The sequence below is a fragment of the Bifidobacterium rousetti genome (assembly GCF_008698235.1).
GTDB classification, from domain to species: Bacteria; Actinomycetota; Actinomycetes; order Actinomycetales; family Bifidobacteriaceae; genus Bifidobacterium; species Bifidobacterium rousetti.
The window spans coordinates 115,343-196,674 of the sequence record NZ_PEBH01000007.1; the positions used below are offsets into that span (position 1 = coordinate 115,343).

At 63.5% G+C, this 81,332-nt stretch carries 74 protein-coding genes and 1 tRNA gene (1 of these 75 cut by a window edge); 25 read left to right on the forward strand and 50 right to left on the reverse strand.

Annotated features, from left to right (window positions below; all coding sequences use genetic code 11):
• Both CSQ85_RS13100 and CSQ85_RS13105 read right to left on the reverse strand, forming a co-directional pair.
• Positions 1 to 68 carry the start of a GNAT family N-acetyltransferase gene (locus tag CSQ85_RS13100; RefSeq protein ID WP_081892078.1) on the reverse strand. It extends 457 nt beyond the left edge of the window, so only the first 68 of its 525 coding nucleotides appear in the window; the start codon lies at positions 66 to 68; the stop codon falls past the left edge of the window.
• A 20-nt stretch (positions 69 to 88) separates the two neighbouring features.
• Positions 89 to 256: a hypothetical protein gene (locus CSQ85_RS13105; RefSeq protein WP_156103674.1), complete on the reverse strand. Its 168-nt coding sequence runs from the start codon at positions 254 to 256 to the stop codon at positions 89 to 91.
• Positions 257 to 621: 365 nt separating this feature from the next.
• On the opposite strand from CSQ85_RS13105, the gene CSQ85_RS08445 reads away from it, so the two are divergent.
• The 10 genes from CSQ85_RS08445 to CSQ85_RS08485 all read left to right on the forward strand — a co-directional run bounded on the left by CSQ85_RS08445 (position 622) and on the right by CSQ85_RS08485 (position 13,587).
• Positions 622 to 2,334: a SpaH/EbpB family LPXTG-anchored major pilin gene (locus CSQ85_RS08445; RefSeq protein WP_033494381.1), complete on the forward strand. Its 1,713-nt coding sequence runs from the start codon at positions 622 to 624 to the stop codon at positions 2,332 to 2,334.
• A 285-nt stretch (positions 2,335 to 2,619) separates the two neighbouring features.
• Positions 2,620 to 5,532 carry an LPXTG cell wall anchor domain-containing protein gene (locus CSQ85_RS08450; protein WP_081892080.1) on the forward strand — a complete coding sequence of 971 codons (2,913 nt, stop codon included), beginning with the start codon at positions 2,620 to 2,622 and terminating at the stop codon, positions 5,530 to 5,532.
• 169 nt (positions 5,533 to 5,701) lie between these two features.
• Positions 5,702 to 5,905, forward strand: coding sequence for a hypothetical protein (locus CSQ85_RS08455; protein ID WP_033494380.1), 204 nt, complete (start codon positions 5,702 to 5,704; stop codon positions 5,903 to 5,905).
• Between the two features lie 64 nt (positions 5,906 to 5,969).
• A complete protein-coding gene (locus CSQ85_RS13110; protein ID WP_160268251.1) occupies positions 5,970 to 6,821 on the forward strand; it encodes a VirB6/TrbL-like conjugal transfer protein, CD1112 family in 852 nt (283 codons plus the stop codon).
• Between the two features lie 26 nt (positions 6,822 to 6,847).
• A complete protein-coding gene (locus CSQ85_RS13115) occupies positions 6,848 to 7,213 on the forward strand; it encodes a PrgI family protein (protein ID WP_033494379.1) in 366 nt (121 codons plus the stop codon).
• A 2-nt stretch (positions 7,214 to 7,215) separates the two neighbouring features.
• A complete protein-coding gene (locus tag CSQ85_RS08465; RefSeq protein WP_033494423.1) occupies positions 7,216 to 9,576 on the forward strand; it encodes a VirB4-like conjugal transfer ATPase, CD1110 family in 2,361 nt (786 codons plus the stop codon).
• Entirely contained in the window at positions 9,576 to 10,895 is a 1,320-nt protein-coding gene (locus tag CSQ85_RS08470; RefSeq protein WP_051923826.1) for a CHAP domain-containing protein, read from the forward strand. Before CSQ85_RS08465 ends, CSQ85_RS08470 begins: the two co-directional genes overlap by 1 nt.
• A 28-nt stretch (positions 10,896 to 10,923) precedes the next feature.
• Positions 10,924 to 11,469, forward strand: coding sequence for a hypothetical protein (locus CSQ85_RS08475; RefSeq protein WP_033494378.1), 546 nt, complete (start codon positions 10,924 to 10,926; stop codon positions 11,467 to 11,469).
• Positions 11,470 to 11,500: 31 nt separating this feature from the next.
• A complete protein-coding gene (locus tag CSQ85_RS08480; RefSeq protein ID WP_033494377.1) occupies positions 11,501 to 12,508 on the forward strand; it encodes a hypothetical protein in 1,008 nt (335 codons plus the stop codon).
• Positions 12,509 to 12,771: 263 nt separating this feature from the next.
• The gene (locus tag CSQ85_RS08485) at positions 12,772 to 13,587 is read left to right on the forward strand and encodes a hypothetical protein (RefSeq protein WP_100496521.1); all 816 of its coding nucleotides are present in this window, start codon (positions 12,772 to 12,774) and stop codon (positions 13,585 to 13,587) included.
• Positions 13,588 to 13,770: 183 nt separating this feature from the next.
• Here CSQ85_RS08485 and CSQ85_RS08490 read toward each other — a convergent pair.
• The 7 genes from CSQ85_RS08490 to mobC all read right to left on the reverse strand — a co-directional run bounded on the left by CSQ85_RS08490 (position 13,771) and on the right by mobC (position 19,182).
• A tRNA-Lys gene (locus tag CSQ85_RS08490) sits at positions 13,771 to 13,843 on the reverse strand.
• A gap of 162 nt (positions 13,844 to 14,005) precedes the next feature.
• Positions 14,006 to 15,688, reverse strand: a complete 1,683-nt coding sequence (locus CSQ85_RS08495; RefSeq protein WP_150383689.1) for a VirD4-like conjugal transfer protein, CD1115 family — start codon at positions 15,686 to 15,688, stop codon at positions 14,006 to 14,008.
• A complete protein-coding gene (locus tag CSQ85_RS08500; RefSeq protein ID WP_150383690.1) occupies positions 15,685 to 16,083 on the reverse strand; it encodes a hypothetical protein in 399 nt (132 codons plus the stop codon). Before CSQ85_RS08500 ends, CSQ85_RS08495 begins: the two co-directional genes overlap by 4 nt.
• Positions 16,080 to 16,403: a hypothetical protein gene (locus tag CSQ85_RS08505; protein ID WP_150383691.1), complete on the reverse strand. Its 324-nt coding sequence runs from the start codon at positions 16,401 to 16,403 to the stop codon at positions 16,080 to 16,082. The genes CSQ85_RS08500 and CSQ85_RS08505 overlap by 4 nt, the downstream gene beginning before the upstream one ends.
• Before the next feature lie 11 nt (positions 16,404 to 16,414).
• Entirely contained in the window at positions 16,415 to 17,332 is a 918-nt protein-coding gene (locus CSQ85_RS08510) for a DUF3801 domain-containing protein (protein ID WP_150383692.1), read from the reverse strand.
• Between the two features lie 30 nt (positions 17,333 to 17,362).
• Positions 17,363 to 18,805, reverse strand: coding sequence for a relaxase/mobilization nuclease domain-containing protein (locus tag CSQ85_RS08515; protein WP_150383693.1), 1,443 nt, complete (start codon positions 18,803 to 18,805; stop codon positions 17,363 to 17,365).
• The gene (gene mobC / locus CSQ85_RS08520) at positions 18,787 to 19,182 is read right to left on the reverse strand and encodes a plasmid mobilization relaxosome protein MobC (RefSeq protein ID WP_190972964.1); all 396 of its coding nucleotides are present in this window, start codon (positions 19,180 to 19,182) and stop codon (positions 18,787 to 18,789) included. The genes CSQ85_RS08515 and mobC overlap by 19 nt, the downstream gene beginning before the upstream one ends.
• A 255-nt stretch (positions 19,183 to 19,437) precedes the next feature.
• Between mobC and CSQ85_RS08525 the strand changes: the two genes are divergently transcribed.
• Positions 19,438 to 19,869, forward strand: a complete 432-nt coding sequence (locus tag CSQ85_RS08525) for a hypothetical protein (RefSeq protein ID WP_150383695.1) — start codon at positions 19,438 to 19,440, stop codon at positions 19,867 to 19,869.
• Between the two features lie 160 nt (positions 19,870 to 20,029).
• Here CSQ85_RS08525 and CSQ85_RS08530 read toward each other — a convergent pair whose 3' ends face one another.
• The 6 genes from CSQ85_RS08530 to CSQ85_RS08555 all read right to left on the reverse strand — a co-directional run bounded on the left by CSQ85_RS08530 (position 20,030) and on the right by CSQ85_RS08555 (position 26,348).
• Positions 20,030 to 21,694, reverse strand: a complete 1,665-nt coding sequence (locus tag CSQ85_RS08530; protein ID WP_190972965.1) for a glycosyltransferase family 39 protein — start codon at positions 21,692 to 21,694, stop codon at positions 20,030 to 20,032.
• Entirely contained in the window at positions 21,691 to 22,839 is a 1,149-nt protein-coding gene (locus tag CSQ85_RS08535) for a glycosyltransferase family 2 protein (protein ID WP_150335982.1), read from the reverse strand. The genes CSQ85_RS08530 and CSQ85_RS08535 overlap by 4 nt, the downstream gene beginning before the upstream one ends.
• A 255-nt stretch (positions 22,840 to 23,094) precedes the next feature.
• Positions 23,095 to 23,469: a hypothetical protein gene (locus tag CSQ85_RS08540; RefSeq protein WP_150383697.1), complete on the reverse strand. Its 375-nt coding sequence runs from the start codon at positions 23,467 to 23,469 to the stop codon at positions 23,095 to 23,097.
• 103 nt (positions 23,470 to 23,572) lie between these two features.
• Positions 23,573 to 24,247 carry an ABC transporter ATP-binding protein gene (locus CSQ85_RS08545; protein ID WP_150383698.1) on the reverse strand — a complete coding sequence of 225 codons (675 nt, stop codon included), beginning with the start codon at positions 24,245 to 24,247 and terminating at the stop codon, positions 23,573 to 23,575.
• A gap of 14 nt (positions 24,248 to 24,261) precedes the next feature.
• Positions 24,262 to 25,332, reverse strand: coding sequence for a hypothetical protein (locus CSQ85_RS08550; protein WP_150383699.1), 1,071 nt, complete (start codon positions 25,330 to 25,332; stop codon positions 24,262 to 24,264).
• The gene (locus CSQ85_RS08555) at positions 25,329 to 26,348 is read right to left on the reverse strand and encodes a hypothetical protein (RefSeq protein ID WP_150335978.1); all 1,020 of its coding nucleotides are present in this window, start codon (positions 26,346 to 26,348) and stop codon (positions 25,329 to 25,331) included. The genes CSQ85_RS08550 and CSQ85_RS08555 overlap by 4 nt, the downstream gene beginning before the upstream one ends.
• A gap of 192 nt (positions 26,349 to 26,540) precedes the next feature.
• On the opposite strand from CSQ85_RS08555, the gene CSQ85_RS08560 reads away from it, so the two are divergent.
• The 3 genes from CSQ85_RS08560 to CSQ85_RS08570 all read left to right on the forward strand — a co-directional run bounded on the left by CSQ85_RS08560 (position 26,541) and on the right by CSQ85_RS08570 (position 27,872).
• Complete coding sequence (locus CSQ85_RS08560) at positions 26,541 to 26,753, forward strand: LuxR C-terminal-related transcriptional regulator (RefSeq protein ID WP_223846914.1); 213 nt, start codon at positions 26,541 to 26,543, stop codon at positions 26,751 to 26,753.
• A gap of 130 nt (positions 26,754 to 26,883) precedes the next feature.
• Positions 26,884 to 27,285 (forward strand): helix-turn-helix domain-containing protein, encoded by a 402-nt coding sequence (locus CSQ85_RS08565; protein WP_150335976.1) that lies wholly within the window; start codon positions 26,884 to 26,886, stop codon positions 27,283 to 27,285.
• A gap of 17 nt (positions 27,286 to 27,302) precedes the next feature.
• Positions 27,303 to 27,872 (forward strand): PIN domain-containing protein, encoded by a 570-nt coding sequence (locus tag CSQ85_RS08570; RefSeq protein ID WP_190972966.1) that lies wholly within the window; start codon positions 27,303 to 27,305, stop codon positions 27,870 to 27,872.
• Here the strand turns inward: CSQ85_RS08570 and CSQ85_RS08575 are convergent.
• The 3 genes from CSQ85_RS08575 to CSQ85_RS08585 are packed head-to-tail and all read right to left on the reverse strand — an operon-like array spanning position 27,869 to position 30,155.
• A complete protein-coding gene (locus CSQ85_RS08575; RefSeq protein WP_150335974.1) occupies positions 27,869 to 28,558 on the reverse strand; it encodes a hypothetical protein in 690 nt (229 codons plus the stop codon). The two genes, CSQ85_RS08570 and CSQ85_RS08575, sit on opposite strands and share 4 nt — an antisense overlap.
• Before the next feature lie 14 nt (positions 28,559 to 28,572).
• On the reverse strand, positions 28,573 to 29,385 hold the full coding sequence (locus tag CSQ85_RS08580; protein ID WP_150335973.1) for a hypothetical protein: 813 nt from the start codon (positions 29,383 to 29,385) through the stop codon (positions 28,573 to 28,575).
• 5 nt (positions 29,386 to 29,390) lie between these two features.
• Positions 29,391 to 30,155 carry an ABC transporter ATP-binding protein gene (locus tag CSQ85_RS08585; protein ID WP_223846915.1) on the reverse strand — a complete coding sequence of 255 codons (765 nt, stop codon included), beginning with the start codon at positions 30,153 to 30,155 and terminating at the stop codon, positions 29,391 to 29,393.
• An 87-nt stretch (positions 30,156 to 30,242) separates the two neighbouring features.
• Here CSQ85_RS08585 and CSQ85_RS08590 point away from each other — a divergent pair, with 87 nt between their 5' ends.
• On the forward strand, positions 30,243 to 30,941 hold the full coding sequence (locus CSQ85_RS08590; RefSeq protein ID WP_150335541.1) for a response regulator: 699 nt from the start codon (positions 30,243 to 30,245) through the stop codon (positions 30,939 to 30,941).
• Entirely contained in the window at positions 30,917 to 32,125 is a 1,209-nt protein-coding gene (locus CSQ85_RS08595; protein ID WP_223846916.1) for a histidine kinase, read from the forward strand. The genes CSQ85_RS08590 and CSQ85_RS08595 overlap by 25 nt, the downstream gene beginning before the upstream one ends.
• 27 nt (positions 32,126 to 32,152) lie before the next feature.
• Here CSQ85_RS08595 and CSQ85_RS08600 read toward each other — a convergent pair whose 3' ends face one another.
• From CSQ85_RS08600 to CSQ85_RS08655, 14 genes are all read right to left on the reverse strand, one after another.
• Complete coding sequence (locus tag CSQ85_RS08600) at positions 32,153 to 32,377, reverse strand: DUF4160 domain-containing protein (protein ID WP_150335542.1); 225 nt, start codon at positions 32,375 to 32,377, stop codon at positions 32,153 to 32,155.
• A 36-nt stretch (positions 32,378 to 32,413) separates the two neighbouring features.
• On the reverse strand, positions 32,414 to 32,635 hold the full coding sequence (locus CSQ85_RS08605) for a hypothetical protein (protein WP_150335543.1): 222 nt from the start codon (positions 32,633 to 32,635) through the stop codon (positions 32,414 to 32,416).
• Between the two features lie 263 nt (positions 32,636 to 32,898).
• Positions 32,899 to 33,069 (reverse strand): hypothetical protein, encoded by a 171-nt coding sequence (locus CSQ85_RS13120; protein ID WP_190972967.1) that lies wholly within the window; start codon positions 33,067 to 33,069, stop codon positions 32,899 to 32,901.
• A 145-nt stretch (positions 33,070 to 33,214) separates the two neighbouring features.
• Entirely contained in the window at positions 33,215 to 33,490 is a 276-nt protein-coding gene (locus CSQ85_RS08610) for a hypothetical protein (protein WP_150335544.1), read from the reverse strand.
• A gap of 205 nt (positions 33,491 to 33,695) precedes the next feature.
• The gene (locus CSQ85_RS08615; RefSeq protein ID WP_150383700.1) at positions 33,696 to 34,877 is read right to left on the reverse strand and encodes a hypothetical protein; all 1,182 of its coding nucleotides are present in this window, start codon (positions 34,875 to 34,877) and stop codon (positions 33,696 to 33,698) included.
• A gap of 116 nt (positions 34,878 to 34,993) precedes the next feature.
• On the reverse strand, positions 34,994 to 35,242 hold the full coding sequence (locus CSQ85_RS08620) for a hypothetical protein (RefSeq protein WP_150383701.1): 249 nt from the start codon (positions 35,240 to 35,242) through the stop codon (positions 34,994 to 34,996).
• A 139-nt stretch (positions 35,243 to 35,381) separates the two neighbouring features.
• The gene (locus CSQ85_RS08625) at positions 35,382 to 36,167 is read right to left on the reverse strand and encodes a hypothetical protein (protein ID WP_150383702.1); all 786 of its coding nucleotides are present in this window, start codon (positions 36,165 to 36,167) and stop codon (positions 35,382 to 35,384) included.
• Positions 36,164 to 37,105: an ABC transporter ATP-binding protein gene (locus CSQ85_RS08630; RefSeq protein ID WP_150383703.1), complete on the reverse strand. Its 942-nt coding sequence runs from the start codon at positions 37,103 to 37,105 to the stop codon at positions 36,164 to 36,166. Before CSQ85_RS08630 ends, CSQ85_RS08625 begins: the two co-directional genes overlap by 4 nt.
• Complete coding sequence (locus tag CSQ85_RS08635; RefSeq protein WP_223846917.1) at positions 37,102 to 37,626, reverse strand: hypothetical protein; 525 nt, start codon at positions 37,624 to 37,626, stop codon at positions 37,102 to 37,104. Before CSQ85_RS08635 ends, CSQ85_RS08630 begins: the two co-directional genes overlap by 4 nt.
• 138 nt (positions 37,627 to 37,764) lie before the next feature.
• The gene (locus CSQ85_RS08640; protein ID WP_150383704.1) at positions 37,765 to 38,427 is read right to left on the reverse strand and encodes an ATP-binding cassette domain-containing protein; all 663 of its coding nucleotides are present in this window, start codon (positions 38,425 to 38,427) and stop codon (positions 37,765 to 37,767) included.
• A 3-nt stretch (positions 38,428 to 38,430) separates the two neighbouring features.
• Positions 38,431 to 40,494 carry a hypothetical protein gene (locus CSQ85_RS08645; protein ID WP_150383705.1) on the reverse strand — a complete coding sequence of 688 codons (2,064 nt, stop codon included), beginning with the start codon at positions 40,492 to 40,494 and terminating at the stop codon, positions 38,431 to 38,433.
• 198 nt (positions 40,495 to 40,692) lie between these two features.
• Positions 40,693 to 41,145 carry a tyrosine-type recombinase/integrase gene (locus CSQ85_RS13125; protein WP_190972968.1) on the reverse strand — a complete coding sequence of 151 codons (453 nt, stop codon included), beginning with the start codon at positions 41,143 to 41,145 and terminating at the stop codon, positions 40,693 to 40,695.
• Between the two features lie 5 nt (positions 41,146 to 41,150).
• Complete coding sequence (locus CSQ85_RS13130) at positions 41,151 to 41,669, reverse strand: hypothetical protein (RefSeq protein ID WP_190972969.1); 519 nt, start codon at positions 41,667 to 41,669, stop codon at positions 41,151 to 41,153.
• Positions 41,670 to 41,883: 214 nt separating this feature from the next.
• The gene (locus CSQ85_RS08655; RefSeq protein WP_051923834.1) at positions 41,884 to 42,777 is read right to left on the reverse strand and encodes a tyrosine-type recombinase/integrase; all 894 of its coding nucleotides are present in this window, start codon (positions 42,775 to 42,777) and stop codon (positions 41,884 to 41,886) included.
• A gap of 527 nt (positions 42,778 to 43,304) precedes the next feature.
• Between CSQ85_RS08655 and zwf the strand changes: the two genes are divergently transcribed.
• From zwf to CSQ85_RS08670, 3 genes are all read left to right on the forward strand, one after another.
• Positions 43,305 to 44,843, forward strand: a complete 1,539-nt coding sequence (gene zwf, locus CSQ85_RS08660; RefSeq protein ID WP_107041593.1) for a glucose-6-phosphate dehydrogenase — start codon at positions 43,305 to 43,307, stop codon at positions 44,841 to 44,843.
• Entirely contained in the window at positions 44,840 to 45,871 is a 1,032-nt protein-coding gene (locus tag CSQ85_RS08665; protein ID WP_150383707.1) for a glucose-6-phosphate dehydrogenase assembly protein OpcA, read from the forward strand. Before zwf ends, CSQ85_RS08665 begins: the two co-directional genes overlap by 4 nt.
• A 69-nt stretch (positions 45,872 to 45,940) precedes the next feature.
• Entirely contained in the window at positions 45,941 to 46,801 is an 861-nt protein-coding gene (locus CSQ85_RS08670) for a 6-phosphogluconolactonase (RefSeq protein WP_150383708.1), read from the forward strand.
• A 171-nt stretch (positions 46,802 to 46,972) separates the two neighbouring features.
• Here the strand turns inward: CSQ85_RS08670 and CSQ85_RS08675 are convergent, their stop codons facing one another.
• A complete protein-coding gene (locus CSQ85_RS08675) occupies positions 46,973 to 47,263 on the reverse strand; it encodes a hypothetical protein (RefSeq protein ID WP_150383709.1) in 291 nt (96 codons plus the stop codon).
• Positions 47,264 to 47,552: 289 nt separating this feature from the next.
• Positions 47,553 to 49,007, reverse strand: coding sequence for an NADP-dependent phosphogluconate dehydrogenase (gndA, locus tag CSQ85_RS08680; RefSeq protein ID WP_150383710.1), 1,455 nt, complete (start codon positions 49,005 to 49,007; stop codon positions 47,553 to 47,555).
• A gap of 300 nt (positions 49,008 to 49,307) precedes the next feature.
• Here gndA and CSQ85_RS08685 point away from each other — a divergent pair, with 300 nt between their 5' ends.
• Positions 49,308 to 50,498: a pyridoxal phosphate-dependent aminotransferase gene (locus CSQ85_RS08685; RefSeq protein ID WP_150383711.1), complete on the forward strand. Its 1,191-nt coding sequence runs from the start codon at positions 49,308 to 49,310 to the stop codon at positions 50,496 to 50,498.
• A 126-nt stretch (positions 50,499 to 50,624) separates the two neighbouring features.
• On the opposite strand, the gene CSQ85_RS08690 is transcribed toward CSQ85_RS08685, so the two are convergent.
• On the reverse strand, positions 50,625 to 51,932 hold the full coding sequence (locus CSQ85_RS08690; protein WP_150383712.1) for a putative ABC transporter permease: 1,308 nt from the start codon (positions 51,930 to 51,932) through the stop codon (positions 50,625 to 50,627).
• 262 nt (positions 51,933 to 52,194) lie between these two features.
• On the opposite strand from CSQ85_RS08690, the gene CSQ85_RS08695 reads away from it, so the two are divergent.
• The gene (locus tag CSQ85_RS08695; RefSeq protein WP_150383713.1) at positions 52,195 to 53,136 is read left to right on the forward strand and encodes a hypothetical protein; all 942 of its coding nucleotides are present in this window, start codon (positions 52,195 to 52,197) and stop codon (positions 53,134 to 53,136) included.
• A gap of 411 nt (positions 53,137 to 53,547) precedes the next feature.
• On the opposite strand, the gene CSQ85_RS08700 is transcribed toward CSQ85_RS08695, so the two are convergent.
• Positions 53,548 to 53,973 carry a hypothetical protein gene (locus CSQ85_RS08700; protein ID WP_150383714.1) on the reverse strand — a complete coding sequence of 142 codons (426 nt, stop codon included), beginning with the start codon at positions 53,971 to 53,973 and terminating at the stop codon, positions 53,548 to 53,550.
• A gap of 294 nt (positions 53,974 to 54,267) precedes the next feature.
• Here CSQ85_RS08700 and CSQ85_RS08705 point away from each other — a divergent pair, with 294 nt between their 5' ends.
• Together CSQ85_RS08705 and CSQ85_RS08710 are read left to right on the forward strand one after the other, a co-directional pair.
• Positions 54,268 to 56,982, forward strand: coding sequence for a YhgE/Pip domain-containing protein (locus CSQ85_RS08705; protein WP_150383715.1), 2,715 nt, complete (start codon positions 54,268 to 54,270; stop codon positions 56,980 to 56,982).
• Complete coding sequence (locus tag CSQ85_RS08710) at positions 56,979 to 59,183, forward strand: YhgE/Pip domain-containing protein (RefSeq protein ID WP_150383716.1); 2,205 nt, start codon at positions 56,979 to 56,981, stop codon at positions 59,181 to 59,183. The genes CSQ85_RS08705 and CSQ85_RS08710 overlap by 4 nt, the downstream gene beginning before the upstream one ends.
• A gap of 201 nt (positions 59,184 to 59,384) precedes the next feature.
• On the opposite strand, the gene CSQ85_RS08715 is transcribed toward CSQ85_RS08710, so the two are convergent.
• From CSQ85_RS08715 to CSQ85_RS08755, 9 genes are all read right to left on the reverse strand, one after another.
• Positions 59,385 to 59,945 (reverse strand): FMN-binding protein, encoded by a 561-nt coding sequence (locus tag CSQ85_RS08715; RefSeq protein ID WP_150383717.1) that lies wholly within the window; start codon positions 59,943 to 59,945, stop codon positions 59,385 to 59,387.
• 294 nt (positions 59,946 to 60,239) lie between these two features.
• Positions 60,240 to 61,040: an ABC transporter ATP-binding protein gene (locus CSQ85_RS08720; protein ID WP_107041580.1), complete on the reverse strand. Its 801-nt coding sequence runs from the start codon at positions 61,038 to 61,040 to the stop codon at positions 60,240 to 60,242.
• A 39-nt stretch (positions 61,041 to 61,079) separates the two neighbouring features.
• Positions 61,080 to 62,429, reverse strand: a complete 1,350-nt coding sequence (locus CSQ85_RS08725; RefSeq protein ID WP_150383718.1) for an ABC transporter permease — start codon at positions 62,427 to 62,429, stop codon at positions 61,080 to 61,082.
• 81 nt (positions 62,430 to 62,510) lie between these two features.
• Entirely contained in the window at positions 62,511 to 63,818 is a 1,308-nt protein-coding gene (locus tag CSQ85_RS08730) for an ABC transporter permease (RefSeq protein ID WP_150383719.1), read from the reverse strand.
• A 36-nt stretch (positions 63,819 to 63,854) separates the two neighbouring features.
• A complete protein-coding gene (locus tag CSQ85_RS08735) occupies positions 63,855 to 65,132 on the reverse strand; it encodes a DUF2318 domain-containing protein (protein WP_150383720.1) in 1,278 nt (425 codons plus the stop codon).
• A 242-nt stretch (positions 65,133 to 65,374) separates the two neighbouring features.
• Positions 65,375 to 66,082 carry an iron transporter gene (locus CSQ85_RS08740; protein WP_150383721.1) on the reverse strand — a complete coding sequence of 236 codons (708 nt, stop codon included), beginning with the start codon at positions 66,080 to 66,082 and terminating at the stop codon, positions 65,375 to 65,377.
• 109 nt (positions 66,083 to 66,191) lie between these two features.
• Positions 66,192 to 67,976, reverse strand: coding sequence for an FTR1 family iron permease (locus CSQ85_RS08745; protein WP_150383722.1), 1,785 nt, complete (start codon positions 67,974 to 67,976; stop codon positions 66,192 to 66,194).
• Positions 67,977 to 68,242: 266 nt separating this feature from the next.
• Positions 68,243 to 69,253 carry a glycoside hydrolase family 43 protein gene (locus CSQ85_RS08750; RefSeq protein WP_150383723.1) on the reverse strand — a complete coding sequence of 337 codons (1,011 nt, stop codon included), beginning with the start codon at positions 69,251 to 69,253 and terminating at the stop codon, positions 68,243 to 68,245.
• Positions 69,254 to 69,391: 138 nt separating this feature from the next.
• Positions 69,392 to 70,717: an ABC transporter substrate-binding protein gene (locus tag CSQ85_RS08755; RefSeq protein ID WP_150383724.1), complete on the reverse strand. Its 1,326-nt coding sequence runs from the start codon at positions 70,715 to 70,717 to the stop codon at positions 69,392 to 69,394.
• Positions 70,718 to 70,922: 205 nt separating this feature from the next.
• On the opposite strand from CSQ85_RS08755, the gene CSQ85_RS08760 reads away from it, so the two are divergent.
• On the forward strand, positions 70,923 to 72,095 hold the full coding sequence (locus CSQ85_RS08760) for a LacI family DNA-binding transcriptional regulator (protein WP_190972971.1): 1,173 nt from the start codon (positions 70,923 to 70,925) through the stop codon (positions 72,093 to 72,095).
• A gap of 14 nt (positions 72,096 to 72,109) precedes the next feature.
• Here the strand turns inward: CSQ85_RS08760 and CSQ85_RS08765 are convergent, their stop codons facing one another.
• Entirely contained in the window at positions 72,110 to 73,483 is a 1,374-nt protein-coding gene (locus tag CSQ85_RS08765) for an MFS transporter (protein WP_150383738.1), read from the reverse strand.
• 502 nt (positions 73,484 to 73,985) lie between these two features.
• Here CSQ85_RS08765 and CSQ85_RS08770 point away from each other — a divergent pair.
• The gene (locus CSQ85_RS08770) at positions 73,986 to 75,179 is read left to right on the forward strand and encodes an FAD:protein FMN transferase (protein WP_150383726.1); all 1,194 of its coding nucleotides are present in this window, start codon (positions 73,986 to 73,988) and stop codon (positions 75,177 to 75,179) included.
• Here the strand turns inward: CSQ85_RS08770 and CSQ85_RS08775 are convergent.
• The 4 genes from CSQ85_RS08775 to CSQ85_RS08790 form a co-directional block, all read right to left on the reverse strand.
• Positions 75,160 to 76,146 carry a hypothetical protein gene (locus CSQ85_RS08775; RefSeq protein ID WP_150383727.1) on the reverse strand — a complete coding sequence of 329 codons (987 nt, stop codon included), beginning with the start codon at positions 76,144 to 76,146 and terminating at the stop codon, positions 75,160 to 75,162. The two genes, CSQ85_RS08770 and CSQ85_RS08775, sit on opposite strands and share 20 nt — an antisense overlap.
• A 183-nt stretch (positions 76,147 to 76,329) precedes the next feature.
• Entirely contained in the window at positions 76,330 to 78,177 is a 1,848-nt protein-coding gene (locus tag CSQ85_RS08780; protein WP_150383728.1) for an ABC transporter ATP-binding protein, read from the reverse strand.
• A 55-nt stretch (positions 78,178 to 78,232) separates the two neighbouring features.
• On the reverse strand, positions 78,233 to 80,059 hold the full coding sequence (locus tag CSQ85_RS08785; protein ID WP_150383729.1) for an ABC transporter ATP-binding protein: 1,827 nt from the start codon (positions 80,057 to 80,059) through the stop codon (positions 78,233 to 78,235).
• A gap of 525 nt (positions 80,060 to 80,584) precedes the next feature.
• A complete protein-coding gene (locus CSQ85_RS08790) occupies positions 80,585 to 81,058 on the reverse strand; it encodes a MarR family winged helix-turn-helix transcriptional regulator (RefSeq protein ID WP_150383730.1) in 474 nt (157 codons plus the stop codon).
• Positions 81,059 to 81,332: the final 274 nt, after the last annotated feature.

Below are 81,332 nucleotides of genomic sequence, written 5' to 3' on the forward strand. Positions count from 1 at the left end.
TCAGTGCAAGAGAAACTAGTGAACCGCGACTGATCGGACTTGTCGGCGAAACGAAAACGAACCGGCACTCTGCTGCTCCGTCAACGGCTCAAGCGTAAACCTGTTCACGAGGAGACGGGACAGCGCCCGGCTCCGCTTCAGAGGATTTGCCGAGAAATTCCAACACATCCTGCGGCAGGGGCGCATCGCACAAACGCAGATAGTCGCATTCGGCACTGTCCTTATCCACCGTGTACAAATCAACGAGTTTTACCATGACACGCCTCCTTTCGTAAAGATATGCTACCGCACGTCATGGTCCGGCATCAAGGGATTTTTCCTGAAAGGAAGTCATGCCAGATCCACATAAACAAAGAAATACGAACATAAAGAAATGCTACGAAACTACCGGCTGATGGGTGGTATCGGGGACGGTGACGATTATCGTGGTGGGACCACGAAGCCGTGGCGGGCGGCGACAGGATGAGGGGTGTGCGGTCGGGCCAAGGGTGGTTCGGGTAAACGTTCCGCACCTTCCCTCTCATGACATGGCCGCGCCGTCGGGTTCTCTTCCTTTCTCTTCCCCGTCGGCGCGGTTCGTGCCTTGGTCTCGGGGGATGCGGATAGTGAAGGATTCCGATCATGTTCTCTTCCCGCAGGTTCGGCCGGCTGCTGCGCGTGACGATGGCGGCCGCGCTGCTGCTGGCCACAGTGTCGGCCGGAGGCATCGCCCATGCCGATGAAACCGGCGAGACGACGCCCGTATTGGGTGATTCGATCACGCTGAACGCCGGTCCGGGCTCGTCGCTGAATGGCGCGAACTTCAAAGTGGTCAAACTCGCCGGGTTCGCGATCCAGGGGTCCGCTGTGACGGTGCGCACCGAGGATACAGTGCGCGGCGATGTGATCGCCTCGCTGCCGAAAGTCGGCGACAGCGAGTACCCGGCCGGCGCAGGCGATGCCGACGGCGAAACGGCCAGCGGGACGACACGGGGCAACGGTGGCGCGGCGGACACGGGTTCCGGCGGCGAGGATCCGATCGTGTGGCTGGCACGGCAGGGCGATGCGAAGGATTCCCCGGTTTGGCGGCTGTTCGCCGATCGCATGGCGGCCACCGTTTCCGTCACGGATGCGCCGGTCATGTCCGGCACGACGACGCCCGCCGACGACGGCACGATTTCCTCGGTCATATTCGCCGGATTGCAGCCCGGCCTGTACCTGCTGGAGGATGCGAACACCGCGTTGACCGGTACCACGCGTTCGGCGCCGATACTGGTCGGCACGGCGATCACCGCCGCGAAACCACCGATCGGCAACGCCGACGGCACAGCCGAGATCAAGAACCAGCGCGTCACGATCGGCAAGAACATCATCAACGGCGATGATGCGACGCTGACGGACGACCGCAATGTGGGCGATATCGTGGACTATCGTATTGAAACCCTCATCCCCGATACCACGAAATACACGAATGATGCGGCCAACCCGTACGTGTTCCGCCTGGCGGACACCCTGTCGAAAGGCCAGCGGTTCAACGATGACCTGTCCGTCACGGCCAGCAAGGACGGACAGGCATGGCGTCCACTCGACGGTGACGATTACACGTTGCAGGCAAGCGAGTCCGATGGCGGCACGGCAACCACGATCGATCTCGATCTGAGCGCATGGGTTTACACGAATGGCCGTGACGGCATGGCGGGCGGTTTGCTGCGCGTCGACTATTCGGCCACGCTCACCGAGCATGCGACGATCGACGGCGACGGCAACACAAACACGGTCATGCTCACGTACTCGAACGATCCGAAAACCAACCAGACCGGAGAGCTCACGCCTCCGGACACCACCGTGTACACGCACGGCTTCCAATTCGACAAGATCGGCGAAGACGGCAAGACGCCGCTTGCCGGCGCGACGTTCACGCTCTACACGGCGGACACGTTCGCGGACGACGCCAAGTACCGTCGCGCCGACCGTCCCGACGAGGACGTGACCGCCACGTCCGACCGCAACGGCCTCGTGAGGTTCGACGGTCTGGCCGCCGGCACGTACTGGGTGCGCGAAACCGGAGTGCCGGACGGCTACCGTGACCTCGACGTGCGGTTCAAGGTCACGATCACCGCAGATCCCGGTAAAGCGGCGCTGGTCGTGTTCGAGCGCGTGCCCTCACTGGCTGATTCGCTCGTGCAGATCGAGAAGAACGGCCTGCTGTTCGTGCTCAACGTCACCACGATCACGAATCTGCCCTTGACCGGCAGCGGCGGCATTGTCCTGTTTCTCGTCATCGGCGGCCTGCTCGCCGCCGGCGGCGCGGCCATCGCCGTCATGACCCATCGCAAGGGACGTCTGCTCAAATAAACGCTCCACGACCGCCCCCGTTGCGCAACCCTACGGAATCGCGCGACGGGGGCTTTCGTGTTTTCTCAAGGCATACGGCACTCCAATATCCGCTCGGGACCACGGGCGACGGATGCGGGGCCGGATACTGGCTGGCGTGCGGTGGGGCGCCAATGGTGGGCTCCGGTCAAATGATCCGCACGGGCTTTCCGGTTCGTCGTTCGCCGTCGCGGGTTTCTCTCTCCCTTTTTCTCGCGGCGGCGGCCTTCGGCCGGGGCTGGCTCCTCGTGAAAGGGAGTGTTCCATATGGGCGTGTTGGGAAGGAAATGCTGTGTCTCGGCGGCCATCGCCGCGGCGGTATGCCTGCTGGTGTCGCCGATGCTGGCGTTGGGGTCGCCGGACGGCACAGCCGGCGCCGGAAGCGGCGGCGTGGTCGGCGGTACGGCCGGCGGGCGTGGCAATACGGCGGATACGGCGTCGCTGGGCTGGTATCTGCCGAACAAGGCATGGGTGCGCATGGACGACGACGGCGTCTGGCAGATGGTTTCCGATCCCGAGCGGGATAATCACGTCGGCGCGGACGGCATGTCGTTCCTTGACGGCGACGTGGTCGCGGCGGCGGTGAATTTCACGGTGCCGTGGTGGGATGAGCCCACCCGGTTGGAGCTGGTGGACGATTGGACGCTGGTGGACCGGTATCTCGATGTGCGGGACGTGTCCGAGGTACGCGTGTACGTGGCCGAAATGGACGAATACGATGCTCCCTCGCTGGATGGCATCAACGTGACCGGCGAGGATGTGACCGACCGTTTCGACATCGTCTCGGAGGGCATGACGGTCACGGCGAAGGCGACGGCCGAGTATCTGGCGTCGCTGGACCTGAGGGAACGTCGCAAGTCGTTGCAGTTCTCGATGCTGGTGCCGTTCGACGTGAGGTTCGACGTGCGCGAGGATCTGCAGCGGGACATCGACGCGATGCGCACGCGCAGCGGGTCGATCGACAATACGTGCAGCGATGGCAAACACGAGCTGGTCAACCGCGGCGGCGTGTTCTGGGCCGATCACGAGTATTGGGAAACGAACGAGCCTCGCCTGTGCATCGTGCGCCCGGAGTTCGACAAGGATGTGACCGCGAGCGAAACGGAGGGCGGCGACGGGTCGAGCATTGACGGACGCAGCGTGCTGCCCGGCCAGACGGTCACCTATGAGCTGGAATTGCAGGTGGGGGCCGCATCCGACTACACGCTGCGCACGCTGGAGTTCGTGGACGAGTACGACGTGCGCACGACGCCGGTCAAGGAGAGCCTGACGGTCATCGATGCGCGTGATGGTGTGACGGTGCCGGCCGAAGCGTACGACGTGGAGTGGGACGACGCCGGGCACAAACTGTCGGTCTCGTTCCGGCGCGACTGGCTGGACGAGCATTGGGATCCGTACACGGGTCATCGGTATCGGTTGGAGTTCGACGCGACAGTGTCCGAGGATGCGGCCACGGACACGGTGATCTCGAACCGCGGCTGGGTGACGTTGAACAATTCCGGATTGGAGTCGAACGAGGTGACGAACCGGCCGGTCGACCCGCAGCCGGTCAAGCAGGACACGCAGGCGGACGCGTCGGTGGACATCGACGGCAGGACCGTACTGGTCGGCGACCGCCTGTACTACCGGATCACAATCGACGCGGCAGGTTTGGCCGACCCGGCGTATCCGGTGCGCCGGCTGGGCGTGATCGACGACTACGACGAAACCGTGCTGGACGTGGACGAGGCCGGCATCCAGATGCTTGGCGAGCAGGGCGCGGACGTGACCGACCTGGTGAACGTGCAGGTCGCCGATGGCGTCGTCTACGCGTTCTTCAAGACCGTGGACACCACGCTTGCCGACGGAACGGTGCTGCCGGGCGATCCGCAGCCCGCCGATCTGGCCGAATACGCGCGGCGTGAACTGTCCGCGGAACGTGACGCGGGCATCGACCAGTCGCTGCTCGGCAAGACGTACCAGCTGGTACTGCCGATGACGGCCATCGCGGCGGCGGACGGCGGCTCGGTCGAGAACACGGCCGTGCAGGTCACGAACAAGCGCCGCGCGGTGTCGAACACGGTCACGAACGTGCTCGCACAACTCGACCCGTTCAAGGACGTGACGGTCGACGTCGGCGCGGACAGCGCGGACGGCATGAGCATCTACAAGGATCAGCTGTTCCTCTACCGGCTGGACTCCTCCCTGCTGCCCGCGAACCGCGCCTACCCGCAGGTGACGCAGTGGCGCATCGACGACGATTACGACGAGTCGGGCGATGAATACGCCGGCCAGTGGGCCGTGTACGCGGCCGAGGACCTGCACGACGCGGCCGGCAGTGTGATCGCGGCGAAGGGCTCGCGCATCGCGGGCAGCGGCTTCGATTCCGCAAGGTTCGGCGGCGACCTGTTCTCTCTGGACATGCGCGACGGCTCGTTCACGGTCGCAGCCACGCAGCGCTATCTCGACCTGGTGTCGGCCGACGGCGCGCATGCGCAGGCATGGCGCGCGTACGTGCAGTTCCGACGGGTGAAGGCCGGCGAGTTCTCCAATACGTTCACGGAGACGCTGAACGGCGTGGAACGCCCGTCGAACACGGTGACCACGCGCACGTCCGAACGCTCCCCGTCCGTGGGCGTGGAGAAGTTCGACGAAGCGTCCGGCCTAGAGGCGGGCGACCGCGACGACACGAAGGACGCGTTGGAGATCACGGGCGACGGCACGGTGATCGTGTTCCGCATCACGAACACCGGCGACGTGCCCCTGACCGGTCTCGAACTGTCCGACGAGACGATCGCCGGCGACGGCACGGTCACCGACCTGAAATACCCGGACGGTTGGGCGACGCTCGTATTGCAGCCGGGCGAATCCGTGGACGTGACCGGCATATTGACCGGCGTCACCGACCTGCACACCGATCGCGCGACCGTGCAGGCCGCGCCGGTCATCGAATGCGTGCCGAAGGACGACGACCCGTTCGACGACCAGCCCGCGCAGCCGGTCGAACCCGGCACGGTGTGCACGGACACGCCGATCACGAGCGAACCGGACGACTGGAGCGCCTACATGAAACGCATGCTGCCGCACACCGGCGTCGATCTGACCGGCATCATGGCGGCCAGCATGCTCGTCCTGCTGATCGGGTTCGCCATGCTGCGCATCGCCCACGCGCATCGCCGGAACCCGGTTTCCGACAGCTGACTTCCGCTGCGGCCACGGCATCATCCGCATGACCGCAACGGTTCCTACGGGGATGCCGTCGACCGTCAGACAGGGTCGGCGGCATCCCGTCGCCAAGGCCGTCCGGCTTTCGACAACACCGAACGGCCGTCCACTCACCGTTGAGTCCCATCACCGCAAAGGAGCCGTCATGGACACGATCACCACGATTCTCGAACTGCTGCAGAAGGCCGCGCTGCTGGGCGGCGGCATCTGGAGCGTATGGGGTGCGATCACCCTGGCCGGAGGTTTGAAGGACCATTCCGGCCCGCAAACCCAGTCCGGCATATGGCAGCTGGTCGGCGGCGCGGTCATCATCGCCGCGGCCGCCCTGTTCGCCAACCTCAGCTTCTGAACCTTCATTGTTCATCGAACACCCAATCGGCAGCGGATGACCGTATGGAACGGGAGGTTTGATCATGGCGGACTTGGTGGAACCGTGCGTGAACATGCTCAACGCGATCGGCGGCGGCATTGACGGCAGCATACTCGACCGGCTCGCATTGGGGCCGGCCGAGTTCAACGCGAGTCTGTACGGCATGGCGGGATCGGTGCATACGAGCGCGGTCAAACCGGTGTCCGCCACCATCGCCAGCATCGTGTTCACGCTGGAACTGGCCCGCGCGGCGACCCGCGCGGACGGCGACCGCGAACTGGGCGTGAAGATCATCGGCGGCGTGCTGCTCAAATGCGCGCTCGTGCTCCTGTTCGCGTCCAATGCGGCGCTGATCCTGCAGGGCATCGACGCGGTCGTCTCGCAGATCGTGTCCGCCGCGTCGGGCGTGCTCGCTGCCGCGCCCGGCAGCGAGACGCAACTGCTGGGCGATCAGATGCGCTCCGCGATCGAGGATGCCGGCCTCATCGGCCAGAGCGGGCTCATGGTGCTGGTATTGATCCCGTTCATCGCCTCGCAGATCGCCGGCGTGGTGCTGCTGGCGGTCGTGTACATGCGGTTCATGCAGATCTACATGCTGACCTGTTTCGCGTCGCTGCCGATCGTGTTCATGGCCTCGGAGCATACGCGCATGATGGGCGTCGGCTATCTGAAACGCTACGGGCAGGTCTCGTTCCAGGCGATCACCCTGACGGTCGGCGTGATCCTGTACCGCACGTTCGTCGGCGAGGCGCTGCGGCTCGACGGCTATGTGGACGGCGGCGACCTGTGGCAGTACATCATCGCGAACTTCGGCACGCTGCTGTTGGGGGCGATCATGCTCGGCTGTCTGGTCATAGTGTCCTCGGCCACCGCCAAGGCCGTGTTCGGCGAATAGACGCGAGATCAGGGAAGGCGGCGGCGATGGCGTTGGAGATCAGGATCTACAAGGAGATCACGGCCACCGAGGCGCGGGTCATGTGGGGCATGAGCTGGCGGCAGCTCGCCGCGGCCGCGATGATGGGCTGCCTGTCGACGGGCGTGTGGCTCGTGTTCTGGCGCCTGCTCGGGCTCCCCGACATAGGCCAGTACGTGGTGTTCCTCGTGAACCTGCCGTTGGCCGCATGGGGTTGGCTGCGCCCGAAGGGGCTGAAACCGGAGGTCTGGTTCGGATACGTGATCGCATGCCGGTTCGGACAGCAACGGTATTTCATCGACGGGCCCGCACGGCCTCGCCGACGGGAGCGAAAACGAGGCAGGAAGGCCATACGCGAACGAAAGGACGGATGATCATGGCACGACGCAAACCGGCAGACAGGCAGGGGCGCAGGATTCGCCGGCGGCGGGAGCGAGGGTATCGCACGGCGAAGGAGCTGATCGGCTACGAGGCGATGCTCTCCAACGGGATCGCGTATCTGGGCGACGACCGGTGGAGCGTGACCGTGCGCATGTCCGACATCAACTATGAGACGGCCACGCGCGAACGGCAGGCGCAGCTCATCAACGCGTGGGCGGAGTTCCTGAACACGTTCGACGGCTCCACCCGGCTGCAGGTCACCTGCGTGACGCGCACGCTCGACGCCCATGACGTGATGTCGATGGTCGGTATGCGATTGGACGGCGGCCCGTTCGACGCGCTGCGCGCGGAATCGAACCGGATCATGCTCGCCAAGCTCGGAGAACGCTCCCGCAACGCGGTCACCGACAAATACCTGACGATCACGATCACGGAAGAGGACCCGGAACGCGCGCAGGCCACGCTGAACCGACTTGTCAAAACGTCCGAAAGCCAGCTTTCCACGTTGGACGGATGCAAGATCACGCCGCTCGGCCGAGGCGAACGACTGCGCCTGCTGGCCCTGCTGCTGCGTCCGGGCGAACCGTTCCGCTACGACGACAAGCTGGTCGAATCCGGCCGCGCCACGTCGAAGGACTTCGTCACGCCGTGGTGCGTGGACGCGACGGACGCGCGCGTATTGCGACTGTCGAACGCCGCGGGCGACACGCTGCGCTCGACGTTGTGGATACGCGACTTCCCGCCGATCATGTCCGACCGGCTGATCGCCGAACTGACCGGTTTGAAGACCGAAGGCACGGTGTCGATTCATCTCGCGCCGTACGATCGCAGCGTCGGCGCGGAACTGGTGGACCGCAAGATCGCCGAAATGGACATGCAACGCCTGGAGGAGCGCCGCAGGAACATGCGCCGGCACATTCCCGCCGACGAACTGCCCGCCGACCTGCGCGACTCGTTGGAGGAGGCGCATAATCTTCGCGACGAGATGCGCCGGTCGAACGAACGGCTCGTGGAGGCGCTGGCGGCGGTCACGGTCTCGGCCCCCACACGCCCGCTGCTTGACCAGCGGGTCAAGGACGTGCTCGCCGCCTGCCGCAAGCTCTCCTGCACGGCCGAAACCCTCGCCTGCATGCAGCTCGACGGGTTGAACGCAAGCCTGCCGTTGGGCGTGAACCCGCTGCCGATGCGACGCACGCTGACCACGAGCAGCGCAGCGATCATGATGCCTTTCACGAATCAGGAGATCATGGACGAGCAAGGCGTGTTCTATGGGGTCAACGCGCGCAGCGGCAACGCGCTCATGGTCGACCGCACCCGCACCACGATCAACGCGAACGGGTTCGTGCTCGGCACCACCGGAAGCGGCAAATCGCAGGCCGCGAAGGCCGAAATGACCGCCTTGTTCCTGTCACGGCCCGACGACGATCTGATCATCGTCGACCCCGAACATGAGTACGCGCCCCTGTGCGAGGCGCTGCACGGCGCGAGGGTGATCGTCAGCGCCGGTTCCGCCGACCGCATCAACCCGATGGACATCACGCTCGACGCCACACTGGACGGCGACCCGATCCGCACGAAGGCGAACGCGGTCATCTCCATGATCGGCGCGCTCATCGGCGGCTCCGACGGGCTGAACGCCGCGGAACGCTCCATCGTGGACCGGTGCACACTGGGGCTGTACCGCGAATACCGCAACAATCCCTCCCTGCCGCAACCCACCTTGGCCGACCTGCATCGCAGGCTCGTGGCCAGCAGCGAGCCGGAGGCGCGGGGGCTGGCGCTGAGCCTCGAATCGTATACGCTCGGCAGCCTGTCGGGCTTCGCCGGCCAGACCACCGTGGACACGTCCAACCGGTTCACCGTGTTCGACGTGGCCGCGTTGGAAGGCGAATTGAAGACGTTCGGGATGATGGTCGTTCTCGACCATCTGTGGAACCAGGTCGCCCGCAACCGGAAAGCGGACCGGCGCACCTGGATCTATGTGGACGAGTTCCACCGCATGTTCTCCAACAGGTACGCGTCCGAACAGTTCCTCGACATGTTCAAACGCGCCCGCAAATGGGGTCTCGGCATGACCGGCGTCACCCAGAACATCGAGGAACTGCTCGCCAGCAAGGAGGCGCGGTTCATGCTCGCCAACTCCGCGTTCCTGCTGCTCATGAACCAGACGCCCACCGACGCGGCGAAACTGGCCGACATGTGGCATCTGTCGCCCGAACTGAAGGAACGGTTGGGCGGCGCACGCCCCGGCGAGGGCCTGCTCAAGGCCGGTGAGGCGTTCATCCCGTTCGACGGGCGCATCCCGACCGATTCCACGCTCTACCGGCTGTTCACCACGAAATTCGGGGAGACCTGATGGTCGAACTCATGGACCCTCGGACCGGCACCGCCGGCAAGCTCACCTCATACACCGGCCGCATCCGCGAAGGCGAAGGACTGACGGGCCGACTGCGCTCGACCACGGTCAGGCTCGCCGGCGACGCCGCCGCGCTCGGCCGCAACACCATGCAAACCGCGACAGAGACAACGGACGAGCATGAGGAAAACGGTATCGACCCGGCTGACGCGATCCTTGATGTCGGGCAAGGGCTGCGTTCCGCCGGCCGACTTGTACCAAACACCGGCAGACGCGGCGGGCAACATGTTCGGCGACCGACGACCACGACGGAGCCATTGAACGATATCGCCGATGCCGAACCGACCTTGGATGTCTTCGCGGAACCGGCAGACGGCGGGCCGATCATGAACGGTCCGGCTCGTCATACGCCTGTCACGTCGTCATCCGGCACGGCTCCGAGCCCCACTGCCACGCTGAGCACGCCGCCCGGCAGCACCCGCGGCGTCGCACGCCGGCTCGCGCAATCCGGAACAACAGGCGGGATGCGCCGTGCGGGGAACACGGCGCACGGAACGGCCGGAGGCATACGTTTCGCGTCGCCATTGTCCAGATTCACGCCCGGCTCCACGGGTTCCGCGACGCGTGGCACCAGAAATACCGCCAAGGGAGTGGCGAAGGCGGCGGACGGCTTGTCCAATCTCATGCGGGCGGCCGTCGACGGCGCGCGCAGGATCATGGCATCCGTCGTTTCGGCCGTGACGGGCGCGGTCGGCATGCCGGTGTTCCTATTGGCGACGGCCGCGATCATGGTGCTCGCGACGCTCATGGCGCTCCTGTCATGGCTGCCCGGCTTCAACGCCACGCAGCAGGGCTGCGCCGGCGGCGACTGTTCCGTCACCGGCAGCGTGATCGGCTCGCTGGAACCGCCATTGGTCATGAACGGCGACGATTCGGCCGTGAACGTGGACGCGATGAACCTGCCCGAAATCGTCTCGTACGAGCGCTGGCAGTGCACATGGTGGGGCGCGTCCCGACGCGAGCAGATCGGCAAGCCCGTCGACCCGTGGATGGGCGACGGGCACATGTGGCGTGCCAGCGCCGAACGGTTCGGTTATCCGATCGACAAGGCTCCCCGCCCCGGAGACGTCATGGTCTTCCAAGCGGGCACGCTCGGCGCCGACGACTACTACGGGCACGTCGCCATCGTCGAGGAAGTCAACGAAGACGGCGACATCATCATCTCCGAAAGCGGCGCCGCAGCAGCCCGCGTCACCCTGCGCACGCTCACCGCGCAGCAGCTCGCGGACAACCGGGCGAACATCGACTTCATCCACTGACCGAACCACATCATGCAAAGGAGCATCCATGAACAATCGAGACCCCAAACGCAATCTGATCATCATTGTCACGGTCGCGCTCATTCCAGTCATCCTGCTCGGAGCGGCATGTCTGCGCACGCTCATGCCCGCACGGCATACGGTCGCCCCGATCGTCGTGCGCAACGATCAAAACCGGACGGTCGAACCGAAATCGGATACGACGGTCAACGGGCAGAGGATCGACGTCTACCGCACGGACGAAGCGTGCGTGCTGATGGCGCCGCTCGCCGTGCAGGCGTACGTTTCCGACCGGGACGACCGCGACCGGAACCTGAGCGACCTGTTCACCGAGGACGCGGAAGGCCTGCAGATACCGGTCGAACGCATACGCCACGACGACGCCGGTTCGCTTGGCAACGGCTACGTGAAGGTCGCCATCAACGACGACGCGGCCGCATGCGTGGTCGAGACCGAGTCCGGCGTGATCTGGGAGGTCTACTACGCGGACTTCGACCGTGACGGCTACAAGGCCAGCAAGATCATCAGCCACGACAGGGAACGCGCCTACGTTCCCGACACCGACGCCCTGTAACCGGCCACGCGTCACGGAAAGGAACAAGATCATGACCGACGTACCGTTTAATCTCGGCCCGTCCAGCTTCCCCGCCATCGATGACGAAGATCCGGGCGCGACCCAAGTCCTCGGTATGGATGCTCCGCCGCGACGATGCGAAGGCTCCACGGCCAACATCGCTCATAATGCCGCCGATGCCATGCCTCTGAACCTCGGACCGGACGGATGCCATGACCGCAACGATGACGAGAACGATGACGGGTATCCCGGTGCCGACAGCGGTCGGTTCGCGCCACGATTGCCGGAAAACGCCGTCAAACCGGCGGTGGTCGGATTGGCCGCGCTGCTGCTGGTCGGCGGCATGATCGCGGGCGTTCGCGTCATCACCGCGACGAATCATGTCGCACCGACTATCCAACAACCGACGCAGGCGGACAACGAACGTAGGCAAGCAGAACGTCTGCATGATGCAATGACGGTCGCAAAGGCGCTGCTCGAACGCATCAGGCGCAGTCCCATCGCCGATCGAATCGACCCCAGCCAGCTTGAACAGGCTATGGACGATCAGGACATCGAACACATGGAAGCGCTCACCAAACAGCTGGAAGCCTCATACGCTACGGCGCTAGACGACACGACCAGTCAGACGTCCGAGACCCTCGGCGAGGCGATCGGCCGAGCCGACAAGCTGCGCGAAGCGCCGGAATCCGACGAACATGCACGGCTCAATCAGCTTGCCGACACATGGCGCGACAAAACCGTCACCGAGGAGAACCTGGCCGATGCCATCGCAGCCGTACGCCAAATCGCCGACCTTGCCGCGACGGTCGAATCGCAGCAGGCAAAAGCTGAGGAAGCGGAACGGCAGCGGGAACAACGCGAGCAAGAGGAACGCGAACGACAGTCCGCACAGCAACAGTCCACGCAGCAACAGGCGACGGCACCGACGCAGCCACAGCAGCCGCAGTACCAGCCGTCCACGCCGCAGCCAGCACCCTCGTGGAACGTTCCCGGCCAGCAAACAGATCGCCTACCCAACCGGGATGGCAGCCTCTGACAGCAGGCACGGGATCACATGCAAACGCGAACGCAACCCCGCGTCCCGACCCGGCACCAACCGTCACGTTTCATGCAAACGCAAGCGGCCATTCCCGACCCCACGCCAACGCAAGTTAATCCATCCAGACCGTCGGCATATCCCCGATATGCCGACGGTTTACCTTTGCCCAGCGGATCGTCACAATATCTGGACATGGCAGGAGGCGCCGAAGGTGACGCTATCCTTGATATTTATCATCACATCGAATCTGGAGGTCAGATATGGTCAGGTCCGACGCAATAGATAATGCGCAAAGTAGTGATGGCTCCAGCCATACCTCTTCAGGAACGGATCTGGAGCGCCGCAATCGGGCTGATGAGGGAGCGGCACTGCTTGGTCAGGCTCGTTTTGGACGTTATCTTGATGATGCCGCCGGCGATGTTGATCTTGCCATAGCCTTATGCCAGTGGAACCAACGATTCGCCGGCATACTCCATTCGCAGCTTGGCTATGTGGAGCTTGCTGTGCGCAACACACTGGATCGCCAACTACGCGAACTGTCCTTCCGGGAAAAAGGATCACAGGACTGGTGTCTTCCGGGCAACGCCCCGGATCTGGTCAACAGACTCATCCGAGGAACACTTCATGATGCCAATGATCGTGCACGAGCCGATGCTCGTCAGCGAGTACGCCGTGGTAGTCACCGTGCTAATGCGGAAGTCATCCATGACGACGTGCTCTCCCAGTTGATGTGGGGCACTTGGGTTAAGCTGATAGGCAACCCGGAAACCAGCGAAAAGACTTTGGACCAGCAAGAGCTGTGGATGACAGCCACTCGGAATGCTTTTCCTTATGCGTCTGATGGGGAAACTGGACGCATCAAAACCTCTCTTGGGCTGCAGTACATCCGTAGGGTACGAAACAACGAAGCGCATTACGACAACCTGTACAAGGAAGCGCGCAATGTCAACAAAATCATCGGTACGTCCATGTCCCTGTTGAACTCAATCAACCCCGCGTTCACACAAAACTGGATAGATACGGCGGCGCTACGTCGCGCTGCCAGAGAATTGAACACGATCCTTTCTGCCAAGTGACAAAGCCACCCGCTCAGAGGTTTCTTCAAGACAGTTTTTCTGGTACGATTAAATATGCCTGGACGGGGTGAGTCCCGTCTGTGACTTCGGAATGCCGGCTCCTTGAGCCGGCATTCTTGCTTTCAATGAGTCGTGCAGAAACAGAAAAACCCTTGGAAACATTGGCTTCCAAGGGTTGAACTGTGCCCCCTGTGGGATTCGAACCCACAACCCACAACTTAAAAGGATGCTGCTCTAACCGTTGAGCTAAAGGGGCAACAGCACTAAGATACACACCTCCGCCAGACAATCCAAAAATCGGCGTGGCGGATAACCTCCGTGCCGGCCAGTAGTTTTTCTGTATTTATGTATGTAAAGAAACAAAGAATCAAAGAAACACTGCTGACGTGGCCGCTTGCCATGCTGCGACGAGGGCGCATTACATCGGTATCTTGTGGCTGCGGAACGGGCGGACGCCGCGCAGGATGTAGATGCACTCGTCGGTGGGCAGCAGGCCGAGTTCGTCGGGTTGCATGAGCTCGCGTTTGGTGCGCCGCCAGCTCGTTGTGTATGAGCCGTTGATGCCCTTGCTTTCGCTGTCGTCCATGACGTCGATGGTCTGGGAGCCCAATCGTTTGGACACCCATTCGAGCGTGCTGGTTTCGGTGCCGCCGAGGAAGAGCATGCTGTCGCAGTTGCCGACGATGGTCTCCCAATCGTCGCGGTACATGGCCTTGCCTTGAGCGTAGTTTTGGATGATGACCGAGCAGGAGATATTGCGGCTGCGGATGGTGGCGATGAGCCGCTGGAAGTTCGGGATACGACCGACGTTCGCAAACTCGTCAAGGAAGCAGTGCACCGGCAATCGCCGCGCCGAACAGTCGGAGGCGTTCGCATGGTCGGCCTGATAGACGTTGGACTCGAACAGGCATTGGTAGAGGATCGCCGCGAGGAACGAGAACGTGTTCTCCGTGTCCGGCAGGGCGAGGAACACGGCGGTCGGCCGCAAGGCGATCTCATCCAGCCGCATGTCGTCGCCGGACAGGATGCGTCGCACGCTACCGACTTGCAATGGGGCGAGCCTGACGCCCAGCGAGATGATGATCGACTTTTTCGTCTCGCCGGCTCCCTGCTGGAATTTGCGGTACTGGCGTGCGGCGAAGTCCAGGCCTTCCAGCGTCTGCCGTGATTCTGCGTCATGCCGGCCGGGGTTTGCACGGTATTCGGCGACGAGTTCGCGCGCCGCGTCGAACATGAGGTCCACGTCGGATTGCATGGCTTCGTCCGCTTCGCTGGCTTCCATCCGATCGAGCATGTCCGTGACCCGGTTCAGATCCGGCTCGTCCTCGGCGAACCGCACCCATGCGATGAGCGCGTTCAACAGGTTGCGTTCGGCGCGTTCCCAGAACCCGTCGCCGTTGTCGGGCTGCCTGTTGTCGCCGGCCGTGTTCGTGATGATGTTTTCCGTCAGACGCAGGATGCCGGCTTCTGGGTCGGCCGGGTTGAGGTAGCGCATCGGATTGAACCGGTCGGAACGTTCAAGATCGATGAGATTCAGACAATGGATCGCATAGCCTTTGCCGCGCAGCAGCTCACCGACCTCATCCTGTATCTCGCCTTTGGGATCGGTGATCGCATACGACATGTTCGCCTGCCGCAGGTTCGGCAGCACATACCGTCGGGTCTTGCCGGAACCGGACGAGCCGATCGCCAGCACGTTCAGGTTGCGTTTCGTCACCCGTCCATCAATGCCCAGTGATTCCGTTGCGGTCATCAGCAGGTCTCGCCGGCCGCTTTGCCGGAACGGTTTGATGTCGGCCGGCGTGCCCCACTTGGCCGAACCGTGTTCCTCGCCCTCTCGCAGGTCGCGGCGCATCGACCATCGGTATAGCCAGATCAGGCCTATCGCAATCACCGTGCCCAGTCCGGCAATAAGATCGGCTCGGTGCAGGGACAGAAACAGCGGGCGCTCCGCTATCCCGACGAATATCCGGTCGATGATCTCGCTGGCGGACAGGCCGGCCGTCATGTCGCCGCGCACTTGCAGGCACACGCGATTGCCGAGATAGAACAGCAGACAGGAGGACAATATCGCCAGACAGATTACGGGGAAACGCTTCATCGCACCGTACCTTCCGTTATTCGCGCACGCTGCTCCGACTGTTTGCGCTGTAGTCGCTCATTGGTGCGCCGCCTTAGTGATTCCAGCACCATCTCACGGGTAAGCGGTACAACATCCCGATTCGGTTGGGATGCGGCCTGAGACTCCGCCGCATTCGGCAGCGGTTCGGCGGTTTCGAGTGGTGTGACTGAGATCCGACGGCCACCGTTCGATGAACCGGCGCCCGTATTCGCTGTCATTGTTTCGCCTGATGCAGACGACATCTCGCAAAAGTTATCCACACAATCGATGACGAGCATGTTCGTTCCGTGCCATTCAATGCTGGATGCCTCACGCTCCCCGCACAACAGTCGGTCAAGCCGTGTGAGCGTCATCGGCATGTTCCACTCGATCATGCCGGCTCCTTCCAGTTCATTGACGTGGAAGCAGCGATCATGTCCGCGTTCACCCGAACTTCGGCGTTGGCGATGTCATGGGAGGTGTTGCCGGCATCGGCCCAACCACTTGCCACGATCAGGTCGCCTTGTTCCAACCGCTGCTCCCGACAGTACGCAGGCATCACGGAGCCGCCCTGCACGATCACCGGCTCGGCCAAACCGTTCGGCATGCGCACGCCGATCCTCAGCCGCACCAGTTCGCCGCCCGTGGCGGAGATCGTGAACACCGGGTCGGCGAGGAGTTCGCCGCGTACGATCATGTATCGTTTCGTCCCCATCCTGAAAACTCCTATCTGGTCCGAGAGCGGTCGGGTTTCCGCGTTGCAACCGGCCGCACTGGCTTGCCGGCGAGCTTGCGTTCGATCCGCTTGCGAAGTTCCGCGAGTGTGTCGCGCCGGCTGATTTTCCGTTCTCCACATCTCACAGCAGGTTTCGGCGAAACCGGAGCACGCGGCTCTGACGGAGCAGGTTCTGGCACGGCCCGGCGATTGGTCTCATCGGCAACGGTCTCAGTCGCACCATGTGCGGTCAGCGGTGATACGGCCGGGGATTGCTGCAGTTGACCATCGTCCGGTATCGGCTGTGTGGATTGTTCCGCCGCGACTGCCGGGGATGCCCCATCACGCTGCTCGGCCGTTGCGGTCGGGACACGCGATTCCGACTGAGCGGCATCGCGATGCATTGGTGATGATCGCTCGGGTTCCGCCGACGCAGGCTCCTGCGGTTCGTCCCGGTCCGGTTCCGTTGCCTGCTGCGGCTGAGTGTTCTCGCTTCCGCGTCGTCCGTCCGGCTGCCGGCCGTCGATCCGCAGCTCGTAACCGACATCCTGCAATGCGCGCCGTACCGCGTGCGTCACATGATCGAGATCACGTCCCTCGAAATGAATCCACGTTGACTGGCCGTCACGCTCCACCGAATACCGCACGCCCGCACGGCGCAGGCTGCGCACCACCGCACGTACCTGATGCCGCTCCAACTCGACCGCGTGAACGTCACCGCCGGCCAGGCGCTGCAACCGTTTCTCGCTCATCCGCCCGGTATCGCGGCCTCTCCGTATCACGCCGCGCATCGCCGACAAGCCGCGCCCGCCCAGTCGCAGAAACCAGCCGGCGGTCTTCTCTCCGACCCGCAGCGCGAGACCGCCACCGGCACGGCTGACTCCCATAGCGATCTGCCGACCGGTGTCTTCCAATCGTTCCTCGATCATCGTTGATCCTTTCCATGTATGAACCGTCGTCTATTCGGGTTGGCGGATGTGCCGCCGTTGCTTGACGTGTTGAGCCTGAGCGCGTACGCGACGCAACGTGTCCAGTTCGCGGGCCAACTCGTCGAGTCTGCGTTCACGCTCCCGCAGTTCGGCTGCCACATCGTCAGGCACCGGTCCGCCGCCACCCGTTTCGTCCGTGTCGCAGGCCGCGACCAACGCCGCCTGAAACGCTTCCCGCTCCTCCTCGATGCGCCGCGTCGTTTCGGCGATCGCATCATCCACCGTGGCACCACTGGCGGCAAGACGGCCGGCCGCATTCAACTCGTCCGCCAGCCGGTTCAGCTCATCGAGTCGTCGCGCCTGCATCGCATACCAGCGGCGCTGCGCATCCGATTTGCCGATCGCGACCGTCATCCGCTCATGCACAGCGGGCTCCAGCCGTGTGGGCGGGCGGGAGAAGTACCTGTACAGGTCCTCCGCACGCACCTGCTTGGCGTAACGCCCTCGCCGTCCCGTGACGACCTGCTGCGATGCCGTCGGCAGGTACGCGCGATACGTGTCCCCGTCGCGCACGATCCGCGTCAGCGGAACCGTAATCAGCAGTCGCCGTCTCGTACCGGGCAGCCACACTCGCATCGCATTGCCAGTTCGTTCGGCGATCATCCGCCGATTGAAACTGATCGGCATGACCGTATGCCGGCCGATGCGGGCCATGATGTTCAACTCGTCGTAGGCGCGTCCCAATTTCACGTCGCGCACCCGCAGTCCGCTCGCCATGTCCGTAAACGTCAAGTGCCGGCCGCGCACGACGACCGTCACGCCGGCGCTGTTCAACTCGTGTACAAACGAATCGAAATCGGTGGAGGCTCCTGCGGCCGTGTCGATCGCAGCGCGAATCCGATCTTTGATCGCGTCACCCTTCGCCGACGCATACAGTTCCGCGAAGCTCACGCCATGACGGCGCCGATCTCGCGCAGGTTTCAGCTCGGGCAGCACGTCCAGTCCGGCTTCCTGGCACAGACGGTCGCTGATCTCACGCAATCTGCTTATCGTGACCCCCGGTTTGGTTCGCATCTTACGGAACGTCACGTCACTGGTCGCGCAAATGATGATGTGGTTATGCGTGTGCCCGCGATCGACGTGCGTGGCGATCACGTACCGGTATTCGCCGCCGGTGAACTCGTCGGCGAACCGCACGCCCAACTCATGCAATTCCCGCGCGGTCACGCGTCGGCTGTCCTCCGGGCTGAACGATTGAATCACATGATGCGCAAGCACGCCGTTGGCGCGATTCCCGCCGGTCGACTGTTCGACCGTGTCCATCATGCGCCGCGCCAATTCCGCAGGGTTCGTCGCATCGTCGCTGAAGTTCGCTGAGACCAGAGTGCCCTGCTCGGTCTTATCGGGATTGGTGATGTAGGCGATCGCCTTGTGCAGGGTGACGGTGATTTGACTCATGTTGACGACCGCCATCGCACCGCCTCCACCGCTTCGTCACGCTCCCGGCACATGCGCAGCAGCAACGCCGTCAGCTCGCGCTGGCTGTCCAGCACGCGCGCCACATCGCCGCTCGTGATCAGCCCGGTCGCGTTCGCCACGCGGGCGATCTGGTTGATGTTGCTGCCTATACGCGCCATGTCCGCACGAACCATGCCGGGATCCAATGCGACCGTGACCATGACCGTATGCGCGTCGATCAGCAGCGCGCGGGCATGGGCCGAGAACGACAGGACTCCGCCGCGCGACCGTTTCACCCGCTGGTAGAAACGATTCGCCTCAGCCCACTCGTCGGGAGTGAACGTGACCGTCTTGCGACAGCAGCGATTGGGGTGCGAGTCCTGCCAACTCATGGCCATCGCCTATCGGGTCGCGGGTGTCCCGCAGCGGATGACCGGCAGGGATTCCGCGCAACCGTACGTACGGTTGCAATGCTTGCTATTCCCTGACCTGACTCAAAAATCAATCCGGGACCACCACCTGAACATGCCATGACTAACCTCGATTCCTAACGCCGATACCGGCGATTGAACCGCATCATCACAGCGCTGATGGTCACGCAAGGATAATCACGTTGCGGCACGAGCGCGCAGCCAAAGGAGGCGAGGATGGCCGTCGGAAACCGTCGTAAGGAACGCGCCGACTGGGTACGCAAATCACTTGAAGAGTACAGGGCACAGCTCAAGGAACGGGAGAATCGTACCGCAGCGCTGTACGATGCACTCACCGATTTCACCAGAGCGTTGGACGCCGCGCGACCGCTCGTACAGGACTACACCCGCGACTACGGGGTATCGCGCCGTGAGATCGGCAAACAGTTCGGACTCACGCAGCGGCAACTCAGCGCATTGTTTGAACCGTTGACCGATGTCGATATGACAGCAGATGACGTGGAACCACGGGCGCTCGTAGCAAATGCGACCTCGATTGGCTCAGCATCGCAACTGGATTCCATGTCCGTTACCTCCGTTGGACCAGTGCCTACGCAGATAGACTATTTGTCGGATCGACCACAGCATGTCTACTTATCGCATTGCTAACGGCGATGACAATTAGATGGATCAACTACTGGCGACAACTGTTATGCCATTCGTTCAGCATGGACTTATCGTGTGCATCAACGTCATACTGTTCCGTGATCGCCGGCCATGATGTCAATCAAATCGGCAGATGTTGCGAATCGTTGATTTGCTGTTGGGATCATCGATGGTAGGTAACGGCCGCGTTCGCATCGCGCTTAATGATGCTGTTTTGCGTCCATTGGTCTGCCGCGTCGCCGAGGAGCCTGTCGTAGTGGCGGGTCGTCGACCATGACAACAAGGTGAATTGATCCGCATCGAGATCGTTGATGGTTCTCAACTGTGCTGCGGAGCCGTGCAGCGGCGCGTATCCGCCTCGCGTGGGGACGTCGTCGGTGTCGAGGAAGTAGTAGTGCGGGCAGTCGCGATAGTACCAGTACGCGTCGATGTACGTGTACTCGTCCTGTGCGACGATCGGCTGCGCGGCAGAACAGACAACCTGCTGGCTGAGCGTGGCCGATCCGGGCGTATCGTTGCGGTCGAAACTATGGTTGCCGCGTACGCCGTACACGATTGTTCCAGCTGCCAGCATCGCGATCATCGCAACATAGAAGATCATTGCGGCGCGACCACGTAGCAGATAGGCGATCACGCACGCCAGCGCGAGCGCGGCATAAAAGAACGGCGCGACCACGCTCAGATAGCGTACGGAGAACATGCCGTATCCGTCGTTCGACAGTTCCTTGACGGCGGACCAGATCATCAATGACGCCGTCGGCACGGCGAACAGCATGACGATTAGTTGTGCGGCCTCAGCGGACCGTTGTGATGATACCGAGGATGGGCTGACGAGCCGCGCGTGAAGCAGTCGTTCCGCAATGAGTATGCCGACGATCGATGTCATTATGGCGGCGACCAGCAGCGAGACGATTGATGGCAGTTCCGTTTCCGTCATGCCGAGCAGCATGATGTCGACCGCGTTGGCTACGCCGGACATGTTCGCACGTCGGCGAACCGGAGGTAGCACGGAGCTTGCGCTGAGCTGACCCAGCAGCGCCGGCATCCACGGCAAGAACAGCACAACCGATGCGGCATAGGCGAACAGCCAACACCATGCGGACAGTCGTCGCATGCACCACGAGCGCGCAGTAAGCCAGATCGCATGCGTCAGCCATACGAATGCGGTCAGATACAACGTCAGCATGCCGAGCGTGACGGTCATAGCGTACGCACACCACCATGCGATGCGGCGACGGCGGTCGTGCGACTGACAACGGTCACCTTGTCGATCATGTCTGTCGATCTCACCCGCATCCGCAACGCGATGCCGGCGGTCGCGCGGCTCGATCAACCCGACTGCGCGAATCAGCATCGCCGTACCGGCCACGGCCAGCAGCATCGCCGGCGAGTACATGCGCAGTTCATAGCCGTAGCGCAGCATGAATCCGCCGCACACCAGCATCGGCATGCACGCCGCAGCGGCACGGTCGCCGAACAAATCGCGCATCAGCATAATCAGCACGAACACGGCAAGACCAAGACATACGCAGTTCGGCAGTCGCAGCAATGCGACATTGTCGCCGACAACGAGCATCCATGCCTTGAGCAGCAGATAGTACAGCGGCGGATGCGCGTCGACGGCGGTGAGCGTGATCAATTCCGGCACCGGCCGGCTTGCCAGGATCAGCGAATACTGCTCGTCGAACCACAATGATTGGTTGCGGCCCATCAGCCAGCTCAACACGATCGTCGCCAGCGCGCAGCAGACAGCCAGTGTGGGAAAAAGATGACGTATTGCAATAGCGTAAACGCCGTCGGTACTGCCGGCGTTTTTAATGGTCATCATCGTGCCCGTACCTCCGCGTTGTATGCCGGATGCTCGGAGCGGCATACGTGGTCGGTATCGCAAATGTCGGCGTTATTGATGTTGCCGTCGCGCACGATGTAGTTCGGTCGGCGTTTGGATTCCAGATACGTGTTCGCCAGATATCGGCCGATGATGCCCAGGCACATCAGCTGCAGTCCGCCGATGAACGTGATGATGCATGCGAGTGACGGCCAGCCGGCCACCGGGTCGCCGAACATGGCCGCGCGCACTGCGATGAAACAGGTCGCTCCGAACGCGACGGCGCACAGCAGCAACCCGATGTACGAGGCCACAGCCAACGGTACGGTGGAGCATGAAATAAGACCTTCAATCGCGTAGCGGACCAACGCGAAGAAGTTCCAGCTGGACTTGCCCGCGGCCCGGCGCGTGTTCGGATAGTCTATCCACGCCGTGTGGAATCCCACCCACGCGTACAGTCCCTTGGAAAACCGGTTGCGTTCGGTCAGCGACGTCAGCGCATCGACGACCCTGCGGCGCATCATGCGGTAGTCGCGCGCCCCATCGGGCACTGCGACCGGCGACATGGTGTTCATCAGTCGATAAAACGCATGCGCGCATATGGACCGAATCGGTGGCTCTCCCGCTCGCGTGGTGCGTCGCGTAGCCACGCAGTCGAGCGTCGGGTCGTCGGCCAGCATCGCGAACATGCGCGGCAGCAGCGATGGCGGGTCCTGCAGATCGGCGTCCATCACCGCCACGACAGCGCCGCGCGCCGCATCCAATCCTGCGAGTAATGCGCCTTCCTTACCGAAATTGCGCGACAATGACAACCAACGAATCGCAAACGGAAAGGCGGCGCGCCCGTCGTCGCCTGCCGCCGCACGCTGCAGCAGCGCCGCGGTGCCGTCCGTGGAACCGTCGTCGACCAGCACCAGTTCGACCGTCGTGCCGGGATATGCCGTCATGATCTCACGGACGGCCTGCGCGGCGGACGACAGGAATAATGGCAGGCATTCCTCCTCGTTGTAGCAAGGCACGACGATAGATAGCGTGACCTGCCGTCCGGGACATGCGCCGCCCGCGGAATCCGCCGCAGTACAAGATTCGCGTGTCTCAGAGGCGTACGCGGCACGACATTGCTGCGAATGCTGTTGATTGACCATGATCATGCCTTCTTCCCATCGGCGAGGCGTCGCCTTGCGCCCGCCATATACCCACGTCTAATACGATTCCAGTGTGCGTTCACCGAATCACTGAACATGCCTGTACCGCCCCTGATTCAGCCCCTAATCACCGTTTCAGGGTATGGGGGGACGACGCAGGGATATTCCGAACGTTCCGAACGTTGGCTCTTACGCTTTTTTGTAAGCCATCGTGGTTCGACCACAACGATGTGAATCGTCATGCCGGCAAGATAATCAGCAATGATGGGCATGATCGGATCCTTTTCCGGCATTATGCCGGTTAAGGGGCGCTTGCACGGCGGCGACGCCGAACACGGACTGCACGCAGAACAGTCCCGTGAGGAACACCAACACGGCGGGACGGTATGCGCGGTAGAAATCAACCATGTCCGGTTGTGCGTATGGCATCGCGATGGTGTACGCACAACCAGCAAGCAGGGCAACGAGCAACGAACCGATCAGCAGTGTGATGACGGCGAAACGCAGTCTTCGCCGGTCTTCGCACGCATGCGCAAGCCAGCGAAACGCCAGCGTGATGCAAACGCTGACCAGCAGGTAGCACAGTAGCCCGTAGGTGGGCAGCATATCGATGATAAGCAGATACTTCATGGGAGATCCTTTCAGATCAGGCATTCGTTGAATTCATTGAATCCATGCACGCTCCGCAATCGCAACGTTATGTCAAGCGATTGCAGACAGCGTTGCCGTTTCTTCAGAGGAACGCGCCGTCTCGCATGGTGAGGGTGGTGTCGCATTGGGCTGCGACTCGTGGGTCGTGGGTGGCGAGGACGAGTGTGGCGCCTTGTTTGCATTGCGCGAGGAGCATGGTCATGATGGTGTCGGCGGTGTGCGTGTCGAGTGCCGCGGTGGGTTCGTCGGCGATGATGATGGCGGGGTGCATCACGGTCGCCCTGGCGATGGCGATGCGTTGCCTTTCGCCGCCGGACAGTTGCCCGGGCATGCGTCGCGCCTTGCTGGCGAGGCCGACCTGTTCCAGTGCGGCCGTGGCGCGTTGCCGGCGTTCGGCGCGTCCGATCCTGGGTTTCGCGTATTCCATGGGGATGGCGACGTTGGCCCATGCCGGTTCGTCTTCGAGGATCGCGTAGTCCTGCGGGATGAAGCCGAACATGCGGTTGCGCCATGCGGACCGGTCCTTGTCGTTTTCCGGCGCCGGGCGTCCTTGCAGGAGCAGGGAGCCGGAGGTGGGTTTCATGGACAGTCCGATCATGCGCAGCAGGGTGGATTTGCCGCATCCGGACGGTCCCATGATGGCGATCGACTCCCCGGCCGAGGCGTGCAGGGATATGTCGTGCACGGCGAGGAGCTGCGCCTGCCCGTCCGTGTATCGTTTGGTCAGGTTTCTGGCGTCTATGGTCGTCTGTGGCATGGTCGGTGCTTCTTTCATTGGATGTGTGTGGTTGCGCGTCGTGCGGCGATCGTCCAGACCAGGGCCGCCATGGCGAGGATGACGGCGATCATCGTCCGGGATGCGGTGGCCACCGGTTCGCCTATCAGCTGGAAGCATGCCAGTACCACTGTGGCGGGCAGCAGCATGCTGAGGATGAGTCCGGCGACGCGGACCGCCTCGTCCGCGGTGGTGGCGCCGTAGAGCCGGCGGACGAGCATCGACGGCCGTTCCCGCGCGAGGGTCACGGACAATGATTGGATTATCACGATGACGGTGAGCGCGAGGAAGGCGGACAGTCCGAGCAGGTACATCAGCGCGCGCACGATGAGGTCCTTGTCCCGTTGGGGCTGTTCCGTGTTCAGCCGGTGCGGCACGAGGATCAGGCCGGCGTCGCGGCTTCCCGTGATGAATTCGTCGAGCTGGGTTCGGGATGGGTTGAACATGACCGTTTTGGTCACCGCCTCTTCGAGTTCGATGTTGTTGAGCCGGTTCAGCGAATCGGGGTCGAGGCGGATGACGATGGTCCGGTCCAGGTTGATGCCGGCGGTGTTCGGGTCGAATATGGCCGCCGAGGCCGGCAGCGTGCCGGTTACCTTGACGTCGGTGCCGGCGATATGCACGCTGTCGGGCGCCTGCGCCCGGTCCACCCGGTAGCCGATGGACGCGCAGGGCGCGTGGGAGCACAGGCCCAGCCGGGGGAACACATCGTCGACGTTGCCCATCAGGACGATGGCCGGTATGCCGTTGGCGAACCCGGGATCATCGATCTCGATGTTGTTGACGATCGCGGCGTACCCCCTGCCCTGCTCCAGCATGTCCCGCAAACTATCCGTCACCTTGGGGTCCGTCTTGCTCGGGGACTGCAGGAGGTATTGCGGGGAGAACGTGACCGCGTCGGCGGCCCGCAGACGAGCCTCGTCGCTGATCACGCTGGACTCGGTCAGCACGTCGCTGAGCGTCATCGTGAACACGCTGCCCGCGAAGACGACGAGCAGCGTGATGCCGAGGATCGATCCCCATCGCCTCAATCCCATGCGGATGCCGGTCATCAGTTCATGGATCATCGTTCCACCTCGTCATTCGATCGTATGCCGAGCCATTCAGCCAACGCCGTCACAAGCGCCGTCAGGACCGTGCCGCTGATAAAAGCTGCGGCGAACGCGGCCGCCGGGCCGATGCCGGTCCTGCCCGACACCACGGTGATGAGCACGGCGCTCAACACGGTTCCCGCCAGCACGCCGGCCGCGATCGGGACGATGGCCGCGCGCACCCGGCCCGCCCACACCTGCCTGCCAGTGGCGCCGAACAGCCGCCTGACATGCAGGTCGGCCTTCCTCGCCGTCTCCATCGTCATGACGCACACGCAGGCGCAGACCAACGCCAGTACCAGAAACAGCAAGGTGATGCCCACGAAGGAGTCACCGGCGAGGGACGACCACAACGATTGCGTTTGCGGCTGTGTCATGTCCATGCCGCAGCGCACGAGCAGGTCCGAGATCTCCCGGAGCCGCTGCGGGTCGCTCGTGTTCACATACACGCTGCCGGGAAACAAGGGAACCGCCCCCAACGGGAGCACGTACTGCAGGTTGCCGCCGACGTTCACCCCCGGAACCCTGACGACACCGCCGACGGAAAACCCGGCGGGCAATAGCGGTGCATCCCCATGCTCACGCCATTGCCCGGCCGAGAACGACGACTCGATCACACACGCCATGCGACTGTCCACGTCCCGGCATTCGCGAGGAAGCGCATCGGCCCATCCGATCGAGGACCCCGACGACTGGAACACGATCGCCGGCCAACCGTCCCCCACGGAACCCTCCAACAGGGAAATACCGTGACCGGAAAGATACCTGGCCAGATCACGCGTCGCCTCAAGATTCTTCCCGTCGTCGTGCCCGGCATCCGCCGAGGCGGTCAGCACCAGCTGCGTCCGCGCATCGGACATGCCCCATTGCGAGCCACGCCAATCAAGAACGCTCCAGTACACAGCCCAGGCAAGAAACGAAGACAACACACCCAACAGCAACGACACCACGGCAACGGAGACGCGGAACCCATTCGGAGATGACCTATCCATGCGACGCCCTCCAACCTTTGCCGGGAACATGACAGCCGTCCTGCCGATCGATATCGAAGCAGCCGATCCGGCCAACTCAATGCATTACATACCCCTGCACATCGCAATCGCAACGTCGTGTCAAGCGATCGCATGACAGCGGTGCCGTTTCATGCCGGGGAGCCGATGGCCGCCGGCGGTACAGTAGGTGTCATGGGACTTGGGAACGAGCTGGCGACGGCGAACGTGATTCGCATTGGTGTGTTGGATAATGATCCGTTCGCGTTGGATGCGATTGACCAGATCGCTGCGAGTCTGGGTCTCAGCGTATCCACCGTCAAAACCCACATCGGCAACATCCTCAGGGAAACCGGCCAAACCAACCGCGTTCGCCTCATTGTCTGGTCGGTGCGGCATTCAATGTAGGTTTAGTCTGTATGACATACGCAACATAGCCCATTCCTCTATCAATCGATAGATTGTCCGATATGTCCGATATTGTCGAAATGTCTGGTTTGAGGTAGGCTGGGTTCAAGACTTCAGGAAAGGACTCGCCATGACCACATTCGAAGCAATCCCCATTTCCCAGATCGGCAAAGGCTCCGCATACATCACCACGGGCGACGGCAGAGCATACCCGCTGGATGCGGAGGAACTTCGCCGCGCGTTCGCGGCCATCGTGCACGACGATTCAACCGAAATGATCACCACCGGCGAAGCCGCCCGGATTCTCGGCGTATCGGCGAAGACCGTCGCCCGCATGCTTGACGCCGGAGAGATTCCGTTCGTGCGCTACGGCGCGAAGGGCAACCGCATGGTTTCCCGAGCACAGGTCGTCGCCTACCGCGACAAGTCGGAATCCCACGGCCATGAGGCGTTGGAGACCATGCGCGAGGCCGCCAGCCAGGGTGGATTGGACGACGTCGACTACTCGGCCTATCTGGCTCAGTACAGCTGAAACGGGAGGAATTTGAGTTGGTAGTCGCTTTTCTCGACGCGAACATCTTCCCGCACACTTGGCTGACGGATGTGCTGCTCACGTTTGCCGACCATCACCTGTTCGACCCCGAATACTCCGACGACGTGCTTGAGGAAGCCCGCCGGGCATTCGTCGATGACCTTGGCAAGGATCCTGCTTGGGTCGACCGCTATCTGTCCGCTATCCGCAACATCAAGCCGTATTATCTTGTCTCTTCCATTCCGGAACTGACCGGTGAGGTCATGTTGCCGGACGCCGGCGATCGGCATGTGGCGGCCGCTGCTTATAACGGCGATGCGGACGTGATCGTCACCTTCAATCTGAAGGACTTCCCCGCGAACCAACTTGCCAAGATCGGATTATCCGCCTGCCACCCCGACGCGTTTCTGACCGGTGTCGCCGAGGCGTATCCCGAACGCGCGGTCAAGGCCATGACCGAACTGGTCGCATCAAAGAAGCATCCACCACGCACCATGAGGGAGGAACTGGAGCGGCTCGAACATTCCGGCATGTCGGGATTCGCCCATATGATGCGCAGACTGATGAATGGGCAGTCTCAAATCTAACCTATGTCGATGGCCCTATGCAGTCGCAGCCCCATCGCGGCATAACCTGCGATTATGAAGACAAGCAGCCACATGATTGACATCAATGTCCCGACAAGTGAACAATCTGCAGTCGCCTCGCGTATCGCCTCCGGATAGAACAGTTCATTCGTGGCAGGTATCAGATAGATGATGAACGGTTTGAGCAGCATGGGCACGAACACGTAGATGGACAGGCCGAGCAGCACGCTCCTTGCAAACAAGGACAGCGACAGCACTGCGATGCCGTTCATCACCGCCAACAACAGGTATTGGAACGCAAAGCGACCGGTATCGCCAATCCCATAGATGATGCCATTGCCGACGGTATTCAACACGGTCAGGAACAGTCCGGCGATGACAATGATCGCGGCTTTCCCCACCATCAGGTCATAGGCCATGCGGCAACGAGAACCTGTGATGAGTGCCGCCATCATCGTTTCGCCCGACCTAATCTCGATGTTCGCCAGACCGATGGCGATAATCACCGTCGCCTGCGACGCAAGCGTCATGCTGCTTGCATTATTCAACGGATTATTCCCAGACTCATCCATGCTGATCGGCATCAACGCGACCGCATATACGACAATCACCCAGCACACGGCCGCCAAGCAGACGACCTGCAAGGGGCGCGCTGTTGCATCCTTGTAGAACAGAGTCTTAATCATATGCAGACCGCTTCCTATGCTTTCGGCGTCAGAAAAGACCGTCCGCGTACGATCACAGCCGCACAGAGAGCTATGGTTAGCCAGCAGACCATGACGATCACGGAAGCGCCCATCGGAAGATCGCCCGTCTCATCGACTCGTCCGAACGCGAAGCTTTTGCCGCCGATCATCGGCAGCAGCACATCCGCATGGATCACCTTCAGTACGCCGGACAGCGAGACGACGAGCAGCAGGAAGATCACGGCCAAGGCCGGCACGTCGCGTTTCGTGGCCACGGCCGCGATGTAGCCGACCAATCCCATGACCACGGCGAACACCATGACACGCAACGGCGTCGTGACGACGGTCATGGTGAGACACATGGGCCGCAAGGCAGGATTCAATGTCGCGACGAGTATCGCCGCGTTCAGCAGTGATGACAGCAGCGAGACGCCGGCACAGTAGATCACGGTCGCGAGCACGTCCCCGATCGCGAACGGCCAAGGCCGGTTGACCAGCAGCCGCAGTTGGCGTTCGTCACCCGAGCGGAAACCGGTTGCGACGTTCAACGCCACGATGATCGGAATGAGGATGATCGAGGTCTGGTAGGGCGAGGCAAGTACGGCGTCGGATACGATATGCGCCGGATCCGGGTCCAGGGAGTCGGTCGATCGTATGGCGCCATCCGCGGCGATGGACACCGTCGAGGAGATCGTCTGCACGTCCAGCACCGCGAACAACGCGGTGAGCGCCAGTACAGCGAACACCGACCAATAGAACTGCCGGTTCGCGCAGTAGCGCACCAGCGAGCAGGACACATACCGGGATGATGAAATCTTCGCTCTCATGACGCTCACTCCTTCACCACGGTGAAGTACGCCTGTTCCAGACTGCCGTAACTATTGAGGAGCGTGTCGATGTCGTCATCAAGCACTTTCCGCCCGTTCGACAGGCCCACGACGTGGTCGGCCGCCAGTTCCAGTTCGGCCATGTAGTGGCTGGAGACCAGGACGGTTCTGTGATCCGAAGCATAGTCCTTGATGAAGTCGCGCACCCATTTGATGCCTTCCGGGTCGAGACCGTTCAACGGCTCGTCCAGAATGAGATACGGGGCGTCGGTCAGTATCGCGGTCGCGATGCCCAGCCGTTGCTTCATGCCGAGTGAATAGGTCTTATACATGCGGTTGCGTGCCTCGTACAGGCACACGAGCCGCAGGCATTCGTCGCAGCGGGAGAACGGGATGTCGGCAGCCAGCGCGATCCAATGAAGATGATTGAGACCCGTCCGCGACGGATAGGGCGCCAACCCGTCGATGAACGAACCGACGACAGTGAGTGGGTTGGGGCCAAGTTCGTTGTACCGTTTGCCGTCGAACGTGGCCGTTCCGCCATTGGCTGGCTCCAATCCGAGCAGGATGTGCAATAAGGTCGATTTGCCGGCGCCGTTCGGCCCGATCAATGCCGTGACCTTGCCCGATTCGGCATGGAACGAAACATTATCCAATGCACGTTTATCCCCATAGATCTTCGACAAACCAGAAATCTCAATCATTGCGGCCATCTCTCTTTTTGAAGTATGCAGAACCAGCATTGGCCATTGAAGGCTGCCTGTGAGCATCAAGGCAACGTCATGTCAAGCAAACGCATGACAGCGGTTCCGTTTCATGCCGGGGAGCCGATGGCCGCCGGCGGTACAGTGGGTGTCATGGGACTTGGGAACGAACCGGAGACGGCGGGCGTGATCCGTATTGGTGTGTTGGATAATGATCCGTTCGCGTTGGATGCGATGTGCGCGATGATCGCGGCCATGTCCCGGGATTTCCACGTCGTGTGGAGCACGGGGTCGCCGGCGGTGGCGATCGAGCACTGCCACAACGCGCATACACGGCCGGACGTGCTCGTGTTGGACATGGCGTTGGGCGGCATCACGGGCGCGGACGTATGCCGGCGCATCCGGCGCAGGACGGGCGAGGTGGGCGTCATCTGCGTCACCTCGTATTCGACGGACGGCTACCGGGCGGAGGCGATCAAAGCGGGCGCGCAGGGACTGCTCGCCAAGGAACGACTCAAGACCGACATCGCCGACGCCGTGCGTCGGGCGGCACATGGCCTGCCAACCGCCGCTCAGGCCGAGGCGGGTTTCCATGACGCGGCATCGGCGTATGCGTCGCTATCCGGCGCGGTGCCGGCGAAGATGTCCGAGGACATGAAGGACTCGTTGTCCGCGCGCGAGAAGGACATCCTGCGCCTGTACGCACAGCGCCTCACCACCGACGAGATCGCGGCCCGTCTGGGTATTGCCAAGGGCAGTGTGTTCACGTACGTGCATCGCGCGGCCGACAAGCTCGGCGTGACCAGCCGCAGGGAGGTGCTGGAGGCATGCGCCAGATACGATCTGCTGTAAGTCGATTTATTGGACGGCTGGGCTCGGATAACAGCCATCCGGTCATCGCAGCGGCATGCGTGCTGCTGGCCGCCGCCCTCATCGCGGAATACATGGCCCGGGCCACGACGGATGCCTCCTCAACGGTGAGCGTACAGCATCTCGCCTTAGTTCTGGTGACGCTCGTCGGTCTGATCGGCGGCATGTTCCGCCCGCAATGGTTCCTCTGGGCGGCGCTCGTGGCCGGGGAGATGCTCATGCTGGCGATGCCGATGATCACGCCGCTCGCCGTCATCATCACCTGCACGGGATTCCTCGCCTATCTGGATACATGGTCGGGTGCGATCGCCACTGGCATGCTGCTCATCTCCACCACATTCGGCGTCGAGCCAAGCAGCGGCCGTCTGCTGGTGGCGACCTTGCAGAACCTCGCGCTCTATTGCTTCCCGCTAGTGACCGGTCTGCTGCTGCACATGATGAGGCAGCGCGATCATGACTCGTATCTGCTGCGCCGCCAGCAGGAACGCGAGGACACGGCTCGCAATTTGCATGACACCATCAGCAACGATCTTGCCTATCTCATCCTGCGCATCGACCATGCCGAGGCCAGCAGCATGCCCGCCGGCGAGCATGAATACCGGCGGCAACTCCTGGAACTGCGCGACGCGGCCGATCGCGCCATGACCCACACGCACGCAGTCATCGACTCGCTGGAAGAGCATCCGACTCAGCAGCCAGAATCGACGGTAGTACGAGACGAAGCATCAACGCCGATTCCGAACAACAACCCCGTTACCGTGCAACAGGGAGAGCTGCAGTCTCTGATTGATGACGAGGAAACGAAACTCGAATCGCTCGGCTTCACCGGCGATAATCTGCTCGGCGAGTTCCATCATCCGCTCTCCCTCGGCATGATGCGACTGCTCACAGGATTGCTGACGGAACTGTACGCGAACATCGCCAAGCACGCTGACCCGTCCGAATGGTACGCCGTCTCCATCGGCTTCGACGCTGAAGAGCTCCACATCTCCGTCAGCGACACCATCGCCGAACATGACGGAAAGCTTGGATTGGGCAGTGGCCTCGACCGTTACCGCGCTATCGTCGAAACAGCCGGCGGCAGCTTCACCATCCACACGGAACAGCGACACTGGCAACTGGATGCCACCATCCCAAGCAGGTCGGACAGCGAACTGCACCAGTAGAACGCCGAATGCTTCCTGCCGAACCTGTCACTTGTCGAAATGGCAGTTACCGAAGAAACTGCGCCATGCCTGCACGAAACCGTTCCAATTGCGGCGCATGTACAACTGAATCTTCCGCGTCGTCTTGGCATCCAACGTGGTCGAGTCCACGACCACATCCCCGTCAGCGGTCAATACGAACTTGGCAAGCCGATACGAGTTGTTGCGTTTGATATGAAAATGCACGCCGTGACCGCCGTCATTGCTGGTCACATAAAACTCGTATCCGGCGACGTCTTCAAACCATACTCAGACATATTCGCGATCCACTTCACGCGCATCCTCCACAAACGGATAGGAACGCTTGAAATAACCCTCCACCAGGGGAAGCGATTCGGAAGGGAACGTGTTGCTGCGCACCGTGCCATCGTTGTTGAACACAATCTTGAACCCGGTCGCCGGTTCGGTGACCGTAACCGTTCTCGCTGTATACCCCAATCGAAGACCATTAGCCTCCAGCAGGTTGCTCATGCCGATCCTCGCCATGACAGCCTCCAACCCATATTCCCCTATGAAGTATTACGCATCCCATTGTATGCGGTTTCCCTCACGAAGCACGATCCGAACCCGTTGCTCGTATCTATCTATCAGGCTCGAAGACCGCCGCCAGCTGTGCACTCTCTAATTGCGTGCAACTCAAAGCAACATCCAGCTTCCTTGAAACGTTTGTCTGAGTGAAGACGAACATGGCACGGTTACGGCTTTGCTCCTCATAGGAGATCAACCGATGGCATTCAGCTAATCCAGTGTTGAATATACGCGACAATACCCAGGAATGCGCCCACACCCGCTCCGAGGAAGACCGGTCCCCATCCCTTCAGCCAGTTCACAAAACAGTTGGCTGAAGACTTTACACAATTATTCGCTGCAGGATTTGTTTCGGTTGAGTCCTTCTGCTGGTTCATGGTTTCTCCCCTGTCTTCCGCAACAGATTTTGATGATGACCGAAATCACCACATACAGCACGCATACCAGCGCTAGCACGACACTGGCAATCGATGTTCTTTCGCTCATTCCGACTCCGATCGGCGCCAGTCTTACCAGTCCGGGTTACAGGAGCGCAATCACCAGAGCGACAGCAGCCAAACCTGCCGCTACGCCAAACCCTATGGCAAGGAAGGAGTTCGATTTCGCGCCGCCTTTCAGAGCTGTGAGTAGAGCCATGACCAGCAGTAGCACTCCGACGGCTCGACAGAGCAGACCCAAGACGTCTCCCGGAATCGCAAACGCGAGAGCCTGCAATGCTATGGATGCGCACACCAGGATCACGACCAGTCGTCTGACGCCGCCGTTTTGTACCGACGTGTTATGAGTAGATTTTTCCATTGCGATCACTTCCTTTCTTCGGGACTCGTTTTCATCGCTATATCTATTCAATCCGGGAACGGCTGACGGTGCAACATCATGTCAAGCAATCGCATGACAGGAGTCGTCAGCCAAGGCCTGCATCCGCCAAGCCCACCGGCAGTCGACCGCGTATTGCGCTCAATATCGGGCTCAACGCAAGTCGGACATACGTTTTCGTTCGCGGTTATGGCGCCACCGGCGCGCCGAGAATGACGTCGCTGCTGCGGTTGGTCGGAATAAGCGCGGGTGTGGTCGACACCTTGCCGGTGGTCGTGTCGGCGTCCGCGATGATGCCGACTTGCTTCACTCCACGTGCCGTGACCTTCACGGCCGGGCTCAAGGACTCTCGAACCAGCATGACGATCCGCGTGTCCACGACGATGGCCTGCGAAACATACGGCGATGACCCCGTGGGCATGGAAATGCACTGATTACCGATAGCGAACGGCTGCTCGATGACGGGGCAGATTTGCCGTGTTCCTACGGCCCATGGCTTTCCTGCAACGATCACAAGCGTCTGGAAGTCCGAGGAGACCGTGGTGCTGTCCGCCCGTTCCAAGGTGTTCGCATCGAACATGTCGATTTGCCGGGGAGTCCCGTTCATGTCCGTGCCGGCTACCAGCACGTGATTGTTCCATACGACCGGCCGCAAGTACAGCAGAGCGTCGTCGGTCACCTGTTCCTTGACCGAACGGTCGGATAACCCGTAGCGGATGATCTTGCCTTGGTATCGGTTGGAACTTAACGTGAGCTCATGACCGGTGATGAACAGGTGCTGCCCGTCGGAGGCCTGGCCTTCGGTGTAGATCTTCAGTATTTTCCGCTCAGTGACTTTGCCTGCACCGTCCTGGACGACCAGCAGGTTGAGGTACGAGTCGTCTTCCGGAGAATCGTTGCCGTTCATCACCGCCACGACCCCGTCACCATACGGTCCGATGGACATGACGCCGGAATAGTTCGGATTATCCAATAGATGGAACGATCGCATCGCGCCATCCTTGTCGATGATGAGATGCATGTTCGAGCGTTGGCCGCCGGCGATGAACTTGCCGTTCTCATACGAGTATACGGACGCGTCCTGCAATTCGGGGACCCGTTCGTCCGCAATAATGCCGCCCTTGCGGTCAATGGTCAGCACGCCACCCTTGTTCGATTCCAGCATGGCCGAATAGATGATCCGATAGGCTGCCGGCTCGTTCGAGCGCTCATAATGCGGAACAAGATACCAGACGATGAGCGAGGCGGCCACTATGATCGCGGCCGATACCGCGGCGACCACCGCCTTGCGATAGTGGTGCATCTTCATTGTTGTGCCTTTCTCATGTTTCTCGAATCGATCATCGATCCGAACCGATACCGTCAGCATACGAACGATTCCACATCCGCCTGCCACGCTGTCATCACTCACAGGACAGGCACGCAAACCGGCTATGCAGGATAAGGGAAACGCTCTCGGTTTACGGAACCTGACTATATGTAATGTCACTGCTCACAGGCTTTATCCACCCGATCCCTCTTTCTTTTTGCAAGAAGTATTCGAACAGCCCGAACCAATAGGATCGCCAGAACGAGTGGAACGACCACCCATTTAGGGAATTGCATCGAGTTGAAAGCCAATGCCAGCACAAAAATCAACACGTACGACAAAAGTTCCCACCATTTTAGAGGCAAACGATACGATACGTTCCCCTCACGTTCTTGCGCCGATGTTTCATTAACGGACTTTCCCATTGCGATCGATTCCCTTCCGTGAGATTCGTTTTCGTTACCATATCTATTCAATTCGAAAACCGTCGACGGCACAACATCATGTCAAGCGATCGCATGACAGGAATCTTCGTAGATATAGGCAGATTCCTTCTGCATGGTTTTAGACGTCCCTTTGTGTCTGGGCCACGCAAGCGGCAGTGATTGCGATGATGACGTATGCCAATGCGATCAGCCCGCTCAGCGTCGGATTCATGTTGGGAGACTGGTCCAGTATGGCGGTGCCGGCGATGGAAGGCAGCCACTCGTGCAATGTCTGAGGGTTCGGCAGGTTCGCTGCGATGATGGGCAGCAGATAGTACAAGGCGATGTAGGCGATCGTGCCCTTGCCGGTCGAATTGAAGGCCACGCACAGTGAGGCGGCGACAAGCATGCGCCCTGTAAGTATCAGCGCCATGGGGAGGCAGAGGAGCAACGATGCGGACAGCGGCGCGGGCCATGCCCGCGCCGGTACGACGGAGCCGAGGATGAGACGGGAAGCGCCGGTCGCGGCAAGCCCTCCGACTATAGATGCGAGGAAACCGGCGGCGACGATGTCGGCACACAGGGTCAGGAACAGTCGCATCCGTTTCGGTTCGATCAGGAACAATGGCATGGCCGTGGCCGTGTCGGTCAGGACGCGGACGGATAGCAGCGCCGCGATGATCGCCACGGGTTCGCTCATGGGCATGACCGCCCCGGCGATGCTTGGCCCCAATCCCGTGAGCGTGGCAAGGCCATCGAGTCTGGAATCGGAGGAGAACATGAGCCGGACGGAGACGCTGGTCAATGCGGCGAACGCGGTGAACGCTACCGGCAGTCCGGCCCATGCCATGAGCGGCGCGGGACGGCATACCACGTAACGCATGAGCAGCATCAAGCGTCGCAAACACTGTCCGTACCCGTTCATGATGTGCCTTCCTTTTCCGAAGACCGGCGAATCATGCCAATCATCACATCGCGCAGCGTCGGCTCGACATGGTCGAGTCGAACCAGTGGAACGTCGTGTCTGGCCGAGACGGAGAACACGTCGGCCGTATCCATCCGTCGGGCCAAATACAGGCCGTTCTCCAAGGAGCGAACGTCGGCTCTCATCGCGGTCAGATCATCCAGCACCAGGGCTTTGCCGGTTTCGTTCACATCGGGAGCGAACCGGAATACGGTTCCCGACTCGCCACCACCATTGGCAATGACCTGTTCGAGCGGACCGTAGGCCATCTGCCTGCCGTGCATGATGATCAGCACGTGAGTGGCTATGCGTTGCAGTTCGTCGATCTCATGGGCGGCCAGAATAACAGTCCTGCCGGCAGAGGCCCATCGTTGCAGCAAATCGTGCAGCCAGAGCCTGCCGGCGATGTCCAGTCCGTTGAATGGCTCGTCCAACACGATGATCGGCGCGTCGGCGAGCATCGCCCCAGCCACGCCCAACCGTTGGCGCATCCCCGTGGAATACCCCTTGATCCGGGCCTTCGGCCAACGGTCCAATCCACAATCGTGCATCACGCGGCGCACACGACGACGCACGTCGGGCAATCCCATCATGCCGGCCATGAACGTCAGATACTCGCCGCACGTCATTGACTCGTCACCCAGACGTCCACCCAGAAACACGCCCACATGCAATCCGGGCTGTTCCAGCAGCCGGTACGGGCGTCCCATAATCAACGCTCGGCCCTGACTGGGAGCGGACAGGCCGAGCACCATGCGCAGCGTGGTGGACTTGCCCGCACCATTCGACCCGGCCACCGCCAGCACCTGACCCGGCCAAGCCTCAAAATCGATCGGGCCTACCGTCGGACCGGACGCATACCGCTTGACCAAACCACGGGCCTCGACCGCGGCGTTCATGAGAAAACCTCGTCGTGACGAACCGTCGGCTCCGAATCTTGCACATCCGCCTCGTCGTCGATCGTCCCATCGTCGTCAACGGTATCCGGTTCCGCCGGCTTCTCCTCCAAACGGACGACTCCCTTACGCTGGTCCATCACCTCATGCACCAGATAAACCACGAACGGCACATACAACAGACTGCACACCATCGTCACGATCATCCACGCGAACTGGCGACGAGCCCACTGCCGATACGCCGACACCAGCCAAGCCGCCGAACACGACCACTGGAACACCGTCACCTGCACGGCGGCGGGCGGCGCGGACGGCACTCCGGCCAACAGGTTCGAGAACACCTCCCGCGCATACCCGCCATACGAAGGCAACGCCACGACCTCCGCGACTCCCAGCCATGCGATCAGCACGCCGGCCAACACCAGATACCACCAATGCAACGTCGCCCGCCGACCACTGGCGATACGCCACTTGACGCCCTCGAACCAGACCGAAAGCCTGACCGATATCGTGCGACCATCCATGACGAATCCCCTTCGACAATCACTGTGATACATCGATATATAACGTCGTCATGCAGGATGGGACAACATGCTGTCAAGCAATCGCATGACAGTGGCCCCGAACGTTACTGTTCCATCATCAAGACCGCCGACGGCGCATCACAGTTGGATGGTCCAGTCGCATGACTCGGCCACGTGGTCGGAATGGGTGGCGATGATGACGACGCCGCCGTGCTCGGCCATGTCGCGCAGGGTGCGGATGACCATGTCGGCGTTGTCGTGGTCGAGGGCACCGGTGGGTTCGTCGGCGAGTATTATCGCTGGGGTTTTCACGATAAGACGTGCCAGCGCCACTCTTTGCTGTTCGCCTCCGGAAAGCTGGTAGACCGGCTCCTTTTCACGGTCGGCCAGGCCGACTTGCTGCAGGGCTTGGGATATGGCGGTTCTCCTTGCTTGTGCCGAACGGTGAAGCAGGGCGACGTTCAGGTTCTCCTCGATGGTGGCGTTGTCGATGAGCGCGTAATCCTGGAACAGATAGCCGAGCGTCTTTTCCCGGAACAGGCGCGTGGCGCGGGAACGGTATCGGGTGATATCTCGCCCGTTGACCTCGATAACGCCGCTGTCCGGTTTCTCCAGTAGTCCAATGCAGTTCAGCAGGGTGCTTTTCCCTGATCCCGATGGTCCGGTAAGGGCAATCATCTGCCTCGGACGGACCGAGAACGTGAGATCCTTCCACAGCAGGTGGCTGCCGAAGGATTTGGAGAGATCCCTGATGTCGAGCCGCGTTGTGGACGGCGTGTGATCAGATGGTGCGGTAGTCATCGGTTACTCCTCCCGGGTGTGGGCCTGGACGTTTCTGCGCACGTATATGGCGGTGGACAGCATGCAGACCGCGAAACTCGTCACGGCGATGAGCATGGCAATGAGCGGCTGGTATCCGTCGAACAGCGACGAATCGTTCTGGGCGTATGAGACTACGGTTCGACCGGCGGCCCGAACGGCCTGCGCCGCGAACCATATGCACGGGGCGGCCATCAGCGCCGATTCGACCATGACCAGACTCAGATGGGTTCTCGTGAAGGACCATCCGTGAATGTAGCGGGCGAAGATGGTCTGGGCGCGTTCACGGACCCTGATTTGGGCGATGGCCACGGCCGAGGCGATAAGGACGATGACGGACATCGCGACGTTGTATACGTGGACGATCAGGTCCGACCTGAGCTGCGCGTAATGCGCTGCGGCGCTTTGCCCGGCATCGTTCACGGCGAAGATGAAGTCCTTCAAGCCGGCCTGTCGCGAGGAGACAAGCGCGTATCGTGTGCTTTCCAGCAGCGCATCGCCCTGGCTGGCATACGCGGCGTAATCGTCAGTGGAGAACAGTCCGCTATCATTGTCGGCCACGACGAGCAGCGCGTCGTCGAACAGGGCCGGGGTGTCGGGCAGGGCGGACCCGTAGCCGAACAGCTGCTGGCCCCTGTCGCCGCGCACGTAATCGATCTCGGGGACGGCGATGCCGCGGGCGGATGTCCGGGATTGCACCCAGCTGCCGATCGCATTCTCGTATGTTTTCGTGGTCGCCGCATCCGCGGCATACGGTATCACCACCGTGACACCGTCACCACCGGCCGTCAGGCGATGCCCGTCATCGTCTTTGACCGTCTGGTGCCGCAAATAGTTGCCATTGACCAGCAGCACCGTGCCTGATACCGTTTGCCCGTCGTCCGCCGGGGACGACATGAACCGAAGGTCGTCTTCATGGGCCAGGACCATCCGTCCTTCGTCCTCGGCCCGTTCCAGCCATTCACCGGTTTTGCGGCTGTATTCGTCCTGTTCCTCCGGCGACAGGTTCGGATTGAGATGCACCTGTGCCACCCCGCCAGCGTCCCGCCATGCCTCCTGGGCCTGCTGCTGGTTGTGCAGGTCGCCCAGGGCCGTGAAGAGAAGGGTCACCGCCCATATGGTGATGAACACGGCCGGCACGCGGACGCAATACACCATGATGGAAGACAGCCTGCGGGGTAGCCGCCCCTTGACTGCGGACAGCAAAGGCTCCGCGGATGCGATCGCGAAGCCCACGCCATAGGCGACCGCCATGACCACACATACGGCCAGGAAGATCACGGCCGACAGCATACCAAACAGTACCCACTGAGCCCCGTGGTTGTACGCCATCACCGGCCCGCATACGACGGTGGCCACGACGCACATTCCCAGCAGGCAGGCGGCCGCATTGGCCTTGACATCCCGCCCCATCAACACCAGCGGGCCCGCCCCGTGGAGCCTCTGTACGGCGTATCCCTTCGCGTTCATCAAGGAGAAACCGCCCGCGAGCGTCGCGCACAGCAGCAGCGCGACGACCAAACTCACCCCGACTGGCCTGCCGATGACCCATTGCGCATACGAGCCAAGGAAGCTCGTCTTGACCAGGACGCTGTACCCCTGATCTCGCAGTTCACGCTGCATGTCTACCGCCGACGTGGCCGACCCGTCGAACACGTAGTACGTGCCACGGGGATCGGAGCCGGCCAAGTCGCCCATCCGGCCAACCGTGGTCCGCATCGAGGTGTTGAACGACGGATAACCATGATTGATCCACGACGCGGCCCCGCCGGCAGGATTGCCCACGGCGACATATACATGCCTGACCCCGCCGGGGTCCTGCACATCGGCGACATTCTTGACGATATTGACCCTGTTCGCCTGCGCCACCTCGGATATCACGTCGATCGTCTCCTCGCTCCTGACCCGAGGGGACGAACCAGACACCTGCACGGTGGCCCGCACCGCAAGAGGCGCCGACAAATCCAACGCATTCAGGATCAGAAACGATCCCAGAACCGCGACGAAAGCCGCAATCCACAACGCAAGACGAATGGAACCACTCCGCATAATCCCTCCCTCTTTCTAGAAACGTTTGGATAAGACGAATCCCCTTCGACGATCATGTGCTAAGTCGATATATAGCGCCGTCACGTAAGCCGGACAACATGCTGTCATGCAATCGCATGACAGCCGTATAGTCTCATCGTCCGTCAGTCTGCGTTTCTACGCTTGTGATATTGCGGCATAACTGCCGGCGAAGGTTCTTTATCCGTCGCCAGTCCCGCGCGCCTCGTATCCGCGGGCCTGCTCGATGACGGTGCGCAGCATGCGGCCGCTGACGGTGATGTAGCCCTGTGTGGTGGCGAGGCTTTCATGGCCGAGCAGTTCCTTGATGGCCATGACGTTGCCGTTGGAGGTGATGTACGCGGCCGTGGCGAACCTGCGGCGCAGGGAGTGGGGCGGATACCCGGTGGCGTCCTTGACGAGACGGTATACTGTGTCGCCGCAGATGTGGTCACAGCCCTTCTCGCCGGGGAACAGCCAGCCCGGTCCGTGGCGGCGGATCTCCCGGGCGAGTTCGTCGCTTAGCGGCACGATGCGGTCCTTGGCTCCTTTGCCGTGGACGATCAGGCTCCAGCCGAGTTCGTCATCGATCAGGTCGTCTCCACGCACTTGGGCGATTTCGGCGCGGCGCAGGCCGGCGTCGGCGGCGAGCATGATGATCAGCCGGGTGCGCGGTCGCTGCTGTCGCGGCCGATGAGGACTGCCTGTTCTGGTGCTGCTCGCTTCTTGCGTTGTTCGCGTTTGATGGTCGGCATGCCTTCCACGGGGTTGTCGAGGCGCTTCCCGTTGCGCTGCGCCCAGCCGTAGAACATGGAGAACATGCATCGGTCGCCGCGTTTGGCCGCATTGCCCAGTCCCTTGCGGCCGAGCCATTTTCGGATGTCGCTGGCCGTGACTTCGCCGGGATGCTTGCCGGTGTGCCGGGCGAACGCGCCGATCTGGTAGCGGCGCAGGTTGATGGTGTTCTCGCTCAGGCTGCGCAGCCGCATGTCGGCGGACCATTCGTCGACCCAGTCGTTCCACGGTTCGGGCATCATGTTCTTCTTGCTCATGTTCTCTCGTCTTGCTTTCCGATACGCCGGCACGGCCAGGGAGAGACGTGCGGGTATCTGGTCGTCGCCGACGCTGCGGCGCGTGTGGTGGTTCGTCCTTGAAGCGGGCCGGCCATTGCTGACCATACTCGTCCCTTTCCGTCAAGCCCGAAGCACAAGACGGTAGCGTAGAACCGTATTTATGACAACGTTAACAGCCATTCAATCTGCACACCTGCACGGGAAGTTTAGACTGCGTTTACCGTTCATTTACAATATCTGTAAATCTAATCGTTTAACGAAACGTTGGTCTCTCCAAGTCTCTTTCGATAACTTGGAGAGACCGTTTGTGCTTACGTTGTCATTCCGTCGCCGGCATCATTCCGCCACTGGCGGACACGGCCTGCCCGACGTTCATGCCCTCGCCGTACTTCTTGACGGAGTTGACTACGGAACGCAGGTTGAGCGGGGTGACGGTCACGTACGCCTGCGTGGTGGCAAGACTTTCGTGGCCGAGCAGTTCCTGCACGGCACGGATGTCGCCGCCGGAGCTGATGTATGCGGCGGTCGCGAATCGGTGGCGCAGCGTGTGCGGAGAGCAGCCGGTCGCGTGCTGTATCCTGCGGTACACGGTGTCGCCGCACACCGGCCCCTTGCCGCTGACGTGCGGGAACAGCCAGCCCTTGGGCGAGGCGAGAATCGCGTCGGCCAGCTCGTCGGTCAGCGGCACGATCCTGTCCTTCGCGCCCTTGCCGTGCACGATCAGGCTGCGCCCGGACAGGTCCTCGGTCACGTCCTCGCGGCGCACGATCGCGATCTCCGCGCGGCGCAGACCGGCCTCGGCGGCGAGCATGACCATGAGCCGGGTCTGCCGGTCGGCGTCATGCAGCCCCTGGCCGACGGCGGTCTCCGGGGCCGGCACCTTGTGACGGGTCTCGCGCTTGATGGGCGGCAGGTCTTCGGCGGGATTGTCGGTGCGCAGGCCGGCCTTCTTGGCCCAGCCGAAGAAGTTGCGCACCGCGTTCATCGTCGAGCGGCGGGCCGCGTTCGATGGCGGGCGCACGATGTACGACTTGAGATCCGCCTGGACGATCTGCCACGGCGGCTTGTTCGTCAGCCTGGCAAGATCGGTGATCTTGTACCAGTAGTATCCGATGCTCCGCTCGCTCAGATTGCGGAAGCGCATGTCCGCGACCCACTGGTCGAGCCACGGTATCCAGCTGTCCGGCGGCTGCCGGCGATCCTTGAACTCCATGATCGCGTTCTCCCTTTTGCGACCCCGGCAAACCGCGCCGGACGCGGGGAACGGCACCATGCCAGACCGCCCGGAGAAGGCGCCGCGGCGGCCCCTCGTCCAATCCGCTTAAATAAAAGCTTAAAAGGACGGGCGTGTCGCCTACGGCCGTATGGGCTTTCGCGGGGCCGGTCAGTCCCGCTGAAACCCCAACGGTTCCAAGTGCTGTACACTGGTCTCACAACATAAGAAAGCCCCTATCGAATGACCGGAATCCGATTCGTTTAATTCGTGGGTTGTGGGTTCGAATCCCACGGGGGGCACCACGAAACCCTTGGAATCATTACGGTTCCAAGGGTTTTTCACTACCTGCTACCTGCCGTCCGAGACAACATGAGACAACATGACCAAAAGTTGTCCGTAAAGACCTGAATTCGCTCTCAACACACGCGCCATAGATACAACTTATATCGGCGTGCGCGAAATCACGCGTCGTGGGCCGGTACGCCCTTGACGAAAGCCGTGCGCCGACGGCTACGATAAGAGGCATGAGTGAAGAACCCACATGGATCAATCCGTTGCGCGATCCGCGCGACCTGCGATTGCCCCGCATCGCCGGACCGTGCAGTCTGGTCATCTTCGGAGTCACGGGCGATCTGGCTCAGAAGAAGCTGCTGCCGGCCGTGTACGATCTCGCGAACCGCGGCCTGCTGCCGCCGAGCTTCGGTCTGACCGGCTTCGCGCGACGCGACTGGACGCAGGAGCATTTCATCGAATTCGTCAAGACCGCGGTCAAGGCCCGCTGCCGCACCCCGTTCAAAGAGTCGACATGGAAGAACCTCGCAGCCGGCATCCGCTTCGTGCAGGGCACGTTCGACGACCCGGAGGCGTTCGAACGCCTGAGCGCCACCGTGCAGGAGCTCGACCGCGACCGCGGCACGCGCGGCAACCACGCCTTCTACATGTCGGTGCCGCCGCGCGCGTTCCCGATCGTCGCCAAGCAGCTGGCCGCCTCCGGCCTGTCCCGCTCAAGCGAGGGCGCGTGGCGTCGCGTCATCATCGAGAAGCCGTTCGGCCATGACCTCGCCAGCGCCAAGGAGCTCGATCGCGTCGTCTCCGAGGTGTTCGAACCGAGCTCGGTGTTCCGCATCGACCACTACCTCGGCAAGGAGACCGTGCAGAACCTGCTCGCGCTGCGATTCGCCAACTCGATGTACGAGCCGATCTGGAACGCGAACTACGTCGATCACGTCCAGATCACGATGGCCGAGGACATCGGCATCGGCGGCCGCGCCGGCTATTACGACGGCATCGGCGCCGCGCGCGACGTCATCCAGAACCACCTGCTGCAGCTCATGGCCCTGACCGCGATGGAGGAGCCGGTGAGCTTCACCGCCAAGGACCTCACGGCCGAGAAGACCAAGGTGCTCTCCGCCGTGCGCCTGCCGCACGACCTCGCCGCCAATACGGCGCGCGGCCAGTACGCGAAGGGCTGGCAGGGCTCGCACGAAGTCGTCGGCTACCTCGAGGAGAAGGGCATCGATCCGAAGTCGACCACCGAGACGTACGCCGCGATCCGGCTCGACATCGACACGCGTCGCTGGGCCGGCGTGCCGTTCTATCTGCGCTGCGGCAAGCGCCTCGGCAAGCGCGTCACCGAGATCGCCGTCGTGTTCAAGCGCGCGCCGCACCTGCCGTTCGAACAGACCGCCGTGCGCGAGCTCGGCAAGAACGCGATCGTCATCCGCGTCCAGCCGGACGAAGGTGTGACGATGCGATTCGGCGCGAAGGTCCCCGGCGGCACCACGATGGAGGTCCGCGACGTCAACATGGACTTCAGCTACGGCCGTTCCTTCACCGAGAACTCCCCCGAAGCCTACGAACGACTGATCCTCGACGTGCTGCTCGGCGATCCGCCGCTGTTCCCGACCACCGAAGAGGTGAACCTCAGCTGGGAGATCCTCGATCCGATTGAAGACTTCTGGTCCACGCTCGGCCAGCCGCAGCCCTACCGTGCGGGCACGTGGGGCCCGGCCGAGGCCGACGAGATGCTGGCGCGCGAAGGCCGCCACTGGAGGATGCCATGATCATCGATATGCCGAACACGCGTACGCGCGAAATCGCCCACAAGATCGAACAGCTGCACGAGGAGCGCGGCGAGTCGGCGACGGGCCGCGTGCTGACACTGCTCATCGCCACCGACGACGCCGATCTGGAGCACGCGCTGGCCATCGCGAACGCGGCCAGCCGCGAGCACCCGTGCCGTGTGATCGCGATCGTGCCGGATACGTCGCGCCGCGATCAGGAAGGCGTCGCCTCTGCTGGCGACGGCGCTGGGGACGGCGGCGACGGCGAAGTCAAGGCGATGGAGAAGACCGACAACCCGGCGGTCGACCTGACCGACGGCCCCGCGGGATCGAACCTCGACGCGCAGGTGCGCTTCGGCGCGGACGCCGGCGCGGGCGAGATCATCATCCTGCGTCCCCGCAACGGACTCATCAACCATCCGGACACGCTCGTCATCCCGCTGCTCGTGCCGGACGTGCCGGTCGTCGCGTGGTGGCCGACCACTCCCCCGTCGAACCCGTCGAAGGACCTCATGGGCGCGATGGCCCGCAGCCGTCTCACCGACGCGATGCACTCAAGCAACCCGGAAGCGACGATCGAACGCCTGCGCCGCAACTGGACGCCGGAGGACGTGGACCTGTCGTGGACGCGTCTGACCGTCTGGCGCGCGATGCTCGCCTCGATGCTCGACCAGCCGCCGCACCTGCCGATCACCGCCGTGAAGGTGAGCGGTCCGAAGGAGTTCCTCCCGATGGACCTGCTGTGCGCGTGGTTGCGTCTCAAGCTCGGCGTGCCGGTCGATGTGGAATACGTCGACGACGCCGAAGCGGTGACCGGCGTGTACCTGACGCGCGCCGACGGCGTGGTCTCGCTCGAACGCCCGTATGAGGATCAGGCGCTGATCTCGATGCCCGGCCAGACGCCGCAGCCGATCTCGGTGCCGGTGCGCACGATCGAGGACTGCCTGACCGAGGAGCTGCGTCGCATCGACCCGGACGAGATCTACGCCGAGGTCATCAACGAGGGCTGGGACCTGATCCGGCACTGAGCCGGCATTGGCCCAGAATCAAGCGGAACCAAGCGAAACCACAGAAGCGGAACCACAAAGGAGTTGAACATGGCACACCGCACACTCATCGTCTACCCGAACAAGGATCTCATGATCCAGGCCGGCGCGCAGCGTTTCACGCTCGCGCTGCTGGAGCTGCTCGCCGAGCGGCTGCCCGACGGCAGCCACCGCGAGCACGTCGACGTCGCGTTGTCCGGTGGTTCCGCCGCCCAGCCGCTCGGACTGGTCCTCGACGATCCGCTGGCGGCGTCCATCGACTTGTCGCGCGTCCACTTCTGGTGGAGCGACGAGCGGTTCGTGCCGGCCGATTCCGCCGATCGCAACGCGCTCGAGGCCCGTCGACTGCTGCTCGACCGACTGGTCGCCGACGGCAGGCTGCCGGAATCGAACATCCACGAGATGGCCCCGGACGTGCGTCCGGCGGACGAAATCGCGAAGGTCACGGCCGACGCGGCGTCCGCCGACGAGTTCGTGCGTTCGGCCGCGGACGCCGAGAACGACGCGCTGCTCGATGCCGCCGCGCGCGCATACGAGGACGAGCTGACGCACGAACTGGGTCCCGAGCCGGTCATCGACCTGATGATCCTCGGCATGGGGCCGGACGGGCACTACGCCTCGCTGTTCCCGAAGTCGTCCGGACATTCTGAGGTGCTGGTCGGCGACCGCCTCGCCGTGGGCGTGAGCCACTCGCCGAAGATGCCGCCGCTGCGCGTCTCGCTGTCGGCGCCGCTGATCGCGCGTTCCCGTCGCACTTGGTTCTTCGCGGCCGGCGCCGGCAAGGCCGAATCGCTCGCGCATGTGTTCGCGGGCGCCGAAGCCGGCGGTGACCCGGAGTACCCGTCGTCGTTCGCCGGCGGCACGGACGAGTTCGTCTGGTTCTCCACCGAGGAGACCGTCGTCAAGCTGTGACGACTTGGCATCACGGGGCTACGGAGTGCAACCGCTCCGCAGCCCCGTGTTTTGGCGTTTCCCAATATCCGGCGTCTTCGAACGGGGTGAAACGGAACCTTATCCGTTGCCTGATTGCCGTTCAGAGAAGAAATCGCGAGATTCGCGTTGAGCGGCAGAGGATGGTGCCGTTCAGCGCGATTTTCCTGGATTATTGCGTTGAACGGCACTTGCGTCAGCGATGTTGAGTACACGCCAAAATTGGCAGATTGTCAAAATGGCTGTTTTCCAAGGATGTTGGGCATAGAGAATCCCGACCGAATACAGCCATTGGGGATTTGACTGCCGCTCAGCGGAGAAATCATTGAAAATCGCGTTGAGCGGCAAAGAATGGTGCCGTTCAACGCGATTATTGATGATTCTTGCGTTGAGCGGCAGGGTTTCCTGAATGTGTTGCGCTGACCACGACTCAGCGCAACACATTCAGGAGCTTCTTTGGGGCACATTTCATGTCAGAGATTCATCGTCACATTGACTACCCCTCAGGCCGCTTCGCGGCCAGCTCCCCTGGCAAGGGGAGCCGAGAACGCTGGTGACGAAGCCCTGATCAGGGAGGCTACTCCTCGATTTCGGGCTTGCCGGTTCGCCTTCGGCCCCAGCAATTACGAACTCGCCTTACGGCGAGACTCAGCGCTGGCTCGACGGTAAACCGCCTCGCTCCGAAGAAGGCCGGGGAGCCCACCGGGCTCCCCTAAGCCTGAGATCGAAGAGCTCACTCCTCGATCTCAGGCTTGCCTTCTTCGGCCCAGAGCGTGTGGAAGACGCCGGGCTTGTCGACGCGGCCGTAGGTGTGGGCGCCGAAGAGGTCGCGCTGGGACTGGGTCAGGGCGGTGGGCAGGCGCTTGGAGCGCAGGCCGTCGTAGTAGGCCAGGGAGCTCGAGAACACCGGGGTCGGGATGCCGGCCTCGATCGCCTTGACGATCACGCGGCGCCACGCATCCTGCGATTCGCCGATGATCTTCTCGAAGTACGGGTCGAACAGCAGCGAGGCCGGCGGGTTGTCGCCCTTGAACGCCTCGGTGATGCGGTCGAGCAGGAACTGCGCGCGGATGATGCAGCCGCCACGCCAAATGCGCGCCACCTCGGACAGGTTGATGTCCCAGCCGTAGGTCTTCGCGCCGTCCTGAATCTCGTTAAGGCCCTGGGCATAGGCGACGACCTTGGACGCGAACAGCGCACGGCGCACATCCTCGATGAACGCGGCCTTATCCTCGCCGTCCAGATCGATCGTCTTGTTCGGACCGGCCAGACCCTCCTGCTGGGCGGCCTCGCGCAGCTCGCCGTGGCTCGACAGGGCGCGGGCGAACACGGCCTCGCCGATCGAGGCGACCGGGGAGCCGAACTCAAGACCGGTCTGCACGGTCCACGTACCGGTGCCCTTCATGCCGGCGTGGTCGACGACCACGTCCACGAACGGCTTGCCGGTGGCGGCGTCCTTGTGATGCAGCACCTCGGCGGTGATCTCGATCAGGTAGGAGTCGAGATCGCCCTTGTTCCACTCGTCGAACACGTCGGCGATCTCCTCGGCGTCCATGCCGAGGCCGCGACGCAGGATGTCATACGCCTCACCGATGACCTGCATGTCCGCGTACTCGATGCCGTTGTGCACCATCTTGACGAAGTGGCCAGCGCCGTCGGTACCGATGTGCGTCACGCACGGCTCGCCGTTGACCTTCGCCGCGATCGACTCGAGGATCGGCCCCAGGGTCTTCCACGATTCCGCGGTGCCGCCGGGCATCAGGGACGGGCCGTTGAGCGCGCCCTCCTCACCGCCGGACACGCCGCAGCCCACGAAGTGGAAGCCCTTCGCGCGCACAGCCTTCTCACGCTTGATCGTGTCCTTGAAGAACGAGTTGCCGCCGTCGACGATGATGTCGCCCGGCTCGAAGACCTCCTCGAGCTGCTCGATCACCGCGTCGGTCGGCGCGCCGGCCTTGACCATGATGATCGCGGTGCGCGGGCGCTTCAGGGACGCCGCGAACTCCTCGAGCGTCTTCGCCGGCACGAACGCGCCCTCGGAGCCGTGCTCCTCCATCAGCTTCTCGGTACGCGAGTAGTGGCGGTTGAACAGGGCCACCGTGTTGCCGTGGTGCGCCAGGTTGCGCGCCAGGTTGGAGCCCATCGCGGCCAGTCCGATCACACCGATATTCGCCGTAGCTTCGGCCATTGCCTTGCCTTTCAGTCGAATGAACAGAAATTCCTTACAGGCCCGAGTCTATCGCCGCGTGCGGCCCGAAGCGAGACCGGTCTCGCGCATGGCTGATTACAGGCTGACTACGGGCGGGCGATCCGCGCCGATCCGACGATCCGGGCCACGGAACGTCACGGTGAGTGGTTGAATGGTGATTCAATGGTGCGTATGCGACGGCGCGGACCGCGGGCCTGCGTCGGACCGCGTCGGATCTCATCGGCCGGCCCCACGGAACCGATCACGCCGACAACGCGAAAGCCAAGCAAAGGAGTATCGATGATCAACGAACAGTACAAGGCGATGCTGGGCGGCAAATCCGTCATCCGCACCCTCAGCGAGTACGCGACGGCGCGCGGCAAGGAAATCGGCTACGAGAACGTGTTCGACTACTCCCTCGGCAATCCGAGCGTGCCGGCGCCGGCCGACTTCGCGCGCACGATGGTCGACCTGTACGAGCACGGCGATCCGGTCGCGATCCACGGCTACTCGCCGTCGCTGGGCATCCCGAGCGTGAAGGACGCGATCGCCGAATCGCTCAATCGCCGATTCGACATGGACTACACCGGCAACCACATCTTCCCGACCACGGGCGCGGCGGGCGCCCTCGCGCACGCGATGCGCGCCGTCACCAAGCCGGGCGACGAGATCATCACGTTCGCGCCGTACTTCCCCGAATACCAGCCGTACGTGGAGGGCACGGGCGCGCACCTGACCGTGATCCCGGCCGACACCGAGAACTTCCAGATCAACTTCGAGGCGTTCGAGGCGGCGCTCAACCCGAACGTGCAGGCGATCCTCATCAACACGCCGAACAACCCGTCGGGCGCCGTGTACTCGGCGGCGACGCTCGAGAAGCTCGCGGGGCTGCTGCGCGCGAAGCAGGAGGAGTACGGCCACGACATCTTCCTGATCAGCGACGAACCGTACCGCGAGATCGTGTTCGACGGCGCCACGCAACCGTACCCGGCGAAGTACTACGACAATACGCTCACCTGCTACTCGTGGTCGAAGTCGCTGTCCCTGCCGGGCGAGCGCATCGGCTACGTGGCGGTCAACCCGCGTGCCACGGACGCGGAGCTGCTCGTGCCGATGATGGGCCAGATCTCGCGCGGCACCGGCCACAACTGCCCGCCGAGCTCGATCCAGCTAGGCGTCGCGAAGGTGCTCGACGAGACCTCGGATCTCGGCGTGTACGAGACGAACATGAACCTGCTGTACGATGCGCTGACCTCGATCGGCTTCGACGTGGTGCGCCCCGGCGGCACGTTCTACATCTTCCCGAAGGCGCTCGAGGAGGACGCGACGGCGTTCTGCATGAAGGCCAAGGAGTACGATCTGATCCTCGTGCCGTCGGAGAGCTTCGGCGTGCCGGGCTACTTCCGCATGGCGTACTGCATCGACACGGAGAAGGTCAAGCGGTCGATCCCGGCGCTCGAGCGGTTCGCCAAGGAACAGTACGGACTCTGATCGCTCTTTGTTTTCAGGCAGACCGTGGGGGACGGATTTTGCTGTACGCGACCGTAGGCTTGGCCGAACGGCCTTGAGTGTGTCGCGTACAGCAAAATCCGTCCCCCGCCCCGTTACAAATCACAGCTACATACGCCCGGCTTTGGAGGGGTCGAGGGTCATGGTCTGGAATCGCGCGGACATGAAATCGTTGTCGAAGTTGCGCGCGAACCAAGCCGTGACCGGGGAGTCCTGCGGCAGACCGGCCATGCGACCGTACCAGCAGTCGAGCGCCATCAGGGTGAAGACGATGTCGACGACCATGAGCAGGGCACACACGAGGGTCAGCGAATAGCGGACCTTCCAAGGGATGCGGTTGATCAGGCGCAGCAGGCGCGGCAGGATCCAGCGCACCCAGGCCACGCCGATCAGTCCCCAGAAGAACATGTACTTGCCGGACGTGCGACCGTCGATCGACAGCCACTGGCCGGTGTAATCCCACGCGGTGATGCCGAACGCGACCTCCATGAACCAGCTGGTCGCGTACTCGAACGCGCCGCCGATCACCGCGGACGCGCAGAAGATGAGGAACGGGTTCGCCTTCCACAGGCGGTTGAGCGCGACGGTGACGAGCACGGCGCCGCAGCCGTAGATCGGCGAGAACGGGCCCCACAGCAGTCCCGCGCGATCCTGCAGTTCGCCGTGGTACATCGCCATGTGGTAGACGGTCTCGATGGCGAGGCCGAACACGCAGGCGACGATAAACAGCCAGAAGATGTTGAAGAAATCGAGGGAGATGTAGCCCTTGCCGGACGGGTCGCGGCCGAGTGTGCCGGCCTTGACGGCCCGCTCGTAGGCGTCGCGGTCCTCCATGCGCTTCAGGGCGCGCTGCAGGCGTCGCTCCTCGATCAGGGCGGGATCGGCCGCGATCGAGACGGCGACGAGGATGGCCATCTGGACGGCGGACGGCAACAGGTTGGGGCCGAGTCCCTCGAGCGCGAGGGAGAGCATGCCCTCGGCCAGGGTGATCGGCATGAGCACGTACGCCCAGCGCGCGGCGTAACGGCGGCGGTTCATCAGGAGCAGGACGCCGAAGACGATCATCGCGGCGGCCGCGACGATGAGGACGACGGCGTCGAGCGCGATCAGATCGGCGGTCAGGCTCATCGCGTTGAACGCAAGTTCGCCGCGCATGATCGCCTTGACCGCGTCGATCGAGGAGAATACGACGATCGGCAACGTGGCGAGGCCGTCGAGCAGCACGAGCGCGCCGTAGATGCGGATGATGAGCGGCAGGCGTTTCGCGTCGAGGTCGGTGGCCTCGTCGACCTCGGCCGCGGCCAGATCGGCGATCGCGGCCGACGGCAGGGCGGCAGCGGCAGCGGCATCGGTATCGGCAGACCGAGGCGGCTGACTGGGTTGAGGCGTTCCCCCGGATCGGTGTTCGTCGGCCATCGGTTCTCCTTCCGCATGGATCTCGTTGCGTCCAACTCTACCCATCGGGGGTTCCGCCTTGTCGGGATTCCGCCCCCATCAGACGTTGTGACGTTCAGGAAACGTTCAAGGAACGTTCGGAAAGGTCGTCGGAAGGTTTCAGAGCCCGTGCACGATCGCCCAAGCCCCCATCCGGGAACGGGCGGTGTACTGATACCAGCAGCAAACAAGCCCCAGCCACTCCCCCGGAACGACAACGGGCACTTTTAGAAAGGCAACAATCATGAGCAACAACAGCAACGGAACCAGCAACGACCCGAGCAAGCAGGATCAGCAGACCACGATCATCCAGAGGACGCCGAACGGCGGAGCCGGAAACGGAACCGCAACAGGCAAGGCAGCCGGAGCGGATGCGACCGTGCCGCTTTCGCCGGTGCAGAGCGGCGATAACGGTAAATCCGCGAGCGCCCAAGGAGAATCGTCCACGGACCAGCAGCAAACAGCCGCAACTCCGAACGCATTCCCGTCGCGATTCGACGCCGGTACGACGAACGGCAACACCCAAGGCGCCGGGAATCGCTCAGGTGCCTCGCAGCCGAACAATCCGTTTGTCGGTGCAGGTGTCAGCGGAGGAACCGGCGCCAATGACGGAACCGGCGCGGCAACTGGGGCCTTCGGACCGGGAACAACAGGGTTCGGCCCGGCGGGCGCGAACGGGGATCGGCCGGGAGCCGCCAAGTTCGGCGCCGGCGCGACAGGCGCTGGGACCGGAGCCGCCGGCGTCGGCACCAACCCCTCCGGATTCCCGCAGGGCGCACAGACGCCGGCCGCATTCCGCCCCGCCGGCGGCCCCGGCTACGGCACGTCCGGCACGACCGTTGCGAAGCTCGGCGGAAAGACGATCGCCATCGCGGCCGTCGCCGCGCTGGTGTGCAGTTTGATCGGCGGCCTCGCCGGAGGGTTCACGGTCAACGCGCTGGCCGGCGGCGACAGGTCATCGTCGGTTGAATACAGCCAGATGGGCCACATGGGCGGCGGGTTCTCGGGCAACGGCCAGATGGGCCAGATGCCGGGCAACGGGTCCGGCTCCAATGGACAGTCCGACGGCAACAGCGGCAACGGGTCCGGCTCCGATGATTCCTCCGATTCCGATGGCTCCTCCAGCTCCAACTCTTCGGACACTGGCCTGACCGGGAGTTCCTCCGGCGACGGCATCACCGCCTGACGAGTCCTCCGCGAATTCCCAACGAGTCCCCGGTCGATGGCGTATCAGACATACCCGTCTGATACGCCCTCGACCGGGGACTTATCATGCGCGCGGAGCCCCAACGGTCCCTATCTGCGTTAGGAGGGGTACTTTTCCTTCTTCCCCGACACCTATCTCGCCTACGAGGGGTACATACGTCGGGTATCAGGGGCCGGAAACGGCTTGAGCGCAACGGGGCAAAGCCGTTTTGAGCGGTGGATACTGCGGGTAGGTACCCCTCGTAAGCGAGATGGACGTCCGCAAGCCGGCAAAAGTACCCCTGATAACGCAGATAGTCTGTTCTCCGGCAGAACAAGCGTCCGTCCGCCTCTCACCCACCTATTTATCGGCGCCGCATCGGCACTGCCGGCGATGCCTATGCTGCCAGCGTTACCGGCGCACGCGGTCCTTGACGAGGTAGAAGCCGAGGGCGAGGCCGAAGACGAGCAGGGCCACCGAGTCGAAGGTGATCACGGTGAAGGCGACGACGCCGATCAGGGACCACATGACCTTCCGCTCGGGATGGCCCGGTTTGATCCAGCGGAACGCCACGAACGATGCGAACGCGGCGACCGCGATCGACACGATCGAATACAGCACGACATAGGCGACCTTGCCGCCGCCGATCTCCTCGCCGTTCGCGGTGGGGATGACGCCGAGCGCGCCAAGCATGAGGAACCCCGCCATCACGATCATGTACACCGAACCGGCCCACACGAGCCCGCGCTCGGGCGTGCGGCTCTGGAACCGCGGCCCCTTCTTCGAGGCCCTCGACTGGCCGGCCTTCAGCGAACGCAGGTAGTTGTTGTCCTTCATCGCACATGCTCCTTCCGCTGCCACCGGGCTCCCGGCGGCCGACGCCAACGATATTCTGATTCTAGCGCCCACAAATTAGACACTTTGACCAGCGACACGGCAATTCAGGCTCGTCGATCAATCACATGGACTACCGTTACTGGATTGGGGCGGTCAGTTGGAGCGGCCAGGCACACTCAAAATTGACAGATCGTCAACTTTAGACGAAGAAGCGGCAGGACGGCACGAGCCGCGCCGCTACAGAACAACGCAGGAACAACCACGAAAAACCGATATAAGGGCAGGGGATCACGCATGGGCAACGTCTTCGCGATACTGAAACGCGACCTCATCCGCATAGCGAAAGTGCCTGCGGCCTGGGTCATCGTCACCGGCCTGATCTTCATCCCGCCGCTGTACGCATGGTTCAACATCATCGGATTCTGGAGCCCGTACACCAACACGCAGGGCATCCAGGTGGTCATCGCGAACAACGACAAGGGCACCGAGAACGCGCTCGTCGGCAAGACGAACCTCGGCGACCAGATCGTCACGCAGCTCAAGGCGAACCATCAGCTCGGCTGGACGTTCGCCGACGAATCGGAGGCGCTGAACCGGGTGCAGTCCGGTGAGGCGTACGCGGCGATCGTCATCCCGTCGAGCTTCAGCGACGACATGATCGGCGCGATCACCGGCGGCGACCGGCCGCAGCTCGAATACTACGTCAACGAGAAGGCGAGCGCGATCGCGCCGAAGATCACCGACATCGGCGCCAGCACGCTCGACAACCAGGTCAACGGCACGTTCGTCTCCACGGTGAGCGAGGCGCTGTCCGACGCGGTGAACAAGGCGACCGACGCGGCCGGCGGCACGGCCGACGCGCTGCGCTCGAGCGTGCTCGACGACCTCGACGACGCGAGCCGCGACGTCGCGAGCGCACGCAAGGTCATCGCCTCGCTGAAGGCCACGCTGGATGAGACGCCCGCCAAGACGAAGGAGGCGCGCGCCTCGCTCGACGAGGTCCAGTCGCTGCTGGACAAGGCAGGGGACGGGCTCGGCGACGCGTCGACGCTCATCACCGGCGTGCAGACGCGACTGAACGGGTTCGCGGGCACCGCGTCGGGCGCGCTCGACACCGGTTCGTCGCTGCTGTCGAAGACCTCGCAGCAGGCGGCCGACGGCGTGAACCACGTCACGGCCGGACTGACCGTCGCGAACGGCGCTGCCGGCGACGCGATCACGACGCTGCAGAACGTGAACGCCACGAACGCCGCGGTGATCGCGCGGCTCAAGGCGATCGCGGCCGAGCTGCCGGCGGGTGACGCCGGTCGCGCGGCGATCGACAAGGCGATCGCGAAGCTCGAGACCGAGAACCGGCACACGTCCGAGACGCTCGCCGACATGAAGACGCTCAACACCGACACCGGCAACACGATCCAGTCGGTCTCAGGACTCGCGACCGGCCTCAACACGGCCACGCAGTCGTCGCTCGACGCGACGGCCAGCGCGCGCAAGGCCATCAACTCCGGATCGCTGCCGCAGCTCAATCAGGGGCTGACGACGCTGGCGGGCGCGGCGGGGAAGCTGTCGGGGAGCCTCGGCACGAGCAACGGCACAAGCGACTCCGCCCAAAACCCGCTCATCGCCCAGACGAAGGCCGTCCTCGACCAGCTCGAGAGCACCGCGGCGGCCACATCCACGACCCTCGCCGACACCGACAAGGCCTTGAAGCGCATGCAGACGAAGCTCGAGACGACCTCCACCGATCTGAAGGCCCTCGATACCTCCAGCATGCTGAGCGAGATGTTCGGCGCCGACGGCAAGCTCGACACGAAGCGCATCGCGAGCTTCATGCTCTCCCCCACCGTGATCGACACGAAGGTGCTCTACCCGGTCAACGCGTACGGCTCCGGCATGGCGCCGCTGTTCACGAACATGGCGCTGTGGGTGGGCGCATTCGCGCTCGCAGTGATCATGAAGCTCGAGACCGACGACGAGGGCATCGAGGACATGACGATCACGCAGGGCTATATGGCCCGATTCCTGCTGTTCGGCCTGTTTGCCGCGGCGCAGGGCGCGGTCACGACGCTGGGAGACCTCATCATCGGCGTGCAGAGCGTGAACCCATTCGCGTTCGTCGCGACCGGCGTCATCACCTCGCTCGTGTACGCGTCGATCGTGTTCGCGTTCTCGACGACGTTCCTGCATGTGGGCAAGGGCATCTGCGTGGCGCTCATCATCCTGCAGATCCCGGGCGCGTCGGGTCTGTATCCGATCGAGATGATGCCCGACTTCTTCCGCAACCTGTACCCGTTCTTCCCGTTCACGTATTCGATCGACGCGTTCCGTGAGGCGATCGGCGGGTTCTACGGCACGTACTGGTTCTCCAAGATCGGCCGACTGCTGCTGTTCGCCGTCGTCGCGTTCGCGCTCGGCCTGATCATGCGCCCGCTGATGGCGAACGTGAATCGCCTGTTCGCGCGTCAGATCGACGAGAGCGACATGATCATCGGCGAACCGGTGCACATGCCCGGCACCGAATACCGCGTGACGGCCGCGGTGCGCGTGCTCGCCAACCACGAGGGCTACCGCGAGCGCATCGAGCGCACGGCGGCGGCGTTCGCCGAGCAGTATCCGAGGCTCAAGCGCGGGGCGCTGATCGCGGGTCTGGTGGTGCCGGCGATACTCATCGTCACGTTCTCGCTGACACCGAACACGAAGCTCGAGGCGATGCTCGCGTGGCTGATCTGGGTGCTGCTGATCATGGCGTTCCTGATCACGATCGAGTACATGCGCGACAGCCTGCGGCGTCAGACCGAGCTCGGCAATCTGGACGACGACGCGATCCGCTCGTATATCAAGGGAATCGAGCACTCGCGCGAGCGCCGGCGTGGGCGCGGGCGCGGGCGCGGGAAGGCGCGGAAACAGGCGACCCGGAACAATCCGCCGAAGCCATCCCCCGAACACACGACCCCTGAACACACTCAGACCCCCGAACACGCCCAGACCCGGAAGGAGACCGACCGATGAGGACCACATGGCGTCTGTTCGCCGGCGACGTGCGCCGGCTCACCAGCAACATCGTCTCGATCATCATCGTGATAGGGCTCACGGTGATCCCCGGCCTGTTCTCCTGGTTCAACATCGCTGCGAGCTGGGACCCGTTCGGCAACCTCAAGAACCTCAAGTTCGCGGTCGCAAGCGTCGATGAGGGGTACAAGTCGGATCTGATCCCGGTCAAGCTCACGATCGGCGACACGGTCGTCAACACGCTGCGCGCCAACTCGCAGCTCGACTGGACGATCACGACGAAGGCGGACGCGATCGACGGCACGAAATCGGGCAAGTACTACGCGGCGATCGTCCTGCCGAAGGACTTCAGCCGCAGGATGATGACGTTCTTCTCCACAGACGCCGAACAGGTGAAGATCAGCTACTACGAGAACGAGAAGAAGAACGCGCTCGCGCCGAACCTCACCACGGAGGGCGCAAGCGAGGTGTCGACGCAGATCAACGAGATGTTCGCCCAGACGCTGACGGGCACGGCGCTGTCGGTCGCCTCGTCGCTGGCCGAGGACATGTCGAAGCCGGAGGCGAAAAGCGCGCTGGCGCGGTTCAGCGCGAACATCGGCGAGTTCTCGACGACGCTCACCGACACCGCGTCGATGGTCGGCGGATACGCCTCACTGACCGGTTCGGCCGACACGCTGCTGGCCGATTCGGCGGCGCTGATCTCCGGCGCCTCGGGGTCGGCGGACGCGGCCGACGAGACGCTCAAGGAGGCCGCGTCGGGCGTCGACGACGTGTCCGGGGCGATGACGAGCGCCGCGGACGCGCTGTCGCAGGCGCTCGCGGCGAGCGCGAAGAGCTACGCCGCACTGTCCGAGCAGGTCGACGCGCTGTACGCCTCGGCCGGCACGCAGGCCGAGGACACGGCGAAGGCGCTGGAGACGCAGGCGAGTCATGTGGGCGACCAGATCGCCGAATACCAGTCGATCCGCGCTGAGATCGCGCGCATCCAGAGCGCGCTGCCGGAGCGGTTGCAGGGGCTGCTCGACCCGACGCTGACAAGGCTTGACGCCGCGATCGAACTGCAGCAGGCGGTGCAGAAGAGGCTGACCGACGCGGCCGCCTCGGTGCGCGGGAAGAACGCGGACGCGCAGGCGCATCGGGCGGAGGTCAAGGATCTGGCCGCGCAGGCGAAGTCCGCGATCGAAGGCGTGAAGTCCGATTTCGCGGCGACGCTGCGCCCGCAGCTCGACTCGCTGGACGCGGCGGTCGGCGAGGCGTCGGCGCTGCTCAAGTCGGGGTCGGCGAAGCTGGACAAGACGCTGACGGAGCTCGATACGACGGTCAAGGGGGCGCGGTCGAGCCTGGCGACCGTGCGCACGACGCTGGAATCGGTCTCCGACAAGCTCGCGAAGGCGGGCAAGGAGCTGGGCACGTTCAACGACCGGCTCACGAAGGCGCTGGACAGCGGCGACATGGCGATGGTCAAGCAGGTGCTCAGCAGCGATCCGGAGAAGCTCGCGGGCGTGCTGTCGGCGCCGGTCGAGCTCAAGCGCAAGGCCCTGTTCCCGGTGAGCAACTTCGGTTCGGCGCTGGCGCCGCTGTACATCATCCTGCCGTTGTGGGTGGGCGCGCTGCTCATGGTGGTGACGCTGAAGACCTCGGTGTCCGCCCGCGTGCGCCGCGAGCTGGCCGATCGGGCCGGCGGCGTGGAGCCGAGGCCGCATCAGCTGTTCCTCGGGCATTACGGCGTGTTCGCGTTGATCGGGCTCCTGCAGAGCACGTTCTCGCTGGGCGGCGCCCTGCTGTTCATCCATGTGCAGTCGGTGCACCCGCTGCTGTTCATGCTCACCGGATGGACGAGTTCGCTGGTGTTCTCGTTCTTCACATACACGATGACGGTGAGCTTCGGCAACGTGGGCAAGGCGATCGGCGTGCTCATGCTCATCGTGCAGATCTCCGGGTCGAACGCCGCGTATCCGCTGCAGATGCTGCCTGACTGGATCGGGTCGATCAGCCCGCTGTTGCCGATCACCCACTCGGTGAAGGCGTTGCGGGCCGCGATCGCGGGCATCTACGCGATGGATTACTGGAAGGCGCTGGGCGCGCTGCTGCTGTTCGTGCCGCCGCTTCTGCTGATCGGCCTCGTGCTGAGGAAGCCGCTGGTGAGGTTCAACCGGTGGTACGTGGCGAAGGTGGAGAGCACCAAGGTCATCGCGTGACGTGAAGGGCCGCCGGGCGCCCGTGCTCTCTCCCCCAGTCAGCCTTCGGCTGACAGCCGTCCTGTAATTATGGACGCGCTATGCGCGCAAATGACCGGTTCGCCTGTCGGCTCGCACGTTGCCTACAAACAGCTCTGCTGTTTGCTTCACGGCAACGTCCTATCAGAGGGGGCCAGATGGCCTCTGGATGTGCTCTCGGAGCTACTGCACGGAGGCCTGCTGGCGGACTACGTCGAGGGCCTTGTTGAAGGCGTCGGAGGTCCAGCTGGCGCCGGCGACCTTGTCGACTTTGAGTCCCTTGAGCGGCTTGCCGTCGACGACGCCGTTGATCGCGTTGGCGAAATCGGTCTGATGCTGCTTGGAGATCTGCGTGAACGGATGGCCGATCACCTCGACCGATTCGACGTTCTGGTCCTTGATCGTGAAGTGGACGTCGATCGAGTCCTCGCCCACCGGGCCGTACTGGCCGTTGACCGAGTAGGTGCCGTCCTTGTAGTTGCCGGTGTCCTTGCCGCTTGCGGCGTCGGAGGAGGAGTCGGACGAGGACGAGTCGCCGGAATCGGAGGACGTCCCCGCGTCCGCATCGCCGCTGGACTGCGACTGCTCCTCCTGGGACTGCTGGGTCTCACCGGAGTTGCCCGCGTACTGGTCGTCCATCGGCGTGGCCTTCGACTCGCCGCAACCTGCCACGCCACCCAACAAGGCCAGCGTGGCGGCCGTCAGGACCACCGCCTTGACAGCCGTGTCATTCCTATCGCTCATATCCGTCATCCTCCCGCACTGCACTGACTAACCACTGACCTTCACTGATCTTTTGATATTGACGAACCGCTTTTGACGAACCTCTCGCCTGCCGGATGCGCCGTCTGGAGACCGTTCGGCCTGTCAACAGGCAGGTCAGCCCATTTCTTAGGCACTTTTTTCATTTCTTAGGCACATCTTGGCATAATCCACAGCCGGAAACCCCGGATTTCCAATGCTCGGAATACCAGATACCGCCGTGGACCTGCCTAAGAAAGGAAAAACCTGCCTAAGAAATGCGCAAATGCGCGACCGTCACTCCTCGCCGCCGGTCTTGGCGGCCTTGGTCGGGTCGGCGAAGCCGATCGGCAGGTCGCCCTCGCGCTGGGCGCCCTCCTCGGTGGAGCCGGTGAAGGCCGGACGGCCGCCCGCGGCCTCGTACGCGGCGCGGGCCTTCTCGTCGTTCCACTTCTCGCCGACGAGCACGCCGTGATTGAGCATGATCTCGCGTTCGGCGCAGCTGGCGACCAGCGCGTCGTGCGTGACGACGATGATCGTCGTGCCCTGATCGTGCAGCTGGCGGAACAGGTCGAGGACGATCTTCTCGTTCTTCTCGTCGAGGTTGCCGGTCGGCTCGTCGGCGAGGATGAGCTTCGGATCGTTAATGAGCGCGCGGGCGATGCACACGCGCTGCTGCTCGCCGCCGGAGAGCTGGCCGGGCAGGTGGTGGGCGCGGTCCTTCAACCCCACACGGTCCAGCGCCTCGAGGGCCTGCTTCTCGTCGACGACCGAGTGGTAGTACTGGGCGACCATCACGTTCTCAACGGCCGTCAGATGCGGCACGAGGTAGAACTTCTGGAACACCAGGCCGATCATGTTCTTGCGCACGTCGGCCAGCTGCGCGGCGTTGAGGTCCTCGAGCTTGCGGCCCTCCAGCTTCACGGAGCCCTTCGACGGCGAGTCCATGCAGCCGATCATGTTCATCAGCGTGGTCTTGCCGGAGCCGGACGAGCCGACGATCGCCAGCCATTCGCCCTGCGGCACGGTGAGGTTCAGATCGTCCACGGCGTGCAGGTCACCGTAGATCTTCGAGATGTGATCGAGTTCAAGCAGCATGATGATTCCTTTTTCGCGGATTGGCACGGATTGGCGCGATTACTCCTCGCGCAGCACGATGGCGGGGTCGATGCGCGAGGCGCGCGAGACGGGCGGGATGGAGGCGAGCACGGCGACCAGGGCGCTGAAGAGCACCGAGCCGATCGCGAGCGGCCAGTTGACGGGCAGCGACCTCTGGAACACGACGCCGGTGAGCACGCGGGCCAGCGCGTAGCCGATGCCGGTGCCGATCAGGCCGCCGATCAGGCCGTACAGCGCGCTTTCGACGTAGAACTCCATGCCGATCGAGCCGCTGGACGCGCCGAGCGCCTTTCTCAGGCCGATCTCGTAACTGCGCTGGGAGACGATCGAGCTGATCGTCGTGGACACGCCGACGAGGGTGAGCACAAGCACGACAATGGAGACGATCCAGAACAGGGTCTGCAGCATCGTGATGATGCGCGTGTCGGAGGAGGTGATCTTGGTGACCTGCTGCGCCTTGACGTGCATCGACGTCATGTCGTTGATCGACTTGACGGTGGCGGCGAGGTCGTCGCCGGACGCGGAGGCGGAGTATTCGATCACGTCGACGCCGCGCGTGACGCCGGTGAGCTTGTCGACGTCGGCGCTGGTCGCGTAGATGATCGAATCCTCGCTGCCGCCGGTGTCGACGATGCCGGCGACGCGGAACTCGGTGCCCTGCGTGTCCATGATGTCGCTGGAGACGCGGCCGTCCTGCGTGGGCTGGTTGGAGGTGGACTGGGACTGCTGGCCGGAAGTCTCTCCCCCAGTCTCGGCGTTCGCCGAGCCAGCCCCCTCGTCAGAGGGGGCCGAGGACGAGGACGAGGACGAGGACGACGCGGCGTTGTCGGAGGCGCGGTAGCCGATGGTGATGCCGCTGCCGACCTTGGCGCCGAGGGCGTCGGCGACGTCGCGGCCGATGAGCACCTTGCCGTCGGAGGGCCAGGAGCCCTCGACGTTCCAGTGGTGGTTGAGGTTCTCGACCTGGGCGGGGTCGACGCCGGCCATCACGTACGGCGCGGCGTTGACGCGCACGTTCTCGTAGCGGTAGGTCGCGTATTTGGCGGAGCCCTTGGCGCGCACCATCTCGGTGGTGTGCTTGACCATCGCCGCGTCGATGCCGGTCTTCGCGGCGGAGGCGTCGGACAAGGTCGAATCAGCCGACGCGCCCGACGGATCATCCGTCTCTCCGGTCGGGGTGACGATGAGGTTCGCGCCGTACGCGCGCATCTCGTCGTTCATCTGCTGCGGGACGGCGATGCAGATCGCCGCGAGGCAGAACAGCGTGGCCGCGCCGACCAGCGACGCGACGACGGCCATGATCGCACGCGACCGGCGGCGGAACACCGCGCCGAAGAGCATGCGGAAGAACATACCGGTATTGGTCATAGGTCGGCTTCCTCCATCTCGATTGATTTCACGGTTCCCATCGCGATCGCCCTGTCCGCACGGGCAGCGCGTCCGAATGACTCAGCGGCCATGGAGCACCTCCGCGGGCTTGACGCTCAGGATCGAGCGGATCGACGACGACGCGGCGACGAGCACGGTGAGCGCGAGCAGCACGAACACGAGGACGAACACCATCGGGCGCATCGTGATGCCCGACGCGAACACCACCTGTCCGATGAGCTGCGCGACGCCCGAGCCGAACAATGCGCCGACGATCGCGCCGACGAGCGAGATCGCGGCGGTTTCGGCGAGCATCAGGCGGGAGACGGCGCCATCGGTCGCGCCGATCGCCTTGAGCAGCGCGAGCTCGCTGGAGCGTTCGGAGATCGAGGCGGCCATGAGATTCGCGACCGCGACCGCCGCGGCAACGAGGCTCAGCGCGGTCATCAGGATCATCACGGCCTGCGTCTTCTGCAGCACGTTGCCCTGTAGGGCGGCGACCTGACGCACCTGCTTGGCGACGGCGCCCGGGATCACCTCCTCGATCTGGTAGGCGATCGAGCTCGGGTAGGCGGTGCAGTACCACGTCTCCCACTCGTCCTGACTCAGCGCGGCCGGGTTCTGCGAGGCCTTGCGCGCCAGATCGTTCTCCGGCGTGGTCAGCGCCTTGACCTCGATCTTGTCGACCGAATCGGGCAGGTTCGCGAGCACCTGCGCGGCGGAGGAGGCCATGTAGAGCGAGCTGTTGTCGTCGTCGCCGGAATCGTAGACGCCGGTGAGTGTGATCTTCTGCTCGTTGGTCTTGCCGTCGGCGGTCTTCTTGGTGAGGGTGATCGTGTCGCCCGTCTTGACGCCCAGCTTCTCGGCGAGGGTCGTGCCGATGACGCCCTGATCGCTGTCGTCCTTCGGCCACGCGCCGTCGAGCTTCCACCACGAGCGCATGCCCTCGACGCCGACCACGGTCGACTCGCCGGACGCCAGTTTGAGGGTCTTGTTGAACCATGTGCCGACGACCGGCACGTCCACGCCGTCGACGGTGGCGTGCACGTTGAGCTGCGGCGCGAAGTTCGTGATGTTGAACGCCCAGAAGATCGTCTTGATCTTCGGCGCGTCCGACTCCTTGAGGAACGCGGTCGGATCGGACTGGTCGCCCGCCGCCGAGCCGGCCTCGGTGTTGTACAGGTCGGAGACCACCGCGTCGGCCTTCGGCTGGACGACGATGTTCGAACCGTACGTGGACAGCTCGGCGTTGAGCTTGTCGCCCACGTCGAAGACGACGCCGAGCATCGCGACCGACACCGTGGCCGACAGGCACACGGTCAGGGCGATGAGCAGGCGCCGACGCAGCTGGCGCGTGAACGACCGCGCGATCATACGCAGAAAGAACATGGTGTTTGCCTCCGTCTCAATGCATCGCTGACTGCATCACTGGAAGTGGGCGCTCAGCGCGTCCAGGTCGGCGGTCTGGATCGTGATCTTGCCGCCGCCCATCTTGAACGGGAACGGTATCGGGTTGCATCCGCCCTTGAAGCCGATCGTCGCCAGGTTGATGGCGACCTCGCACTTCTTGCAGATGATCTTGCCGTCCTTCTCGTAGTAGCCGGCGTCGCCGCAGTTCTCGCACGCGTCGAGGCCGACGCCGTACGCGCCGCCGTTCTTCTTGATGATAATGAAGCGCATCTCGGTGCCGTCCTTCGCTTTGTATTCGAAGCGGTGCAGGTGCCCGTCCCCGACCTGCGCGAACGTGATCGTCGCGACGCCGTCCTTCAACGAGTAGTCCTCCGGCGGGGAGAGGGTGATCTGCTGGGTGGTGGCGGACACGCCGACGGTGAGCGTCAGGGTCACGCCGATCATCGCGACGAGGCTCCACACGGCGGAGGCGATCGCGCGGCGGCGGAACGCCTTGTGACGGCGCACGGTCGCCTCGTTGACGCCGGGCTCGGGCTTCGTCTTCATGCGGAATCCCGCGACCATCGAGGCGACGGCCGGGATAGCGAACACCAGCGCCTGCACCATGATCATCTGCTGGTTGTGGTTGATCGAGAAGACGAGCGGCTGGAACAGGAACCGCGGGAAGTACAGGGAGTGGGCCTGGATCATCTGCAGCAGGCCGGTCGCGTGCTGGATGAACAGGATCGCCATCATCAGCACCGAGGCGACGGTGAACGAGACGCGCACGGCCGTCGAGCGCATCGTGCGGAAGATCAGGGCGACGACCGTCGAGGCGGCGAGCCCGAGCAGGAAGCCGAGGGCGCGCAGCAGCATGTCGGAGGTGAAGATCGGGGCGTCCGGCTCCACCCAGATCGTCAGCTGGAGGATCACGTCCGGCAGGGCGTAGAAGAGGGTCAGGGCGATCGCGATCGCGGACACCAGGTTGGCGAGGTGCATCCAGATCGCGTGCTTGCGCCAGTCCTTGACGATCCACGGGGAGGCGATCACCGCGGCGATCGCGAGCAGGTCGACGACGACGGCGACCGTAAGGACCGGCTGGTTGACGAAGGTGCGCTGGTTGATGACGGCCGTGGCGCGCAGGGCCGCGAACACGATGGCCGCGACCGTGCCGAGGATGAATCCCCACAGGCGCCAATGGGAGCTGATCGGCTTGTCCTTGCCCTCGCCGACCGTGAGCATCACGCTCAGGCACATGACCAGCAACGCGGGGGCCAGCGTCCCCGGCATCACCGCAACGAATTGTTCAAGCATTCGGCGCCCTTTCCTTGTGGGGTTTTGGATTGTCCTGCGCGCCCTCGGCTCCCCTTGTCAGGGGAGCTGGCCCGCGAAGCGGGTCTGAGGGGTAGTCAATGCGATAACGGACTTCCGGGCGCAGAATACTATGCGCCTTATCGGCCGAAAGCCCCCTCTTAGGTTGAGGGGGCTCTGTTGGGTTGTTAGGTGGCGGAGACAATCACTCCGCCGTGGTGATTTCCGCCGTTTCGCGGCCGAAATTACCACTGACGCGGGGTGTACTCCCAGTTGTCGAAGGTGACCTCGATCGGCTCGGTCCAGAAGTGGCCCTTGACGCCGGTCTCCGGGTCGACGTGGAGCATCCAGCCCTTCTTGGCCGGGGACTCGATCGAGAGCTTCAGCTGGTAGGTGCCGGCCTTGTCGAGCTTGACGTTGGCGCCGTAGTGCGGGCCGTCGGAGGCGTTCATCTGCATGAAGGTACCGGAGGTGGCGGTGCCGCCCTCGACTTCCTTGCCGGTGGACTTGTCGATGATCGTGTAGTTGACGGTCAGGTCAGGGATGAAGTCAGTCTTGCCGTAGCCGAGCTCGGTGCCCTTCTCGTTGGCGTGGATGTCGGCCTCGAGGTGGAAGGAGGCGTCCGCGGCCTTGAGGCCCATGGAGGACGGCTCCATGTCGATCGGCTGGAAGTAGACGGCGCCGACGGTCAGCGGGCCGGCCTCCTGATCCTGCTCCTCGGCGGTGCCGGACGGGCCGACCGGGACCTCCTCGAAGCCGGCGCCGGCGTCGGAGGCGGCGGCGTCATCGGAGCTGGAGGAGTCCGAGCTGGAGGAGTCGGAGGACTGCGAGGAGGAGTCCGACTTCGTGTCGGCGGTGCTGGTGTTGGAGGAACCGCAGGCGGCCATCGTGAAGGTCATCGAGCCGGCGAGCAGCAGGCCGAGCAGAGCGGCCATCTTCTTGTTCTTCATCATTTCTTGTTCTCTCCTATGTTGGGTTGTGATTGGAGTTCACAGATTGGTTGGTTGTTGAATTATCGATTACTCGGGAAAGTCTGTATGGGCGGATAGTGGATTCGGCCGGTCACTTCGCGGCAACGGCTCCGGCGTTCGCGGACGCCTTGAGCCGACGCTGCTTGATGAAGCCGACCACGAACAGCGCGATCACGGCGATGGCGGCAAGCACCTGCGCCACGATGCACTCGACGTACGGGTAGAAGCCGAGCCAGTCGTTCGTCGGCACGCCCTGCAGGTAGATGGCCGGGAGCGCGTCGCCCTCGATCAGCGCGTGCACGCCGCCGCCGGCGAAGACGACCACGAGCACGGACATGAGGATCGACGTGACGAGGAAGAACGGTCCGATCGGGATCTTCACCGACGTGAATCGGATGATCAGGAAGATGATGACGAGCACGACGGCCGCGGCGATGCCGCCGGTCCACATGCCCTTCGAATCCTGGCTCATCGAGTAGATCGACTCGTAGAAGATCACGGTTTCGGCGCCCTCGCGGAACACGGCGAGGAAGCTCAGCATCGCGAGCGAGACGACCGTGCCGAACGCGATCTGCTCACCGGATTCGGCCTGCGAGGAGGCGGTCTTGACGGCCGCTTCGGTCTTGGTCCTGATGTAGCGGTTCCACGCCTCGACCGAGCTCTTGTTGAGCATCCAGTTGCTGGTCCACAGCAGCATGCACATGGCCACGAGCGCGCACACGCCCTCCATGATCTCCTGCTGCGGGCCGGAGCCGCCGAACAGCAGGCCGAAGATCACTGCGATGACGCCGGAACCGGCGAGGCCGACGAGCACGCCGACGTAGATCCACTTGGTGAGCTTCCTGTTGCCGGACTTGACGAGGTAGGCGATCACGGCGGCGACGACGAGCAGCGCCTCAAGACCCTCGCGCACGAGGATGATGAACGACTGGCCGACGGCGCTGGTGATGAACTTGGTGAAGCCGCCCTCCTTGTCGGCGGTTCCGCCGTCGAGGATGCCCGCGTCCTTGACCAGCATGGCCTTCAGGTCGTCGATGAGCTTCTTGGTCTCCTTGGGGGAGGCGCCGGTGTTCATCGCCTTGCGGGACATCTTGAACTGGTATTCGACCTCGGAGACGCGGCTGCCGCTGATGGCGTTCATCACGTTCTTCTCGAAGCCGAGCTTCTCGTAGTACTGGTAGTAGGCGTTGTTGACGAGGGTCGCGCCCTTGGCGCCGTCGCCCTTCTCGTACGCCTTATAGGCGTTGTCGAGGATCGGGGTCATCTCGTTGGCCACGTCGGTCCAGGAACGGTTGCCCTTGCCCGGGTTCTTCTTCTTTTTGGCGTCGAGTTCCTTGCGCTCCTTGGCGAGCTGCTCCTGCAGGGCCTTGGCGTAGGCGCGCGGCTTGGCGAGCTGCGCATTGGCGTCGAGCTGCTGGCCGGTGGCGTCGAGGTCGGCGGTCAGCGCGGTGATCTTCTCGTCGATCTGCGCGTCGTTGCCGGGCACGTAGGAGAGGTTCTGGATGTCCTGGAACGCCTGCTGCTGGGCGGCCTGCTTGTCGGCGCCGATCGTCTGGCTGACCACGGCGGTGAAGTTGGAGGCCACGTAGATCGTGTTGTACGCGGCCATGAAGTCGGAGGTGGAACCCGCGGTGTTGCCGGACTTGTACTCATTGATGCCGGACTGGAGCTGCTTGTCCATCGCCTTGGCGACGGCGGTCCACGACTCGTAGTCGGTGGCGGAGCTGGTCGACGACTCGGCGGCGGAGGCGGCGCGCGGGGCGACGGCGAGCGCGGCGATCATGAGCACGGCCAGCAGCGCCGCGGCGGACGCGCACATTCCCTTGCGTAATCCCGTCGAGGCGCGTTTGAGCACAGCGAACGCGCGTGAAGACATGATGATTGAATTCCTCTCTAATCCAAAACTGCCCACAGGATAGATAAGAAATTCTTGGAACAACAGTCTTGATTTTTCGCCGTCCGTGAGGTAGTCGGGTTTTCACGGGGTTGTCGAAAGGGTGAACCCGCGGAAAACGGCCGAAAATCGGTCCACCTCACGAATCAGCTCATCTCACTATTCGGACATCATACCCTCCCGTCTCATCCCCGTTCCGCATCGCAAGACGGTTTGACGGGCGATCCGATGCGGTACACGCGCGCCGTTCACCCGAACGCGCGGACCAGCCGCTCCCCCTCCTCGCGGGAGACCGGCAGGATGGAGCCGTGGCGGGCGCCGTCCGGCATGAGGTACGCGCCCCCGGGCACAGGATGGAAGGAGTCCGGTCTTGTCGGGTCGTCGCCGATCAGGGGGAAATAGCCCTTCTTGGCACCCATGTATTCGTCGAGGTACAGCAGGGCGCGTCCATCGGCAAGGCGAACCGCCGAGGGCCCCTCGACGCCGCGCAGTCCGTCGATCCCGCATTGGGGGACGCGCGCGAAGGACGGGGAGAGGGCGCTGACGCCCGCAACGTATACAACGCCCGGGGCGAGCAGCTCCGGCGACCGGTAAACGCCGATCGTCTTGTCGGTCTCGTTCTTGAGATAGAGCACCCAGCAGTCACCGGAATCACCGCCGTCGCCGGGGACGGAAGCGGAACGCCACAGCGTCAGTTCGGCGTCGATGCACGAATGGCTCCGCTCGATGAGCAGGAACGGATCGGAGAACACCGCGAAATCGCGGGCCCACCGGGCGTAGACGCGCTCCCTGGCGTAGCCGTCCGCCGCGCACGCGCTCGACCAGTACACGAGGAAGGCGTCGCGATCGGGCACGAAGGTGGCCTTCGGCGCCCACACGTTACCGAGCGGCAGATCGCCCGCCATGTCGACGGACTCCGGGCCGCGCCACGAGACGAGGTCGTCGGAGCGCCACACGAGCATCGCGTGGCTGCCGCGCACCTGCATCACATCCCAGTCGGGGGTGCCGTCGGCGGCCGCATAGCGGGGGTGCTTCGTGTTGAGATCCGTGGCGATCAGCACGAACCCGCCGTGCGGCAGCCGCACGAGGAACGGGTCGCGCGCGCCGCCGTCGCCAATGGACGAACGCAGGACGGGAGCCCCGCCGTTGAGGGCCCGCCAACGCAGGGCGTCGTCGCTGACGGCGAAACGCACCTGCTGATCGTCGTCGAGGGCGTCATCGCCATGGAAGTAGGCGTACAGGTATCGCGTGTCGGACACGGTTCATCCTCCATGTGTCGTATATCAATCAAACAAAAAGCGCACGGCCCAAGGAAGGAGTAGAGAGCCGTGCGCTTTCGGTCGGTCGCGCTCGCCGGTCAGCGGTACGCCCGCGAGCGCGAAGTCTGAGTCAGTGGATCACTTGTTCACTTCGAAGCCCTGACCGTCGCCGTACTCGACGAGCTTGTTCTGCCAGTCCTTGAAGCCGTCCATCAGCGTGCCGTCGCCGCTGAAGGCCTTGCCGACGGTGTCGGCGTAGATGGAGTTGCCGTACACCTGGAACGGCAGGAAGGTGAAGGATTCCTTGACGTTCTTGGCGCCTTCGGCGAGCACCTCGTTGACCTTCTGGCCACCGAAGTAGTCGCTGGTCTTGTCGGTGAAGGAGGACTCCTCGAGGGTGGCGGTGTCGGGCGGGAAGCTGCCGCCTTCGGTGAAGGTCTTGTTGCCGCCGCCGAGGCCGACGTATTCGGCGAACTTGTAGGCGGCCTCGGCGTTCTTCGAGCCCTTGACCACGGCGAGCGCGCCGCCGCCGTTCTCGGAGTTCACAGCCGAGCCGTCCGGGGTCGGGGTGTTGGCCACGCGGTACTTGCCGGCGGCGTCGGTGACGCTGCCCTCAAGGGTGATCGGCATCCAAGCGCCGGTCATCAGCGAGGCGATGTGGCCGGTGTTGAGGGACTTGTACCAGTCGTCGGACCAGCCGGCGGTCTTGGTGTCGATCAGATCCTCGTCGATCATCTTCTGCCAGAACTGCGCGAACGCCTTCACACCGGAGTCGCCGGTCAGGTCGATGGAAACCTTGCTGCCGTCCACCTTGAAGGGCTGGCCGCCGGCGAGCCAGATCATCGACATCGCGAAGCCGGCGTCGCCCGAATCGGAGGTGATGTAGTAGTCGGAGCCGAGCGCGTGGATCTTCTTGGCCGCCTCGTAGTACTCGTCCCAGCTCTTCGGCGCCTCGGTGACGCCGGCCTTGTCGAAGATCTCCTTGTTGTAGAACAGCGCCATCGGGCCGGTGCCCATCGGCATGCCGTACATCTTGCCGTCCACGGTGACGCCGGCCTGCGCGCCGGTGGTGAACTTGTCGAGGATCTTGTCGCCGCCGTACTGGCTCAGGTCCTCGAGCGCGTCGGAGTAGGCGAACTGCGGGACCGCGTTGTAGTCGAGCTGGACGAGGTCCGGGGCGCCCGATCCGGCGTTGACCGCGTTGGACAGCGCGGTGTACTCGTCGTTGTTGGTGCCGGCGTTGACCACCTTGACCGTGATGTCCGGGTTCTCCTTCTCGAAGCCCTCGACGGTCTTGGAGATGAGCGGCTCCCACGCCCACACCGTGATCTCGGTCTTGCCGCCGTCCGCGGAACCTCCCGCGGTGTTGGACGCGGACTGGCCGCCGCACGCGGCCACCGACAACAACGTCGCCGCCGCGAGACCGGCTGCGGCCAACTTCCTCATCGACATCCCCATGGACATATGACGCTCCTTTGCTTCCATGCACAACCGCTCGGGATCGGCTGCCTTCCGTCTTCCATGTCGTTTATGTTTACCGGTACACTTACCGGTAAACCCAAGAGTATACCGGTACACTGAAGTTGTCAAATACGCACACCACGCCGCGACACGCGACACGCGACACGACGTGACGTGACGTGACGGCATCCGCATCAGGGAGATGGGCATGGTCACCTTACTGGACATCGCGCACGCCGCCGGCGTCTCGAAAATGACGGTTTCGAACGCGCTGCGCGGCAAATCGAACGTCAGCGAGGCCGTGCGCGAACGCATCATCCGCACAGCGAACGAGCTCAACTACCAGACCAATCTGGCCGCCCGCGCGCTGAGTTCGGGGCGCAACAACATCATCGAATTCATCGTGCAGGACCTCGACTCACCCTTCTACGGCGAACTCGCCAAGGAGGTGTCGCGCGCGGCGGACCGGCACGGCATGCAGACGCTGATACGGCAGTCGCTGTATTCGGCCGAGAACGAGAAGTCCGCGATGACCCCGGCCAACAGCCTGTTCTGCGACGGCCTCATCCTCGCCACGCCGAAGCTCGACGACGCCGAGGCGCAACGTCTCGCGCAGCAACGGCCGCTCATCCTCATCGACGCCTGCGCGCCGCACCCGCAGGCGTCCACGGTGAACACGCCGAACTACGAGGGGGCGCGGCAGGCGGTCGCGCATCTGCTGTCGACCGGCGTGCGACGGCCGCTGATCCTCGGAGCGGGGGCCGATGCGACTTCCATGATCGCGGATGATGGGGATGGACGAAAGGGCGACGCCGCCGGACGCGGTGACTCCCCCGACAACGGAACGCCCCGGACCGTCGGCGGTCTGCGGCTGGCGGGGGCGATGCGGGCCGTACGGGATGCCGGTGCCCCGATCGACGCCCCGCTGTGCGCGCCCGTCGAATGGACCTACGACCAGGCGCGACAGGCGATCCACGACCTCATCGACGCCGGGGAACGCTTCGACGGCGTGTTCGGCATGTCCGACGTGGTGGCGCTCGGGGCGATCCGCGGACTCGCGGACAGGGGACTCAAGGTGCCGGAGGACGTCAAGGTCATCGGGTTCGACGGCACGACGTACGGCGCGATCGCCACGCCGTCGCTGTCGACGATCGACATCGACATGCCCGCGATGGCGGAGACCATCGTCGACCGGCTGATGGAACAGCTGGAACGACGCGGCACCGGACGCCAGAGCGCAGGAGGCGCGTACGACGTGAACGCGCCGGCGTCCTCCCCGTCAGGCGACGCGCCGAACGCCGACGACCCGATCACCGTCGACACCGCGCCGTTCACGTTGCGCGTCCGCGAATCCACCGCCGGCCGTCAGCACGCCGCATAGCCGGCTGCCGGCCGTCAGCCCTCCAGCACGGCGAGCACCTTGCGCTCGTCGTAGAAGGCGAAGACCACGCCGCCGATCGCGCACAGCACCGCGGCGCACACGGCGGCGATGCGGTAGCCGGCGCCGGAGGCCATGCCGATCGTCGAGACGCCGGTGAACAGCAGCATCGCCACGGATTGACCCATCTTCATCGCGAACGTGCGCGCCGCGTAGAACATGCCCTGACGGTCCTGGCCGGTGGTCTTCGAGCTCGCGTCGGCGATGTTCGCGACGATCGCCTGCGGCAGGATGCCGAACGCGGCCATCGGGATCGCACCCGCGACCGACAGGATCAGGCCCTGCGCCATCGGCGGGATGAACGACACCGCGCCCGAGCCGAGCGCGCCGGCGAACGCGAACGCGCAGGTGAAGATCACGAACGCGGCGAGCAGCGGTCGCTTCTTGCCCGCGCGGTTCGCGAGGACGTTGACCGGCACGTAGAACAGCACCGACACGCCGGTCATCAGCACGAAGTAGATGGTCGTCGTGGTCTCGGGGAGCTTCAACAGACTCGTCACGAAGAACGGCAGACCGGTCTGGAACGTGGTGATCGCCACCCAGTAGACCACGTCGGAGCACACGAACTTGCGGAACTCGCCGTCAGAGAAGGTCTGTTTGAGCGATTCGACGGTCGACTCGGAGGTCGGCTTCGAATCGACGTAGTCACGCTCGTTGATCGTCAGCGGCGGCACGAGCATGCACAGGCAGGCGACGACCGCCATGATCGTGAACGTCAGGCGGATCGCGCCGACACGGCCGAACGGGCCGACGAACCCGCCCCAGATGACCGGCGCGACATACGCGACCGCGGTGCCGGCGACCCAGGTGAACGAGATCGCCGTGGAGATCGCGAGCTGCTGCTTCGAATCGTGACCGAGCTCGGCGATCAGCGCGTTGTACGGCGTGCAGTAGAACGTGAGCGCGATGTAGTAGCCGATCACGGTGACGAACAGGACGGCGGCGTTCACCCAGCTCGTGCCGTTCACCGGGCTCCAGAACACGAGCACGGTGACAAGCGCGAGCGGGGCGGCGGCGAATTTGAGGAACGGCATGCGACGGCCGGATCGCGCGTCGCACCGGTCGGACAGCGAGGCGACGGCCGGGTCGACGAACGCGTCGAAGAAGCGCGCGAACGCGGTGATGCCGCCGACGACGGTCACGACGCCGAGGATCGCGAGGCCCTGCGGCACGAACACGGTCTGCCCCTGCGCGATGGTCTCATTGTCCGGCTGGTAGAAGTAGACAAGCCAGTTCGAGATGATGCCGCTCAGCAGCGCCCAGCCGAACTGCCCGACCGCAAACGCCCAGATCCTGGCGCCCGGCAGATCCTTGACGCGCGGCTCCCTCATTGCACCGACCTCATCGTCTGTACCGGTCGCCGCGACGGGCTTCACTGCCGTCACCGTCTTATCGTTCATCACCACACCTCCGTGACGTGTTTTCCGACGTGTCCGATTATCGTCGTGTCGGCAGGACCAATTACCTGCATACGGCATACACCGGCCGTTGCACCGGCCGCCGCGCACCCTTGCTCCGACACCTCGAGTTGACACAGTGTCAATCGTAGCATGGTCGTTCGGAGCCTATGTCTGCGCAATCGAAAACCACACTTGGTATATAGACACGTCGCTTGCGCAGTCAACGACGCCGCTTGGCGGGAGGTTCCGGTACAACCGCCGTTTCCTACCGTCCGGAGCGTTGAAAAACCGCGGAATTCCAGCACTCTGCAATTCCGGCAAACCGTTCTGTACTCGACCTATGCGCCAAGCGTGGCTTCCGACTGCGCAAGCGGCTTCAACTATTCACCAAACGATGGCTGCGTTCTGGCGCCAACCCCTTACGATGAGACGTATGAGCACACCCGCCTCGCCCGTACCGCACACAATGGCCTTCCCTCACGCGCTCGGCACCGGACTGCTGATCCAGTCGCCGCTCGACCCGGACGGCTTCGTGGTCGGAGGCTCGTCCTCCGCGGAGAATCACGGCATCTCGAACTACGACGCGATCGACATCCTCATCGACGAGTACGAACAGGCGCTCTCCCGCTTCCGCATGCACTCGCTCGTCGACGAAATGCGCCGCGCGGCACACGGCGGCTCGTTCGACTTCCCCGACTGGGCCGGTCCGCTCTTCGACCTGTACGATGCACTCGTCCACGCCACCGACGGCGCGATCGACCCATGCATCGGCGAGGACCTGATCCGACTGGGCTACGACGCGCGGTACTCGTTCCATCTTTCCCCCGACGCGCTCGCGCCCGCAACCGGATGGAATCTCGGTGCGGCGCACGGGCGCGCGACCTGGCGCGAGGACGTGGAGCGACACGGCACGACGCTCATCACCCGCCACCCGGTGGTGCTCGACTTCGGCGCATGCGGCAAGGGCTATCTCGTCGACCTCATCGCGCAGCGGTTCATGGAGAGCACCGATGGCATCACCTCCGGCCCAGGCCCCGATCCTTACGTCATCGACGCGGGCGGGGACCTGCTCATCCAATCCCCCGACCAACCGCTGACCATCGCGCTCGAGGACCCAGCCAACACCGAGAACGCAGTCGGCACCGCGCGGGTTGACGCGGGCGCGTTCTGCGCGAGCGCCCCCAGCCGACGCCACTGGGAGGCAGCCGGCCACCGGCTCCATCACCTGCTCAACGCCGTCGACGGCCTGCCCGAGCACGACGTCGCCGCCACATGGGTGTACGTGGACGCCAACCAGCCGTATCCCACCGCGCTCGCCGACGGCGTGGCCACGGCCCTGTTCACCACGCCCCCGAACCAGCTGCACGAACGGCTGGCCGCATACACGGCTTCACGAGGCGACTCGCAAGGCATCCACCGCAGCACAGCACAAGGCACCACCTACCGCAACAGCACCTCGTACAATGCTCCGCCCAGCACCGCGCGCGTCATAGCCTCCAAATCCAACACCACGCGCGTCGCGACCCCTGATTACGCGGCGTTCGAGTGCGCTGTCCTCAACTCCGACCGCACCGCCGTGCGATCAGCCGGCTTCCCCGGCGATTTCTTCACCGGGGAACGCGGCTAACGCAGCGGGCGAAGGCGCGGTAGAGCGCGATGTATGTCGCGTAGGACAGGGACATTTCCGCTTTGATGATGATCAGGTGATGCGCGTTGCCGAAGTCGTCCTGTACATCGGACCGATCGATGTCCTGCTCGCCGGTCGCCTCGGCGGCCTTCGCAAGCGCGGCCATGTCCTCGCGCCATTGCGGAATCTCCGAATCGTCCACCATCCCCGGTTCGGCCGGTATCCCCGATGAACCGAACCGGCCGAACCGGCACATGTCGTAGACGAAGGCGTACGCATCCTCGGCGGTCAGCGACGCCGCCTCGAACTGGTCGCGATCGCGGCGGAACGTGTACGCGCTCAGCGTGCCGTACGCGGTGCCGCCACGCATGTAGTCGTCGATCATGCGCGTACCGAAATGACCGATACGATCGAGGGCGCCCGGCAGCCAGATGCGATGCGCCGCGGCCGTTCGCGCGAGCTCGTCGTCGTTCCCGATGAAGCCAGTGATGCCGGCGAACCCGAAACCGGCGACCCCGCCATTCTCCATCTCAAGCACGCGAGACGATCCCGCGTCATCCGACCGGTCCTTCATCTCCTTCATCCGCCAGTACAGCGCGTTGCTGCCCATATGCTGCAGGTATTCGGCGCCGACCGACCGCGCCAACCCCTCCAGGGAACCTTCGGGCAGATCGGCCCTCGTGTGCATCTCCGTGGTGCGTCCGTCGGCCGTCGTGCGGGTCACGGTCGTCATCCCATCGGCCGTGACGACGGTGAGCACCGTCTCCCCCGTGTCCGCGTCGGTCGTCTCCTTCGAAAACACGACCTTGCGCGCGGGATCGTCGTCGGCCGCATCGGCCCGCCCAGCTCTCCGATCGGACCGCCTGAGTCTCCTATTGCCCGCCACGGCGACCACCACGGCCGCGACGGCCGCGACGATCACCAGGACCCCGAACACAATGGTGACGAGGAGAATCGGAATGTTCATGACCGGTACGCCCCTTCCTGCGACCCGATGTCCCTGCGCCCGGGCCGCCGGTCGACGACGGCCCGTCCACCATCGAATCTACCCCGGATCATGCACCGAACGCCTCACGGCCCGCGGCTCGCCTCCGGCCCCTGCAATCACGGACCGGCCCTACGGCCGGACTCAATCCTGCCCTCGCTCGGCTCAGCCCGCGAGCGCGAACTGGCTGTTGTAGAGGTCGGCGTAGAAGCCGCCCGCCTCGAGCAGCTGCTCGTGGGTGCCGCGCTCGATCACGTCGCCGTGGTTCATGACGAGGATCATGTCGGCGTCGCGGATCGTGGAGAGGCGGTGGGCGATCACGAACGAGGTGCGTCCGACGGTGAGCGCGTCCATCGCCTTCTGGATGAGTTCCTCGGTGCGCGTGTCGACCGAGGATGTCGCCTCGTCGAGGATCAGGATCGGCGCGTCCTGCACCATCGCGCGGGCGATGGTCAGCAGCTGCTTCTGCCCGGCGGACAGGGACGTGTTCTCGTCGAGCACGGTGTCGTAGCCGTCCGGCAGGGACATGATGTAGTGGTGCAGGCCGACCGCCTTGCACGCCTCCTCGATCTGCCGGTCCGTGACTCCGGGCTTGGCGTAGGCGATGTTCTCGCGCACGGTGCCGTGGAACACCCAGGTGTCCTGCAGCACCATCGAGAACTGTTCGTGCACGTTCCAGCGCGGCACCCTCGCGGTGTCGACGCCGTCGATCGCGATGCGCCCGCCCGCGATCTCGTAGAAGCGCATGAGAAGGTTGACCATCGTGGTCTTGCCGGCGCCGGTCGGGCCGACGATCGCGACCTTCTGGCCGGCCTTCACGGATGCGGAGAAATCGTGGATGATCGGCTTGTCGGGTTCGTATTCGAAGCGCACGTGGTCGAATTCGACGTCGCCCCTCACCTCGCGCCCACCCGCGTGCTTCGTGCCGAGCAGCGCGGGCTTGGCCGATTCGTCGGCCATCTCCGGCTCCTCAAGGAAGCCGAACACGCGCTCGGACGCGGCGGCGCAGCGCTGGAGGTTCTGGAACGCTTGCGCGAACTGGCTGAGCGGCTGCGTGAACAGTCGCACGTACATCATGAACGCGACGATCACGCCGAATTCGATTGATCCGTTCATCGCGAGCGCGGCGCCGACGACGCACACGACGACGTAGCCAAGGTTGCCGACGAACATCATGAGCGGCATCATGAGCCCGGAGAGGAACTGCGACTTCCAGCCGGAGTCGTACAGGTCGGCGTTGTACCGCTCGAAGCGTTCGATCGAGTCGTCCTCGCCGTTGTACGCCTTGACGATGAGGTGGCCGGAGTACATCTCCTCGACGTGTCCGTTGACGTCGCCGAGCGCCGCCTGTTGGCGGGCAAAGTAGCGTTGCGACGCCTTCATGATCACCATCATCAGCACCAGTCCGATGAGGCTGGAGCCGATCGCGGCGAGCGCCATGATCACGTTGTTGTAGAACATCATGACGAGCGCGCCGACGAACAGCGTGACCGATGTGATGAGCGATCCGAGCGACTGGCCGAGGGTCTGGCCGATCGCGTCGACGTCGTTGGTGATGCGCGAGAGCACGTCGCCATAGCTGACCTTGTCGAAGTAGCTCAGCGGCAGCTTGTTGATCTTGACGCTGATCCGTTCGCGCAGCCGCTGTGCGGTGCGCTGGGTGACGGATGCCATGAGCCAGCTCTGGATGTAGTTCAGGATCGCGTACCCGGCGTACAGGGCGATGAGCGTGAAGCCGATGCGCGAGACCGCGTCGAAGTCGACGGCGCCCATGACCGGCCTGCCGTGGACCATCGCGGGCAGGCCCTTGGCGATCTCGTTGGTCATGTCCTTGAGCTTGTCCGGTCCGATGATCTGGCCGATCGTGCCGGCCGCGCCGAGCACCAGCGCGATGATGACGACGGGTACGTAGTTGCGGCAGAAGCGCACGAGCTTGCCCATGGTTTCGCCGAAGTTCTGCGGTTTCTCGACGGGGCCGCGTCCCGGCCCGCCGTGTCCCATTCCTTTTGGCATGGTGAAGTCCTTTCGTTTCGATTCGGGTGATTCCGGTGATTCGTCTATCGCGGCGTCAGGCGGTCAGCTCGGTCTGGCCGAGCTGGGACAGGGCGATCTGGCGGTAGACCTCGCAGTTCTCGAGCAATTCGCGATGCGTGCCTTCGCCGACAACGCGCCCCTCGTCGAGCACGACGATGAGGTCGGCGTTCATGATCGTGCCGATGCGTTGGGCGACGATGAGCTTGGTCGCGTCCTTCGCGTGGGTCGCGAGCGCGTCGCGCACCTCGCGGTCGGTCTTGAAGTCGAGCGCGCTGAACGAGTCGTCGAAGATCAGGATCTCCGGGTCGCGGTAGACGGCGCGGGCGATGGACAGGCGCTGCTTCTGACCGCCGGACACGTTCGATCCGCCCTGCGCGATCGGCGAGTCGAAGCCGGCATCCATGCGTTCGACGAATTCCGTGGCCTGCGCGACGTCGGCGGCCTCGCGGATGCGGGCGGTGTCGCCGACGTCGAGTCCGTCGTGCGTCTCGTCGCCGTAGCTGATGTTCCCCGCGACGGTGCCCTTGAACAGCACGGAGCGCTGAGGTACGTAGCCGATGCGGTCGCGCAGGTCCTTGAGCGTGTAGTCGCGCACGTCGACGCCGTCGACGAGCACCTGGCCGTGGGTCGCGTCGTAGAAGCGCGGCACGAGGTTGATGAGGGTCGACTTGCCGGAGCCGGTCGAGCCGATGAACGCGACGGTCTGGCCGCGCATCGCCTTGAACGAGATGTGCTCGAGCATCGGCTCGCGCGATTCGGGGTAGGTGAAGCTCACGTCGCGGAACTCGACCTCGCCGCGGGTCTCGCCGCGAGCGACGTCGCCGGCGTGCGATGTTTCACGGGAAACAACGTCGTCGGCGGTCGATTCACGCGCGACGCCAGATCCGTCCTTGACGATCGGATCGGTGTTCAGCACCTCCATCACGCGCTGCGCGGACACGTCGGCGCGCGGCCAGAGCACGAACACCATGCTCATGAGCAGGAAGCTCATGATGACCTGCACGGAATAGCTGGAGAAGACGACCATGTTGGAGAACACGGTGAGCTTGTCGGTCAGGGCGGCCGCGTCGATGAGGTACGCGCCGATCCAGTAGACGGCGAGCATCAGGCCGTTCATCACGCTGTTCATGAGCGGCATCATGATGGCCATCGCGCGGTTGGTGAACAGCTGCGTGTCGGTGAGGTCCTTGTTGGCCTTGGTGAACTTGGATTCCTGATAGTCCTCGGCGTTGTACGCGCGCACGACCCTCAGGCCGGTGAGGTTCTCGCGCGCCACGAGGTTGATGTTGTCGGTCAGGGCCTGCATCGCCCTGAACTTCGGCATGACGAGCGCCATGAGGATGACGATGGTGACGAGCAGCACGACGACCGCGACCGCCGTGGCGAGCGTCCATTCCATGCCGTCGCCCGCGATCTTGGCGATCGCCCAGACCGCCATGATCGGCGATTTGACGATGAGCTGGAGGCCCATCGTGATGAACATCTGGATCTGCGTGATGTCGTTGGTCGAGCGGGTGATGAGGCTTGCGGTCGAGAAGCGGCCCATCTCGGCGGGGCCGAACGATTCGACCTTACGGAATTCGAGCGATCGCAGGCGCTGGCCGAAGCTGGCGGCGACGCGCGCGGCGATGAAGCCGGTGACGACTGCGCAGGCGACCGAGCCGAGCGAGACGAACAGCATCTTGCCGCCGGCGATCCAGATGTCGGCCATCTCGCTGCCCGGTGTCTCGACGAGCGTGGTGATGTCGGACATGTAATCGGGCAGCTTCAGGTCGAAGTAGACCTGTCCGACGATGGTCACCAGGGCGATGAGCATCTGCCCGACCTCCGCTTTGGAGAGGTATTTCATGATGCGAAGCATTGGCATTCCCCCTGTTTGGGTTGGATTGAGTTGAGTTATGGGCTGAGTTGAGTTATGGGCTGTGGGTTGAGTTGCGAACCGGATCGGATCGGGTACGGGCCGGACCTAGGCGGGTTGACGGCGGTCATCCCACACATGCCGCCTCAGACTCCGGTCAGAACGTTCCGATCGTGCGCACCAGCCCTCCGAAATAGTTCTGAGTATTAAATTACTTACACCCAGAGATATTACACGCGATTCTGGGCGTGTCCTGACAAGACATCCGCAGACAGCGGATTCGCGCCACGCCTCTCCCCCAGTCGGCTACGCTGACAGCCAGTCCCGTAATTACAGATGCGCTGCGGCCCGCCTATCGGCTCGCACGTTGCCTGCAAACAGCTCTCGCTGTTCGCTTCGCGGGCCAGCCCCCACAGAGGGAGCCAGACGGGAGAACCAACCACCAACATCCCCTCCGCCCGACTACCCCTCAGACCCGCTTCGCGGGCCAGCTCCCCTGACAAGGGGAGCCAGAGGAACACCACCCGCCTACTGCTCGAACGCCTTACGCACCTCGTCGGCGGTGGGGCGCGGCTCGCCCGGGTGGCAGATCGACATGTAGGTTATGAACTCGCGCGAGAGGTCGACGAACTCGCGCGTACGTCGCTCCCCCATCTGCGAGAAGATCCAGCACACCGCCGAACGCATCTCCTCCATATCGCGCCGCGCGGTCTCCCGCCCGGCGTCGGTCAGCCGCACATGCACGACGCGGCGGTCGTCGGGATCGGGCTCACGTATGACCATGCCCTTTTTCTCCAGCGCGGACAGCACGGTGGACACGCGGCCGGAGCTCACGCGCAGGGAGTCGGCGATCTGCGAGGGGGTCATCACGCCACGAACCGCGAGCTGGCGGATGATGAAATGCTCACCGTGCGAGCCGCGCGTCACCTCGCGCTGCATGTCCGACCTGCGGCACCACACCTTGGCGACCAACTCGTCGTATGCCTCCTGCTCGAACCCCATACATGCCTCCGGCTCATCCATCCCGTACATATTCCGACAGACCGGCAGCGTCACCGGCCTGATTAATCCCCTATACATTACCTCACACTATAAACAACTCTCCCCCAGAGCTATCCAAACCGCCCGATCCTACGGGATCGGATGTTTCGACCCCCACGCCGCCCCATTTCTCGCCCGATCCTATATGACCGCCCTGCACGAGCGCATTTCGCCCGCCCCTATAGGATCGGACGCCTCGTGGCAGGCGGCCATGGCGTGCGGGGTATGGCGGTCG

Excerpts from the sequence above, each read along its gene's own strand:
- CSQ85_RS13105 (WP_156103674.1), bottom strand. The coding sequence starts at position 256 with ATGGTAAAACTCGTTGATTTGTACACGGTGGATAAGGACAGTGCCGAA.
- CSQ85_RS08445 (WP_033494381.1), top strand. The coding sequence starts at position 622 with ATGTTCTCTTCCCGCAGGTTCGGCCGGCTGCTGCGCGTGACGATGGCG.
- CSQ85_RS08450 (WP_081892080.1), top strand. The coding sequence starts at position 2,620 with ATGGGCGTGTTGGGAAGGAAATGCTGTGTCTCGGCGGCCATCGCCGCG.
- CSQ85_RS08455 (WP_033494380.1), top strand. The coding sequence starts at position 5,702 with ATGGACACGATCACCACGATTCTCGAACTGCTGCAGAAGGCCGCGCTG.
- CSQ85_RS13110 (WP_160268251.1), top strand. The coding sequence starts at position 5,970 with ATGGCGGACTTGGTGGAACCGTGCGTGAACATGCTCAACGCGATCGGC.
- CSQ85_RS13115 (WP_033494379.1), top strand. The coding sequence starts at position 6,848 with ATGGCGTTGGAGATCAGGATCTACAAGGAGATCACGGCCACCGAGGCG.
- CSQ85_RS08465 (WP_033494423.1), top strand. The coding sequence starts at position 7,216 with ATGGCACGACGCAAACCGGCAGACAGGCAGGGGCGCAGGATTCGCCGG.
- CSQ85_RS08470 (WP_051923826.1), top strand. The coding sequence starts at position 9,576 with ATGGTCGAACTCATGGACCCTCGGACCGGCACCGCCGGCAAGCTCACC.
- CSQ85_RS08475 (WP_033494378.1), top strand. The coding sequence starts at position 10,924 with ATGAACAATCGAGACCCCAAACGCAATCTGATCATCATTGTCACGGTC.
- CSQ85_RS08480 (WP_033494377.1), top strand. The coding sequence starts at position 11,501 with ATGACCGACGTACCGTTTAATCTCGGCCCGTCCAGCTTCCCCGCCATC.
- CSQ85_RS08485 (WP_100496521.1), top strand. The coding sequence starts at position 12,772 with ATGGTCAGGTCCGACGCAATAGATAATGCGCAAAGTAGTGATGGCTCC.
- CSQ85_RS08495 (WP_150383689.1), bottom strand. The coding sequence starts at position 15,688 with ATGAAGCGTTTCCCCGTAATCTGTCTGGCGATATTGTCCTCCTGTCTG.
- CSQ85_RS08500 (WP_150383690.1), bottom strand. The coding sequence starts at position 16,083 with ATGATCGAGTGGAACATGCCGATGACGCTCACACGGCTTGACCGACTG.
- CSQ85_RS08505 (WP_150383691.1), bottom strand. The coding sequence starts at position 16,403 with ATGGGGACGAAACGATACATGATCGTACGCGGCGAACTCCTCGCCGAC.
- CSQ85_RS08510 (WP_150383692.1), bottom strand. The coding sequence starts at position 17,332 with ATGATCGAGGAACGATTGGAAGACACCGGTCGGCAGATCGCTATGGGA.
- CSQ85_RS08515 (WP_150383693.1), bottom strand. The coding sequence starts at position 18,805 with ATGGCGGTCGTCAACATGAGTCAAATCACCGTCACCCTGCACAAGGCG.
- mobC (WP_190972964.1), bottom strand. The coding sequence starts at position 19,182 with ATGAGTTGGCAGGACTCGCACCCCAATCGCTGCTGTCGCAAGACGGTC.
- CSQ85_RS08525 (WP_150383695.1), top strand. The coding sequence starts at position 19,438 with ATGGCCGTCGGAAACCGTCGTAAGGAACGCGCCGACTGGGTACGCAAA.
- CSQ85_RS08530 (WP_190972965.1), bottom strand. The coding sequence starts at position 21,694 with ATGATGACCATTAAAAACGCCGGCAGTACCGACGGCGTTTACGCTATT.
- CSQ85_RS08535 (WP_150335982.1), bottom strand. The coding sequence starts at position 22,839 with ATGGTCAATCAACAGCATTCGCAGCAATGTCGTGCCGCGTACGCCTCT.
- CSQ85_RS08540 (WP_150383697.1), bottom strand. The coding sequence starts at position 23,469 with ATGAAGTATCTGCTTATCATCGATATGCTGCCCACCTACGGGCTACTG.
- CSQ85_RS08545 (WP_150383698.1), bottom strand. The coding sequence starts at position 24,247 with ATGCCACAGACGACCATAGACGCCAGAAACCTGACCAAACGATACACG.
- CSQ85_RS08550 (WP_150383699.1), bottom strand. The coding sequence starts at position 25,332 with ATGATCCATGAACTGATGACCGGCATCCGCATGGGATTGAGGCGATGG.
- CSQ85_RS08555 (WP_150335978.1), bottom strand. The coding sequence starts at position 26,348 with ATGGATAGGTCATCTCCGAATGGGTTCCGCGTCTCCGTTGCCGTGGTG.
- CSQ85_RS08560 (WP_223846914.1), top strand. The coding sequence starts at position 26,541 with ATGGGACTTGGGAACGAGCTGGCGACGGCGAACGTGATTCGCATTGGT.
- CSQ85_RS08565 (WP_150335976.1), top strand. The coding sequence starts at position 26,884 with ATGACCACATTCGAAGCAATCCCCATTTCCCAGATCGGCAAAGGCTCC.
- CSQ85_RS08575 (WP_150335974.1), bottom strand. The coding sequence starts at position 28,558 with ATGATTAAGACTCTGTTCTACAAGGATGCAACAGCGCGCCCCTTGCAG.
- CSQ85_RS08580 (WP_150335973.1), bottom strand. The coding sequence starts at position 29,385 with ATGAGAGCGAAGATTTCATCATCCCGGTATGTGTCCTGCTCGCTGGTG.
- CSQ85_RS08585 (WP_223846915.1), bottom strand. The coding sequence starts at position 30,155 with ATGCTCACAGGCAGCCTTCAATGGCCAATGCTGGTTCTGCATACTTCA.
- CSQ85_RS08590 (WP_150335541.1), top strand. The coding sequence starts at position 30,243 with ATGGGACTTGGGAACGAACCGGAGACGGCGGGCGTGATCCGTATTGGT.
- CSQ85_RS08595 (WP_223846916.1), top strand. The coding sequence starts at position 30,917 with ATGCGCCAGATACGATCTGCTGTAAGTCGATTTATTGGACGGCTGGGC.
- CSQ85_RS08605 (WP_150335543.1), bottom strand. The coding sequence starts at position 32,635 with ATGAGCAACCTGCTGGAGGCTAATGGTCTTCGATTGGGGTATACAGCG.
- CSQ85_RS13120 (WP_190972967.1), bottom strand. The coding sequence starts at position 33,069 with ATGAACCAGCAGAAGGACTCAACCGAAACAAATCCTGCAGCGAATAAT.
- CSQ85_RS08610 (WP_150335544.1), bottom strand. The coding sequence starts at position 33,490 with ATGGAAAAATCTACTCATAACACGTCGGTACAAAACGGCGGCGTCAGA.
- CSQ85_RS08615 (WP_150383700.1), bottom strand. The coding sequence starts at position 34,877 with ATGCTGACGGTATCGGTTCGGATCGATGATCGATTCGAGAAACATGAG.
- CSQ85_RS08620 (WP_150383701.1), bottom strand. The coding sequence starts at position 35,242 with ATGGGAAAGTCCGTTAATGAAACATCGGCGCAAGAACGTGAGGGGAAC.
- CSQ85_RS08625 (WP_150383702.1), bottom strand. The coding sequence starts at position 36,167 with ATGAACGGGTACGGACAGTGTTTGCGACGCTTGATGCTGCTCATGCGT.
- CSQ85_RS08630 (WP_150383703.1), bottom strand. The coding sequence starts at position 37,105 with ATGAACGCCGCGGTCGAGGCCCGTGGTTTGGTCAAGCGGTATGCGTCC.
- CSQ85_RS08635 (WP_223846917.1), bottom strand. The coding sequence starts at position 37,626 with ATGGATGGTCGCACGATATCGGTCAGGCTTTCGGTCTGGTTCGAGGGC.
- CSQ85_RS08640 (WP_150383704.1), bottom strand. The coding sequence starts at position 38,427 with ATGACTACCGCACCATCTGATCACACGCCGTCCACAACGCGGCTCGAC.
- CSQ85_RS08645 (WP_150383705.1), bottom strand. The coding sequence starts at position 40,494 with ATGCGGAGTGGTTCCATTCGTCTTGCGTTGTGGATTGCGGCTTTCGTC.
- CSQ85_RS13125 (WP_190972968.1), bottom strand. The coding sequence starts at position 41,145 with ATGCTCGCCGCCGACGCCGGCCTGCGCCGCGCCGAAATCGCCCAAGTG.
- CSQ85_RS13130 (WP_190972969.1), bottom strand. The coding sequence starts at position 41,669 with ATGGTCAGCAATGGCCGGCCCGCTTCAAGGACGAACCACCACACGCGC.
- CSQ85_RS08655 (WP_051923834.1), bottom strand. The coding sequence starts at position 42,777 with ATGGAGTTCAAGGATCGCCGGCAGCCGCCGGACAGCTGGATACCGTGG.
- zwf (WP_107041593.1), top strand. The coding sequence starts at position 43,305 with ATGAGTGAAGAACCCACATGGATCAATCCGTTGCGCGATCCGCGCGAC.
- CSQ85_RS08665 (WP_150383707.1), top strand. The coding sequence starts at position 44,840 with ATGATCATCGATATGCCGAACACGCGTACGCGCGAAATCGCCCACAAG.
- CSQ85_RS08670 (WP_150383708.1), top strand. The coding sequence starts at position 45,941 with ATGGCACACCGCACACTCATCGTCTACCCGAACAAGGATCTCATGATC.
- CSQ85_RS08675 (WP_150383709.1), bottom strand. The coding sequence starts at position 47,263 with ATGTGTTGCGCTGAGTCGTGGTCAGCGCAACACATTCAGGAAACCCTG.
- gndA (WP_150383710.1), bottom strand. The coding sequence starts at position 49,007 with ATGGCCGAAGCTACGGCGAATATCGGTGTGATCGGACTGGCCGCGATG.
- CSQ85_RS08685 (WP_150383711.1), top strand. The coding sequence starts at position 49,308 with ATGATCAACGAACAGTACAAGGCGATGCTGGGCGGCAAATCCGTCATC.
- CSQ85_RS08690 (WP_150383712.1), bottom strand. The coding sequence starts at position 51,932 with ATGGCCGACGAACACCGATCCGGGGGAACGCCTCAACCCAGTCAGCCG.
- CSQ85_RS08695 (WP_150383713.1), top strand. The coding sequence starts at position 52,195 with ATGAGCAACAACAGCAACGGAACCAGCAACGACCCGAGCAAGCAGGAT.
- CSQ85_RS08700 (WP_150383714.1), bottom strand. The coding sequence starts at position 53,973 with ATGAAGGACAACAACTACCTGCGTTCGCTGAAGGCCGGCCAGTCGAGG.
- CSQ85_RS08705 (WP_150383715.1), top strand. The coding sequence starts at position 54,268 with ATGGGCAACGTCTTCGCGATACTGAAACGCGACCTCATCCGCATAGCG.
- CSQ85_RS08710 (WP_150383716.1), top strand. The coding sequence starts at position 56,979 with ATGAGGACCACATGGCGTCTGTTCGCCGGCGACGTGCGCCGGCTCACC.
- CSQ85_RS08715 (WP_150383717.1), bottom strand. The coding sequence starts at position 59,945 with ATGAGCGATAGGAATGACACGGCTGTCAAGGCGGTGGTCCTGACGGCC.
- CSQ85_RS08720 (WP_107041580.1), bottom strand. The coding sequence starts at position 61,040 with ATGCTGCTTGAACTCGATCACATCTCGAAGATCTACGGTGACCTGCAC.
- CSQ85_RS08725 (WP_150383718.1), bottom strand. The coding sequence starts at position 62,429 with ATGACCAATACCGGTATGTTCTTCCGCATGCTCTTCGGCGCGGTGTTC.
- CSQ85_RS08730 (WP_150383719.1), bottom strand. The coding sequence starts at position 63,818 with ATGTTCTTTCTGCGTATGATCGCGCGGTCGTTCACGCGCCAGCTGCGT.
- CSQ85_RS08735 (WP_150383720.1), bottom strand. The coding sequence starts at position 65,132 with ATGCTTGAACAATTCGTTGCGGTGATGCCGGGGACGCTGGCCCCCGCG.
- CSQ85_RS08740 (WP_150383721.1), bottom strand. The coding sequence starts at position 66,082 with ATGATGAAGAACAAGAAGATGGCCGCTCTGCTCGGCCTGCTGCTCGCC.
- CSQ85_RS08745 (WP_150383722.1), bottom strand. The coding sequence starts at position 67,976 with ATGTCTTCACGCGCGTTCGCTGTGCTCAAACGCGCCTCGACGGGATTA.
- CSQ85_RS08755 (WP_150383724.1), bottom strand. The coding sequence starts at position 70,717 with ATGTCCATGGGGATGTCGATGAGGAAGTTGGCCGCAGCCGGTCTCGCG.
- CSQ85_RS08760 (WP_190972971.1), top strand. The coding sequence starts at position 70,923 with ATGGTCACCTTACTGGACATCGCGCACGCCGCCGGCGTCTCGAAAATG.
- CSQ85_RS08765 (WP_150383738.1), bottom strand. The coding sequence starts at position 73,483 with ATGAGGGAGCCGCGCGTCAAGGATCTGCCGGGCGCCAGGATCTGGGCG.
- CSQ85_RS08770 (WP_150383726.1), top strand. The coding sequence starts at position 73,986 with ATGAGCACACCCGCCTCGCCCGTACCGCACACAATGGCCTTCCCTCAC.
- CSQ85_RS08775 (WP_150383727.1), bottom strand. The coding sequence starts at position 76,146 with ATGAACATTCCGATTCTCCTCGTCACCATTGTGTTCGGGGTCCTGGTG.
- CSQ85_RS08780 (WP_150383728.1), bottom strand. The coding sequence starts at position 78,177 with ATGCCAAAAGGAATGGGACACGGCGGGCCGGGACGCGGCCCCGTCGAG.
- CSQ85_RS08785 (WP_150383729.1), bottom strand. The coding sequence starts at position 80,059 with ATGCTTCGCATCATGAAATACCTCTCCAAAGCGGAGGTCGGGCAGATG.
- CSQ85_RS08790 (WP_150383730.1), bottom strand. The coding sequence starts at position 81,058 with ATGGGGTTCGAGCAGGAGGCATACGACGAGTTGGTCGCCAAGGTGTGG.